This is a genomic window from Pararhizobium polonicum (genome assembly GCF_001687365.1).
GTDB lineage: Bacteria > Pseudomonadota > Alphaproteobacteria > Rhizobiales > Rhizobiaceae > Pararhizobium > Pararhizobium polonicum.
In genome coordinates this window covers 1-114762 of sequence record NZ_LGLV01000008.1, presented here as the reverse complement: position 1 = coordinate 114762, position 114762 = coordinate 1, and the positions used below count along the sequence as shown (strand labels likewise).

Annotated in this window: 107 protein-coding genes and 1 pseudogene (1 of these 108 only partly in view); 50 read left to right on the top strand and 58 right to left on the bottom strand. The window is 60.9% G+C overall.

Annotated features, from left to right (window positions below):
* The 4 genes from ADU59_RS13525 to ADU59_RS13510 form a co-directional block, all read left to right on the top strand.
* Positions 1-209: the 3' portion of an ABC transporter substrate-binding protein gene (locus ADU59_RS13525; protein WP_068954652.1), read on the top strand. It extends 820 nt beyond the left edge of the window; the window shows 209 of its 1029 coding nt (coding positions 821-1029); its start codon lies off the left edge, out of view; it ends in the stop codon at positions 207-209.
* Positions 210-363: 154 nt separating this feature from the next.
* The gene (locus tag ADU59_RS13520; RefSeq protein ID WP_068954651.1) at positions 364-2595 is read left to right on the top strand and encodes an ABC transporter permease; all 2232 of its coding nucleotides are present in this window, start codon (positions 364-366) and stop codon (positions 2593-2595) included.
* Positions 2592-3653: an ABC transporter ATP-binding protein gene (locus ADU59_RS13515; protein WP_068954650.1), complete on the top strand. Its 1062-nt coding sequence runs from the start codon at positions 2592-2594 to the stop codon at positions 3651-3653. Before ADU59_RS13520 ends, ADU59_RS13515 begins: the two co-directional genes overlap by 4 nt.
* A 30-nt stretch (positions 3654-3683) precedes the next feature.
* Positions 3684-4481 (top strand): inositol monophosphatase family protein, encoded by a 798-nt coding sequence (locus ADU59_RS13510; protein WP_068954649.1) that lies wholly within the window; start codon positions 3684-3686, stop codon positions 4479-4481.
* 40 nt (positions 4482-4521) lie between these two features.
* Here ADU59_RS13510 and ADU59_RS13505 read toward each other — a convergent pair whose 3' ends face one another.
* The 5 genes from ADU59_RS13505 to ADU59_RS13485 all read right to left on the bottom strand — a co-directional run bounded on the left by ADU59_RS13505 (position 4522) and on the right by ADU59_RS13485 (position 10582).
* Positions 4522-5628 (bottom strand): HPP family protein, encoded by a 1107-nt coding sequence (locus tag ADU59_RS13505; RefSeq protein WP_099050833.1) that lies wholly within the window; start codon positions 5626-5628, stop codon positions 4522-4524.
* Between the two features lie 158 nt (positions 5629-5786).
* Positions 5787-7313, bottom strand: coding sequence for an ABC-F family ATP-binding cassette domain-containing protein (locus ADU59_RS13500; protein WP_068954897.1), 1527 nt, complete (start codon positions 7311-7313; stop codon positions 5787-5789).
* Between the two features lie 282 nt (positions 7314-7595).
* Complete coding sequence (locus tag ADU59_RS13495) at positions 7596-8390, bottom strand: ABC transporter ATP-binding protein (RefSeq protein WP_068954648.1); 795 nt, start codon at positions 8388-8390, stop codon at positions 7596-7598.
* Positions 8384-9451 (bottom strand): FecCD family ABC transporter permease, encoded by a 1068-nt coding sequence (locus ADU59_RS13490; protein WP_068954647.1) that lies wholly within the window; start codon positions 9449-9451, stop codon positions 8384-8386. The genes ADU59_RS13495 and ADU59_RS13490 overlap by 7 nt, the downstream gene beginning before the upstream one ends.
* A gap of 3 nt (positions 9452-9454) precedes the next feature.
* On the bottom strand, positions 9455-10582 hold the full coding sequence (locus ADU59_RS13485; RefSeq protein WP_244506431.1) for an ABC transporter substrate-binding protein: 1128 nt from the start codon (positions 10580-10582) through the stop codon (positions 9455-9457).
* Positions 10583-10712: 130 nt separating this feature from the next.
* Between ADU59_RS13485 and ADU59_RS13480 the strand changes: the two genes are divergently transcribed.
* From ADU59_RS13480 to ADU59_RS13465, 4 genes are all read left to right on the top strand, one after another.
* The gene (locus ADU59_RS13480) at positions 10713-11519 is read left to right on the top strand and encodes a class I SAM-dependent methyltransferase (RefSeq protein WP_068954645.1); all 807 of its coding nucleotides are present in this window, start codon (positions 10713-10715) and stop codon (positions 11517-11519) included.
* Between the two features lie 94 nt (positions 11520-11613).
* Positions 11614-12720 (top strand): aminotransferase class I/II-fold pyridoxal phosphate-dependent enzyme, encoded by a 1107-nt coding sequence (locus ADU59_RS13475; protein WP_068954644.1) that lies wholly within the window; start codon positions 11614-11616, stop codon positions 12718-12720.
* Positions 12721-12730: 10 nt separating this feature from the next.
* The gene (locus ADU59_RS13470; protein ID WP_068954643.1) at positions 12731-13348 is read left to right on the top strand and encodes a helix-turn-helix transcriptional regulator; all 618 of its coding nucleotides are present in this window, start codon (positions 12731-12733) and stop codon (positions 13346-13348) included.
* The gene (locus ADU59_RS13465) at positions 13345-14310 is read left to right on the top strand and encodes an ornithine cyclodeaminase family protein (RefSeq protein ID WP_068954642.1); all 966 of its coding nucleotides are present in this window, start codon (positions 13345-13347) and stop codon (positions 14308-14310) included. The genes ADU59_RS13470 and ADU59_RS13465 overlap by 4 nt, the downstream gene beginning before the upstream one ends.
* Here the strand turns inward: ADU59_RS13465 and ADU59_RS13460 are convergent.
* Complete coding sequence (locus tag ADU59_RS13460; protein WP_068954641.1) at positions 14307-15071, bottom strand: MauE/DoxX family redox-associated membrane protein; 765 nt, start codon at positions 15069-15071, stop codon at positions 14307-14309. The genes ADU59_RS13465 and ADU59_RS13460 overlap by 4 nt on opposite strands.
* A gap of 58 nt (positions 15072-15129) precedes the next feature.
* Here ADU59_RS13460 and ADU59_RS13455 point away from each other — a divergent pair, with 58 nt between their 5' ends.
* Positions 15130-15555, top strand: coding sequence for a MerR family DNA-binding protein (locus ADU59_RS13455; protein WP_202970070.1), 426 nt, complete (start codon positions 15130-15132; stop codon positions 15553-15555).
* 47 nt (positions 15556-15602) lie between these two features.
* On the opposite strand, the gene ADU59_RS13450 is transcribed toward ADU59_RS13455, so the two are convergent.
* The 5 genes from ADU59_RS13450 to ADU59_RS13430 all read right to left on the bottom strand — a co-directional run bounded on the left by ADU59_RS13450 (position 15603) and on the right by ADU59_RS13430 (position 20584).
* Positions 15603-16337, bottom strand: coding sequence for an ABC transporter ATP-binding protein (locus ADU59_RS13450; RefSeq protein WP_068954639.1), 735 nt, complete (start codon positions 16335-16337; stop codon positions 15603-15605).
* On the bottom strand, positions 16334-17152 hold the full coding sequence (locus ADU59_RS13445) for an ABC transporter ATP-binding protein (protein ID WP_068954638.1): 819 nt from the start codon (positions 17150-17152) through the stop codon (positions 16334-16336). The genes ADU59_RS13450 and ADU59_RS13445 overlap by 4 nt, the downstream gene beginning before the upstream one ends.
* Positions 17149-18465, bottom strand: coding sequence for a high-affinity branched-chain amino acid ABC transporter permease LivM (gene livM / locus ADU59_RS13440; protein ID WP_083198258.1), 1317 nt, complete (start codon positions 18463-18465; stop codon positions 17149-17151). The genes ADU59_RS13445 and livM overlap by 4 nt, the downstream gene beginning before the upstream one ends.
* 5 nt (positions 18466-18470) lie before the next feature.
* The gene (locus tag ADU59_RS13435; RefSeq protein WP_068954895.1) at positions 18471-19388 is read right to left on the bottom strand and encodes an ABC transporter permease subunit; all 918 of its coding nucleotides are present in this window, start codon (positions 19386-19388) and stop codon (positions 18471-18473) included.
* A 74-nt stretch (positions 19389-19462) separates the two neighbouring features.
* On the bottom strand, positions 19463-20584 hold the full coding sequence (locus ADU59_RS13430) for a branched-chain amino acid ABC transporter substrate-binding protein (protein WP_068954637.1): 1122 nt from the start codon (positions 20582-20584) through the stop codon (positions 19463-19465).
* 333 nt (positions 20585-20917) lie between these two features.
* On the opposite strand from ADU59_RS13430, the gene ADU59_RS13425 reads away from it, so the two are divergent.
* Genes ADU59_RS13425 through ADU59_RS13400 form a run of 6 tightly spaced genes read left to right on the top strand, consistent with a single transcriptional unit; the run spans position 20918 to position 29639 of the window.
* The gene (locus ADU59_RS13425) at positions 20918-23002 is read left to right on the top strand and encodes a hydantoinase/oxoprolinase family protein (protein WP_068954636.1); all 2085 of its coding nucleotides are present in this window, start codon (positions 20918-20920) and stop codon (positions 23000-23002) included.
* Between the two features lie 10 nt (positions 23003-23012).
* Entirely contained in the window at positions 23013-24680 is a 1668-nt protein-coding gene (locus ADU59_RS13420; protein ID WP_068954635.1) for a hydantoinase B/oxoprolinase family protein, read from the top strand.
* Complete coding sequence (locus tag ADU59_RS13415) at positions 24677-25888, top strand: pyridoxal phosphate-dependent aminotransferase (RefSeq protein ID WP_068954634.1); 1212 nt, start codon at positions 24677-24679, stop codon at positions 25886-25888. The genes ADU59_RS13420 and ADU59_RS13415 overlap by 4 nt, the downstream gene beginning before the upstream one ends.
* A 20-nt stretch (positions 25889-25908) precedes the next feature.
* Positions 25909-26721: an NAD-dependent epimerase/dehydratase family protein gene (locus tag ADU59_RS13410; RefSeq protein WP_068954633.1), complete on the top strand. Its 813-nt coding sequence runs from the start codon at positions 25909-25911 to the stop codon at positions 26719-26721.
* Positions 26722-26732: 11 nt separating this feature from the next.
* Complete coding sequence (locus ADU59_RS13405) at positions 26733-27926, top strand: NAD(P)/FAD-dependent oxidoreductase (protein ID WP_068954632.1); 1194 nt, start codon at positions 26733-26735, stop codon at positions 27924-27926.
* Positions 27927-27953: 27 nt separating this feature from the next.
* Complete coding sequence (locus ADU59_RS13400; RefSeq protein WP_068954631.1) at positions 27954-29639, top strand: thiamine pyrophosphate-binding protein; 1686 nt, start codon at positions 27954-27956, stop codon at positions 29637-29639.
* A gap of 169 nt (positions 29640-29808) precedes the next feature.
* On the opposite strand, the gene ADU59_RS13395 is transcribed toward ADU59_RS13400, so the two are convergent.
* Positions 29809-30540 (bottom strand): FadR/GntR family transcriptional regulator, encoded by a 732-nt coding sequence (locus ADU59_RS13395; RefSeq protein WP_068954630.1) that lies wholly within the window; start codon positions 30538-30540, stop codon positions 29809-29811.
* Between the two features lie 347 nt (positions 30541-30887).
* Between ADU59_RS13395 and ADU59_RS13390 the strand changes: the two genes are divergently transcribed.
* The 4 genes from ADU59_RS13390 (at position 30888) to ADU59_RS13375 (ending at position 33430) form a co-directional block, all read left to right on the top strand.
* Positions 30888-31637 (top strand): SDR family NAD(P)-dependent oxidoreductase, encoded by a 750-nt coding sequence (locus ADU59_RS13390; RefSeq protein ID WP_068954629.1) that lies wholly within the window; start codon positions 30888-30890, stop codon positions 31635-31637.
* Entirely contained in the window at positions 31630-32376 is a 747-nt protein-coding gene (locus ADU59_RS13385) for an SDR family oxidoreductase (RefSeq protein WP_068954628.1), read from the top strand. The genes ADU59_RS13390 and ADU59_RS13385 overlap by 8 nt, the downstream gene beginning before the upstream one ends.
* Positions 32377-32450: 74 nt before the next feature.
* On the top strand, positions 32451-32648 hold the full coding sequence (locus ADU59_RS13380) for a hypothetical protein (RefSeq protein WP_139093171.1): 198 nt from the start codon (positions 32451-32453) through the stop codon (positions 32646-32648).
* A 5-nt stretch (positions 32649-32653) separates the two neighbouring features.
* Complete coding sequence (locus ADU59_RS13375) at positions 32654-33430, top strand: pyrroline-5-carboxylate reductase (protein ID WP_068954894.1); 777 nt, start codon at positions 32654-32656, stop codon at positions 33428-33430.
* A 111-nt stretch (positions 33431-33541) separates the two neighbouring features.
* Here ADU59_RS13375 and ADU59_RS13370 read toward each other — a convergent pair whose 3' ends face one another.
* The 15 genes from ADU59_RS13370 to ADU59_RS13300 all read right to left on the bottom strand — a co-directional run bounded on the left by ADU59_RS13370 (position 33542) and on the right by ADU59_RS13300 (position 49237).
* Positions 33542-35197: an FAD-dependent oxidoreductase gene (locus ADU59_RS13370; RefSeq protein ID WP_068954626.1), complete on the bottom strand. Its 1656-nt coding sequence runs from the start codon at positions 35195-35197 to the stop codon at positions 33542-33544.
* 83 nt (positions 35198-35280) lie between these two features.
* A complete protein-coding gene (locus tag ADU59_RS13365; RefSeq protein WP_068954625.1) occupies positions 35281-35967 on the bottom strand; it encodes a GntR family transcriptional regulator in 687 nt (228 codons plus the stop codon).
* Positions 35964-36866 (bottom strand): hypothetical protein, encoded by a 903-nt coding sequence (locus tag ADU59_RS13360; protein WP_068954624.1) that lies wholly within the window; start codon positions 36864-36866, stop codon positions 35964-35966. Before ADU59_RS13360 ends, ADU59_RS13365 begins: the two co-directional genes overlap by 4 nt.
* A gap of 19 nt (positions 36867-36885) precedes the next feature.
* Positions 36886-37617, bottom strand: a complete 732-nt coding sequence (locus tag ADU59_RS13355) for an SDR family oxidoreductase (protein ID WP_158515722.1) — start codon at positions 37615-37617, stop codon at positions 36886-36888.
* A gap of 11 nt (positions 37618-37628) precedes the next feature.
* The gene (proC, locus tag ADU59_RS13350; RefSeq protein ID WP_068954622.1) at positions 37629-38447 is read right to left on the bottom strand and encodes a pyrroline-5-carboxylate reductase; all 819 of its coding nucleotides are present in this window, start codon (positions 38445-38447) and stop codon (positions 37629-37631) included.
* Positions 38444-39751 carry an acetoin dehydrogenase dihydrolipoyllysine-residue acetyltransferase subunit gene (locus ADU59_RS13345; protein ID WP_068954621.1) on the bottom strand — a complete coding sequence of 436 codons (1308 nt, stop codon included), beginning with the start codon at positions 39749-39751 and terminating at the stop codon, positions 38444-38446. Before ADU59_RS13345 ends, proC begins: the two co-directional genes overlap by 4 nt.
* 11 nt (positions 39752-39762) lie before the next feature.
* A complete protein-coding gene (locus tag ADU59_RS13340) occupies positions 39763-40740 on the bottom strand; it encodes an alpha-ketoacid dehydrogenase subunit beta (RefSeq protein WP_068954620.1) in 978 nt (325 codons plus the stop codon).
* Positions 40740-41711 carry a thiamine pyrophosphate-dependent dehydrogenase E1 component subunit alpha gene (locus ADU59_RS13335; RefSeq protein ID WP_068954619.1) on the bottom strand — a complete coding sequence of 324 codons (972 nt, stop codon included), beginning with the start codon at positions 41709-41711 and terminating at the stop codon, positions 40740-40742. The genes ADU59_RS13340 and ADU59_RS13335 overlap by 1 nt, the downstream gene beginning before the upstream one ends.
* A 59-nt stretch (positions 41712-41770) precedes the next feature.
* Positions 41771-43063 carry an NAD(P)/FAD-dependent oxidoreductase gene (locus ADU59_RS13330; RefSeq protein WP_068954618.1) on the bottom strand — a complete coding sequence of 431 codons (1293 nt, stop codon included), beginning with the start codon at positions 43061-43063 and terminating at the stop codon, positions 41771-41773.
* Positions 43064-43065: 2 nt separating this feature from the next.
* Positions 43066-43806 (bottom strand): ABC transporter ATP-binding protein, encoded by a 741-nt coding sequence (locus ADU59_RS13325; RefSeq protein ID WP_083198256.1) that lies wholly within the window; start codon positions 43804-43806, stop codon positions 43066-43068.
* Positions 43721-44557 (bottom strand): ABC transporter ATP-binding protein, encoded by an 837-nt coding sequence (locus ADU59_RS13320; protein WP_068954616.1) that lies wholly within the window; start codon positions 44555-44557, stop codon positions 43721-43723. The genes ADU59_RS13325 and ADU59_RS13320 overlap by 86 nt, the downstream gene beginning before the upstream one ends.
* Complete coding sequence (locus ADU59_RS13315; protein WP_083198255.1) at positions 44557-45570, bottom strand: branched-chain amino acid ABC transporter permease; 1014 nt, start codon at positions 45568-45570, stop codon at positions 44557-44559. Before ADU59_RS13315 ends, ADU59_RS13320 begins: the two co-directional genes overlap by 1 nt.
* A 1-nt stretch (position 45571) precedes the next feature.
* Positions 45572-46522, bottom strand: coding sequence for a branched-chain amino acid ABC transporter permease (locus tag ADU59_RS13310; RefSeq protein ID WP_068954615.1), 951 nt, complete (start codon positions 46520-46522; stop codon positions 45572-45574).
* Between the two features lie 151 nt (positions 46523-46673).
* On the bottom strand, positions 46674-47786 hold the full coding sequence (locus tag ADU59_RS13305; RefSeq protein ID WP_083198254.1) for a branched-chain amino acid ABC transporter substrate-binding protein: 1113 nt from the start codon (positions 47784-47786) through the stop codon (positions 46674-46676).
* 287 nt (positions 47787-48073) lie between these two features.
* Complete coding sequence (locus ADU59_RS13300; RefSeq protein ID WP_068954613.1) at positions 48074-49237, bottom strand: ROK family transcriptional regulator; 1164 nt, start codon at positions 49235-49237, stop codon at positions 48074-48076.
* Positions 49238-49380: 143 nt separating this feature from the next.
* On the opposite strand from ADU59_RS13300, the gene ADU59_RS13295 reads away from it, so the two are divergent.
* The 6 genes from ADU59_RS13295 (at position 49381) to ADU59_RS13270 (ending at position 55142) form a co-directional block, all read left to right on the top strand.
* Positions 49381-50610: an extracellular solute-binding protein gene (locus ADU59_RS13295; protein ID WP_068954612.1), complete on the top strand. Its 1230-nt coding sequence runs from the start codon at positions 49381-49383 to the stop codon at positions 50608-50610.
* A gap of 72 nt (positions 50611-50682) precedes the next feature.
* A complete protein-coding gene (locus tag ADU59_RS13290; RefSeq protein ID WP_068954611.1) occupies positions 50683-51723 on the top strand; it encodes an ABC transporter ATP-binding protein in 1041 nt (346 codons plus the stop codon).
* Entirely contained in the window at positions 51723-52577 is an 855-nt protein-coding gene (locus tag ADU59_RS13285) for an ABC transporter permease (RefSeq protein ID WP_068954610.1), read from the top strand. The genes ADU59_RS13290 and ADU59_RS13285 overlap by 1 nt, the downstream gene beginning before the upstream one ends.
* The gene (locus ADU59_RS13280; protein ID WP_068954609.1) at positions 52578-53438 is read left to right on the top strand and encodes an ABC transporter permease; all 861 of its coding nucleotides are present in this window, start codon (positions 52578-52580) and stop codon (positions 53436-53438) included.
* Positions 53439-53481: 43 nt separating this feature from the next.
* Positions 53482-54366, top strand: coding sequence for a glycerophosphodiester phosphodiesterase family protein (locus ADU59_RS13275; protein WP_068954608.1), 885 nt, complete (start codon positions 53482-53484; stop codon positions 54364-54366).
* Positions 54363-55142 (top strand): inositol monophosphatase family protein, encoded by a 780-nt coding sequence (locus ADU59_RS13270; protein ID WP_425332015.1) that lies wholly within the window; start codon positions 54363-54365, stop codon positions 55140-55142. The genes ADU59_RS13275 and ADU59_RS13270 overlap by 4 nt, the downstream gene beginning before the upstream one ends.
* A 93-nt stretch (positions 55143-55235) precedes the next feature.
* Here ADU59_RS13270 and ADU59_RS13265 read toward each other — a convergent pair whose 3' ends face one another.
* From ADU59_RS13265 to ADU59_RS13250, 5 genes are all read right to left on the bottom strand, one after another.
* Positions 55236-56132, bottom strand: a complete 897-nt coding sequence (locus tag ADU59_RS13265; RefSeq protein WP_068954607.1) for a metal ABC transporter substrate-binding protein — start codon at positions 56130-56132, stop codon at positions 55236-55238.
* A 26-nt stretch (positions 56133-56158) separates the two neighbouring features.
* Positions 56159-57022 carry a metal ABC transporter permease gene (locus ADU59_RS13260; RefSeq protein WP_068954606.1) on the bottom strand — a complete coding sequence of 288 codons (864 nt, stop codon included), beginning with the start codon at positions 57020-57022 and terminating at the stop codon, positions 56159-56161.
* Positions 57019-57762, bottom strand: a complete 744-nt coding sequence (locus tag ADU59_RS13255; RefSeq protein WP_068954605.1) for a metal ABC transporter ATP-binding protein — start codon at positions 57760-57762, stop codon at positions 57019-57021. Before ADU59_RS13255 ends, ADU59_RS13260 begins: the two co-directional genes overlap by 4 nt.
* On the bottom strand, positions 57759-57887 hold the full coding sequence (locus ADU59_RS31315; protein WP_274534647.1) for a hypothetical protein: 129 nt from the start codon (positions 57885-57887) through the stop codon (positions 57759-57761). Before ADU59_RS31315 ends, ADU59_RS13255 begins: the two co-directional genes overlap by 4 nt.
* Positions 57888-58110: 223 nt before the next feature.
* Positions 58111-58920, bottom strand: a complete 810-nt coding sequence (locus ADU59_RS13250; protein WP_244506424.1) for a TetR/AcrR family transcriptional regulator — start codon at positions 58918-58920, stop codon at positions 58111-58113.
* Positions 58921-58931: 11 nt separating this feature from the next.
* On the opposite strand from ADU59_RS13250, the gene ADU59_RS13245 reads away from it, so the two are divergent.
* Positions 58932-60116 (top strand): efflux RND transporter periplasmic adaptor subunit, encoded by a 1185-nt coding sequence (locus tag ADU59_RS13245; protein ID WP_158515721.1) that lies wholly within the window; start codon positions 58932-58934, stop codon positions 60114-60116.
* A complete protein-coding gene (locus ADU59_RS13240; RefSeq protein ID WP_274534646.1) occupies positions 60113-63262 on the top strand; it encodes an efflux RND transporter permease subunit in 3150 nt (1049 codons plus the stop codon). Before ADU59_RS13245 ends, ADU59_RS13240 begins: the two co-directional genes overlap by 4 nt.
* A gap of 139 nt (positions 63263-63401) precedes the next feature.
* Here the strand turns inward: ADU59_RS13240 and ADU59_RS13235 are convergent, their stop codons facing one another.
* Positions 63402-63818, bottom strand: coding sequence for a MarR family winged helix-turn-helix transcriptional regulator (locus tag ADU59_RS13235; RefSeq protein WP_068954602.1), 417 nt, complete (start codon positions 63816-63818; stop codon positions 63402-63404).
* Between the two features lie 121 nt (positions 63819-63939).
* Here ADU59_RS13235 and ADU59_RS13230 point away from each other — a divergent pair, with 121 nt between their 5' ends.
* The 9 genes from ADU59_RS13230 to ADU59_RS13190 all read left to right on the top strand — a co-directional run bounded on the left by ADU59_RS13230 (position 63940) and on the right by ADU59_RS13190 (position 73238).
* Positions 63940-65172 (top strand): substrate-binding domain-containing protein, encoded by a 1233-nt coding sequence (locus ADU59_RS13230; RefSeq protein WP_083198252.1) that lies wholly within the window; start codon positions 63940-63942, stop codon positions 65170-65172.
* Between the two features lie 253 nt (positions 65173-65425).
* Positions 65426-66643: an urea ABC transporter substrate-binding protein gene (locus ADU59_RS13225; RefSeq protein WP_068954601.1), complete on the top strand. Its 1218-nt coding sequence runs from the start codon at positions 65426-65428 to the stop codon at positions 66641-66643.
* Positions 66644-66783: 140 nt separating this feature from the next.
* The gene (locus tag ADU59_RS13220; RefSeq protein WP_068954890.1) at positions 66784-67650 is read left to right on the top strand and encodes an ABC transporter permease subunit; all 867 of its coding nucleotides are present in this window, start codon (positions 66784-66786) and stop codon (positions 67648-67650) included.
* Positions 67647-68696: an ABC transporter permease subunit gene (locus tag ADU59_RS13215; protein WP_068954600.1), complete on the top strand. Its 1050-nt coding sequence runs from the start codon at positions 67647-67649 to the stop codon at positions 68694-68696. Before ADU59_RS13220 ends, ADU59_RS13215 begins: the two co-directional genes overlap by 4 nt.
* Positions 68693-69415 carry an ABC transporter ATP-binding protein gene (locus tag ADU59_RS13210; RefSeq protein WP_068954599.1) on the top strand — a complete coding sequence of 241 codons (723 nt, stop codon included), beginning with the start codon at positions 68693-68695 and terminating at the stop codon, positions 69413-69415. The genes ADU59_RS13215 and ADU59_RS13210 overlap by 4 nt, the downstream gene beginning before the upstream one ends.
* Positions 69405-70118 carry an ABC transporter ATP-binding protein gene (locus ADU59_RS13205; protein ID WP_068954598.1) on the top strand — a complete coding sequence of 238 codons (714 nt, stop codon included), beginning with the start codon at positions 69405-69407 and terminating at the stop codon, positions 70116-70118. The genes ADU59_RS13210 and ADU59_RS13205 overlap by 11 nt, the downstream gene beginning before the upstream one ends.
* 34 nt (positions 70119-70152) lie before the next feature.
* Entirely contained in the window at positions 70153-70452 is a 300-nt protein-coding gene (locus tag ADU59_RS13200; RefSeq protein ID WP_068954597.1) for a putative quinol monooxygenase, read from the top strand.
* Positions 70453-70484: 32 nt separating this feature from the next.
* Positions 70485-71987, top strand: coding sequence for an aldehyde dehydrogenase family protein (locus ADU59_RS13195; protein WP_068954596.1), 1503 nt, complete (start codon positions 70485-70487; stop codon positions 71985-71987).
* Positions 71988-72011: 24 nt separating this feature from the next.
* Complete coding sequence (locus ADU59_RS13190; RefSeq protein ID WP_068954595.1) at positions 72012-73238, top strand: M20 family metallo-hydrolase; 1227 nt, start codon at positions 72012-72014, stop codon at positions 73236-73238.
* A 61-nt stretch (positions 73239-73299) separates the two neighbouring features.
* On the opposite strand, the gene ctlX is transcribed toward ADU59_RS13190, so the two are convergent.
* Positions 73300-74232 carry a citrulline utilization hydrolase CtlX gene (gene ctlX, locus ADU59_RS13185; protein ID WP_068954594.1) on the bottom strand — a complete coding sequence of 311 codons (933 nt, stop codon included), beginning with the start codon at positions 74230-74232 and terminating at the stop codon, positions 73300-73302.
* A gap of 21 nt (positions 74233-74253) precedes the next feature.
* Positions 74254-75303 (bottom strand): ornithine cyclodeaminase, encoded by a 1050-nt coding sequence (locus tag ADU59_RS13180; protein ID WP_068954593.1) that lies wholly within the window; start codon positions 75301-75303, stop codon positions 74254-74256.
* A 142-nt stretch (positions 75304-75445) separates the two neighbouring features.
* Here ADU59_RS13180 and ADU59_RS13175 point away from each other — a divergent pair, with 142 nt between their 5' ends.
* The gene (locus ADU59_RS13175) at positions 75446-75892 is read left to right on the top strand and encodes an Lrp/AsnC family transcriptional regulator (protein WP_068954889.1); all 447 of its coding nucleotides are present in this window, start codon (positions 75446-75448) and stop codon (positions 75890-75892) included.
* Between the two features lie 148 nt (positions 75893-76040).
* Complete coding sequence (locus tag ADU59_RS13170) at positions 76041-76997, top strand: sugar-binding transcriptional regulator (RefSeq protein WP_068954592.1); 957 nt, start codon at positions 76041-76043, stop codon at positions 76995-76997.
* A gap of 40 nt (positions 76998-77037) precedes the next feature.
* Here ADU59_RS13170 and dhaL read toward each other — a convergent pair whose 3' ends face one another.
* The 5 genes from dhaL to ADU59_RS13145 form a co-directional block, all read right to left on the bottom strand.
* Positions 77038-78804 (bottom strand): dihydroxyacetone kinase subunit DhaL, encoded by a 1767-nt coding sequence (gene dhaL, locus ADU59_RS13165; protein ID WP_068954591.1) that lies wholly within the window; start codon positions 78802-78804, stop codon positions 77038-77040.
* A 38-nt stretch (positions 78805-78842) separates the two neighbouring features.
* The gene (locus tag ADU59_RS13160) at positions 78843-79808 is read right to left on the bottom strand and encodes an ABC transporter permease (RefSeq protein ID WP_068954590.1); all 966 of its coding nucleotides are present in this window, start codon (positions 79806-79808) and stop codon (positions 78843-78845) included.
* Complete coding sequence (locus tag ADU59_RS13155) at positions 79798-81297, bottom strand: sugar ABC transporter ATP-binding protein (RefSeq protein ID WP_068954589.1); 1500 nt, start codon at positions 81295-81297, stop codon at positions 79798-79800. The genes ADU59_RS13160 and ADU59_RS13155 overlap by 11 nt, the downstream gene beginning before the upstream one ends.
* Before the next feature lie 78 nt (positions 81298-81375).
* Positions 81376-82320 (bottom strand): substrate-binding domain-containing protein, encoded by a 945-nt coding sequence (locus tag ADU59_RS13150; RefSeq protein WP_068954588.1) that lies wholly within the window; start codon positions 82318-82320, stop codon positions 81376-81378.
* 291 nt (positions 82321-82611) lie between these two features.
* Complete coding sequence (locus tag ADU59_RS13145) at positions 82612-84042, bottom strand: NAD-dependent succinate-semialdehyde dehydrogenase (RefSeq protein WP_068954587.1); 1431 nt, start codon at positions 84040-84042, stop codon at positions 82612-82614.
* 111 nt (positions 84043-84153) lie between these two features.
* On the opposite strand from ADU59_RS13145, the gene ADU59_RS13140 reads away from it, so the two are divergent.
* The 10 genes and pseudogenes from ADU59_RS13140 to ADU59_RS13095 form a co-directional block, all read left to right on the top strand.
* Complete coding sequence (locus tag ADU59_RS13140; RefSeq protein ID WP_083198251.1) at positions 84154-84834, top strand: GntR family transcriptional regulator; 681 nt, start codon at positions 84154-84156, stop codon at positions 84832-84834.
* A gap of 3 nt (positions 84835-84837) precedes the next feature.
* The gene (locus ADU59_RS13135; protein ID WP_068954585.1) at positions 84838-85830 is read left to right on the top strand and encodes a proline racemase family protein; all 993 of its coding nucleotides are present in this window, start codon (positions 84838-84840) and stop codon (positions 85828-85830) included.
* Between the two features lie 32 nt (positions 85831-85862).
* Entirely contained in the window at positions 85863-86705 is an 843-nt protein-coding gene (locus ADU59_RS13130; protein ID WP_068954584.1) for a transporter substrate-binding domain-containing protein, read from the top strand.
* 94 nt (positions 86706-86799) lie between these two features.
* On the top strand, positions 86800-87456 hold the full coding sequence (locus ADU59_RS13125; RefSeq protein ID WP_068954583.1) for an amino acid ABC transporter permease: 657 nt from the start codon (positions 86800-86802) through the stop codon (positions 87454-87456).
* Entirely contained in the window at positions 87453-88319 is an 867-nt protein-coding gene (locus ADU59_RS13120) for an amino acid ABC transporter ATP-binding protein (protein WP_068954582.1), read from the top strand. Before ADU59_RS13125 ends, ADU59_RS13120 begins: the two co-directional genes overlap by 4 nt.
* Positions 88320-88422: 103 nt before the next feature.
* Complete coding sequence (locus ADU59_RS13115; RefSeq protein ID WP_068954888.1) at positions 88423-89901, top strand: aldehyde dehydrogenase family protein; 1479 nt, start codon at positions 88423-88425, stop codon at positions 89899-89901.
* A gap of 14 nt (positions 89902-89915) precedes the next feature.
* Positions 89916-91610 (top strand): GMC family oxidoreductase, encoded by a 1695-nt coding sequence (locus ADU59_RS13110; protein WP_068954581.1) that lies wholly within the window; start codon positions 89916-89918, stop codon positions 91608-91610.
* A gap of 11 nt (positions 91611-91621) precedes the next feature.
* The gene (locus ADU59_RS13105; RefSeq protein ID WP_068954580.1) at positions 91622-92404 is read left to right on the top strand and encodes an HpcH/HpaI aldolase family protein; all 783 of its coding nucleotides are present in this window, start codon (positions 91622-91624) and stop codon (positions 92402-92404) included.
* 108 nt (positions 92405-92512) lie between these two features.
* Entirely contained in the window at positions 92513-93781 is a 1269-nt protein-coding gene (locus tag ADU59_RS13100; RefSeq protein ID WP_068954579.1) for an NAD(P)/FAD-dependent oxidoreductase, read from the top strand.
* A 79-nt stretch (positions 93782-93860) separates the two neighbouring features.
* Positions 93861-95270, top strand: a pseudogene (locus ADU59_RS13095) (NAD(P)-dependent oxidoreductase); the annotation flags it as partial.
* 113 nt (positions 95271-95383) lie between these two features.
* Here ADU59_RS13095 and ADU59_RS13090 read toward each other — a convergent pair.
* The 5 genes from ADU59_RS13090 to ADU59_RS13070 all read right to left on the bottom strand — a co-directional run bounded on the left by ADU59_RS13090 (position 95384) and on the right by ADU59_RS13070 (position 100808).
* Complete coding sequence (locus ADU59_RS13090) at positions 95384-96130, bottom strand: ATP-binding cassette domain-containing protein (RefSeq protein WP_068954577.1); 747 nt, start codon at positions 96128-96130, stop codon at positions 95384-95386.
* Positions 96123-97187, bottom strand: a complete 1065-nt coding sequence (locus tag ADU59_RS13085) for an ABC transporter permease subunit (protein WP_068954576.1) — start codon at positions 97185-97187, stop codon at positions 96123-96125. The genes ADU59_RS13090 and ADU59_RS13085 overlap by 8 nt, the downstream gene beginning before the upstream one ends.
* Positions 97188-97297: 110 nt before the next feature.
* Complete coding sequence (locus ADU59_RS13080) at positions 97298-98284, bottom strand: ABC transporter substrate-binding protein (protein WP_068954575.1); 987 nt, start codon at positions 98282-98284, stop codon at positions 97298-97300.
* Positions 98285-98440: 156 nt separating this feature from the next.
* On the bottom strand, positions 98441-99874 hold the full coding sequence (locus tag ADU59_RS13075; RefSeq protein WP_068954574.1) for an ROK family protein: 1434 nt from the start codon (positions 99872-99874) through the stop codon (positions 98441-98443).
* Complete coding sequence (locus tag ADU59_RS13070) at positions 99867-100808, bottom strand: tagatose-bisphosphate aldolase (RefSeq protein ID WP_068954573.1); 942 nt, start codon at positions 100806-100808, stop codon at positions 99867-99869. The genes ADU59_RS13075 and ADU59_RS13070 overlap by 8 nt, the downstream gene beginning before the upstream one ends.
* A 213-nt stretch (positions 100809-101021) precedes the next feature.
* Here ADU59_RS13070 and ADU59_RS13065 point away from each other — a divergent pair, with 213 nt between their 5' ends.
* Both ADU59_RS13065 and ADU59_RS13060 read left to right on the top strand, forming a co-directional pair.
* Positions 101022-101951 (top strand): sugar-binding domain-containing protein, encoded by a 930-nt coding sequence (locus ADU59_RS13065; RefSeq protein ID WP_139093170.1) that lies wholly within the window; start codon positions 101022-101024, stop codon positions 101949-101951.
* A 52-nt stretch (positions 101952-102003) separates the two neighbouring features.
* Positions 102004-102684, top strand: coding sequence for an HAD-IA family hydrolase (locus ADU59_RS13060; RefSeq protein WP_068954572.1), 681 nt, complete (start codon positions 102004-102006; stop codon positions 102682-102684).
* A 50-nt stretch (positions 102685-102734) separates the two neighbouring features.
* Here the strand turns inward: ADU59_RS13060 and ADU59_RS13055 are convergent, their stop codons facing one another.
* The 13 genes from ADU59_RS13055 to ADU59_RS12995 all read right to left on the bottom strand — a co-directional run.
* Positions 102735-103982, bottom strand: a complete 1248-nt coding sequence (locus ADU59_RS13055) for an SfnB family sulfur acquisition oxidoreductase (RefSeq protein WP_068954571.1) — start codon at positions 103980-103982, stop codon at positions 102735-102737.
* A gap of 35 nt (positions 103983-104017) precedes the next feature.
* A complete protein-coding gene (locus ADU59_RS13050) occupies positions 104018-104815 on the bottom strand; it encodes an ABC transporter ATP-binding protein (protein ID WP_068954570.1) in 798 nt (265 codons plus the stop codon).
* A 92-nt stretch (positions 104816-104907) separates the two neighbouring features.
* Positions 104908-106242 (bottom strand): ABC transporter substrate-binding protein, encoded by a 1335-nt coding sequence (locus tag ADU59_RS13045; protein WP_068954569.1) that lies wholly within the window; start codon positions 106240-106242, stop codon positions 104908-104910.
* 101 nt (positions 106243-106343) lie between these two features.
* The gene (locus ADU59_RS13040) at positions 106344-107384 is read right to left on the bottom strand and encodes a branched-chain amino acid ABC transporter permease (RefSeq protein WP_068954568.1); all 1041 of its coding nucleotides are present in this window, start codon (positions 107382-107384) and stop codon (positions 106344-106346) included.
* A 3-nt stretch (positions 107385-107387) separates the two neighbouring features.
* Complete coding sequence (locus tag ADU59_RS13035; RefSeq protein ID WP_068954567.1) at positions 107388-108284, bottom strand: branched-chain amino acid ABC transporter permease; 897 nt, start codon at positions 108282-108284, stop codon at positions 107388-107390.
* A complete protein-coding gene (locus ADU59_RS13030; protein WP_068954886.1) occupies positions 108284-109198 on the bottom strand; it encodes an ABC transporter ATP-binding protein in 915 nt (304 codons plus the stop codon). Before ADU59_RS13030 ends, ADU59_RS13035 begins: the two co-directional genes overlap by 1 nt.
* A 135-nt stretch (positions 109199-109333) precedes the next feature.
* Complete coding sequence (sfnG, locus tag ADU59_RS13025) at positions 109334-110437, bottom strand: dimethylsulfone monooxygenase SfnG (protein ID WP_068954566.1); 1104 nt, start codon at positions 110435-110437, stop codon at positions 109334-109336.
* Positions 110438-110460: 23 nt separating this feature from the next.
* The gene (msuE, locus tag ADU59_RS13020; RefSeq protein ID WP_068954565.1) at positions 110461-111045 is read right to left on the bottom strand and encodes an FMN reductase; all 585 of its coding nucleotides are present in this window, start codon (positions 111043-111045) and stop codon (positions 110461-110463) included.
* Between the two features lie 256 nt (positions 111046-111301).
* Positions 111302-112000, bottom strand: a complete 699-nt coding sequence (scpB, locus tag ADU59_RS13015) for an SMC-Scp complex subunit ScpB (protein ID WP_068954564.1) — start codon at positions 111998-112000, stop codon at positions 111302-111304.
* 2 nt (positions 112001-112002) lie between these two features.
* Positions 112003-112956, bottom strand: a complete 954-nt coding sequence (locus tag ADU59_RS13010; protein ID WP_068954563.1) for a DUF1403 family protein — start codon at positions 112954-112956, stop codon at positions 112003-112005.
* 153 nt (positions 112957-113109) lie between these two features.
* Entirely contained in the window at positions 113110-113550 is a 441-nt protein-coding gene (locus ADU59_RS13005) for a hypothetical protein (protein ID WP_068954562.1), read from the bottom strand.
* 74 nt (positions 113551-113624) lie between these two features.
* Positions 113625-114146 carry a pentapeptide repeat-containing protein gene (locus ADU59_RS13000; protein ID WP_244506422.1) on the bottom strand — a complete coding sequence of 174 codons (522 nt, stop codon included), beginning with the start codon at positions 114144-114146 and terminating at the stop codon, positions 113625-113627.
* 478 nt (positions 114147-114624) lie between these two features.
* Positions 114625-114762, bottom strand: a 138-nt coding sequence (locus ADU59_RS12995; protein WP_068954561.1) for a DUF1127 domain-containing protein, incomplete at its 5' end; no start/stop codon positions are given.

The following is a 114762-nucleotide window of genomic DNA, read 5'->3' as shown; positions in this document are numbered from 1 at the left end:
GGGCGCTGAAGCCGGAAGTCCAGTCGCGAATGAAGGACGCCAAGTCCTTCCAGCTTCCGTCCAACAAGAATGCCGAAATCCCGAAGGAAGCACCGCGGTTCGAGGACATCAAGCTGATCGACTACGACTTCAAGACCTATGGCGATCCGGCCAAGCGCAAGGAACTGCTCGAGCGCTGGGATCGCGAGATCAGCGCCAGCGCCAACTAAACCGGAGAACCGGGGGGTGCGGCAGTTAATCGCCGCTCTCCGCTCCAGGGCTCCCGGTCGGGAAGCCGCATTCGTGTTCCTCCACAGGCAGGAATGCGCTTTCCGACCACCCATCATCTCACATTCAGCATTATGAAAAGGCGCGAGGATCGTCATGGACCATCGCAACCGCAGACTGGATATTGTCCTTGCGCTCGGCATAGCCGCGTTCATTCTCATTCCCTGGTATCGGATCGAGGGGGGATTTCTCGGTTTTGGCTGGCTTGCCGGCTTTCCGTCGGAGGCTGCCGTTGCTCCGGGCATCCTGCAGATCCTCGGCTTTGGCCGCTGGTGGCTGGCGTTTGCCGCGTTGATCATGGCTGCCGCCGTTACGGCGCGCTTCGTCCGCGACCCGATGCGGCGCGGCACGCTGCTCGCCTGGACCGGCGCGATCGGTGTCCTCTTCCTCACGCTTCAGGGATTGGCAATCGGCTTTTCCGGCTGGACATGGACGGTCAGCGAAACGCTGTTCGGCTCACTTGCCGACGGCCAGCCTTCAATGGGGGCCGGGGCCGTGCTTTCCGCCTTCGCTTTCGTACTCATCTTCTCCTTCGGCCTTGCCGAACGGGGCGTGATGAAAGGCGACGCCTTCGTCGTCGCTTCCATTGCCATTCTCGTTTTCCTCGTGGCTATCTTCGTGTTCTATCCGGTCGGCAGCATGCTGGTCGGAGCGTTTCAGGATTTCGACGGTTCCTTTAATCCTGACGGCTTTACCCGCAACATTCAGGACAATGCGATCTGGAGCCTCGGCTGCGTGGTCGGCGGCGAGCGCTGCGGCGTTGCATGGCGCACCCTCTGGCTGGCCCTGATGACCGCCGGCGGATCGACCATCATGGGCCTTGCCTTCGCGCTGGTCGCCACGCGCACCCGGTTTCCCTTCAAGAAGGGCCTGCGGCTTCTGACGGTCCTGCCGATCATCACGCCGCCCTTCGTCATCGGCCTTGCCCTGACGTTGCTCTTCGGCCGTGCAGGCGTCATCACCGAAGGCCTGTCCAATCTGTTCGGCATTGAGCCGGGACGCTGGCTTTATGGCCTGACCGGCATCTGGATCGCGCAGGTCCTGTCCTTCACCCCGATCTCCTTCCTCGTTCTCATCGGTGTGGTCGAAGGCGTCAGCCCCTCGATGGAAGAGGCGTCGCAGACCCTGCGCGCCGACCGCTGGCGCACCTTCTGGCGCGTATCGCTGCCGCTGATGAAACCCGGCATCGCCAACGCCTTCCTGATCGGCTTCATCGAAAGCATGGCCGATTTCGGCAATCCGCTGGTGCTCGGCGGCAGCCATGGCGTTCTCTCGACGGAAATCTTCTTTGCCGTCGTCGGCTCGCAGAACGATCCGTCCCGCGCCGCCGTGCTCGCCGTCATCCTGCTCTGCTTCACGCTGACGGCCTTCCTCGCCCAGCGTTACTGGCTGGCGGGCAAGAACTTCGCCACCGTCACCGGCAAGGGCGACAGCGGTTCGCATATCGCCCTGCCCCGCCCGCTCTCCATCGCCGTGCATGCCATGGTCATTCCGTGGATGATCTTCACCATCGTGATCTACGGCATGATCCTGTTCGGCGGCTTCGTGAAGACCTGGGGCCTCGACAATTCACTGACGACGGACCACTACGCCCGCGCCTTCTCCATCGAATTCCGCGACGGCGTCATCGCCTGGACCGGCGTTGCCTGGAACTCCTTCTGGACGACGATGGAAATCGCCTTGATATCGGCACCGCTGACGGCTGCCGTCGGCCTGCTGACCGCCTATCTCATCGTCCGGCAGAAATTCGCCGGCCGCAACGTCTTCGAATTCGCCCTGATGATGAGCTTTGCCATTCCCGGCACGGTCATCGGCATCAGCTACATCATGGCCTTCAACCTGCCGCCGCTGGAAATGACCGGCACAGCGCTGATCCTGATCGCCTGCTTCGTCTTCCGCAACATGCCGGTCGGCGTGCGCGGCGGCGTGGCGGCAATGAGCCAGCTCGACAAGAGCCTCGACGAGGCGTCGCTGACGCTGCGCGCCACCAGCTTCCGGACGATCCGCAAGGTCATCCTGCCGCTGTTGCGCCCGGCCATCACCGCAGCGCTGGTCTATTCCTTCGTGCGGGCCATTACCTCGATCAGCGCCGTCATCTTCCTCGTAAGCGCCGAATACAATATGGCGACGTCCTACATCGTCGGCCTCGTCGAAAACGGTGAGTATGGCGTGGCGATCGCCTATTCCTCCATGCTGATCGTCGTGATGATCGTTGTCATCGCCGGGTTCCAGCTTCTCGTCGGCGAACGCAGGCTGCGGCGCGAAAATCGCGTCGCAGGAGTGACCGCCGCCCCTTCCCTTTCCCTCGGCCAGGAGAAAACCGCATGATCACGCCCCGCGCCGGCTCCGTCGTCTTCCAGAACATCAAGAAGCAGTTCGGCAGCTTCACCGCCATTCACGACCTGTCGCTAACCATCGAACCCGGCCAGCTCGTCACCCTGCTCGGCCCTTCCGGCTGTGGCAAGACGACGACATTGCGGATGCTGGCCGGTCTCGAGCATCCGACATCCGGCAAGATCCTGATCGGCGGCAAGGACGTCACCATGCTGCCGGCCAATGAGCGTGACGTGTCGATGGTGTTCCAGTCCTATGCTCTCTTTCCGCATATGAGCTCGCTCGACAATGTCGCCTATGGACTGGAATCCTCCGGCCTCAAGAAGAAGGAAGCGCGCGAGCGTGCCGAGGAAGGCCTGAAGCTCGTCGGTCTAGGCGGCATGGGCGGGCGGCTTCCGGCCGAGCTTTCCGGCGGCCAGCAGCAGCGTGTCGCCGTAGCCCGCGCGCTGGTGCTCGAACCGCAGGTGCTGTTGCTGGATGAACCGCTGTCGAACCTCGACGCGCGCCTGCGCCGCCAGGTCCGCACCGAAATCCGCGACCTGCAGCAGCGACTCGGCTTCACCGCCGTCTACGTCACCCACGATCAAGACGAGGCGCTGGCCGTCTCCGACCGCATCGTCATCATGAAGGACGGGGTGATCGCCCAGGAAGGTTCGCCCCGCGATCTCTACGAGGCGCCGGCTTCCGCCTTCATCGCCGACTTCATGGGCGAGGCCAATGTGGTGCCTTGCGATGTCATCAGCGTCGAAGGTGCCGACGCGACCATCCGCATCGGTGCGCTGGAACACCGGGTTCCGAGCCGCAATGCAAAACCGGGTCCGGCAAAGCTCGCCGTCCGGCCCAATTCCATCACGCTGGAACCCGCCTCCGGTGCTGCTTTCCCGGGGCAGATCACCCATGCCGCCTATCTTGGCGACCATGTCGAATACGAGGTCGAGACCAGTACCGGCAGACTGTTCGTCGTCGATCCGGCCGTCGAGCGCGCATTGGCGCCAGCGACCGAAGTTGCCGTCGGCTTCAAGGGACGCGGCATCGCCATCATCAACGGCTGAACCGCACGATATCGCAAAAGGACCATATTCATGACATCGCAGATCTCCGGGCTCGACGCACGTTTCGCGCTGGCGCAGGCCATGGCCAGGGAAGCAGGCGCCGTCGCGCTCGACTATTTCAACAGGCGCGAAACGCTGGTGATCGAAACCAAACGCGACCTGCAGGACGTCGTCTCCATCGCCGACCGGGAAGTGGAGACCCTCATCCGCGCCCGCGTCGCCGAGGTCCACGCCGGGGATGGATTTCTCGGCGAGGAATACGGTCTTGCCGAAGGACATTCCGGCTATACTTGGGTGGTCGATCCGATCGACGGCACCAGCCCCTTCGTCAACGGCATGCCGAACTGGTGCGTCTCGATCGCGGTATTGCACAACAGCGAACCGGTGATCGGCGTCATCTGTGCGCCGTGCCACGACGAGCTTTATGCCAGCGCATCCGGCAAGGGCGCAACACTCAACGGCAAGGTGCTGACGCTTAACCCTACCCGAACCATCCGCAACGCCGTCACCGGCCTCGGCGCCAACAATTATGTGACACCCGCCTTCGTCGGCAAGATGGTCGAGAGCCTGCTGGAAGCGGGCGGCAATTTCATCCGCAACGGTTCGGGTGCGCTGATGCTCGCCTATGTCGCAGCCGGCCGTCTGGTCGGCTACTACGAGCCCTACATGCACGCCTGGGATTGCCTTGCCGGCTATTGCCTCGTCAAGGAAGCCGGCGGCTGGTACCATCCGTTTCCGGTCGAGGGCGAACAGCTGACCAAGGGCTCGCCGGTGCTCGCCGCCGCCCCCGGTGCCATCGACGATCTGAGGAAGATTGCCGGACTTTGACGGAACTGCGGGGACGGCAAGCGATCCCCGCCGACCGCGCTTACGATTTGTCGTGAGCGTTTGACAAGGCCCGCGCCACCGCGCTCAAGAGATCGGTCTGGGAGATCAATCCAAGGATTCGGCTGTCCTCGCCGACGATAATGACAGCGTGGGTTCTACCATCAGTCAGAACGGGCAGCAGCGACAGCGCCGGATCGGCCACCGAAGCGGTGGCCGCCAGCGACAGGACGTCGCCCATACGCACGGCAAACCTGGAAAGTTCCCGCAAGCCGATCGTGCCAATCAGCCGGCCGTTGCCGTCCTGGACCGGCAGCGTGCGGATATTGTGCTTCAAGAGAAGCTCCCGCGCATCGGCGGGATCAGTCTGTTCGTCGACCGAGATGACATCGCGGGACATGATATCGCCGCAGCTGACATCCCCATGTGCGCGGATCGCCGCCTGCAGCTCGACCTGCTGAAGCAGACGGCTGAGGTCCCCGCGATCGATATCGAAGGTTTCATCGAATGCGGCCAGTGCTGCATCGACATCCTCCTCGCGGAAACCGACCCGGAGCGCCGAGGGCAGATCCGCGGTCTGGTGCGTATTGACCGCCGTCTTGGCCGCAACATGGGGGTAGCTACGCCTCGACAACCTATGGAACAACAATCCAAGCCCGACGAGAATGCATGAATTCAACCCGACGGGCACGAACGGAAACAGCAGGCCCCAGCCGGTCACGACCGGCCCGCCGAGCACGGCGGTCAGCGCCGCAGCACCGCCGGGCGGATGAAGGCAGCGGGTCAAGGACATCGCTCCGATCGCCAGCGAGACACCGACGCCGATGGCGATGATCGGGTCATGGATCAGATAGGCGGCGATGATCCCCATCAGCGCAGAAATCGTGTTGCCGCCGATGATTGACCACGGCTGCGCCAGCGGACTTGCCGGCACCGCAAACAGCAGCACGGCAGACGCGCCCATCGGCGCCACGATCAGCGGCAGATGCGGGCCTTGGCCGAACAGATAACCGCTGATCACGCCGGTCAGGACAATGCCAACAAGCGCGCCAACGCAGGCGATCAACCGCTCGCGCAGTGTTGCACCGGCCAGGATGGGGACAAACATTCGAAAACGACCGTCCGATTTTGATTTTTGAAGGTGAGGCATCAGGAAACCGGACGCGCGGAGAGATAAGATCGGGATACCGGCGCGCATGATCCCGTTTCCCGGCTATAGGGAAACCATGGACAAAGCGCAACGACCAAAAACGCCACACGCCCAGGCGCTTTGAGTGGGCGGCCGGTCTCCCAGCCGCCCAGCACCACCTAGGCAGGCTTGGCAGCCGATGCGAAGAACCCTTCCGGGCTTTCGACTTCGACGAGCTTTTTCTTCTCAATCAGCCAGAAACGATTGCCGACCGCGCGGACAAAACTGCGGTCATGCGAGACGAAGAGGCAGCTGGCCTGATGCGCCATCAGCTCGCCTTCCAGCGCCTCCTGACCATCGATATCGAGATGGTTCGTCGGCTCGTCGAGCAGATAGAAGTTCGGGTTGGCCAGCCGCAGGACAAGCATGCCGAGCCGCGCCTTCTGTCCGCCCGAGAGCTGGCCGACCGGTCGTGCCTGCAACTCAATTGCCATACCGGCCCCGGCCAGCAGCGCCCTTGCCCGCTGATCGCCGATATCGAAGCGGCGAATAATCGTCTCCATCGGTGTGTCCACATCGCACAGATCGGCAAGTGCTTGATCGCCATAGCCCAGAACAAGCGAGGGCGTCGCCTTGATGCCCCCTTGTGCCACCTCCGGCTGTTCGATCGCCTTGCGTAGCATGGCGACCAGGCGGGTTTTTCCGGCGCCGTTGGCACCGAGCAACACGATGCGGTCCCCCTGGCAGACAAATTGCTTGCCGGTTTTGAATAGCAACGTGCCGTCGGGTGTCTGAACCGCTGCATCCTCCAGCGTGATCAGCACCTTGGCATGGGTGCCGCGATTGGAAAGCTTGATCGCGCCGGCCGAGCGCTCCAGATGTGCGGGCTTGGCGGCATCTTCGAGTTTGTCGGCTCGCTGCTTCAGCTGCTTGGTCTTGACCACCAGGAGGTCGCTGCCGGAATTGATGCCGATATTATTGAGCTTGGCCGCCTGCTTGCGCAACTGTTCGGCGACCTTCATGTCGCGCTGAAAGCGGCGTTCGTCCGCTGCATCGGCCTCGTCAAGCGCACCCCGCGCCCGCGTATAGGGCAGCGGGAATATCTGCGATTGCTCCGCCCGGAGGAAGAGCGTGCGGTTGGTCACCGCATCCAGGAAAGCCCGGTCGTGGCTGGAGATGATGACGGGCACATCGCGCGGCAGCGCATTCAGCCACGCCTCGAGCATGGCGATCTTGCCGAGATCGAGATGGTTGGTCGGTTCGTCGAGCATCAGCACATCCGGCTCGGTAACCCAGACGCGGGCAAGCATGGCGATGCGCTGCCAGCCGCCGCTCAACTGTTTCAGCGGCCGCTCTCGCAGGGCTTCCGGTACCTCCAGCGATTCCAGCACGACATCGACACGCCAGCTCTCGCTCTCTTGTTGATCGGCGGAAAGCGCGTCCAGCACAGCGGCGTAGAAGGGGAGATCGAAGAGACGCGCGGGAACATTCTGCTCGACATAGCCAACGGTCAGCCCCCGGGCTTTGGTAATCTCGCCCTCGCTCGCATCAAGCGCACCGGCGATGCAGCGGAAGAGCGTCGATTTCCCGCGACCGTTGGCGGCGACGAGACCGATGCGATCGCCGGCATTGACGACGAGATTAAGCCTGGAAAAAAGCGAATTGCCCAGCACGATGCCGAGATTGCGGATGTTGATAAGGGTCATGATCGTTCTCTGATCTTGCCGCACAGCCATCCATCGAGGGCTCTCAAGCCATCATCGATGCGATGCGTTGCGCGCGGCGGATGGGAAAATGCAGGCGTCTCAAGCCATCAGGCTCAAGCGCCGCAATGCCACGAAGGGCAGACCAGAAGCGGTTTTAAGAGAAACGGACTTTGGTCAGCCCTGCAAACGCATTTGCAGGGCGTTGACGGGGCCACGCTGGCGATGGTGCCGGAAAAATGTGTTCATTGCGCAGCCCTCCTTTCTCGACATGGTGCGGGCAATTCATACCATCGGGTTTTCGGATTGGCAATTATCCGATGATCGAATGATCGAATGATCGACGATGACGACCGGCTTGCCATGCGAGCACATCTCGACCCGCGCCTCGACCCGGTAGATATCGCGCAGCATCGCCTCGGTGATCACATCGCCGGTCGGGCCGCTCGCGACCATCGCACCCTTGGCAATGACGATGGTGTTGTCGCAATAGCGCAGCGCGTGATTGAGATCATGCAGGGCGATCAGCACCGACATGCCGGATTTGGCTGCCAGCGCCTGCATGAAGCCAAGCACTTCGATCTGGCGAAACAGGTCAAGCGCCGAGGTGGGTTCGTCCATCAGGAGGATTTCAGGCTTGCGGACCAGCGCCTGAGCGATGGAGACAAGCTGGCGCTGCCCGCCGGAAAGCTCGCCGAGGCCACGGAAAGCCAGATCGTCGATCCGCAGCGCCTGCAGGATACGGTCGATCTCCTGCAACTCGCTGTCGCGCACCTTCCAGCTCGATCCCTGCTTGCTGGCCAGCAGCACGGATTCGTAGACCGTCAGAACGGCATTGGCGCCTGTATCCTGCGGCATGTAGCAGATGGTCTCCGGGCCTCTCAGCGTATCCGACAGCACCACCGTTCCCGGCCCCGAAGCAAGTCCGGCGATGCGTTTGAACAGGGTGGATTTGCCGGCCGCATTGGGTCCGATGACGGCGGTCATGACGCCGCCGCGCAGGATATCGGTATCGACGCCCGACAGTACGGTATGCTTGCCGTATTTCGCGCCGACGCCCTTGAGTGCGAGGCCTACCATGCCCGTCTCCGATTGGTGAAGATCAGCACGAAGAAGAACGGCACGCCGACCAGGGCAGTGATGACGCCGATCGGCAGGATGGCGCCGGGAATGAGCGTCTTCGAGACGACCGAGGTCACCGACAGGAGCAGCGCGCCGCAGAGGACGGAGGCCGGCAGGAAGAAGCGCTGGTCTTCGCCCACCAGCATGCGTGCGATGTGCGGACCGACCAGGCCGACAAACCCGATTGTGCCCACAAAGGAAACGGGAATGGCGGCGAGCAGGCTGACGGTCATCATCGTATGCAGCCGCAGACGGCGCACGTTGATGCCGAGGCTGGCGGCCTTGTCCTCACCCAACCGCAGCGCGGTCAGCGCCCAGGCGTGACGTGCAAACAGCGGAATGGCAAACACGAGCACCGCACCGGTGATCCAGACCTTTGGCCAGGTCGCCTTGGTGAGGCTGCCCATGGTCCAGAAGACGACGGCGGCCAGTGCCTGTTCGGACGCCAGATATTCGAGCAGCGACAGCAGCGCATTGAAGGTGAAAACCAGCGCGATGCCTAAAAGCACGATCGTCTCCACCGTGACGCCGCGCATGGTGGAAGCGAAATGAATGAAGAGTGCAGCCGCCATCGCCATCAGGAAGGCGTTGATCGGGATCATGTATTGCACGGCGGCGGGAAAGATCGCCACGCCGCCGATCAGGCCGAGGGCCGCGCCAAAGCCGGCGGCGGCGGAAATCCCGAGGGTAAAGGGGCTGGCCAGCGGATTGGCAAGGATGGTCTGCATCTGCGCGCCGGCCAGCGACAGCGATGCCCCGACGGTGATCGCCATCAGCGCGATCGGCATGCGGATATCCCAGATGACGACGCGCAGCTGATCGGTGACGGATTCGGCGTGAAACAGTGAAGTCAGCACTTCCCGCAGCGTATAATTGGCCGGTCCCAGCGACATATCGATCGACACGCTGAGGAACAGCGCCACCAGCATGCCGCAAATCAGGACAATCCGTCGAAAAGCGAGAGCGCGATACTGATCGCGCCCTGTTGCCGTTGCAAGCTGTTCGGTGGCGACGGCCATCGATTACTGATCCTTCAGGGAGACGAAATAGCCGGGCTTGTAATCCAGCGGCAGGAAGCGTGCGTGCAGTTCCTTGAACGTCGCTTCCGGATCGAGATCCTTGAACAGGTCCGGATGCAGCCATTTCGCCATCTCCTGGATCGCAACGAACTGGTACGGATTGTTGTAGAACTGATGCCAGATGGCGTGAACATTGCCATCCATGACGGCCTTGACGCCGGTGAAGGCCGGGCGCTTCGTCAGATTTTCCAGCTTGCGATGCGCTTCGGTAAGGTCGGCACCATAGCCAACACCAACCCAATCGCCCCCCGGCACGTACCCTTCCCAATTGCCGCCGGTGACGATGATCTGGTCGGGGTTGGAGGCGATGACCTGCTCCGGATTGACGGTACCGAACGTGCCGGGAATGATGTCCTTGGCCATGTTCGTGCCGCCGGCGATTTCGACCATCTTGCCGAAATTCTCGTTGCCGAACGACATGCAGCAATCATCGGAATAGCCGCCGGCACGTTCGACGAAGACCACCGGCCGCGCCGGGTTCTGCTTGGCAAGCACGTCGGTGACCTTGGCGATGCTGTCGGCACGGAACTTGATGAAGTCTTCCGCTTTGGCTTCTTCACCCAGCAGCTTGCCCATCACCCGCATGCTGGCTTCGGTGTTTTCCATCGGCTTTTCGCGGAAGTCGATATAAACCAGCGGAATGCCGACCTTGCCGAGCTTTTCGATATAGCCGGCCTCTTCGGTTGCCGTCTTGGCATCGAGGTTCATGATGACGACGTCGGGCTTCAGCGAAACGGCCTGCTCGATATCGAAGGTGCCGTCCTTCATGCCGCCGAATGTCGGCAGCTTGGCGATCTCCGGATATTTGGCGAGATAGGCAGCATAGCTTTCCGGGTCGGCCTTGGCCAGATCGTCCCGCCAGCCGACGACACGCTTGAAGGGAGCATCCCGGTCCAGAGCCGCGACAAAATAGATCTGGCGGCCTTCGCCGAGAATGACATGTTCGACCGGCACGCTGACTTCGACATCACGACCCGTCACGTCCTTGATGACGACCTTCTCGCCGGCCAATGCCGTGCCGGAAAAAAGCGCGCAGAAAGCCGCAGCGACCAAGGTCGCTTTGCCGAACATACCCATAATTCTCAACTCCATCGGGGAAACTGCGCGCTTCGTAGATATCATGATATTGACAGTCAAGTTCTATCTTTTAGAAGCATTCCAGGAACCGGCCGCAGCGCACTTTAATCCAAGGCAGCATGTTATGAGCGATACCCCTCGACTGACGAATTATGATCTGCGCGACGAGATCAAGGCCTATTGGTCCGAGCGCGCGGCAACGTTCGATCAGTCGCCCGGCCACGAGATCTTCTCCGAGGAGGAACGGGCCGCCTGGCACCGGCTGATCGTCCGGCATCTTGGCAAGGGCGACGGGCGCATGGCGCTGGATCTTGCCAGCGGTACCGGCGTGATCTCGCATCTGATGGACGATCTCGGCTTCAGGGTCACCGGACTCGACTGGGCCGAACCGATGCTGGAGCGCGCACGCAACAAGGCGAAAACGCGCACCCGCGCCATTACCTTCCGCATCGGCGACGCGGAAAACACCATGGAGCCGGACAATCACTATGATGCGATCACCAACCGGCATCTCGTCTGGACGCTGGTGGACCCGGCCAAGGCCTTTGCCGAGTGGCTGCGGGTGCTGAAGCCCGGCGGAACGCTGCTGGTGATCGACGGCGATTTCGTCAACACGACCTTGTTCGAACGCACGCTGATGAAACTCGCTGGCTGGGGGCAGCGCTGCGGGCTCCTGAAGAGCGATCCGCTCCATGCGCCGCCCGGCATGATGGAGACCCATCGCAGCATCCTGTCGCGGGTCTATTTCTCGCAAGGGGCACGGGCAGACGCTGTTGCCGGCCTTTTGGCTCAGGCCGGGTTCGAAGATGTCGTCATCGATACCGATCTGGGCGAGATCCACCGCACCCAGGCCAAGAACTGGAATGTCCTGAAAGGCATGGCGCGCGCAACGCAGCATCGCTATGCGATCAGAGCCATCAAACCGGCATAGACACAATTGTAGACAAAATTTCTATTCGATACTTTATTGTCTACATTCTCCGTGCTAGACAAACCGCACAGCCATTGCCGCGGAGATCACCAGCATGCAGATCGAGGAATTCACACTCGAACGGATCCAGTCGCTCTACGAAAATCTCGTGGAGTTCAACCTATCCGACAGCGGCGTCCATCCCTATTCCCTCAAGGAATTGCTAACGCCCGATCAGCTGCTCGGGCTGCATGAGGTCGAACTCGGCTACGGTTGGACCAATGGCGGCGTCGAGCTGCGCGACACGATTGCCCGACTGTACAAGAACCGCGACCGCGAAAACGTCATGGTCACCAATGGCTCGGCGGAAGCAAACTTCATTCTGGTGATGACCCTGCTGGAGCCGAGCGACGAACTGGTGCTGTTCGTGCCGAACTACCTGCAGATCCGCGGCTGGGCGAAGGCCCTCGGCGTCACCGTCAAGGAGATCGTGCTGCGCGAGGAGCTGGGCTGGCTGCCGGATCTGGACGAGGTTCGCGCCGCCGTGACGCCAAAGACCAAGCTGATCAGCCTGTGCAACCCCAACAATCCGACCGGCAGCCTGCTGCCGCGCGAAACGATGGACGCGCTTGTCGCTATAGCCCGCGAACACGACGTCTACCTGCATGCCGACGAAATCTACAGGGGTTCGGAACTCGATACGGAAGAGTCCACCAGCTTTGCCGATCTTTATGAAAAGGCCGTGGTGACCGCTGGGCTTTCCAAGGCGATGGCGCTTCCGGGGTTGCGGCTCGGCTGGCTGGTCGGCCCGGCAAAGGAGATCTACGGCACCTGGCAGCGCAAGGATTATACCTCGATCACCACCGGCGCGCTCAGCGAACACATTGCCAATATCGTTCTCCAGCCGGCCAAGCGCGCCGAAATCCTGTCGCGCAGCCGCCGTCTGCTGCGGGAAAACCGTGCCCTGCTGACGTCCTGGATCGACGCCCACAACAATCTCTTTTGCTATCTGCCCCCACGGGCCGGCGGCATGGCCTTCGTGCGCTACAACCGGCACATCAATTCATCGGTGCTGGTCGACCGGGTCCGTGAGGAAAAGAGCGTCATGCTGGTGCCCGGCGATGTCTATGGTCTCGACGGCTATATCCGCATCGGCATCGGTGCACCGAAACATCATCTTGAGGTCGGACTGGGCCGTCTGGCAGACTTCATGAGAGGTTGAGGGCCGCCGGATGAAACCCGAACTCGCTCCCTATGCGGCCGTCTGCGATGGCGTCGCCCAGTTGTTCCAGCCTTTCGTCGAAGTCGTGCTGCACGATCTCGAAACCGAGACGGCAGCGCACATTGCCGGGAATTTTTCCAAGCGCGAGATCGGTGAACCGTCGCTGCTGCACGAGATCGATTTCCGGCCCACCGAGCGTCTTCTCGGTCCCTACGAAAAGGTCAACTGGGACGGGCGCCGGATCAAGTCGATCAGCATCATCCTACGCGACAGCACCGAGCGACCGATTGCCGTGATGTGCATCAACGCGGACGTCTCGCATTTCCATGCGGTGATGCAGACATTGAGTGCCTTCGCCTCGGTCCCGGTCGATCATGCCAAACCGGCGAGCCTGTTCAAGGAGGACTGGCACGAGCGCATCAACGAATACATCCAGAACTGGACCGGTGCGCGCGGGCTGATCGTTGCGGAACTGACCCGCGAGCAGAAGCAGCAGGTGGTCCGGGATCTCTCCGCCGACGGCGCGTTCGGCGGCAGGAACTCGGCCGCCTATATCTCACGCATTCTCGGCCTGGGCCGCGCGACCGTCTACAAATATCTCAACCAGGAGCGATCGGCGCAAGAATGATCATCCTGTCCCGGTCGGAGATCGAGGCTCTGATCGATCTCGACAGCGCGTTGGGCGCCGTCGAGGCCGGTTACGTTGCCGCGTCCGAAGGACGGGCAACCATCCCGCCGGTCGGCTACCTCGCCTTTCCGGAACGGGATGGCGATTGCCATATCAAATATGGCCATATCGCAGGCGACCCGAGCTTCGTCGTCAAGATCGCATCCGGCTTCTACGGCAATCCGCTGCTCGGGCTGCCGACGTCGAACGGGGTGATGCTGGTGTTCTCCGCCAGCACCGGCATTCTGGAGGCGATCCTGCTCGATGAAGGCTTCCTGACCGATCTGCGCACCGGCCTTGGCGGCGCCGTCGCAACCCGGGCGCTTTGCCGGCCGGATGCGCGGCGCGTGGCGATTATCGGGACCGGTATTCAGGCCCGATGGCAGATCCGCTGTCTCCGGCACGCGATGAAGCAAACGCCGCTCACGTTCGGTCTCTGGGGCCGCTCGGAAACCAAGGCACGGGAAACGGCAAACGTCATGGCAAGTGAGGGTATCGACGTAGAGGTCGCGCCCGACCTTGAGCGCCTCTGCCGTGAGGCCGATATCATCATCACCACGACACCATCGCGCACGCCGCTGATCCACGATGCATGGATCCGACCGGGCACCCATATTACCGCGATCGGAGCCGACGCGCCGGGCAAGCAGGAACTGGACACGGCCCTCGTCATCCGCGCCGACCGCCGCATCAGCGACCGGCTCGAACAATCGCTGGATCACGGCGAATTCTCCACCGCGTTCACATCCGGATCGATTGCCGCCGAGGACTGCGCAGAAATTGGAGCAGTCCTCGGCGGCAAGGCAACTGGCCGGACACGTTCCGACGACATCACGATTGCAGACCTCACAGGCATAGCCATCCAGGACATCGCCATTGCCGGCTCGATCCTCGATGCGTACCGTCTTTCTATGACCGGTTAGTGCCCGGTGCCGGACAACAGCATCGCCAGCATCCAGACCGCCATAGCCACCATCATCAGGTTTTCCGTCAGGGAAACAAAGCCGAGCGGCACATTGCTGTCGCCACCGACGCAGGCGCATTTCAATTCGCGCCTGTCGATATAGACAGCCTTGAACACCGACACGGCGCCAATAGTCCCGATAAACAGCGCGACAGGGATCGAAACCCAGCTGAGCGCACCGGCAATCATCAGGATGCCTGCCCCGGCCTCCGCGAACGGATATATATAGCCGTACCGAACCCAGCGCTTGGCCAGCAAATCGTAGTTCAGGAACATCGTCGAGAAACTCTCGATATTCTGGAGTTTCAAAATAGCCAGCACAGCCATGGTAAAGGCGATGAACCATTCCACTGCGCGAACCGTGAAGACGGTGCCATATGCGGCATAGCTCGCCGCAAGGGCCATCAGCGCAGTCACGGCGAAGACGGCGATGACGGGCCGATAGGTGACCGCTTTCGGATCACGGACCGTCTTGCCGAAATGCCGCCGCAGGTCGTCGTATCCGCCGATGCGCACGCCGTCGATGAAGGTTTGCGGCGTCGTCTTGACGGTGTGTTCGGCCTTGAACGCGTCGGTCTGCTCGCGGCTCGTCAGCCAGTGATCCTCGACGGTATAGCCTTGCCGTTGCAGCAGATCCTTGGCCTTCAGGCCATAGGGGCAGGTGTGGGTATCCATCACCATCCTATAGAGAGTGGCTTTCCTGGATGTTTTGTCGAGCATGTTGCAATCTTTCATTTCGCTTGGTTCGATCGATTGCAGGGACTATAAGGTCCGTACCATGGTACGGAGTCAAGCGATGAAAGACACAACGATTGCCGGGCTTGCCCGCGAGGGTGGCGTCGGAGTGGAGACGGTGCGTTATTATCAGCGGCGTGGTCTTCTCGGGGTCCCGCAGCGCATCGGCGGCGTCGGTGTTGCCGGCGGCGTCCGTCGCTATGGCGAGGACGATATCCGCCGCCTGCACTTCATCCGCTCGGCTCAGGCAGCGGGTTTTACGCTCGAACAGATCGGCGAACTGCTGGAGCTGGATGCCAGCGAGGACCGGCACCGCGCCCATACGCTGGCCCGCGAGCGCCTCGTAGCGCTCGATGCCAAGATCGCGCAGCTGAATGCCGCACGGGAGTCATTGCGCAAGCTTGCCGATGCCTGTGGCGCCAGCGCAAGCGGCCCTTGCCCCATCATCGCGGCCTTCGACCACGAATGACGCGAAGAGGGACCACCCCACTCACCGGAAAATCGTCGTTCCCCGGATTAATGAAGGCCGAGATAGGCCTTGCGGACGTCCTCGTTATCGAGAAGCGAGGCGCTGTCGCCGGACAATTGGATCTTCCCGTTGACCATGACATATGCCCGTTGGGATAGCTTCAGCGCGTGATTGGCGTTTTGTTCGACCAGGAAAATCGTTTTTCCCATCGCGGCAATCTCCGCCAGAACTTCAAAGACCCGCTTGACGACAAGTGGCGCAAGGCCGAGCGACGGCTCGTCGAAGAGGATGAGTTCGGGCCGTGCCATCAAGGCACGCGCAATGGCCAGCATCTGCTGCTCGCCGCCGGACATGGTTCCGGCTGTCTGATTGCGGCGTTCCTTCAGCCGCGGAAAAAGGTCGAACATCGCTGTCCGATCCTCCTCGAAATGCGACATTCCGATCGCGGTCGTGCCCATCATCAAATTTTCTTCGACCGTCATGTCCTGGTAAATCTGGCGCCCCTCCGGAACGAGAGCGATGCCGCGCCGCGCAATCTTGTTGGTGGGCAGCCTGGAGATGTCTTCGCCTCGGTGACGGATCTGGCCCGATGAGGCCCGCGGGACGCCGAAGATCGTCGACAAAAGGGTGGTCTTGCCCGCCCCATTGGCGCCGATCAGGCTGACGATCTCGCCGGCACAGATATACACGTCGACGGTTTTTAGCGCCTGGATCGCGCCGTAATGGGCTTCGACGCCGACGAATTCCAACAGCGGCTTGGACGCGGTTGCTGCGGTGCTCATGCTGTTACTTCCTCTTCGCTGACACCGAGGTAAGCGGCGATGACGGCGGGATCGTTTGCGACTTCACTCGGGGTACCGTCCGAAATCACCTCGCCGTGGTCGAGAACCACGATGTGATCGGCGATGCTCATGACGAGCCCCATATCGTGTTCGATCACAAGAACGGTCAGATCATGATCCGACCGCAGGCGCCGGATGACCTGCGACAGTTCCCGGGTCTCGGAGGGATTGAGACCTGCCGCAGGTTCATCCAGGCAGATGAGCTTTGGCGAGGTGCACATGGCCCGGGCGATTTCCAGGCGGCGCTGACGGCCATAGGGCAATTGGCCCGCAAGGCGGTTGGCATCCTCAAGCAAGTTCATCTGGCCAAGCCAGTAATAGGCCCGATCGATGGCTTCGACCTCGGTCCTGCGGAAGCGGGGCGTTTTGAAGATGCCGCTGAGAAGGTTGTTGGTGGTGGCCAGGTGCTGTGCGATCAGCAGGTTTTCCACGACCGACATTTCCTTGAAAAGCCGGATGTTCTGGAAGGTTCTGGCAATGCCTGCGCGCGTAACCAGATGCGAGCCGCCCACGATCGGTTTGGTGATCAGGTCGCCGATATTGCACGAGCGGCCATTCGACTGCAGGACGATGCGGCCTTCGCTGGCGCGATAGAAGCCGGTGATACAGTTGAATATCGTCGTCTTTCCTGCGCCGTTCGGCCCGATCAACGCGGTTATGTCGCCCTGCTTTACCTTGAAGCTGACATTTCTGTTGGCGACGATGCCGCCAAACCGCATCGTTACGTTCTCGACCTCGAGGACAGCGTCTCTCATCGTGCCACCTCCAACGGCTGGTTCACATGCATGGCTGTGGCGGATGACGTCGAGGGGAAGAAGGCCGGGCGCGTTATGCGCACGAGACCACGCGGCTTCCAGATCATCATGACGACCATGAGAATGCCGAAGACGAAGACCCGGTACTCGGCAAAATCCCGCAGAACCTCCGGCAGAATGGTCAGGACCAGGGCTGCGAGAATGACGCCGACCGTCGATCCGAGGCCACCGAGGACGACGATTGCAAGGATCAGGGCCGACTCGAAGAATGTAAACGACGTGGGGTTCACGAAGCCCTGGTGGACCGCGAAGAAAACACCCGCGAGACCGCCGGTGGAAGCCCCCAGCATGAAGGCCGACAGTTTGGTGAACACGTGGTTCACCCCAAGCGAGCGGCAGGCGATCTCGTCTTCTCTCAGCGCCTCCCAGAGGCGGCCGAGCGGCATGGCGCGCAAGCGATGGACCGCATAGACGACGGCACAGACGACGAGAAACAACACGATGTAGATCAGCCAGAATTTATAGTCGGCACTGTAGGGAATGCCGAAATATTCATGGAAGGGCACGCCGCCCTGACGCGCGGTTCTGGTAAATTCCAGCCCGAACAGTGTCGGCGGCGGTGCGGGAGCGCCGTTCGGTCCGCCCGTAAACTCCAGCCAGTTGGTCAGAACCAGACGGATGATCTCGCCAAATCCCAGCGTCACGATGGCAAGATAGTCGCCGTGCATGCGAAGGACGGGAAATGCCAGGATCATTCCGAACAGGCCGGCGAGAAACGGGGCGATGAGGAGCGCGCTCCAGAAGCCCAGCCCGAGATACTGGGACCCCAGCGCCAGAAGATAGGCACCGACGGCGTAGAAAGCGACAAAGCCGAGATCGAGAAGTCCCGCGAGACCGACCACGATATTGAGGCCAAGGCCGAGCAGAACATAGATCAGGGCGAGGATCGCCACGCCAAGGTAATACTTGTCGGCGAATGCCGGAAATGCCAGGCCTGCGACAATCACCAACGCGAGAAGAGGATAGGGAAACTTCTCCTTGCCGGTCTTGACCGTTACCCCGCCTCCGCTGTTGCGGCTGAAGCGCTGGAGCAGACTGGAGCCGATTGCGGTGCTGAGGGCCAACGAGACGAGGACACGTCCGGCAGCGACGGTCCCGGCCAGAGCGAGGGCACGCGCCAGCTCGTTTCTGAACGAAAAGCCCTCAAGAACAAGACCGGATATAGGACCCAGGACGATAAGAGCAATCACGAAGGTGAAGAGTGCTTCCTTGGCCAGTTTCATGACCAGATGGGACTTCAATGCGTTTTCCATGGACGTCAGACCTTGTGGATTTCCGGGCGGCCCAACAGACCGTAGGGGCGGAAGAACAGGATGATGATGAGAAGGGCGAAGGCGAAGACGTCCTTGTAGTCCGTGCTGACATAGCCTGCGAAAAGCGCTTCGGTCAGCCCAAGCAGCAGCCCGCCGAGAATGGCCCCCGGCAGCGATCCGATGCCGCCGAGCACCGCCGCGGTAAATGCCTTGATCCCCATGACGAAACCGATGAAGAAATTGAACGATCCGTAGTTGAAGGTTACCAGCGTGCCTCCGACGGCAGCCGTGGAAGCTCCGATAACGAAGACGGTCGAGATGATCCGGTCGGTGTTGACGCCGAGAACAGCCGAAATGGCCCGATTTTGCTGGGTCGCCCGGCACTGCCGGCCAATCTGCGTGTGATTGATCACATAGGTCAAAATTGCCATGGCAATGATGGACGCCAACAGGATGACGACCTGCATGTAGGTGATCTGCGCGAAATCCTTTTCCGTACCGAAACGGAAGGCGCCGCTGATCAGGATCGGCACGCCCTGATCGCGCGCTCCCTGGGCAATCTGCACATAGCTTTGCAACATCAGCGATATGCCGATAGCGGAGATCAACGGGGCAAGTTTTGTCGAGCCGCGCAACGGACTATAGGCCACCCGTTCGATCGCCCAGCCGTATACGCCCGTGACGAAACAGGTGATGACGAGCACGGAGACAAGGGCAAAGGGAACCGACTGGACCCCGAAGAAGCTCAGCACCGCCAATGTTATCGCTGCGATATAGGCGGAGACCATGTACACGTCGCCGTGTGCAAAATTGATCATCCGGATGACGCCATAAACCATCGTATAGCCAACGGCGATCAAACCGTAGATCGTGCCCAGCGTGATGCCGTTCACCAGCTGTTGTGCCAGAATGTAAAAATCCATGGCGACCCCCATTTTTATTGTTTGGCAAAAGAATGCCGGCCGAAAATGCCTCGGCCGGCTCGCTTGTGCGAACGTCAGTTCGAAGCGACGGGGGTACCCTTGTCGTCGAATTTGTAGAAGACGAACTTGAAGTCCTTGACGTCGCCCTTGTCGTTCCAAGCAAGCTTGCCGACAGCCGACTTGACGTCGTTGTTCCGAAGCCACTCGATCTGCGATTTCACATCGCCATCCTTGGTACCCTGCAGGGCCGCGACGATGGTCTGGGCACTGGCGTAACCAAACAGCGTGTAATTGTCCGGCGCGATGTTTTCCTTCTTCAAAGCGGCCTGGGCATCGGCGGTTTCAGGGTCTTTCAGCGGATCGGCCGCCGATGAATAATAAACGTTTGTCAGGTTCTGCGGACCGCCGGCAGATGTGACGATTTCGGCCTGTGCGAGCGCATCACCGCTGACGAACTTAACCGAAAGTCCCTGCTCGTGAAGCTGACGGATCAATGGCCCCGCTTCCGGGATAAGGCCGCCGAAATAAACCGCTTCCGCACCGGAACTCTTGATCTTGGTGACAAGCGCATTGAAATCGCGTTCGCCACGGGTCAGGCCTTCATAGAGAACAGGCGCAACGCCGCGTTCCGCAAGCGTCTGCTTCAGCGCGTCGACCAAGCCCTGGCCGTATGTGTCCTTGTCGTGGATCAGTGCAATTTTTGTGAGCTTGAGCGTATCGAGAATGAAGCTGCCCGCCACAACCGCCTGCTGATCATCGCGGCCGCAGGTGCGGAACATCGTATCGAAGCCGCGATCCGTCACGATCGGGTTGGTGGAAGACGGCGTGACCGTCAGAATACCAGCATCGTTGTAGATTTCCGCGGCCGGGATCGTGCTTGAAGAGCAGAAATGACCGACAACCGCCTGCACCTTGTCCTGATCGACAAAACGGTTTGCCACGGCCACGGCCTGCTTCGGCTCGCAGGCGTCATCGCCCTTGACGAGTTCGATCTGCTTGCCTTCCACGCCACCTGCCGCGTTCACGTCCTTGATATAGGCCGAAACGCCGGTCCAGACCTGTTCGCCGAATGTGGCGTTGGCGCCGGTCATCGGGCCTGCCACACCGATCTTGATCGTGTCTGCGGCAAATACGGGTGCGGCGAGCAGCGAGGCCATCACCGCAGTGGTGACCCAAAATTTTGCGACTGATTTCATCGTAATTTCCCTCTGGTTCGAAATCTGTTCGTTGACTTCATCCGGCGCAGGTATGTCCTGCGTCCTCGTTCTCTTGCGGCCGACAGCCGTCGTTCAATCGATCTTCAGGAGCCCCTTTCCATTGTTCCTGCGGCGCTTCAATCGCCGAAGATATCCTGCCTGCTTTCCAGTTGACACATGTATGATAAGTGATATATCCGATGAAGGTCAAGCGGAATTATCGGCGCACTGGCCTGCCGGAAAATGGATGGGAAGCCATTGAAAACGCGAGAATAACGCGCACACTGCCACCAACAGGCCAAGTCGCTGCTCACGAAACTGGGGATCAAAAAAATGGTGACCAATGCACCACGAAACTGCCGCGTCGGAGTCGATATCGGGGGGACGTTTACCGACATCGCTCTCGATCTGGACGGCGCGCTGCATTCCACCAAGATCCTCACGGATTACACCGCCCCTGAGCGCGCGATTCTCAAGGGCGTGAAGGCGGTCGCCGAGCTTGCCGGCATTCGCCTTTCCGAGATCGACATCCTCATCCACGGCACCACGCTGGCGACCAACGCGCTCATCGAGCGGCGCGGCGCTAGGACGGCCTTTGTCACGACAGAGGGATTTCGCGACGTTCTCGAAATGCGCACGGAAAATCGCTTCGAACAGTACGATCTCAACATTGCCCTGCCGCCGGCCCTCATCGAGCGTGCCGACCGCTTCGTTGTTCGCGAGCGCGTCGATGCATCCGGAAAGGTGCTGCTTGCGCTGGACGACAACTCGGTGAAAGCCGCTGTCGACGCGATCGAAGCCGGCGGATATGAAAGCGTGGCGATCGGCTTCATTCATGCCTATGCGAACGGCGCGCACGAGGCGCAGGTCCGCGCGGCGCTGTTGGAGCGCATGCCTGGCCTCTCGGTCTCGATATCGTCCGAGGTATCGCCGCAGATGCGCGAATTCGAGCGGTTCAATACGGTCTGCGCCAATGCCTATGTGAAGCCCGCGATCAAATCCTATCTCGACCGGCTGGTGGTCGCCCTGAAGGAGATCGGCGTCGGCTGCCCGGTTTACATGATCCATTCGGGCGGCGGGATCGTCTCCGTCGAAAGCGCGTCCGAATTTCCGGTCCGCCTTGTCGAATCCGGCCCGGCGGGTGGCGCCATCTTTGCGGCCGATATCGCCCGCCACCATGGCCTCGATGCCGTATTGTCGTTCGACATGGGTGGAACCACCGCGAAAATCTGCCTGATCGAGAAGCAGGTTCCGAAAACGGCCAAGACATTTGAAGTGGCGCGTACATACCGGTTCCGCAAAGGCAGCGGCATGCCGATTTCCATTCCGGTTGTCGAAATGGTTGAAATCGGTGCCGGCGGCGGCTCCATCGCCAGCGTGGATTCGATGCGCCAGATCCGCGTCGGGCCGCATAGCGCAGCCTCCGAGCCCGGCCCTGCCTGCTATCAGCGCGGCGGCACCCGGCCGACCGTGACCGATGCCGATCTCATTCTCGGCAAGCTCGACCCCGACAATTTTGCCGGCGGCGCCATTCCGCTGTCCATCAACGCAAGCCGCACAGCCATGGTCAACGAGATCGGCGCGCTCCTCAATCTGGATGCCGATGCCGCCGCCTACGGCACATGCGAGATGGTCGATGAAAACATGGCCAATGCCGGGCGCGTTCACACTGTGGAAAACGGCAAGGATATCTCCGACTTCACCATGATCACCTTCGGCGGCGCCGGCCCGCTTCACGCCGCCCGCCTTTGCGAGAAAATGGGAATTTCGACCTTCCTGGTACCATCAGGCGCCGGCGTCGGATCGGCAATCGGCTTCCTTAGAGCACCTTTCGGTTACGAATCCGTGCGAAGCGCTGTCTTCAATCTCCATCGGTTCAACGCGGCGGAGGCCAACAAACTCGTCGACGCGATGACGGATGAGGCTCTGAGCTTCGTCGAAGGTGGCCTTGAAGGCGCACAGCCCGTGATCGAGCGCACGCTCTTCATGCGCTATGCGGGCCAGGGCTGGGATATTCCGGTCGCCCTCGCCGACAAACGGTTCGACGACACAAGTGCAGCAACGATCATCGAACTCTTCGAGCTTGAATATGCCCGCTTCTTTGGCCGCGCCATCGAGGGGCTTGAGATCGAGATCGTCAGCTGGTCGGTCAAGGCAAGCTCGCCGCTTCCGCAGGTCGCCCGGGTTGCGCCGGTCGAGACCGGAGCCGTGGTGACGCCATCGGCACGGCGCAAACTCTTCGATGCGGCCAGCCATGCCTTTCTGGACGCAGGCATTCATGACCGCGCAGATCTGGCGCCCGGCAATGTCGTCCATGGTCCGGCTGTTATCGTCGAGCGGGAAACATCGACTGTTCTCACCTCGTCGTTCAAGGCAACCGTACAGACCGACGGCTGCCTTCTCGTAACCCGTCTCTGAGGAATATCCCATGAACCAGTCCATGATCGATATCCATATGCAGGTCATGTGGAACCGCCTCATCTCGGTCGTCGAGGAACAGGCGCAAACCCTCATCAGAACCGCTTTTTCCACCAGCGTCCGCGAAGCGGGCGACCTTTCGGCCGGCGTCTTCGATCTTAAAGGGCAGATGCTGGCGCAGGCCGTCACCGGCACACCCGGCCACGTCAACGCGATGGCGGAATCGGTTGCGCATTTCATCAACGATATCGGCCCCGACAATATTTTCGAGGGCGACGTCTATATCACCAACGACCCCTGGAAAGGCACCGGCCATCTTCACGACATCACCATCGTGACGCCGTCCTTCCACCACGGCAAGCTGGTCGGCTATTTCGCGTCGACGGCGCATGTCGTCGATATCGGCGGCCGTGGCTTCGGGCCGGACGCGCGCGAAGTGTATGAGGAAGGTCTCTTCATCCCGATCATGAAATTCTTCGATCGTGGAAAACTGGACCGCACGCTGATCGAGATCGTCAAGAACAACGTTCGCGAGAGCGACAAGGTGGTGGGCGATTTCTATGCGCTGGCGGCCTGCAACGAAACCGGTCATCGCCGCCTGATCGACATGCTGACGGAGTTCAATCTCGATGATCTCGGCACGATCGGCGCGTTCATCCTCAAGCACAGCCGCGAAGCGACCCTCGAGCGGCTGCGCAATCTTCCGCATGGAAGCTGGTCCTACAGCCTCGATCTCGACGGCTACGACGAGCCGGTGACCTTGGCTGCCAAACTGACCATCAGCGCCGACGGCGTACTGGTCGACTTCGACGGCACCTCCGGCATGAGCAAGTTCGGCATCAATGTCCCGCTCGTCTACGCCAAGGCCTATGCCTGCTACGGCATCAAATGCGTGGTGGCGCCCGAGATCCCCAACAATGCCGCATCGCTGGCACCATTCGACGTCGTTGCGCCGGAAGGCTGCATTCTCAACGCAAAACGGCCGGCACCTGTGGCTGTGCGTCACGTGCTCGGTCATTTCGTCCCGGATCTCGTGCTGGGAGCCCTTCACCAGGCGCTGCCCGGTCACGTGCCGGCCGAAGGCGCAAGCGCGCTCTGGAACCTTCACATGAGCGTTCGCCCGATCTCCGACCAGATCGGCGGCAAGGGTGCTGAAATCCTGATGTTCAACTCCGGCGGCACCGGCGCGCGCCCTTCCCTGGATGGTCTGAACGCCACCGCCTTTCCCAGCGGTGTACACACGATGCCGATCGAGGCGACCGAAAATGTCGGCCCGGTCATCATCTGGCGCAAGGAACTGCGCGAGGGATCGGGCGGGGCCGGCGCGCATCGCGGCGGCCTGGGACAAACCATCGAGATCTCGGCTGCGGAAGGCTACAGCTTCCGGTTTTCGGCCATGTTCGACCGGCTTGAGCACCCGGCGCGCGGCCGCGACGGCGGCCAGGACGGTGCGGCCGGGTCCGTTTCGCTGGATGACGGCACCAAATTGCGCGGCAAGGGCCTGCAATTCGTGCCAGCCGACAGGAAGCTCGTTCTCCAGCTTCCCGGCGGCGGCGGTTATGGGGACCCGTCCGCGCGGCCTGCCGCGACGGTGAGCCATGACCTGAAGCAAGGCTACATCACGGCCGAGCAGGCGGAAACATATACGGACAAGAAGACGCCAGGAGCGGAAGCATGAATATGATCAGGTTCGAAAGCACCAAGGCAGCGAGCATCAAGTCGTCACCATCCATGGCCGTTTCGATGGCCGCCAAGGCGATGCGCGCCAAGGGTGAAAACGTCATCGACCTTTCACTCGGCGAGCCGGACTTCGAAACACCGGACTTTATCGTCGAAGCGGCGATCGAAGCGATGCGCAGCGGCAAGACGCGCTATACCAGCCCCGATGGCCTGGAAGAGCTTCGCGCAGCGATCGTTGCAAAGTTCAAGCGCGAGAACGGACTGGACTATGCCACGGACCAGATTTCCATCGGCAATGGCGCAAAGCAGATTCTGTTCAATGCCTTTCTCGGCACGTTGGAGCCGGGCGACGAGGTCGTCGTTCCCGCTCCCTATTGGGTCTCCTATACGGATATCGTCATCCTCCACGGCGGCGTCCCGCGGATTGTCTCCTGCGGCGTGGAAGATGATTTCAAGCTGACGCCGGAGCGTCTTGAGGCGGCCATTACGCCGAAGACCCGCTGGTTCCTGTTCAATTCCCCCTCCAACCCGACCGGCGCCATCTATACCGCTGCCGAGCTTGCGGCGCTGGGCGCGGTGCTGGAGCGTCACCCGCACGTGTCCGTCATGTCGGACGAGATTTACGAGCATATCGTCTGCGGCGATGTTCCGTTCACGTCGTTTGCCAATGCCTGCCCGCAGCTTGCCGACCGGACACTGATCATCAACGGCGTTTCGAAAGCCTATGCGATGACCGGCTGGCGGCTCGGTTATGCCGCCGGACCAAAGAGCCTGACGAAGGTTCTGAACAAGATGCAGTCGCAAAGCACGACCTGCCCTTCGTCGATCTCGCAGATCGCCGCGGCGGCAGCCCTGAACGGGCCGCAGGATTTCGTCACGCGGGCCGTTGCCGAATACAAGCTGCGTGGCGCACTGGTCGCCAAGGGCTTCTCGGCAATCCCGGGCCTTGATGTACGGCCGCCCGGCGGAGCGTTTTACCTCTTCCCGAAATGCGCCGCTTACATCGGCAAGACCGCTCCGGACGGCACCCGCATCGGCAATGACACGGAACTGGCGAGCTACCTGCTGACCTCCGCCAAGGTGGCGACGGTTCCGGGAGCGGCGTTCGGCGTCGAACCCTATATCCGCCTGTCGTTCGCCACGTCGCGGGACAATCTGTCGATCGCGATCGACCGGGTGGCCGATGCTCTCGGGCAGCTTCGCTGAATTGATCGAAGGACAAACTCATGACTGACTACCAGCGTACACTTCTCACCGGTGCTGCCGGCGCACTCGGGACCCAACTGCGCAAATCGGGCACCAAACTCGGCAAAATCGTTCGCCTGTCCGCCCGCAGCGCCTGCCAGGATCTGGCACCGCACGAAGAGGATATGCCAGCCGACCTCTCCGATTTCGACGCGGTATCCGCAGCAGTCAAGGGCTGTGACGCAATCATCCATATGGGCGGCCAGGGGCTTGAAGGGCCGTGGAAGACCATTCTCGATGCCAACATCACAGGCAGCTACAACCTGTATGAGGCCGCGCGGCAGCACGGCGTGAAACGTATCGTCTATGCCAGTTCGGTGCACGCGATCGGCTTTTACGAACGCACCGAGACCATCGACGGCAATGTCCCGACACGGCCGGACAGCCTCTACGGGGTTTCCAAAACCTTCGTGGAAAATCTCGCACGCTACTACTTCGACAAATTCGGCATCGAGACCGTGTCGCTTCGCATCGGCTCGAGCTTTCCCGAGCCGACCGACCGCCGCCATCTGATTACCTGGCTGTCCTATCGCGACTGCCGGCAGCTCGTCGAAAAGAGCCTCGCGGCACCCCGCGTCGGCTTCATGGTGGCCTACGGCATGTCGAACAACAGCGAGTCCTTCTGGGACAACCGGACGGCCGCCGTCCTCGGCTACAAGCCGCAGGACAGCGCAGACGACTATCGTGAAAAGGTACTGGCCAACACGAGCCAGGGCGATCCGAATGATCCAGCCGTACGCTTTCAGGGCGGAAGCTTTTGCGCAGCCGGTCACTATGAAGACGATCACAAATAACGGGTGCAATCATGCAGGCTTCCAAGACATCCTATGACGTGGTGATTGTCGGCGGCGCGGTCGTCGGCAGCGCCACGGCCTACTTCCTCGCCACCAATCCCGATTTCAAAGGCTCGATCCTGGTGATCGAAAAGGACTGGAGTTATGCCCGGTCCGCGACCGCGCTCTCGTCGAGTTCGATCCGTCATCAGTTCTCCAACCCGATCAACGTCCAGATATCGCAATTCGGCACCGACTTCATCCGGGATTTCAGGACACATGTGGTGGTCGATGGCGATGCGCCGGAGCTCGGCTTCCACGAGAACGGCTACCTGTTTCTGGCCGGCGACGAAAAAGGGCGGGCGGTTTTGGAGCGGAACCACGCCACGCAGGTCTCGTGCGGCGCGCAGGTCAGATTGCTGGAGCCGGACGCGCTCGGCGCTCGCTTCCCGTGGCTTAATCTCGAAGGGCTGACGCTCGGCAGCTACGGCGAACGCGGCGAAGGCTGGTTCGACAGTTCCGGTCTGATGCAGGGGTTCCGCAAGAAGGCACGCTCCCTTGGCGCCGAATATATCGAAGACGAGGTGATCGCGATCCATCGTCAGGATGACCGGATCGTATCGGTGACCACCAAAGGCGGGCAAACGATTGCCTGTGGCACCCTGGTCAATGCATCGGGCACCCGCGGCAAGAAGATGGCGCGCATGGCCGGCCTCGACATTCCCGTGGAGCCGCGCCGCAGGTCGCTTTTCGTCGTCGACTGCAAGACGCCGCTGCCGGGCGTCGTCGGCCTGACGATCGATCCGACCGGCGTCTTCTTCCGTCCCGAGGGCCAGTTCTATCTGATGGGGACGTATCCAAAGCACGACCCGGAAGTCGATCCCGACGATTTCGACGTCATGCATGACGAGTTCGAGGAAGAGATCTGGCCGATCCTCGCCGAACGCGTGCCGGCTTTCGAGGCCATCAAGGTCGTCAATGCCTGGGCCGGGCATTATGATTACTGCACGCTCGACCATAACGTCGTTCTCGGCCCGCATAGCGAGGTCCGCAACTTCCAGTTCGCCAACGGCTTCAGCGGGCACGGCCTCCAGCAATCGCCGGCCATGGGCCGGGGATTGAGCGAGCTGATCACCTATGGCTCCTTCAAGACGCTCGATCTATCGCCATTCGGCTATGAGCGCGTGCCGGCCAACCGCCCCTTCCTGGAAGACGCGGTCATCTAAATCAGAATAGAGTGAGGGGACATACCGATGGCGACCACCAGAAACGTCCGCAATGGCGGACAGGTTCTTATCGATGCATTGCGTATTCATGGCGTCGAGCGCGCTTTTTGCGTGCCGGGCGAGAGCTATCTCGCAGCGCTGGACGCCCTCCATGACGCCGCCGACGACATCGAACTGATCGTCTGCCGGCAGGAGGGCGGCGCGGCCTATATGGCGGAAGCCTATGGCAAGATGACGGGCAAACCCGGCATCTGCTTCGTGACGCGCGGGCCCGGTGCGACCAACGCCTCCATCGGTGTCCACACGGCCTTTCAGGACTCGACCCCGATGATCCTGTTCATCGGGCAGGTGGCGCGGGACCAGGTCGAGCGGGAAGCGTTCCAGGAGTTGGACTATCGCCGGATGTTCGGCCAAATGGCCAAATGGGTTGTTGAAATCGATGACGCAGCCCGCATTCCGGAATTGATCAGCCAGGCGTTCCACAGAGCGGTGAACGGCCGTCCGGGACCAGTCGTCGTTGCCCTGCCCGAGGATATGCTGACCGACGAAGTGACCGTCGATGACGTTCCAGCGTTCAAGACGGTCGAAGCCCATGCCGGAGAAGAGCAACTCGCAGAACTGGTCAGCCTTCTTGAAAAGGCCGAGCGCCCGATGGTGGTCGCCGGCGGCGGCGGCTGGACGACAGCTGCGGTCAACAACCTTCGCGCCTTTTCAGAGGCGTTTTCCCTTCCCGTTGCCGCATCTTTCCGCTGCCAGGACCTGTTCGACAACACGCATCCCAATTATGCAGGCGATCTGGGCTTGGCGGCCGGCCCGAAACTCATTCAGCACATGAAGGATTGCGACCTTCTCATTTCGATCGGCGCACGACTGGGCGAAATGACGACGGGAGCCTATACCCTCATCGACATCCCGGTTCCCAAGCAGATCCTTGTCCACATTCATCCCGGAGCGGAAGAGCTGGGGCGCGTCTACCATGCGACACTTCCCATCAACGCCGCGGTCGGTGCTTTCCTCTCGCAGGCGGTCAAGCTCAAGCCGGCGGCCCTGCCCCGGTGGCGGGAGTGGACACATCAGGCGCATGCTGATTATCTGGAAAACCTGATACATCCACAGGTGCCCGGCCCTGTCCAGATGGGCGACATCATGGCGTGGCTGCGCGGCCACCTGCCCTTAGACTCGATCCTGACGACCGGCGCCGGCAATTACTCTGCATGGGCGCACCGGTTCTATCAGTACCGCCACTTTCGCACACAGCTCGGACCGACAAACGGTTCGATGGGGTACGGCGTTCCGGCAGCGATCGCCGCCAAGATAACCGACCGCGCGCGTACCGTGGTCGCCTTTGCAGGCGATGGCTGTTTCCTGATGAACGGCCAGGAACTGGCCACGGCCATGCAATATGACGCGCGCGTCATCTTCCTCGTCATCAACAACGGCATGTACGGCACCATCCGGATGCACCAGGAGCGGAGCTATCCCGGCCGCGTTTCGGGCACGCAGCTGACGAACCCCGACTTCGCCGCCCTTGCCCGTTCCTATGGACTGCACGGGGAGACGGTGGAGGCGACCGGGCAGTTCGCCGACGCCTTCCTGCGGTCCGAAGCATCGGGAAAACCGGCATTGATCGAGATCAGGATCGACCCGGAGGCGCTGACGCCAAAGATGAGCCTGTCGCAAATTCGCGATCAGGCCATCGCGCAAGGCCGATAGGCAAACAAAACGACAGAGCCCGCCTGTTGCCGCAGGCGGGCTCTGTTTCGTTTCAGCCCCATCGCCCGGGTCTGGGCCTGGCGTCGATCTTGTCTCGCGCCGGGTCATGGAATGCGCGGAAATAGAGAGCCAGCAGCGATGTGAGAAAATGGCGCATGGCTCGCGTGGATTACTCTGCCAGTTCGGTACTGGCGGGTTCGTCCAGCATAGTCCGGTAGCGATTGAGGCTTTCCTCAAGGTGCTGCGCCAGGGCATTCTTGGCCGCCTTGGCGTCACCTTGCGTGATCGCCGACATGATCGCCGCGTGCTCCTTGTTGATCTTCTTCAGATAGCTCTGATAGGTCCGCGCCGACTGGCGGTGCTTCAAGACGAGATCGAAGCTGATCTCGCCCATGACCGCTTCCAGGAAACGCGGGAAATGCGGATTGCGGGTCGCCTTCGCGATCGCCAGATGAAATTCGAAATCGGCCTGAGCTTCAATCTCTGCGTCGTCGGTTTGAAGACCTTCGAGATAATCATAGGCCCGGGCAATCTCGGCGAGGGCCTCCGGCGTGCGCCGCGCTGCGGCAAGCGCAACGGATTGCATTTCGACGCCAAGGCGCAACTCGAGGATCTGCATGGCAGACCTGATGTCATCGATCCGGCTGATCTCGAAATTGAGCGACTTGCTGTCCCTCTCGGTCACATACACGCCGGCACCTTGACGCGCGATCACGCGACCGTTGACCTTGAGCGATGTCAGCGCCTCGCGGATGACCGTTCTGCTGACGCCGAACTCCTCGCAGAGCAGCGCGCTCGATGGTATCTTCTCGCCGGGCGGATACAGGCCGGAATCGATGCGTGTGGTCAATTGCGCTACGACTATTTCGGCAAGGTTGCCGCGCTGGGTTATCACGGACACTTTTTTGCTCCAAATTTCGACGGACTCGATAGAGACCTCACATATCACATATCATGCCAATCCGAGTTACGCGACCGTGTTTTATCAAAAGCAGGCGTGCTGCACACTTGAATCACGGGTTTCGAGCGCCTCTCCGCCATGATTTCCATCGGAAACCGGCAAGAATATCGCCGGAACAGCCCTCTTCCTCACGAACGAATTCATCAGTCCTGATCAACGCGTAGCCGACCTCGGATAGCGAGGCGGAGGGTCATCTGCGCACCAGAAAAAGATCTTGAGCGCTTGCAGGTTGGCATATAAGTGATATCATACCAATAGCCAAGACAATCGAATACAAGGGGTGAATTATGAAAGACCAGGCAGTAGTGATCGTCGGCGGCGCGTCTGGGCTGGGCCTGACGACCGCAAAGCTTATGGTTTCGCACGGCGCCACGAAAATCGGCCTGATCGACCGCAACGAACAGCTGCTGGAAACGGCGGCCGAAACACTGAGAGACCTGGGGGTCGAAGTGGCGGTGGCCGCAGCCGACATATCCATCGGGGAGAGTGCGCATCGTAGCTTTGATGCCGTCGCTCAAAAACTTGGCCGCATCCATTCCCTGGTCAACAGCGCGGCGATCTACCCGCGCAAGTCGATACTTGAGATTACCGATGCCGACTGGGACCTCGAGAACGCGATCAATATCAAAGGCACCTATCATATGATGGTCGCGGCCGTCTTGCATATGCGCAACTACGTGAGCCCACCTGAGGTGACCGGCCGGATCGTCAACATCACCTCAGTCGATGCGTTCAAGGCGCACCCGCAAAACGCTCACTATGCAGCAACCAAGGCCGCAGTCGTCAGCCTCACCAAGTCGTTCGCGCAGGAATGTGCGAAGGATCAGATCCTCGTCAACTCCGTCGCGCCGGCCGGTTTTGCCACAGACCGCGCCAAGGAACTCGGCTTTCTTCCGGAACTGGCGAAAGCCAGCGCCTTGGGCCGTGCAGCGGAACCCGTCGAGATGGCGGAATGGATCGTCATGATGGCAAGCAGCCGCAACACCTATGCAACCGGCGAAAATGTCGTCATCAGCGGAGGCTACATCTATGTCTGAGCCCCTGCCCTACCGCACCGCCGTCGTGACCGGCGCCACCAGCGGGATCGGCCGCGCAACGGTACTGAAACTGCGTGAACTCGGGCTGACGGTTTACGCCGTCGGCAGGAACGAAAGCTCATTGCAAGAATTAGCGGCGCTTTCCGGCGCCATGCCAATCCGGGCCGATGTGCGCGATACGGGAGAAATCGCCGAGCGCCTGTCCGGCGTCGAGGTCGATATCCTCGTCAACAATGCCGGCATTCTCTCCACACGCGCGTTGTTTCACGAGATCGACCCTGCCGAGATCGATGCCATGATCGACGTCAATCTCAAGGCGCCGATGCATCTGACGCGGGCATTTCTGCCGGGCATGGTCGAACGCAAGCGAGGCCATCTGATCTATCTCGGCTCCAGCGGCGGCCGGGCACCCTATCCCTCGATGGGGGCCTACGGCCCCTCGAAGGCAGGGTTGAGCCTCTTTTGCGACAACCTGCGCTGTGATCTGCTGGGAACGTCCGTCCGGGTCAGCGAGGTTGTCCCGGGCCGGGTCCAGACGGAACTCTATCGCACGGCCATTGCTGGAAACCAGGCAAAAGAGCTGCTTTATGACGGCTATCGTCCGATCCAGCCCGATCACATCGCCACCATTATCGCCAACGTCATCACGTTGCCGACATTCGTCGACGTATCGCGCATCGAGGTCTTCCCCACCGATCAGGCGACGGGCGGTGGCACTATGGTCAAACATCAGCAGTAACAAACAGTGCCTATCTCGCATATGTCACTTCCCCCAGCCAAAGCCGCGGTGCTTTGTTTTGCAAGGCAATCGAATTGAAAGAGTATCCGTCGAACAGCAGAAAAACGGAAACCGTCAGTGAACTGGATCTCTCCATTCATTACCGCCCGATCGCGCTGAAGGCGGTCCTCGCCGCGCACACCGTCTTGGCTACGGGGCTCAGGAACAACGAAGATAGTCCGCCAGAGCAGAGCCGTATCATGAGAGCGCTGCTCACATCGGAAAGGGATTGATCGGCATGATCGAAGGCACGTTGGGTTTCATAGGCACCGGCACAATCACCGAAGCGATCATCACCGGCATTTTCGCCGTGCCGGATCGGGCGGCCGACATTCTGGTTTCACCGCGCAACGCCGAGGTCGCTGCAAAGCTGGCGGCACGATACCCTTCCGTCCGCATTGCCGGCAGCAATCAGGAGATCGTGGATGCCGCGGACATGTTGTTTCTGGCTGTGCGTCCGCAAATTGCCGAGGAGGTGATCCGAGCGCTACGTTTTCGTCCCGGTCAGCGCGTTGTCAGCCTGATCGCCGCGGTTCACGATGCAAAACTCACGGAATGGATCGACCAAAAGGTCGAGATCGTCCGGGCGGTTCCACTTCCGTTCGTCGCCGATCGAACGGGTGTCACGATGATCTATCCGCCAGAACCCCGGGCAGCTTCGTTCTTTGCCGGGCTCGGAACAGCCGTCGAATGCGAAACGCAAAACGAATACGACCTGCTCGCAGCGGCAAGTGCGCTGATGGGGACCTATTTTGGCCTTCTGGAGCGCACCACCGAGTGGCTGACAAGCCAGGGCATATCCGAGCAGAAATCGCGAAACTATCTTGCTCCCCTCTTTGCCAGTCTCGGTCGGACCAGCGTGATATCGCAGGACCGTTCTCCCGGCGACCTGCGGCGCGAATTCTCGACAAAAGGCGGCCTGAACGAGCAGCTCTTCAGAGAATTCGAACAGGGTGGCGGGACCGAGGCTTTGACTGCTGCGCTGACAAGCGTCCTGTTGCGGATCAAAACATAAAGCAACTCACGCTTTCGAGGCGCTGTTGACGTTGGGGCTCGCTGATCTACCTCACCCGCCGGCATCGCACGGACCCGCCCGTCGACAATGATCTCTTTCCAACGGATGTTTCTAAACGGGTTGGCTCTCTGCCAGGGACCGGCCGCAGATATAACCCCATGTCAGGCATGGGCCGATCGTCGTGCCGGGGCCTATGGCGCGGGTTCCGATCGGGTTGGCCATGGTAAGGCCCGCGCAGTAGAGACCCGCGATTGCCGTGCCGTTTGCGCGGATGACCTGCCCCTTCTCGTTGGTCTTTGCGCCGCCCTTGGTTCCTAGAATGGAGCGGTTGAAGCTCATGGCGACAAACGGCGCCGTCTCAATTCCGCCAAGCGCCGGATTGCCGCTTGCATCCTCTTCCCCGCCGGACTTGTAGCGCTCCCACCGATTGTCGCCGCGCTGGAATTCCTCATCGCGGCCATTGACCGAATAGCGATTGAACGCATCCACCGTCTGCTTGAGATTGCCGCTATCGACACCGATCCGGACGGCGAGGCCCTCGATCGTTGCGGCTGACTTGATCCAGCCCGGCTGCTTCGATGCGTAATATCGGAACGGTGCCGAAGACTTCATGAAGCGGGTATCGGCAATGAGCCAGGCCGGCAGATGAACGCTTTCGCCGGTTTCGGGATCGCGTCTATCCAGCATCTCGCCAAGATTGAAGTCGTATTCGCTGGCAAATCGGCGGCCGTGGCGGTTGACGACAATCGCATTGGGCGAAATCTGGAAGGTGATGGGCAGGCCCTGCAGCCGGCCTTCATACAGGGTTGGAATGGTCGGATAGACGTTCGCCTGATCCATATGTTCGAGAACGGCACCGGCCTTGAGCGCAAGCTTGTGGCCATCACCCGTGTTGGTGCTCGGGCTTCCGAGCCGATCCGTCGCGCCGGGGAAGTGCGCACGCAGCATGGTCTCGTCCCATTCGAAGCCACCGGTCGCCAGCACGATACCCCTGCTTGCGCGTATTTCGTGCTGCTTGCCCTCCCGCGTGCAGACGACGCCCGCCACGCGTCCATTATCGTCGATGAGGAGGTCGGTGACCGGGCTTGAGACCAGGATTTCGCATCCGGCATCAAGGCAGCCCTTCAGGAGACCGGTGATCAGTGCCGAACCCTGCCCGGCCTCATTGTTCAGATACCGGCGCAGCAGGGTCGGGCCAAGGCGCATGGCCGAGCGTACCGGCGCACCATAAAAATCGCTATCCACCGCTTCCTTATAGGAAAAGATATGCGGCATCGTCGACCGGCGAAGCCGGGCGGCCCATTTGCCGACGATATTGCGGCTCAAGGGTTTGGGCGAAAGCATGCGTCCATGTGGGACACCACCCGGCGCTTCCGTAAACGGATCGGGCTCGGCGATCATCTCGAACCGCAACGGCGAATTCGCCTCGAGAAATTGCAGCATGTCGGGGGCGGCATTGGCGAAGGCTTGCCACAGATGATCGTCCGTCTGTCCCCAGCCTTCGGGCGCGGTCGCGCGCAGATAGGCAAGTGCATTTTCCTTGCTGTCCTTGATACCGGCGGCGATGGCGTGATGGTTGGCGGGGATCCAGGTACCTCCGCCGGACATCGCGCTGGTACCGCCGATCAGATCGCTTTTCTCGACAATGGCAACCTTCAGGCCCAATCGGGCAGAGGTCAGGGCAGCGCTCAGGGCTGCCGATCCCGAGCCGACAACAACGACATCGACGGCTTGGCTTGCACAGGCGGCTTCAATCTTCGCGGACATATTCATGCTCTCAAGGTGTTTGACTGCGGCTGCAAACCGTGACCCCGTTGGCCGGTCGTGATCCATCTGTTCAGGAAAGCGTGTCAGACGCCGTCTGCAAGATGCTCGTCCAGACGCTCGAAAAGGTGTTGCGCCGATGTGCGGATATCGTCCTCGATTGCGGTCTCAAGGGCGACCACATCCCGCGCACGCAGAGCGCCGATAATCATCTGGTGCTTGCTGTGCGACGTGTTGATATTGGCAAACGCCGGATAGGCCAGATTGAGATAGGCACCGGATCTCAGCCAGACGGTCTCGATCATCTTCAGCAGCATCGGCATCTGCGTCAGCCGATAGATAGCGAAATGGAAATTGGCGTTCTCTTCCAATCCGTGCTTCATGTCACCGGCTTCGGACGCGGCGACAATGCGGGCGTTGAATTCTTCGATCTCGCTCAGCGCCGCATCGTTCAACACCGGAATGACGATACGCGCCGCCGTCTTTTCAAGCGATACGCGGAGTTCGGTGATTTCCAGCAGGCTTTCCTTGGTGAGCGCCGGGACAATCGCGCTCTTGTTGGAATCCTCGATCAGCGCCCCTTCGGCAATCAGCGTCATCAATGCTTCGCGGGCCGGAGTCGGGCTCACGCCAAGCGCCTGCGCGACATCGCGGATCTTGATCCGCGAGCCGGGCGCGAACGTTCCCTCGATTAACGCCTTGCGCAACGCGTATTTCACACGCTCCGAAAGTGTGTCGTTGCGCTCGATTGTTTCCAACGCATAGTCGGTCATTTGGAGGGTTCTCCGCGCAAACCTTGAGCATCAAGCGTGTCAAGAACGACATCGTTTAAGGAATTCCATGGAATATACAGATCGAGCCAGGCTGCCGCACGACCCGTATAGAGGACAAGTTCGTCCAGGATAGCAGCTTGATGCTGCGGCTCGTCCTTCAAGAGATTGCTCGCGCCTTCCAATACCACCCCACAGCCAACCATGCCACAGAAGCCGTCGATTCGCGCGACGAAAGCATCGATGAGAAAGATGGCGAATTCCGATTTTTCCGTGCCGGAATAATAGGTTCCGCCGCGCAGCCGCCACAAGAGTTCATGCAGCTTGCGCAATTCGCCTTCGGCCATCGCAAGCGGGCCATAGGGCAGCATCATGCCCGAGCGCGCAAGCAGCACCGCGACATCTGCGGGTTCCTTTTCCCATATGGCTTTTCGTGCAGCCCGCAACGTCGCAAGACCGGGGCTTGCCGGTTCCGGTTCGCGGATCGCAAGTGTCATTGCTTCGTCCGTCGGGATCAATTCGGCACGAATGATTTCCTTGCCGTGATCCTCGACCACATGACGGCCCAGCCGGCGCAACCATTCGATATCGCCAGTCAGCCGGCCGAGGACCGAAACCTGAGCCTTCTCCGCCTGCAGCTCACCGTAGATCAGCTCCAGGAATTGCCGCTCCGGCCAGTAAAGGAATGTACCTGCCGGCAGGGTCAGAATGTCCGTGGCCTTCTCGACATCGGCCAGAAAGGGCGCGTGCCAGAAAATGTGCTGACCTGCGATCTTGGCGCAATGGATGTCCACGACGGCAGGCATCGATGCCAGCAATTTGCCAATCGCGTCAGGCGCCAGATCGGTGGCAAGCGCGATTTCGTGATCCTGGCCGTCAAAGCGGAAGTAGATGGAAGGCATGGCAGTCCCCGTTATTCTTTCATGCATTTGTCGAGTTGGATCGTTGCCGGAAGCGCGATCCACCCAATGTCTGATCCGTCGGCAGTATTTCCAGCTGGCTGACATCGACGTGCGGCGGCAGGGAAACGAGATGAGCAACCGTCGAAGCGATATCGTCGGCTTCCAGACATTGGTAGCCGTGGTAAAAGTCACCGCTGGCCAGCTGCCGGTGCATGCCGGTGTTCACACGCCCCGGCTGGATTTCGGTAACGCGCACGCCGGTGCCGTGCAGGTCATTGCGCAAGCCCGCGGCCAATGCGCTGACGGCAGCCTTGCTGGCGCTGTAAAGTGCGGGGCCATTTCCGGGGTTCCGGCCGGCCACCGACCCCAGCAGAATGATATATCCCGCTCTGCGCTCGACCATGGAGGGGACAAGCGCCCGTAGCAGACTGACCGTTCCCATCACATTGACGCCCAGAATATCGGCGGCAGCTTCGGCCGTGATTTCATAAACCTTGCCGGCCGTCCCCAAGACGCCGGCGGCATGAACGAGAAGGTCGGCTTCAACGCCCTCAAGAGCCTGCATAACCAGATCGGCATCGGCGATATCGACGCCTTTGATGCGAAGACCGTAGTCCTTCTCAAGCGCCCGCAGCTTCGCAGCGTTGGTGCCGAGCGCCAGCACATCATAGCCGCCATCGGCCAGACGCAAGGCAATGGCCTTGCCTATGCCGCTGGTCGCTCCGCTGACAACTGCTGTCGGTCTGGTCAAGTGCGCCCTCCTCAAGCCTTGCCCAGGGCGATGGAGCGAGCCGTTGCCGCAGCAACAGCCTTGGCAACGAGATCGGCAAGCTCCGATTTGCCCATGAACACATCAAGTGCCGCCGCCGTGGTGCCGTTCGGGCTGGTCACCTGCTGACGCAGAGTGGACGGCGTATCCGCACTGGAAAAAGCGAGGCGCGCCGCGCCGTAAACCGTTTGCAAGGCAAGCTCAGACGCGAAGTCTTCCGGCAAACCGGCTTTTGCACCCGCTTGGGACAGAGCTTCGATAAAGTGGAACAGATAGGCCGGGCCGGACCCGGAAACCGCCGTCACCGCATCCATCATACCCTCATCATCGATAAAGGCCACCTTGCCGCTGCGCCTGAGAAGTTCGCCTGCAAGTTCCCGCTGCCCGGCCGTCGTTGCACGATTGGCGTAGCATACCATCATACCCTCGCCGATGGCGGCGGGCGTATTCGGCATGCAGCGAATGACCGCCGCGTCCTTATCCACCGACGTCTCGATCGCCTGCGTGCTGATACCGGCCGCAACGGAAAGGAACAAGGCGGGGTGTCCGCCCGTGGCAAAAACCTTGTAATCCGGCAGAACCGCATGAATGACCTGTGGCTTGACCGCGATCACAATGGCATCCGGCACAAAATCCGCCGGAATACCATCGCGATCGCGCGAGATCGATGCACCGGCTTCCCGGGCGCGGATACGAAGCGGCTCAGCGGGCTCGACCACATGAATGTCAAAGCCGGCGTCGCTGGAAAGCCAGCCTTTCAGCATGGCAAATCCCATATTGCCACACCCTATGAGCAAGATCCGGCGGCTCATGCGGTGGCCCTCACGAGCTCATCGATGGCCGCAGCAACGGCTCCGGCCGCCTCGAATTGCGGCATATGGCCAATGGCGGGCAGCAGGTGCAGACCTGCCTTGCCGGTACCGGCAAGCGCATGCTTCCACGGAATGATGCTGTCCTGGATTCCCCAGATGATCTTCTGCGGCATGCCAAGACGGGCGAAAGCCTGACGGAAATCGGCAGCCTGCGTGCCATCGGGAAACAACCGGTCCGCAAGCTCGGCCTGCGCATCGCGAAGATCCGCATTCTCGCGCGATTGCATCGTCGCAGACACAAAGGCCGGATTGATCAGGCTTTCATCGGCGACGAGACGACGCAGCCAGGGCTCCAGGCTTTCCTTGCGCGTTGCGCGGGAAAAGCCATCGATGAAGGAACCGTCGATCTCCGCACCGAGACCGGCAGGCGATATAAGCGTCAGCGACCGGATCTCGATGCGGCCGGCTTCGGCAATCGCAAGCGCGGTAGCACCGCCAAGCGAGTGGCCAACGAGATGAATCTGATCCAGCCCTTCGCCTTCAAGCGCGGCCGAGACCGCTGCCCCAAGAGCGCGGACATCGGCAATGGGCATGAAGGGCGAGCGGCCGTGAGATGGCAGATCGATGCTGACCGTCGTATTGCGGCTGCGCAGCGCTGTCAGCACCGGGCGCCAGGACAGCGAATCCGAGCCGAAACCATGCAGGAAGACAATGGGCATACCATCGCCGGCACGACGCTGCATATAGAGCTGACCGGACGCGTCGCCCTCAGCTTTTTCCGCGACGATGCGGGAAGCAACGGCGGGTGCTGCCACCGGCTTTGCGGCCTTCAGTGTCATCTCAATGTCCCGCACCTTGATGCGGCCGCTCGGGCTTGTCGCCAGCACCGTGGCAAGATCGATGCCATTCAAAGCTGCAATGCGGCGCGCCAGCGGCGAAGCGACAATGCGGTCCGAAACCGCTTCCACCTTCACCGGCGTCAATATGACCGGAGCACTTGCCACAGGCGGCGGTGCATCAATTGCAGCAACAGATGCGGCGGCCGGGACAGCCGCGCGCTTTGCATCCGCGTCACCGATAATACCCAGCAATCCACCGATCTCGATTTCCGTGCCGACATCGGCCCGGATTTCGCTCAGCACGCCGGATGCCGGTGCTTCGATTTCCGTCGCGGCCTTGGCCGTTTCGACGACCACAACGATGTCACCGGCCTTGAGGTTGTCGCCAACCTTGGCCAGCCATTCGACGACGACGACGGCTTCCATATATTCGCCGCCGGCGCCGGTTACGACAATATCGGTCATGACTGCCTCCTTCAGGCCAGCGCCTTGCGCGCTGCATCAGCGATCTTGGCCGCATTGGGAAGAACAGCCATTTCCAGCGGCTCGCTATACGGAACCGGCAGATCCGGAAGCGTCACGCGCTGCACCGGCGCATCCAGATCGTCGAACGCATGATCCATGATGGTGGCGGAAAGCTCTGCCGCGTAGCCACAGAAGCGCCATCCCTCATTGACGACGACGGCATGGTGCGTCTTGGCGATGGAGGCTTTGATCGCGTTCAGATCGAGTGGACGCAGCGAGCGCAGGTCGATGACTTCCGCCTTGATACCGTCAGCGGCAAGCAATTCCGCCGCCTTCTGGCTTTCGAGCACCATGCGCGAGGTTGCGAAGATGGAAATGTCGGTGCCTTCCACCACGGTCCGGGCCTTGCCGATCTCGACGATGAAATCCTCATCGTCCGGCACCTCGTCGCGAAGGTTGTAGAGCAGCTTGTGCTCAAGAAAGACAACCGGCTGCTGATCGCGAATGGCCGCCTTCAGCATGCCCTTCGCATCGGCGGGGGTAACGGGAGCAACGACCTTGATGCCCGGTATGTGGGCAATCAGCACGTCGAGGCTCTTGGAATGCTGCGCGCCGGCACCCGCGCCGCCGCCGCCCTGCGTGCGCAGGACGAAGGGCATCTGCACCTGATCGGCCCAGATATACTCATAGATCGAGGCCTGGTTGATCAAGGCGTCTAGCACGAGCGGCATGAAGTCGGCATACATGATTTCCAGCACGGGACGCGTACCGGTCATCGCGGCCGTTACCGCCATGGCGGCAAGCGTCTGCTCCGAAATCGGCGTATCGCGAACCCGGGATTCACCGAACTCTTCCATCAGGCCGCGTGTCACCTTGAACACGCCGCCGTAGCGGGCGATATCCTCGCCGAACAGGAAAACGTTGGGATCGCGCTGCATTTCCTCGCGCAACGCGGCGTTCAATGCTTCTGCGTAACGTAGCTTGGCCATCAGCGTGCCTCCGAATAGGCCGCACTGGCCGGATGCAATTCAAATGTGGGGTATGGATCGGCAAGCGCCCTTTCGACGGCAGCGGCGACAACGGCCGTGGCTGCTTCATCGATGGCGGCGAGCTTGTCTTCACCGACTTCTGCCTTCAGAGCATCGAAGCTGACCTTAATCGGATCGCGTGCTTTCCACGCCTTGATGTCTTCATCCAGCTGGTAGCCGCCCATATCGGAGGTGGAAAAACCCTCGATACGATAGGTCTTGGCCTCGATAAGGGTTGGCCCCTCGCCCCGGCGGGCCCTGTCAACGGCAGTGGAAACGGCGCGATAGACCGCGACCGCGTCGTTGCCGTCAACGATCTCGCTCGGAATATTGTAGCCGGCGCCGCGAATGCTGAGATCCGATACGACCGACTGCACGGAATGGTGCACGGTCAGGCCGAACTGGTTGTGCTCCAGAATGAAAACCACCGGCAGCTTCCAGAGCGACGCGATATTCATGGATTCATGGGCAATGCCGGTCTGCGCCGCGCCATCCCCGAAGAAGCACATGGCCACATCCTTGCGGCCCTGGACCTGTATGGACAGCGCCATGCCGGTGGCAGCCGGAATGCTGGCGCCAACAATGGCATTACCCCCGATCATGCCGCGCGAAGCGTCCGCCACAAGCATGTGGCCGGCACGTCCCTTGCAGTAGCCTGTTTCACGGCCAAGAATTTCCGCAAGGATTTTATAAACATCGAGGCCCTTGCCGACATAATGCGCGTGACCGCGATGCGTGCTGGTGATGTAATCGCTGTCCGAGAGCATGGCAGTGGCGGCAATGCCGACCGCTTCCTGACCGTCGCAACGATGGATCGGGCCGCGTGTCTTGCCAGCCTTGTGCAGGTCACCCAGTTGCTCCTCGAGCCTGCGGGTAATGATCATACGCCGGTACATTTCCAGCTGTTCGTCTATGGAGGGTCCGTTCTTCATCTCAACTTTACCAGATTCATTTCGAATTTCTGTCTTGGGGCGGCATTGCGCCGAACATCTCAGGCGCGCTTGTCCAGGCGGTCCTGAAGCCGATGCCAGGGGTGGATAAAACGCGCGACCTGAACGCCGACGCCATGTCCCGCGACAGTCTGCAGGCCGCCGATCGGCATGGGCATGGCGCTATCCGTCAGGCGTCCGGTCAGGATCTGCGCCGCGTTGCGCCCCCACACCGTGCTCATGGCGATGCCGCGCCCCGAATAAATGCCTGCAAACAGCACGCCCGGTGCCAGCTCCATCAACCGGGGAACCTTGTCGGGAACGACCGCGATGACGCCTTCCCAATATTCGGCCGCGGGAACGTCCGGCACCTGTGGCAGCAGGCTGGTGAGCCGGTGCATGACCTTGCGCTTGCCGCGCTCGGCAGCGTTGAACCAGACCGTATGGGAACCGACCATGGCCAGGCCGCCGGTCGAGTCATAGCGGAATGCCCGGATATCCCGGCTGGTATCGGAGACGCCCTCGCGGCCGGGCAGGATCTTGCGCTGCACGTCTTGCGAAAACGACGCGGTGGCAATCTGATAGACGCGAACGGGGATCATCGCCTTGTGCAGCGAAGGCCAGAAATGGCCTGCCACCGCATTTGCGGCAACAAGCACTTTCGCGGCGCGCACACTGCCGTCAGCGGTTTTGACAAACCAGCCATTGCCACGCTTCTCGATGGCTGTGACCATCGAACGCGTGTGGATGACGGCCCCTTCCTGAGCGGCGGCGCGCGCCAGACCCTGCGTCAGGGCGTAGGGATTGAGATAGCCGGCGTTCAATGCCTTCCAGCCGCCGAGAAAATCGCCGCCGCCGATCTTTTCGGCAATCGCGGAAGAATCCAGCCACTCGACCTCACATCCGAACGCCTTCCATTCGGCATGGAAAATCTGGGCGCGCTTGAGGGCTTCCAGCGAATGACAGGCCTGCATCCAGCCTTTGCTAACCAAATCGCACGCGATGTCATATTTGCGGATCATCTCGAACAGGCGAAGCGGCGCATTGGCCACCATCTCGTTATAGATATCACCGCGCTTTTGGCCCAACAGCGCCGCAAATTCGCTCGGGCTCTTCTTGGAATGATGCGGAATAACCTGTCCGTTGTTGCGCCCCGATGCGGCCTGACCGATGTCTAAGCCTTCGAGCACAACCACACGGGTGCCCGCTGTAGCCAGTTCGATCGCAGCATTGAGACCGGTGAAGCCAGCGCCGATGACCACGACGTCAGCATCGAGATCGCCCCGGAGCGGAGTGCCGGCGAATTCCACTTCTTTCGAGATTTTGCGCCAGTGGTGCATCTGTTGGTCTGCCATGTTCAATGCTCCACTTGTCCGTGTGCGCCGAGATAAAGGTCGATAAGCGACGGGTCCTCGGCGATGCGCTTTGCCCCGCCCTCAAGGCGGCAACGGCCGGATTCAAAGAGGTACGCGTAGTCACCGATCTCCAGCGCCAGGCGGACATTCTGCTCAACAAGCAGGATGGCGATGCCGCGATTGGCCAGATCAACGATAATGCGGAAGATCTGGGCGATGAGCTTGGGCGCCAGACCGAGCGACGGCTCGTCCATCATGACGAGGCTCGGCTCGGCCATCAGGCAGCGGCCGATCGCCAGCATCTGCTGCTGGCCGCCGGATAAGCGCTGCGCCGAGCCATGCCGTCTTTCGTGCAGGATCGGGAAGAGCGTGTAGACATCATCGCGCTTTTCCTCGAAACTCCGGTTGCGATCGATGCAAGCGGCAATCAGGTTTTCCTCGACCGTCAGGCGGGTGAGGATGCGGCGCCCCTCCGGACAATGCGACAGGCCAAGATGCGGAATGCGCGCGACATTCATGCGGGTGATGTCGGTGCCTGCAAACTGCACGCTCCCCTGGCTGACTGTCGTCAGACCGGAGATCGTGTTGAGCAGCGTGGTCTTGCCAGCGCCATTGGGACCAACGACGACGACGATCTCTCCGGCACGGACTTCCAGATCAATGGTGTTGAGGATCTGCGTTGGCCCGTAGCCCGAGGTTAGCTTTTCGATCTTGAGCAAGGGCTCGGATTTCGTCGAGTTCATCGGTGGTTCCTAAGTAAGCTTCCTGCACGACTTCGCTTGCCTGCACCTGCGCGGGCGTACCGGCAAAGAGAAGGCTGCCGAAATTGAGGACGTAGATCCAGTCGCAGAGCGACATGACGAGATCCATGTCGTGTTCGACGACGATGATGGAGCGGTGCGGTTTGACAAATGACCGCAGGCGGGATGTCAGATCGGCCGTTTCGTTGTGATTGAGGCCCGCGGCCGGTTCATCCAGCAGAAGCACGGCCGGGTCACGAACCAGTGCCCGGGCGATCTCCAGGATACGCTGGCGACCGTAAGGGAGGAGATTGGCCTGCATGTCGGCATATTGGGCAATGCCGCAAAGCTCCAGGATGGCGTAGCAGAGATCACGACGCTCGCGGTCCCGGCGCCGGCCGTAGCCGGGGACCAGCACTTCCTTCCAGACTGCGCCGCGATCCGTCGGATAAAAACAGACTTCGAGATTCTCCAGCGCGGTCAGATGATCGAACAGGCGCACGTTCTGGTAGGTCCGCGCAATGCCCGCCATGCTGATCTTGTGCTTTGGCAGGCTCTGCACCGCGCTTCCGTTCAGAACGATCTCACCGCTGGTCGGCGGAAACGAACCCGACATCAGGTTGATCAGCGTGGACTTGCCTGCACCATTCGGGCCAATAATGCCATAGATCATGCCCGGCTCGAACGTCATCGTGACGTCGTTTGTCGCGACAAGCGTCTGAAACCGCTTAACGAGATTTTTGAGTTCCAGCATTATTTCCACACCAGTTTAGAAATCAGCCGCACCGGCGTCAGGGATTGCGGAACGATGCCGCGCGGGCGCATCACGATCACGCCGACAAGCAGCAGGCCGAACAGAAGCATGCGGTATTCCGCGTATTCGCGCAGCAGCTCCGGCATGACGACCAGCACGACGGCGCCGACGACGATGCCGACGATATTGCCGATGCCGCCGATAACGATGACGAGCACCACGAGAATGGACTCGTTGAGGGTGAAACTCTCAGGGCTGACGAAGCGCTGGAACGCTGCGAAAATGACGCCGCAGGTTGAGCCGATGACAGCGCTTGTCGCAAATGCGATCAGCTTGACACGGGTCTTGTCGATGCCGACGCCCACAGCCGCATCCTGATCTTCGCGCAGGGCAAACCATGCCTTGCCAAGGATCGAGCGCTCAAGCCGGTAGACCAGCACGCCCGTTACCACCGCAAGTGCCAGAAGCAGGAAATAGAACTGCATCGGCGTACTGACCTGATAGCCGAACAACGAAAGCCTATCGATGCCGGTGATGCCACGCGGGCCGTTGGTGAGCCAATCGACATTGTTGATCAGGATGCGGATGATCTCGCCGAAACCGAGCGTCACGATCGCCAGATAATCGCCGCGCAGCCGCAGGACCGGAATACCGAGCAAAATGCCGGTGATCCCGCCCGCAAAGGCAGCAACAACCAGAACGGCAAGGAATGGCAGGTGAATGTCGAAATAATTGCTCGAAAGCAACGCATAACAATAGGCGCCAACCGCATAGAAGGCGACAAAGCCGAGGTCGAGAAGGCCGACATAGCCGATGACGATGTTCAGGCCCATGCCGAGAATAATGTAGATCAACACCAGATCGGCGATGCGCAGGTAGTAGTTCGGCAAGGTCGGCACATAGGCAAGGAGCGCCAGGGCAGCGCCGATGCAAAGAAGGCCAAGCGGGTTGAGCCGGCGCTTTGCGGGCACCGAAGCCGTGTCGCGGTCAAGAATGGTCTCTCGTGCGCTCATCTCAAAACTCCCGCTTGGTGACGCCGGACTCTTCCGTGACGCTTTCGCCAAGAAGGCCTGCCGGACGGAAGAGAAGCACAGCGATGAGAACAGCGAATGCAAAGATGTCGCGATATTCGGTTCCAAGAATACCGTGGCTCAGAATGGGAAGCAGCGCCGTTCCAAATACTTCCAAGAACGCCAGCACAAAGCCGCCGATCATCGCACCGGGGATCGAGCCAATACCACCGAGAATGGCCGCGGTGAACGCCTTCAGCCCCACGACGACACCCATCGTCGGGCTGACGAGACCATAGTATGAGCCATAGAGGACGCCGCCGAGCGCGCCGAGGCCGGGACCGACGAAGAAGATCAGGCTGATCGTTCTGTTGACGCTGACGCCGAGCAATGCCGCGGTGTGGTGATTTTCCGCAACGGCTCTTACCAGCACACCCAGACGCGTGCGCGTAATGAGGAACTGGAGGGCGAACATCAGCCCGACGGACAGCGCAACGATGAAGATTTGCAGATATGTTATACTTGCATCACCCAACTGCAGACGCTCCGGCTCGACAAGCGCCGGGAAGGCGATGGGTTGCGGCCCTGCGATGAGCTGCATTGCAGCCTGCAGCGCCATGGAAACACCAAGCGCGCTCAACATCGGCGCAAGCCGGCTCGAATTGCGCAAGGGTTTATAAGCCACGCGCTCCGTCACGACGCCGATCACTCCCACGGCCGAGAAGGTCACCACCATGACGCCGATAACGACAATCGCATAGGCCGGCCCTCCCGTAACAGCGAAAACCGAAAGCGCCACCAGCGCGACATAGCCACCCAGCATGAACATTTCGCTGTGGGCGAAATTGATGAGGCGCAGAACGCCGTAGACCATCGTGTAACCCAGTGCGATCAGCGCATAGATCGCGCCGATCGTCAGGGCATTGATGGTCTGTTGGAGGATGAGACTGGTCATATACAATTCGCCTTGAATGACGGATGCGATCCAGCCGCACCATGAACCCGGCACGTCGGTCCTGCTGGACATGGGCGAAACCGGCGGAGCGATCCGTCATTGAAATCAGGCGATGGACCGCACCATGCGGCCCATCGGTTCACACGTTCAATCAGCTGGCCTGACCGACCATTTTGAATTCGCCGTCCTGAATCTCGTAGAGATACATCGGAGCAACCGTGCGCTCGCCGACATCGGTAAACTTGACATGACCCAGCATCGTGTCCAGCTCGACAGCCTTCAACGCCGGAAGAATGTCTGCGCGTGTCGGCTCGGCGGCCTTCTTGATCGCCTCGGCAACGATCTGACCGCTGACATAACCATAGATCGAGTACGGTCCGACCTCTTCACCAAAGCGCTTCTTGTAGCGCTCGCCGAACGAAACCAGTTCGGGCGTGGCATCGGCCGGCGGGATCGGGAAAGTCAAAACGACGTTGGACGCGGCTTCCTTGCCGGCCTGGGCAACGAAATCCGGGGTGAAAGCACCATCTGGAACCAGAAGCTTGGCATTCAGGCCCTGCTCGCGCATCTGCTTGGCAAACAAGGCCAGCTGCGGCATGACCGCGCCCATATAGACGACGTCCGGCTTGGCCGACTTGAGCTGGGTTATCACAGCCGTAAAATCGACATCCGTTGGATTAACCGATGACGTTGAGTGGATCTCCCCGCCTCTTTTCTTGAAATCGTCCGCGAAGATTTCAGAAACGCCCTGACCGAATGCCTGCTTGTCGTTGACGATGGCTGCATTCTTGGCGCCGAGCTTTTCAAGCGCATACTGGGCCGACAATTCGCCCTGGGCAAAATCGCTGGCGGTGGGGCGCACAATGTTTGCCGCACCCTGCCTGGTGATGTCGGGATTGGAGCCGAGAACAGCTTCCGGCAATTCGCAATCCGAGTAGATGGACTGAGCCGCGAGCTGCACGCCGCTGTTCAGGTGACCGATGACGGCAACGATGGATTCGTCGTCGCAGAACTTTTGCGCAACCAGCGTCCCCTCTTTCGGGTCGGCCTTGTCGTCCTGACGCGACAGGACGAGAGTGTTGCCATTGATGCCGCCGGCGGCATTGAGCTCTTCAAAATAGAGATCCGTACCATTGAAAAGCGTCGTGCCGAAGATGGCCTGCGGGCCGGTCAGCGGCGCCGTGGCACCGATCTTGATATCGGCCGCAAACGCTGTGCTGCTCATCAGGCTGGCGACGACGAGAATGCTCATTGCATGTTTCATGGAAGTTCCACCTCTTTCTGATATTTGTTATAACAGATTTGTAGCAACGGTTTTTGGGCTTGGCAAGTGCCAATTGAGGCAGAATGTGCGCACGCCTAAAATCGCGGCATTCTCCGTTGTGCCGCCTTGATGACAGGGCAGCACTGGATGCGGTTGCGCGGTGGGGAAATAGCGGTCTCGGATAACAAGCCAACGGGATGCCAGCCTCGGACCTGCATCTATCGGTCGCTCGACGTTCGCAGACCGAAATTCACGGAAACAACAGAAAGAGCATGTGCCCCGGCAAGCTAAAGAAAATAGCTGAGCTTCAAGGGCAAGAGAGCAGCGCCGAGCACCGCCGCATCGCCTTTCGTCTGGCTGAGTACCAGTTCGGCGACCGGTGGCCCCACATCATAGCGGTGCACCTTTTCGGAGGATTTGCGCGCACGGGCAATCATCATGCGCCCCAACTCGGCCGGCAATTGCCCGCCAAAGACGATTGCCTGCGGATCGAGGACGGCAATGAGCGTGGCGATCAGCCGGTCGACCGACGGCATGGTCTTTTCCAGCCAGGCTTCGACGCCCGGCCAGGACGGGTCAAAACGGGTCCGCAGGTCTTCGATGGCGTGGATGTCGACGCCGTTATCCTGCAGGTCCCGGATGAGATATTGGAGAGCGGGCCGGCGCGACGATTCCTCATCGGAATAGATACCGCTGAATTCACCGGCATTGCCGTGCACCCCGAGATGCGGCTTGCCATCGATGATCACGCCGCCGCCGAAACCGTAATTGAACGAGAGATAGGCGAAGCTCGGATAGGACAGGCCTGCCCCGCGCAGACTTTCGCCGATCGCGCCGGTGGTCGCGTTGTTCTCCAGCCAGACGGGCATCTGAAAGATCCGTTCGAGATCCGGCCGCAGATCGATCAGCGACCAGTCGCGCAAGGGTTCCGGCGCATTGAATTCGCGGTTGCCGGAAATGAAAAATCCGGACATGGAGAAACCAAGCCCCAGAAGGCGGCTACGGGCGATCCCGTGCCGGACCAACATGGCCGACAATTCTCCCGAAAGCACCTGCAGCGTCGCTTCACGGCGTTCGGGCACCATGCGCAGCTGTATTTCCTCGATCACATTGCAGCCGAAATCGGCAAGGCACAGCACTGCGCTATCGGTATTGATCGAAATACCCAGCGAACAGACGGCCTCGCCCACCAGCTCGATCGTCGGGCTCGGCTGCCCGCGGCCACCCTTGAGTGGCGCCCCTGCGCGCAGGAGATTGCGCTCGATCAGGCCTTCGACCAGCCGATGGACCGATTGCTGCGTCAGATTGGTCCTTTCGGTCATCGCCGCACGGGTGATCGGCTCGTGCCGGCGCACGATGTCCAGGATCATGCGCTCATTGTCGCTGGCAAGCGGCAAGCCTGGGCGCCCGGATGGCGCAACGGACGGAGATGGAGGTTTTGGGGGCGTCATGGCTCTGGCTTATCCGCTCGCAGGATCTCCCGCAACCTCCTCTGAGCGCCGTTGACGCGGGTTTTGTTTCGCCTGTCATAAATATTACACTTAAAGTGTATTAATTGCCCGCAATGCCAATCCAAGCAACCCGGAGCATCAGCATGACCGCCAGACTGTTTGCCATTGCCGCGCTCGCCCTTTCAGCCGCGACGACACCCGCCCTGTCCGCCGAAACGAACCTGAAGAATCTCGACTTCGATCTTTCGAAGGTCACCAGGGACAATTTTTACGACATCGTCGTTCCGGCCGCGAAGGCCGAGGGCACGGTCACCATGTACAATTTCGCCGGCAGTTTCGGCGACGCATGGAAGGAACTGATCACCCGCTTTGAGGCCAGATACGGCATCAAGGTCGAATACAGCGATGTGAATGGCGCACAGGCCGACCAGCAGCTGATCGCCGTGCAGAAGGCCGGCGAAGATGCGCCGGTCGACGCCTATTTCGCCGGCGGCGGCGATTACCCGCTGCTGTCATCGGCCGGTGTGGTCGGCAATATCCCACTGACGACCATCTTGCCCAATATGGATCACTACGATCCGGCCTTCGCCCAATCCCTCTTTGGACGGCCGCATGGCGGCGCCTATCCGCTCGTTCATCTCAACCAGACCGCAATTGGCTACGACAGCGCCTTCATCAAGCCCGGCGACCTGCCCAAGACCTTCGACGAACTGCTTGCCTGGGCGGAGAAGAACCCGATGCGCCTTGGCGTCACCCTGCCCTCGAAAGGCGGCTCCGGCGGTGGCTTCATCTATTCCGTCGCGCTCAACTACCTGACCGGCGAATGCCGGACCAAGTTGACGGACTACACGCTGACCGCAGAACAGGCGGCCGACTGGGCAATGACATCCGAATGCCTGGAGCCAGTCTGGGATTATTACCGCAGGCTGCTCAGCGCTGCGGAACTCACCAACGGCAATGCCGATACGCTGAACCTGATCAACAACCAGCAGCTCTATATGGGCACCGTCTGGGAAGACCAGGTCATGACCTTCATTCGCGGCAAGCAGCTTCCCGACACATTCCGCCTGACACTTCTGGAAAACGGACAGGTCGGCAGCGGCGATGCGATGTTCGTTCCGGCCAATGCCAAGCATGTCGCGGCCGCCCTGCTCCTGATCGACATGGCGATCGGCAAGGATTTCCAGGCCTGGAAGCTTGAAAACAAGGCCTCGCGCTCGCCGCGCACCGACCTTACCGGCGATCTCATCACGCCGGAAACCGCCAAATACCTCCTGCCATCCAGCGTCTATCCACGCCTCTCGGCTCCGGCCTTCTGGGATATGTCGAAGGCGCTCGGCGACGCGCTGGATGAGAAGGTCCTCAGCCAGTAAGGCGATGCCCGTTTTCGAGACGGACCGGACGCACAGCCGGTCCTCTTTCCCGAGATTGAAAGACGATATCCGATGAGCGAACTCGAGATCAGCAACATCACCAAGGACTATGGCGCAACCCGCGTGCTGCACCCTGTGTCCATCAATGTCGAACGGGGCGAGTTCGTCACCATCCTCGGCCCCTCGGGCTGCGGCAAGTCCACGCTGCTGCGTATCCTGATGGGCATTGCCCGCCCGAGCGCCGGCGAAATACGGTTGGCGGGCACCCGGATCGACCTGTTGCCGCCCGAGGCCCGCGACATCGCCATGGTGTTTCAGTCCTATGCGCTGTTTCCCCACATGTCGGTCGCCAAGAATCTCGCCTTCGGATTGCGCATGAAGAATGTGCCCAAGCCGGAGCGTGCACGGCGTATCGAGCATGCACTGGAGATCTGCAACCTGACCGGACTGGTGGAGCGTATGCCGCGCCAGTTGTCGGGTGGCCAGCAGCAACGGGTTGCGCTCGCCCGCGCCATCGTCATGCAGCCACGCCTGCTTCTGTTTGACGAACCCCTGTCCAATCTCGACGCCAAGCTGCGCGATACGCTCCGTCAGGAACTGGTCGACCTGCACCGCCGGATCGGCGCCACCAGCATCTACGTGACCCACGATCAGGCGGAAGCCATGGCGATGTCCGACCGGATCGTCGTCATGGATGGCGGCAAGGTCGTCGAGACGGGCACGCCGCTCGATCTCTACCGCGCGCCGACCCGCGCGTTTACGGCCGGGTTCCTCGGCCAGACCAACCTGCTGACCGCTGACGCCGATGGTTTGCGTGCCCGCCTGCCCTGGGGGCAGATCGTCACCCTGTCTGCACCGGCAAAGGGGAGCGTGCGCGTTTCCGTGCGTCCTGAAACCATCGCGATCCGGCAGAACGAAGCGGGTGCGGGCATGGTGACGTCGGTTTCCTTCATGGGCGCCAATGCGCTTTACATGGTCGATATCGCCGGCAACACGCTGAAAATCAGCCAGGCCGGGGCCGAAAGCCTGATCGCTGCCGGCAACCGGGTCTCGCTCGATTTCAACGGAGCGCTGCATCTTCTGAGCGGTTTCGAACGTGCGGAGGCCGCGTGATGCAGGCCGCCCTTCGCGACCGCAGGGCGCAGCTTGCCCTGCTTCTGCTGCCCGGCGTCGGCTATCTCGTCGTCTTCTTCGGTGGCCCACTGGCGTCGGCGCTGATCGGCAGTCTTCAGCTCAACGGCGGCACTTTCACGCTGCAATGGTACGAGCGGATTTTCACCCGCGCGACAATGCTGCGCGGCCTGAAGACCTCGATCTACTATGGCGTCGCCCCTGTCATCGTTTCGCTTGCCGTTTCCATACCGCTGGCATTACTGATCCGGCAGAACTTCCGGGGGCGAAAGCTCTTTAATGGTCTCTACAAGCTGCCGATGGCGGTGCCCGGCATCATCGTCGCACTCATGGTCATCATCATGGCCGAGCGCGGCGGCTTCATCGACCGGGTGATCGCGCCCTTCGGTCTTAGCCTGCCCAAGCTCGTGCGCGACGAATGGGGCATCGGCGTCATTCTCGCCACCGTCTGGAAACAGATCCCCTTCATGACCCTGATCATCACCAGTGCCTTTGCCGGCATTCCGGAAGACATCCGCCACGCGGCACGATCGCTCGGCGCCTCGCGTTTGAATACTTTCGTCTTCGTCGAGGTGCCGCTCGCCATGCCGGGGATTACCGCTGCGATCCTTCTCACGTTCATCGGCTCCATGGGCTCCTACGCCGTTCCCGATATCGTCGGCTCGCCCTCGCCGCGCCCGCTCTCCGTGCTGATGGTCTCCGAGTTCAACGACGGCAAGTTCGCGCAGGTCTATGCGATGGGCATGGTGCTCAGCCTCTTCGCCATTGCCGTGCTTCTCGCCTATTACGCGCTGACGGCCAAGATCGGCGTCAACCGTGCCAAGGGAGACGAGTGAATGACCATCCTTGCCGAAACCCTGCCGACAGCACGCGCCCGCGTCTTTCAGGAGGATGATCGCCTGCTCGTTTCAACCGGGCTTTATGCCGCCTTGGGGCTGACGATTGCCCTGCCGCTCGTGCTGATGTTCCTCTGGAGCGTGGCCGATGGCTGGGCGCCGCCACATGTGATCCCGCGCGATTACACGCTCAGCCGCTGGATGGACATGATCGCCGATCCCGGCCTGTTGCGTGCCGCGCTCAACAGCACCGTCATTGCCGTCATCGTCACCTTTGCGACAGGCCTCATCGCGCTGCCAACGGCCTGGGCCATGGCGCGGTTTCCCTTCCGGCTGAAGCGGGTGGTGGAAATCTTCATTCTGGCGCCGGTCATCATTCCCGGTCTCGTCGTCGCCGTCGGCATCGGCCAGGTCTTCCTGTTTCTCGGCCTGTCCTATTCGATGACCGGTGTCATCCTCGTTCAGATCGTCGGCACGCTGCCGTTGATGATCCGCCTGCTGACGGCGGCGCTTGAGACCATTCCCGACGATCTGATCCACGCCGCCCGCTCGCTCGGCGCCGGAACGGCCGGCGTCGTTCTCCACATCATCCTGCCGCTCGCCGTGCCCGGGCTTCTCGCCGGCGGACTGCTCTCCTTCATCGGCAGCTTCGAGGAGTTCGACAAGTCCTTCATTGTCGGCGCCCCCGTCATCGAGACCCTGCCGATCAAGCTCTACATCTTCCTCAACCCCTATTCCCTGCAGTTGCCCGTCGCCGCGATCATCGCCTTCATCCTGCTTCTTCCTGCCCTGATCGTCTTCGTCATCGCCGGCCGTATCCTGCGCGACGACCTGATGGCCGCCGGCATGGGGAAACTCTAACCACCCCTCCCAACCATCCTCCCTCCCAGCTAGAGACACAAAAATGCCCAGTCAGACAGCATCCTCCCTTCAGCCCGCCTTCCCGAAGGTCCCCTCCCTCCTCTCCCGCGACAATCCGCAGATCCTCACCGTCGCCCATCGCGGCCTCTGGACCCACGCTCCGGAAAACTCACTGGCCGCCATCCGTGACGCGATTGCCGCCGGCGTCGAAATCGTCGAGATCGATGCGCAGGCGACCGCCGATGGAATGCTCGTCGTCATCCATGACGATACGCTCGACCGGACCTCGACCGGCACGGGGATCGCCGCGCAACTCCCCTTCGCAACCATCCGCCAAGTGCGCCTGCGGTCCGGCGGCGGCGGCATAGGCGCTCACGTGACTCAGGAAGCCATCCCGACACTGGCCGAAGCGCTGGAGGAGGCGCGCGGCCGCATCGCCGTCAACATCGACACCAAATTCGCCCGTGACCTGCCGTTGATCGCAGCCGAGGTACGCCGGCTGTCGATGGAAGATCAGGTCATCCTGAAGACCCCGGTCGATCCGGCATCGGAGCATTTTCCAATCCGCGATGTCGACTGGTTCGGCAGCATTCCCCATATGCCGATGTTCAGCGTCCGCCCCGGCCTGTTTGCCGAGGACCTGCGCCGTATCGCCCCACTTGCAGCACCGATGATCGAGGTCCGGTTTGCCGACATCGCCGATCTGGCGGCAGGCCGCGAGGAGCTTGAGCGCCAGAATATCCGGTTGTGGATCAACACGCTCGACGTTTCCCATTGCCTCGATTTCAACGACAGCCGCGCGGCCAAAAACCCGGAAGCAGTCTGGGGCGCGCTTTCCGATGCGGGCGTCGGTGCGATACAGACCGATACGATCGTGGCCTTCAAGAACTGGCTGTCGCGTCCCTGCACCAACGGAGCTTCCCTGTGACCGCAATACCGGACCGTCTTGCCCGCGCCATCGCCGTGATCGAAGAGGCCGCCATCCTTGCGACGCGTTTCTTCCATGCGCGCGACACCATCGAAACACGCACGAAACGGGCGCAGGATTTCGTCTCGGAGGCCGACACCACAGTCGAAGCCCTGATCCGGGAAAGGCTTGCGGAAGCCTTTCCCGGGGAGGCGATCGTCGGCGAGGAAATGGGCGGCACCATCGGCAACGCCTACTGGATCATCGATCCGATCGACGGCACGTCCAACTTCCTGCGCGGCTCGCCGCTCTGGGGGATCTCGCTCGGTTTCGTCCGCGACGGACGGCCGGAACTGGGTGTCGTCGCCCTTCCAGCCCTGAAGCAGCTGCTTGCCGCCGCTGACGGCACCGGCCTCTTCCTCAACGGGAAGCCCTGCCCGCGCGACATCCCATTCGCCGAAGTCCGCCTCATGTCGCTCGGCGACAGCCTGTCGGACGATATCGACGACATCGCCGCCTTGCACACCGGTCTGCGCCGCAGCGGCTGGATCGTCGAAGGATTTCACGCCACCTCGATCGGGCTTGCCTTTACCGCATGCGGCATTCTCGACGGACACCTGCAGAAGACCACGACCATGTGGGACATTGCCGGCGGCGCCGTCCTTGTCCGCGAAGCTGGCCTTGAGGTGCGGATCGGCCACGATGCCGCATCGGATGCCTACTGGATCGCAGCCGGAACCGGGGCTTTGATCGAGGCGACAGAGCGGTTATGGCCGGCAATAGCGACCGCGTCCTGAAAGCCGCGCCGCCATGCAGCTCTTGGCTGGCGAAACTGCAGATCTGTCTGCGAACGAAGACAGGGCGGCAAATCCTGCCGCCCTGTCCTGTTTTTATTTGCCGAATGCCGTCACCACCCGATCAACGTTATAACGGAACATCTTGAGATACGAAGAAGCCGGCCCGTCTTTGGTGGACAGAGATTCCACATAGAGCTCGCCGCCGGGCTTGGCACCGGTCGCCGTGGCGATCTGGTTGACGAGCTTGGGATCGTTCGAATTCTCGATGAAGTAAACCTTGACCCCTTCGGCCTTGATCTGGTCGATGAGCTTGGCAACGTCTGCGGCAGAGGCTTCCGTCTCGGTGGACAGGCCGACCGGCGAGAGGAACTTGACTTTGTATTCCCGGCCGAAATATCCGAACGCGTCGTGGCTCGTCAGAACCTTGCGCTTGTCGTCGGGTACCGCGTCAAGTTTGGCATGCGCATAGGCGTCGAGCTTTTTCAGCTCGGCGATATATTTTTCGGCATTGGCGTGGAAATGCGGGGCGTCCTGCGGATCGGCCGCCGACAGCGCCTTTTCGATGTTTTTGACCCACAGCATGACATTGACCGGGCTGTTCCAGACGTGAGGATCGGTCACCGTTTTGCCGTCCTCTTCCATCTCGCGGGTCTTGATCCCCTCGGAGGCGACGGCCGGCTTTCCCGTATATCCGGATGCTGTGATGAGCCGGTCCATCCATCCTTCCAGACCTTCACCGCTGACGAACACCACGTCCGCCTCTTTCAGGGCCTTGGCATCGTCCGGAGACGGCTCGAATTCGTGTGGATCGCCGTTGGGGCCGACCAGGCTCCTGACGTTGACATGGGTGCCGCCGATTTCATGGACGACGTCGGCAAGCACCGTGAAGCTTGCGACGACCTCGAGGGGTTTCGCCGCAGCGAGCGGCGCTGATGCCAGCAGCGAGATCATCGCCGTTCCGACAAGGATCAACTTCCGTAATTGTGCCATCGGGCACTCCTTATGTTTTGCATCGTTCAGATGCGGGCTGGGAAAAGACGCCGGACTGCACCGGAAGGGCAGAAGAGCAGCGAAAGGCAATAGGCGGCGGCGGCGACCAGGATGATCGTCGGCCCCGATGCCAATCCGAAATGATAGGAAATGATCAGCCCGAGAAGGCCCGAAGCCGCAGCCACGCCGGCGGCGATGAGCATCATGACCGGCAGCGTCCGCGCCCAGAGCTGGGCAATCGATGCGGGCAGCATCATGAGGCCGACCGCCATTAGCGTCCCCAGGGCTTGAAAGCCCGCAACCAGATTGAGAACGACCAGAAACAGAAAGAGGACATGGTAGATCGCGCCGCCGCCGCGCACCGAGCGCAGAAATCCGGGATCGAAGCATTCGACGATCAAAGGCCGGTAGACGATGGCAAGCGTCACGACCGTGAACGAGGTGATCGCGCCGACGAAATAGAGTGCGGTCGCATCGATGGCGAGAATGGTGCCGAACAGCACGTGAAGCAGGTCGATGTTGGAGCCGCGCAGCGACACGACCAGCACCCCGAGCGCCAGGGAGGCCAGATAGAAGCTCGCGAAGCTTGCATCTTCCTTCAGGACCGTCGTGCGGCTGACCAATCCGGACAGCAGAGCGACGATCAGGCCCGCGACGATACCGCCGAGCCCCATGGCGGGAAGAGAAAGCCCGCCCGCGATCAGGAAGCCGATGGCCGCCCCCGGAAGGACCGCGTGGCTCATCGCATCGCCGACAAGGCTCATGCGGCGCAGCATCAGCAGCACGCCGATCGGTCCCGATCCGATGCCCAGCGCAACGCAGGCGATCAGGGCGCGCCGCATGAAGCCATATTCGACGAACGGGTGGATGATGGCCGCATAAACGTTCATGCTGCAAACCCCTCATCCAGCGGGTGGCCATGGAGGCTCTCCGCCATCGTCTTCGCCCGAAGCAGGTTCTCCGGCGTCAACGCTGCCTCCGTCGAGCCCCAGCAGATCGGACGGCGGGCCATCAGGAGTGTCTGCGGGAAATGGGCGCGGATCTGATCGAAGTCATGCAGAACGGCGATGACGGTGCGTCCCGCACCGTGCCAGTGCTTGACGATATCAAGCAGATCACGCGTCGTCGCGGCGTCGATAGCTGTGAACGGCTCGTCCAGCATGATGATCTCCGCGTCCTGAAGCAGAAGGCGGGCAAACAGCACGCGCTGGAACTGGCCGGCAGAAAGGGTGCCGATATGGCGGCGTTCCAGCCCCTCCAGCCCGACCGATTGCAGCGCATCCCTTCCCTTGCGCGCCGCCTCCCGCGACACACCGCCGAAGGCGCCGGTCTGACCCCACATTCCCAGCATGACGGTATCGGCGACAGTGAGAGGAAAGTGGCGATCGATCTCTGCCGCCTGCGGCAGATAGCCGAACCTGGCGTCTTTGGACGTTCCGCCTTCAATGCTTCCCGAGGATAGCGAAAGCTCGCCCATGACGGCTTTCAGCAAGGTCGATTTCCCTGCCCCGTTCGGCCCGGCGATCGCTGTCAGGCTTCCCGGCTCGAACGATCCGCTGACGCCCTGGACGGCAAATGCCCGGTCATAAGCGATGGAGACATCGTGCAATCGCACCGCGGCCTGTCTCATGGCAACGCGACCGCCCAGGCGATCGCAACCCACAAGGCAACAAGCAGCAAGCCAATAGCCGAAACCCGGACCATGAATGAGCGCGCCATGACGGAAGTGCGGAACGGGTCGAAATCAAGCTTCATGCCATCAATCTTTAACGTTATACCATTACTAGTTGATAGCTAGCCGACGATAGCGGCTGTTGTCAACTGCCAGTCCGGCAAAAGAATGACGGATCAGCAGGCCGAGCCACGTCCGGGCAAGCACGATCGGCTCGCACGGGGCCGTCCAGACATGGCAACGGGCGAACAGAGCCACATTCTGAGGGTGGCATTGACTATCGAGCCAGATGGGTCGCCATTGCTTTCACCCGACGCCATGAACAAAAATGTGAATGCAGCGGCGCAGATAGAGCCGCCGTGCATCCGCGCCCGGCCATTCAGGGCCGTTACCGGTCTTTGTTACGACGGCACCGAAAATCATATCCATGAGGATGCCGGCAGCACTGGAGGTGTCGTCGACCTGAAGGCGGCCTTTCTGTTGCTGCGCATCCAACCATTCGGCCAGCAGCATTCTCGATCTGTCGGCACCCAGACGGTGCATCAGTTCACCGACCTGTGGGTCGCGCACCGACTCGACCATGGCCAGCTTCAGGAAAGCGGTCCGCTCGGCATCCGCCTCAGCATCGATATCGATCAGAAAGATCTTCTCGAGGGCTTCCGTCAGCGGCAGTTCGTCATAATCGCCCGGCAGGGCCAGCATGCTGGTGCGATGCAGATCGATGACCGCTGCGAGCAATTCTGTCTTGCCGGGAAAATGGCGGTAAAGCGTCCGCTTGGAGATTTTGCAGCGCGCAGCGACATGGCTCATCGTGGTGCCGCCATAGCCCTGCTCGATAAACAGAGCTCTAGCCGTGCCACGAATGTGCTCGGCCTGTGTCGTATCGGACATCACCTTCGGCCTGCCGCGGGGCCGCGGGACTGACGGGTGCGACGCTGCGTCATCGCTGAAATTTGAAGACCGGGAAAGTGATCTTGGCATTCGAGTGGCTTCCCGCGTTGACAACGGCATCTGGAAAATAATATTGGTAATCATGAGTTTTGTAAATGCGGCACTTGCCGGACGCGATCCGAGGACGAGATGTCGTCGGCAGGCGACCTGCAAACTCCGATGCAAGGATTTCTTCGATGACCCGTCCAGCGTTTCGTATGCCTCTGCTGTTGCTGCTTCTGGTCATGGCTGGATGCGGCGAGAGCCAGAGCGGTGCTGGCAGCAATGCGCCACCGGCAACCGATGCCGGCGTGGAGGTGGGCATCGTTTCCCTGAAGAGCCAGGCAGTGCCACGTTCGATCAACCTGCCCGGCCGGGTGGTCGCCTTGGCAACGGCGGAGATCCGCCCCCAAGTGGACGGCATCGTGCGCAAGGTCGTCTTCAAGGAGGGCGGCATGGTTGCCGAAGGCGACGCGCTCTACGAGCTGGATGCGCGAAAGTTCAAGGCCGCCGTCGATTCCGCCCAGGCAGCGCTTCAGAAGGCGGAAGCCTCGGCAAAGGGGGCGAGCGACACTCTGCAGCGCAACCGGGCGCTTGCGGCCAACAACGCCGTCAGTGCACAAACCATTCAGGACGCCGAGACCGCCCAGCTTCAGGCGCAGGCCGATGTCGAATCCGCCAAGGCCGATGTCGAGACCGCGACCATCAACCTCGACAACACGACCATCCGCGCGCCGATCGCCGGCATAGCCGGGAAATCCGTCATCACCGTCGGAGCGCTGGTCACGGCCAACCAAACCGATGCGCTGGTGACCATTCGCCAGCTCGATCCGATCCATGTCGATCTCGTCGATAGCAGCGCCAATCTGCTCAACATCCGCAATCAGGTGGAGGCCGGAACGCTGGGCCGCACTGTGGAGGGGCCACCAACGGTGGCGCTGACGCTGGAAAACGGCCAAGCTTACGGAAAGGACGGGACGATTGGCCTTGCCGATGTGGTGGTGAGCGAGACCACCGGTACGTTTTCATTGCGGGCATCATTTCCCAATCCCGAGCGCATTCTCCTGCCGGGCATGTTCGTTGAGGCCGTTGTCGATATCGGCCAGACACCAGGGGCATTTCTGGTGCCACAGCGCGCCGTTACCCGCAATTCGGCAGGCGAGGCGACCGCCTTTTTCGTATCAGCGGACGGAAAGGCCGAGACGCGCGTGCTGACGACGAGCGGCTCGATCGGAAACAACTGGCTTGTCACCGGCGGACTGAAGGACGGTGAACAGCTGATCGTCGACGGTCTTCAGAAAATCTCCGAGGGGACTACCGTCAAGCCGGTGGCGGTGACCATCGATGAGAATGGCGTGATCCAGCAGGAGATCGCCAAGTGAGCACCGATATAGAAAACACGCCGCCCGTTTCCCCAGGTGCGCGCAACGCGCTTGCCAGCTTCTTCATCGCCCGGCCGATCTTTGCAATCGTTCTGGCTATCGCCACGCTTCTCGCCGGTGTGATCGGCATCTATTCGCTGTCCATTTCGCAATATCCCGATATCGCGCCCGTGACCGTCAGAATCACCGCCACCTATACCGGGGCAACAGCGGAAGCCGTGGAAAACTCGGTCACGACAAAAATCGAGAGCGCGATGACCGGGCTTGACGGCCTCCTCTACATGGAATCGACATCCAGCACCGGTTCGGCGTCCGTCTCGCTGACGTTCAGTAACACGACCGATCCGGAACTGGCGCAGGTGGAAGTGCAGAACAAGCTTGCCCGCGTCGAGTCGCAATTGCCCGATGCCGTGCAGGATCAGGGCGTCAACGTTTCCCGCGCACCGTCGGGCATCCTGATGGTCGGCAACATTGTCTCCGCCGATGGAAAATACACCTCGTCGGAATTGTCGGATATCGTCGCCAGCACCATCGAGGATCGTATCGAGCGGGTCGAGGGCGTCGGCTCGCTTCAGTCCTTCGGTTCGGGCTATGCCATGCGCATCTGGCTGGATCCGATCAAGATGCAGAAATACCAGCTCGTTCCCAGCGACGTAACGGCGGCGATCGGCTCGCAGAACGTCCAGGTTTCGGCAGGCTCGATCGGCTCGACGCCGGTCGTTCCCGGTCAGCAGCTGAAAGCGACCATCGTCGCGCAGACGCAGCTCACATCGGCCGACGAATTCAGCCGGATCATCCTGAAAACCACGACGGACGGCTCTACCGTGCGGCTTCAGGACGTGGGCCGTGTCGAGCTTGGGCTGGAAACCTATGGCCAAAGCTCGACCTATAACGGCAAGCCATCAGCCGGTTTCGGCGTGCAGCTTGCCAGCGGCGCCAATGCCATTACCACGGCGGACGGCGTGCATGCGGAACTCGATCGGTTGAAGACCTCGCTGCCGCCGGGTGTCGAGATTGCCTATTCCTATGAAACGACGCCTTTCGTGGAGCTTTCCATCGAAAAGGTCGTGGAAACGCTGATCGAGGCGATCATTCTGGTCTTTGTCGTGCTGCTGCTCTTCCTGCAGAATTTCCGTGCCACGCTCATTCCGATGATCGCGGTGCCGGTCGTGCTGATGGGTACGTTCGGTATCCTTGCGGCGCTGGGATATTCCATCAACATGCTGACGATGTTTGCCATGGTGCTCGCCATCGGCCTGCTGGTGGACGATGCTATCGTCGTTGTCGAAAATGTCGAACGCGTCATGACACAGGAAGGCCTGTCGGCGCGGGAGGCGACGGAGAAATCCATGGGCGAGATCACCGGCGCGCTGGTGGGGATCGCCCTGGTACTGACGGCCGTCTTCATTCCCATGGCGTTTTTCTCCGGTTCCGTCGGTGTGATCTACCGGCAGTTTTCCGTTACCATCGCAAGTGCGATGCTGCTTTCGGTCCTGGTTGCGATCGTCCTGACACCGGCGCTCTGCGCGCTGATGCTCAAGCCTTCCCATGACAGCAAGCTGACGCGGTGGTTTGGCTGGTTCAATCGTGGTTTCGACCGGCTGACGAACGGTTATGTCGGCTCGGTGGGCGGCATCATTCGCCGGCCTGTGCGCGTCGTTCTCCTTTTCGTTCTGTTGCTTGTCGGTGCATACGCGCTGTACTCCAGGCTGCCGACATCCTTTCTTCCTGAGGAAGATCAGGGCGTTCTGATGACACAGATCACGCTTCCGGCCGGTGCCAATGCCGCGCGGACACAGGCCGTCATCGATCTCGTGCAGAACTACTATCTCGAACAGGAAAAGGACGCGGTCCAAAGTGTGTTCATGACGCTCGGCTTCGGTTTTGGCGGCAGCGGCGAGAACGCCGCCATGGGCTTCGTTCGGCTGAAGGATTTCGACCAGCGTACCGACAGCCGGCTTTCGGCTTCGGCCGTCGCCCAACGCGCCTCCGCCTACTTCCGCCAGATCCGCGATGCTGAAATTTTCGCTCTCTCCCCGCCGGCCATTCAGGGGCTCGGCCAGTCCAGCGGCTTTTCGATGTATCTGGAAGACAGCGGCAACAAGGGACGCACGGCGCTGATCGCAGCCAGCAACCAGCTGGCGACGGATGCTGCAAAAAGCGCGACGATCTCCAATGTGCGCGGCAATACCAGGACGCTGGAAAGCCAGCTGAAGATCAATATCAACCAGGAAAAGGCAGGTGCGCTCGGCGTCGATCTTGCGGCCGCCAATGCGCTGATCACCACCGCCTTTTCCGGCACCAACGTCAACGACTTCATCCACAACGGCGATATCAAGCCGGTCTACGTTCAGGCCGACGCCCCCTTCCGGATGCAGCCTGACGACATCAATCGCTGGTATGCGAGGAACACCGCCGGCGAGATGGTGCCGTTTTCGGCCTTCGCGACGACGGAATGGACGGAGGGCTCCCCTTCGCTGGCGCGGTTCAACGGCACCGCGGCAATCGCCATGGACGGATCGGCCGCGCCCGGAGCAAGTTCGGGCAACGCGATGAACGACATGGCAGCACTGGTGAGCGCATTGCCGGGTGGCTACAAGTCTTCCTGGTCAGGTCTGTCCTATCAGGAACAGCTGGCGGGATCGCAGGCGACGCTTCTTTATATCGCTTCGATGATTGTCGTCTTTCTCTGCCTTGCGGCGCTTTATGAAAGCTGGACCATCCCGCTGTCAATCATTCTTGCGGTCCCCGTCGGCGTCTTCGGCGCGCTCCTGGCAGCGTCCGTGTTCGGTCAGTCGAACGACGTCTATTTCAAGGTCGGCCTGCTGACGACGATCGGGCTGACGGCGAAGAACGCGATTCTGATCGTGGAATTCGCCAAGGACCTTCATGAAAAAGGACAGCCGCTCCTCGACGCCGTTCTGGAAGCCGCACGGCTGCGGTTGCGGCCGATCATCATGACATCGCTCGCCTTCGTACTGGGCGTCCTTCCGCTGGCCGTCGCCAGCGGCGCCGGATCGGCGGCGCAGAATGCGATCGGTATCGGCGTGATGGGCGGCATGCTGGCGGCGACCTTGCTTGGCGTTTTCTTCGTGCCGTTCCTGTTCGTCGGCGTCATGAGAATGTTCCGGACGAAGGCTGCATAGAGCCTGTCCGTCGCGTCAGCGTCCTCGTCAAGCCGCCGACATCCTCAATCTGCCCCATGCCGGGGTCAAGCGTACCCAGTGGCGGATGATCGATCCAAGACGTGAATTTCGTAGGGTTGGAATGCTGAGAGACGGCTAATCAGCTGATCTGCTTGATAAAAACCTCAAGCATATCCTTGAGGCGCTGTGCATCCTCATTGCCGTAGTTGTCCTCGACCTTCATCTCGTGATCCTGAACCCGCTTGTTCTGCGAGGCAAGCAAAGCCGACCCCTTGTCCGACAGGAACATCCGCACTTTGCGGCGGTCATTCGGATCGGGGACACGGTAGACAAGCGCGTCCTGGACCATGCGATCGACAAGCTTGGTCAGTGTCGGGTGATTGAGCGCCAATTCTTCCGCCAGCTTCCCCATCGTCATGCCGCCCGCCTCCGAGAGCGCCTTCATCAGGCGCCACTGATCCAGAGACACGCCCTCTGCCGTGAGCTGACGGCTCAAATGCCGGTTAGCCTGCGCGAGAAGGTGCGAAAGATGGTCGTTGAGAGAGCGTTCGGACATGTTTATTGAATCGGGAATTGTTTAATCGGAAACTATATATATAGTGCTTCTATCGTATCGGGAAGGGTCGGCAGTTGTTCAATGTCATTTTTTGAGGCGACGTGCTGAAAATGGCGATGCGATGGCGGAGGAGCGTCGAATATCAGCCGATCGGAGAGATGACGTGGCTCATCATCGCACCATAGATACCGTTGGGCAACCGTCCTGGGCGCGCGGAGATACAAGCCGCGTTCGCCCCCGAAATCACCAAGCCGGACGGGCATTTCGCAACCCGTTTGAGCCCGATATCTTTCGACGCCGGTCCGAGAAGACATTGCGGATAGGCTTGCTGGTACCATTCCAGGGCGCTGATGCCATATGGGGACCCTCCTGCCAATATAGCGCGGTGCTGGCCGCAGCCGAATTGAACGAGCGCGGCGGGATTCTCGGACGGCAGATCGAGCTTCTGGCGGCAGACGCGGGCGGCAGCCCCGAAGCGGTCGTTGAACGTGCACGCCAACTGGTGGAGAAAGACGGCGCCAATGTGCTTGTCGGCGTGCACCTTTCCTCCGTGCGTCTCGCGCTCAGCCGTGAGTTTTCAGGCCGGATTCCCTATGTGTTCGCTCCGCTGTATGAGGGGGGCATCGAAGGCAGCGATGTGTTTGCCATCGGCGAAGTACCGGAGCGCCAGTTTTCCGGCCCGGCACGCTGGATGATGGAAACCCTGAAGGCAAAGCGCTGGTTCCTGATCGGCAACGACTATGTCTGGCCGCGCGCGTCTCACCGTTGGATGAAGCGCTTTGTCGAAGAGAATGGCGGCGAGATCGTCGGTGAGGAATATGTCGGCATCGGACAGGAAGAGACTGGCCATCTCGTCGATATGATCGAGCAAGCCAATCCCGACGTCGTCTTTCAATCCCTGGTCGGGTCCGAATGCATTCCCTTCAACAGGACATTCGCTGAGCGCGGTCTGGCCGGCCGGATCCTGCGCTTTTCCGGCGCCATCGAGGAGAATACGCTGCTGGCCATCGGCGAGGAGAATACCGAAAATCTCTATTGCGCAGCCGGCTATTTCAGCGCGCTGCAGACCCCGGAAAACCTGCGTTTTCTCAAGCGTTACCGTGACGCGTTCGGCATAACGGCACCTGTCCAGGGCGTGCTGAGCGAGGCATGCTACGAGGCCCTTCAATTCCTGGGAGCGCTGGCCGCACGCGCCGGAACCTTTTGGCTCGCGGATCTCGCGGGCGCAATGGAAGGGCTGAGTTTCAGCAGCGCCCGCGGCGTGACCACCGTCAGAAATGGCGTGGCCTGCGGCCCTACTTTTCTCGCCCGAGCAGACGGCGCCCAGTTCGAAGTCTTGCAGAGATTCGGCTAAACCCCTGTTCCAAAATCACTTTTACAGCTGCATTGAGCGGCGCGGCCCTCCAGGTGCGGCACATATTCATGCTCAGTAGAAATTAGTTGAAAAAGAAAATATTGAATATATAAATAAAAGTAGGCAACGCGATTTCTCGCGAAAAACTCTGATGCTCCTTTTCATGGAGACAGTTCCGGTGGGCGACGGCCCTTCGGGGCGGGAGAACGCATGCCCGGTGGAACAGTAAAAAACAAACAAAGGGGTGAACGACATGAACATCAGCAGACGTCTTTTTCTGGGTGGAACCGCAATGGCGCTGACCGCACCTTGGGTGAAGCGCGTCCAGGCGGCTGACAAAATCAGCATTGCCAGCATCTACGATCTCTCCGGCGGGCTGGAAATCTACGGTCAGCCGATCGACGCCTGCCTCGATCTGGCAATTTCGGAATTGAACGCCGCCGGCGGCCTGCTTGGCCGTGAAGTCGCCGTACAGAAATATGATCCGCAATCCAATATCCAGCTCTACACGCAATTCGCCACCGAAGCCGCGACCAGCCAGCAGGCATCCGCCGTCTTCGGCGGGATCACCAGCGCCTCGCGCGAAGCCATCCGCCCGATCCTCAGCCGCTATCAGACGCTCTATTTCTATTCACCGCTTTACGAGGGCGGCGTCTGCGACAGAAATACCTTCCTGACCGGCTCGACCCCCGCGCAGACCATCGGCAAGCTGATGCCCTTCGCCGTCAAGAACTTCGGCAAGAAGGTCTATGTGCTCGCCGCCGACTACAATTATGGCCAGATCTCCGCGAAATGGGTGAAGGACTATACCGAGCAGTCCGGCGGTTCCGTCATCGCGGCGGAATTCTTCCCGCTCGACGTCACCGATTTCAGCGCCGCGATCCAGAAGATCCAGCGCGAAAAGCCGGATGTCATCTACACCCTTCTCGTTGGCGGCAATCATATGTCGTTCTTCCGGCAATGGGCGGCGGCCGGCATGGCCAACCGCATTCCGATCGTCTCCACATCCTTCGGCGGCGGCAACGAGCATATCGTCCTGACCCCTGCGGAATCCGACGGCGTCATCTCCGCCTTCGGCTATTTCCAGGAAATCAAGACACCGCAGAACGAAGCCTTCGTGAAGCGCTACCATGCCAAGTTCGGCGACAGCGCCCCTTATGTGACCGAACATGCATCCGCCACCTACAATGCCATCAATCATTGGGCCAATGGTGTCCGCAAGGCAAATTCCCTCGACCGGATGGCCGTGATCGAAGCCATCGAAAGCGGATCGACAGTCGAAGGTCCGGGCGGCCCGTCAACGGTCGACCCGAAGACGCACCATTGCGCAACCGACGTCCACATCGCCAAGGTCAAAAACCATAGCTTCGAGATCCTCGAAAGCTACAAGAACCAGCCGCCGGCCGACACGGCTGCGGTTTGCGACCTCATCGCCAATCCCAACGACAACCAGCAATACGTCATCGAATAAGCGATCGCTTGCATGCAACGGATGCGGAGCGTCGCCAATCAGGGCGGGGTGAGAAAGAATGCGCGATGGTTTTCCATCCGCATGCCCTTTTCATCATTCCGGTCGAACGGCCTCCGCCATCCTATTTCAGGATCATTCCAGTGGATTATTTTCTCGTCGTTCTGTTCCAGATCGTTGGAACGGTAGGCAACCTTGCGCTGATCAGCATCGGTCTTGCCGTCATCTTCGGCATGATGCGGGTGATCAATCTGGCGCATGGCGAATTCATCATGCTCGGCGGTTTCGCCGCGATCTTCAGCGTCCAGGCCGGGGTCAACATCTGGGTCGCCATGCTCGTGGTTGCGCCGCTGTCGGTGGCGTTGCTCGGTGTTGCCGTCGAAAGGCTGATCATGCGCCGTCTCTACGGCCGCATGGTCGATACGATGCTGGCGAGCTGGGGGCTCAGCCTGCTGCTCATCGGACTGGCGACAACCTTCTTCGGCAACCGCGTCGTCGGCATCGCCGCCCCGGTCGGCAGTTTCACCGTCGGTGACTACAACCTGGGCGGCTATGATTTCGTGCTGGCAGGCGTGGCATCCGCGGTCTTTGCCGGCGGATATGCTGTCCTGCGTTTCACGCCGGTGGGATTGATCGCCCGGGCTACCATGCAGAACCGCGAAATGGCTTCATCGCTCGGCATCGAACCGTCGCGGGTCTATGCCGTCACCTTCGCCGTTGGGGCGGGATTGAGCGGGCTCGCCGGCGGGTTGCTGGCGCCATTGTCCGGGGTGGTGCCGACGATGGGCGTTGCCTATGTGGCCAAGGCCTTCATCACCGTGATTACCGGCGGTGCAAGTGTCGTGGTCGGCACAGCGACCAGCGCTGCGCTGCTGGGCAGCGTCAACACGGTTTCGACCTTCCTCACCACGCCGGTTATCGGCGATGTAGCCTTGCTTCTCGCAGCCACCATCTTCCTCCGGCTGCTGCCGACCGGCATCACCGGCCGCATTTTCAAGGGTGCTCCATGAGCCAATCTCTCGTCTTCCGGTCTCCCTTCGCCGTCCACATCGGGCTTGCCGGCGCGGCTGCGCTTGCTGCACTGGCGATCTTTCCGCAGGCTGCACCGCTCTACACGGTCATCAACGCAACGCTCTATGTGTCCATGGCCATTTTCGCCCTCAGCCTCGCTCTTCTGTGGGGATATGGCGGCGTGCTGTGCTTCGGCCAGTCGGCCTTCTTTGGCCTCGGTGCCTATGCCTATGCCGTTGTCGCGCTCAACCTTGGCGACACGACGATCGCGGCCTTCGCAGCCATTCTCGTGCCCGCAATCTTCGCAGCCTTGCTCGGCTATTTCCTCTTCTACGGGCGGCTGAGCGACGTCTATCTCGGCGTCATCACCCTCACCGCGACGCTCATCCTCTTCAAGCTGGTCAATAGCACCGGCGGTGATGCCTGGCGGATCGGATCGGCCCGTCTCGGTGGTTTCAACGGCATCCCGAACACGCCGCTCCTCAAGATGCCGCTCACCGGCATACCGCTCAGTCCGGCGCAGATGTTCGGTTTCGCCGTGATGCTTCTGTTTGGTGTCTATATTCTGTGCAAGGTGCTGATTGCCACCCGGTTCGGGCGTGCCGTCATCGCCGTTCGCGAAAACGAAGTCCGTGCCGAATTGCTTGGCTACAACGCCCGCCGGCTCAAGCTTTCCATCTTCTGCATTTCGGCCGCAATTGCCGGACTTGCCGGTATGCTGTTTGCCAATGTGGTGTTCGTCAGCCCAACCATGTTCAGCCTGTCGACGGCAGCGCAGGTGCTGATCTGGGTCGTCGTTGGCGGGCTTGGAACATTAATGGGACCAGTGGCCGCCTGCATCCTCCTGCAGATCGTGACCGTTTTTCTCGGCAAGTTCGGCCTGGTCGATCCCAATATCGTTCTCGGTATCATTCTCATCGTCTTCGTCGTGTTCGTACCCAGCGGCATTCTGCCGGCACTGACCGGCTTGGCACAGCAGCTTCGTTCCCGGCGCGGCCAAGCCGGCGGCGATCTGGCACCGACTAAAAAGGAGCAGCTGTCATGACGGATTACCTCCTCAAGGCTGAAGGCGTTGCGATGCATTTCGGCGGCGTCAAGGCACTGGACGGGATCGATTTCCGCCTCCGCAAAGGCGAGTTGCGCTGCCTGATCGGACCGAACGGCGCGGGCAAGACCACCTTCTTCCGCTGCCTGACCGGCACCCAGAAGCCGACCTACGGCACCATCGAATTTCGCGGCCGCAATATCGCCGGCAAGGAACGGCACGAGATCGCCCGGGCCGGTATCGGCATCAAGACCCAGGTCCCGAGCCTTTTCGATGGATTGACCGTCGAAGAAAATATCTGGCTTTCCCTGCGTTCGATCAGGGATCGCCGGCAGCGCACATCGAAGATCGCCGAAGTTCTGGAGCGTGTCGGCATCACCGACCTGCGCAACGGCACTCTCGGGCGCATGGCCCATGGGCAACGCCAGCTGGTCGAGCTTGCGATGGTCGTTGCCAGCGATCCGGAACTCATTTTGCTGGACGAACCGGCAGCGGGCATGACGAGCGCCGAGGTGGAGCGTCTGGGCGCCATTATCCGTGAGGTCAATCGCAGCCATACAGTGGTGGTGGTCGAGCACGACATGCAGTTCATCCGCATGATCGCCGATCAGATCACGGTCTTTCACCAGGGGAAAATTCTCGTGGAAGATCAGGTCGAAAATATCCTGCGCAATCAAACGGTCCGGGATGTCTATCTGGGGAAGAAACATGTCGCTTGAGCTCCTCAAAACCTCCGGCCTGCGTTCGGGCTACGGTCGCATCCCCATTCTGTTCGGCATCGACTTTGTCATCAACGAGGGGGAATTCGTCGGCATTCTCGGCCACAACGGCATGGGAAAATCGACGCTGCTGAAAACCTTGATGGGACATATTCCGCCCACGGAAGGAAGCCTGACCTTCGCCGGACGGGACATTACCCAGATCTCACCGGCCGCGCGTGCCAGGGCGGGGCTCGGCTATGTGCCGCAGGGCCGGCAGATCTTTCCCGCGCTCAGCGTCATGGACAATCTGCGCGTCGGCGCCGCCGGCAAGACCCGTACCGACGCCCGCGCCGTGATCGAGCAGGTGATCGAGGAACTTCCGCGCCTGAAGCCGATCCTGACGCGAGCCGGTGGCGTGCTGTCGGGCGGCGAGCAGCAGATCCTGGCGCTCGCCCGCTGCCTTTGCGGCGAGCCGAAGCTGATCCTGCTCGACGAACCCACGGAAGGTATCCAGCCCTCGATCATCGAGGAGATGAAAGACACGCTCAAGGCCCTGTCGAAAGGGCGCGGCGTCGCCGTGCTGCTGGTGGAGCAGAATCTCGATTTCATCAGCGACCTTGCCACCCGTGTCCTCGTCATCCGGCGCGGCCGCCTCTCCGGAGAAATCGACCCGAAGACACTGCACGACGCCGATATCGCCGGCGAATACCTGCCCGCGTGATCCCATCAGAAAAGCTCATCGAAGAGAGGTTACCATGCTCACCATCACCGCCATCATCCGTGTCCGGAAGGGCTACGAGCAGACCATGTGCCAAGCTTTGCTGGAAGTGGCCGACCACGTTCGTGCCAACGAGCCGGAGACGCTCGGCTTCTTCATCTCGCAAGACCAGACCGATCCGTGCCTGTTCACTACCTATGAGCGCTTTGCGGACCAGGCAGCGATGGACCGGCACAACAATTCCGAAGTGGTCGCCCGGTTCTTCGGCATTGCCAAGCCCATCCTCGATGGCGAGGTGACGCTGGTGAGCTGCCAGGAAGTCTCGGCAAAAGCCTGATCCCGCCCGAAACCAGACAGAGGAGAATTCCCGTGAATGCACCCGTAACACTCAAGCGGCTTGGTGATGACGCTACCCGTTTCGTGGCCAAGGAAAAGAAGCTCTATATCGGCGGCGCCTGGCTGCCGGCCGCAAGCGGAAAGACATTCGACGTCATAGACCCGGCGACCGGGATGGTGTTCGACCGGGTACCGGAAGGGACCGCTGCGGATATCGATCTCGCCGTCGCTGCAGCACGAAAGGCCTTCGATGACGGCCCTTGGGCAACGATGACGCCTTCCGAACGCGGCAAACTCGTCTGGCGGCTCGGCGATCTCGTCGAAAAGCACGCCGACGAACTGGCCGAACTGGAAGCTCTCGACAATGGCAAGCCGGTCACGGATGCCCGCCTCGGCGATGTCGCCTTCTCCTATGAACTGCTGCGCTACATGGCCGGCTGGAGCACGAAGATCTGCGGCCAGACGATCCCCCTCGCCTCTTCAGCCGCTCCCTACCATGCCTATACGTTGCGCGAACCGGTTGGCGTATGCGGCCAGATCGTGCCGTGGAACTTTTCACTGATGATGGCGGTGTGGAAAGTGGCTCCGGCGCTGGCTGCCGGCTGCACTATCATTCTGAAACCGGCTGAACAGACGCCGCTGACGGCACTGCGCCTGGCCGAACTGGTTGAGCAAGCCGGTTTTCCTGCCGGCGTTTTCAACGTCGTTACCGGCTATGGCGAAACGGCAGGGGCGGCACTCGCGGCGCATCCCGATGTCGACAAGGTGGCATTCACCGGCTCGACCGAGGTGGGCAAGAAGATCCTCGACGCGGCCAAGGGCAACCTGAAGAAGGTTTCGCTGGAACTGGGCGGCAAATCGCCGATGATCGTCTTTGCGGATGCCGATCCGGCCGTTGCCATTCCCGCCGTGGCCTATGGCATCTTCTACAATATGGGCCAGACCTGCACCGCCGGGACACGCCTGTATGTGCACAAGGATATCGCTCCTGTCATTCTCGACGGATTGAAGGATTTTGCCGCCAAAATGACGGTCGGCGTCGGCCTAGACCCCTCGACGCAGATCGGGCCGCTAGTCTCACAGGAGCAGTTCGAGCGTGTGACCGACTATGTTGCGGCGGGTCTCGCCGATGGGGCACACCTGTTTCATGGCGGCAAGCGCGTCGGCGAACAGGGCTATTTCCTGGAACCGACCATCCTGACGGAAACCACGCCGGACATGTCCGTTGTCCGCGAAGAAATCTTCGGGCCGGTTCTCGTTGTCGCGACCTTCGATGATGACGGCATCGATGCCATCGTGCGTGAGGCCAACAATTCCATCTACGGATTGGCCGCCAGCGTCTTCACCCGTGACCTCAGCCGCGCCCACAAGGTTGCGAAGAAGCTGAAAGCCGGGACGATCGGCGTCAACACCCACCATGTGATCGATCCTGCCCTGCCCTTCGGCGGTTTCAACCAATCCGGCTGGGGGCGTGAACAGGGATACGAGGCAATTCTGCTCTACACGGAAGTAAAATCCGTGGGCGTCGCCCTCTGATCATCGAAAGCGGTTTCTTGATAAATGGATAATCTGCGCATCGACGCAACGCGTCTCTGGAACACATTGATGGAAACCGCCGCAATCGGCGGCACCTCAGACGGCGGTATCCGCCGTCTGACGCTGACGGAAGAAGACCGCCAAGTCCGCGACTGGTTTAAAAACCGCTGTGAAAAACTGGGATGTACCGTCACCATCGATGAGGTCGGCAACATGTTTGCCCTTCGCGCCGGTACGGATGCCTCAGCCCTGCCGATCGCCATCGGCAGCCATCTCGACACCCAGCCGACGGGCGGCAAGTTCGACGGAATTCTTGGAGTCCTGGCTGGGCTGGAGATCTTCCAAACGCTGACGGATGCCGGCTACACGACACGCCGGCCTCTGCTGCTTGTCAACTGGACGAACGAGGAAGGCGCACGGTTTTCGCCCGCCATGCTGGGCTCCGGTGTTCATGCCGGCGTCTTCGACCGGGCCTACGCGGACGGCCGGCTTGCCAGTGATGGCGCACGTTTCGGCAACGCTCTCGACGGGATTTCCTATCGTGGAACGGTGAAGGCGGGTGCCACGAAATTTGCGGCCATGTTCGAGTTGCATATCGAGCAGGGGCCTGTTCTCGAGCAGGCTGACACGGATATCGGCATCGTGACCGGCGTTCAGGGCATGCGCTGGTACGATGTGACCATCAAGGGCCGCGAAGCCCATGCCGGTACAACGCCGATGCAGATGCGGCAGGATGCCATGACCGCTGCCGCCCGGCTCATTCTCGGTGTCGAGACGATTGCCGGGGAATTTCTCGGCCTTGCAACGGTGGGCGATCTGAACGTCACAAATGCATCGCGCAATGTTGTTGCCGGACACCTTCACATGACGATCGATCTTCGCCACCATGACGACAGTGCTCTCGATCACATGGAGGCTGCAACGCAGCACTTGATCGAAGCCACCGGCGCAGCGGTTTCCGCCATCACCTGCGAACGCATCTGGCACAGCCCTGCCGTCAATTTCGATCCCGGATGTGTTGCCGCCGTCTCCAAAAGTGCGGCCGATGCAGGTTTTTCCGCCATGGAAATCATCTCGGGCGCCGGACACGACTCCGTCTACATCTCCAGGATTGCTCCGACGGCGATGATCTTTGTGCCGTGCAAGGATGGCCTCAGCCATAACCCGCTCGAAAGCAGCACTGTCGATCAGTGCGGAGCCGGGGCGCAGACCCTATTGGGCGCGGTTCTTGCCTACGCCGAGCACCTTTGAATTTGGCTATCAGCCTTGAAATGGGAACCGCGGCATGCATTTGCCCGGTGGGATGCCGCGCTCACGAGCGCGGTGCCAGGTGAATGCCCGCCAGCGTGCAGCGGACCGAGCCACCGGCCCGCTCGATGGTCGGGATGTCGAGCGCAACCGGCGTTGCGCTTTCACTGATCTTGGCGATCTGATCCTTCGTCAACGCGGCAAAGGCGGTGGTGGACAGCGCCAGGATGCGGCCCTCCCTACCCTGCAATTCGATGGCATTTCCGGCGAAACTCGCGATCTGCGCGTGGCTCAAAGCCACGACATCCCGGCCGGATCGTTCGATGCGATCGACAATCTCACGGCGCCGTGCAGCATTCGAGATCATGTCCAGTCCAATCATGGCGAAATCGGTCGCGATACACATCAGCACGTTGGTGTGATAGACCGCGACACCGTTCTCGTCCTCCGCGGCAAAAGCCATCGGCTCGAAGTTGAACTGCGTGCAGAAGCGCTCAAGCGCGATCGGATCCGTCCGGTCGGACCTGACCGCATAGGCCACCCGATCGATATGATCGAGCACCATGGCTCCGGTCCCCTCCAGGAACAGCCCGTCCGGCTCCAGACCAGAATAGTCGATCACTTCCTGAACACGGTAGCGGCTCTTCAGCATGTCGATGACATCGGCGCGGCGCTCGCGACGGCGATTGGGGGCCTTCATGGGATAGATTGCCACGTGCCCGCCGGCATGAGTCGAAAACCAGTTGTTCGGAAAGACGGAATCGGGCGTGTCCGTGCCGGTATCCTCGAAGAGATGGACATCGACCCCATGCTGTCTCAGCGTTTCGGCAGCGCGGGTGATTTCGGCGTAGGCCAAGGGGGCGAAATCGGTCCCGGAATTGTCCGTAGCCTGAAACCGGTTGTCCACGGCCGTTTCGGTGTTGACCGTGAAATGATACGGCCGCACCATGACGACGGCGGCAGGAGCCTGGACGGAGAAGGTTGGTCGTCGGGTCATGATTGGCAAACTCCTGGCGTATCAGTGCGCACGTTGCAGCATGCCGAACAAATCGCGAGGATCGTCCGGATCTGCGATCATATCCAGGCTCTGCTGGAAGTCGGTTCCGGCCACCCAATCGCGGACATAGCGAAGGGCCGAGAAGTCCTCGATGGCGAAACCGACGCTGTCGAACAGCGTCACCTGCCGCGCATCCCGCCGGCCTGGAACCTCGCCGTTCACCACGCGCCAGAGTTCGATCACGGGGTAGTCTGCCTCCATCTGCTGTATCTCGCCTTCGATCCGGGTCTGCGGCGGAAATTCGACGAACGTATCGGCACGGCGCAGGATATCGCGGTGCAATTCCGTCTTGCCCGGGCAGTCGCCGCCGATGGCGTTGATGTGCACGCCGGTGCCGATCATGTTGTCGGTGAGGATCGTGGCGAACTGCTTGTCAGCCGTACAGGTCGTCACGATGCCGGCGCCCTCGATCGCGGCTTCCCCGGACGTGCAGGCAACGACCGTCAGTCCGGACCCTTCGAGATTCCGGCGGGTCTTTTCCGTCGCCTGCGGATCGATGTCGTAAAGCCGCACGCTGTCGATACCGCAGACCGCTTTCATGGCCAGCGCCTGGAACTCCGCCTGCGCACCATTGCCGATCATGGCCATACAGCGCGCGCCGGCCGGTGCCAGATATCGCGCGGCCATTGCCGAGGTTGCAGCCGTCCGCAATGCGGTCAGAAGCGTCATTTCTGTCAAAAGCACGGGATATCCGGTCGCCACGTCGGCAAGGAGGCCGAAAGCGGTGACGGTCTGCAGCCCCTCCGCCGTGTTCTTGGGGTGACCGTTGACGTATTTGAAGCCATAGACGACCCCGTCGGATGTCGGCATCAACTCGATGACGCCGTCGCGCGAATGGCTGGCGATCCGGGGCGTCTTGTCGAACATTGGCCAGCGCCGGAAATCCGCCTCGATCGCATCGGTCAACTCGGACAGCACGGTCTCGATACCGATATGGTGGACGAGTCGCATCATGTTGTGGACACTGACGAAGGGCACCAATGCCTTCACGGATGGTTCGGCGTTGAACATGACAGCTCTCCTCAACAGGTTGCGACCGACTGACATGAGGATAGTTGCGAATGATGCTGATCAAAATTGCATTATCGCACTAAATTTGCTGTCCATCTGATGAAATTGTACAGTACTACTGTACAAAACGATGGGGGCGATCATGGCAGACCGGAATCTCGCAAAATATTCACCGGATGACCTGGACCGCCGCCTTATTGCGCATCTGCGCGCGGACGGACGTGCGCCACTGTCGAAACTGGCCGATGCGCTGAACGTATCGCGGGGAACCGTGCAGAGCCGGCTCGACCGGCTCATCGAAACCGGTACGCTTGCCGGTTTCACCATACGCGTGCGGGAAGACTATGATGAAAATGCGGTGCACGCGGTGATGATGATCGAGGTGGTAGGCAAATCGACCACCCAGGTCATTCGCAAGCTGCGCGGTTTGTCGGCAATCCATATGTTGCATACGACCAACGGCAATTGGGATCTCGTCGCCAATATCCGCACCGCCAACCTCTCGGAGTTCGACCATGTGCTGCGCGAAGTCAGAATGATCGACGGTGTTGCCAACAGCGAGACGAGCCTGCTGCTGAGCAGCGTCTAGCGCGCCGCCGGTGGACATGCAGCCGTAAAATGTTCGCTCCGCGAACGACGGGAGCACAATCACGCTGGCTCAATACACCGGTCTCGTTTATTTCCAAGAGATTGAACAATGTCCCCTTTCTCGCGGGATGTTTGCATGGGGAGTGGGTATGGCCGAGGAATGGGAACCTTTCGACGACGAACTGGAGCGCGCGCGCGTCGCCTGGTTCTATTTCATCGGCGGGCAGACCCAGCAGGAAATCGCCCAGCGGATGAATATCACCCGGCTGAAGGTGAACAAGATCATCGGCTCCGTGCGGGAATCCGGCAGTGTGCAGGTAAGTGTGACACTGCCCCTGACCGACTGCGTCGAATTGGCCACCAAGGTTTCGGCACGTTATGGCCTGACGGAAGCCGTGGTGGTGCCGGATCTCGATGATTTCGTTGAACAGAAACGGGTGATCGGCGAAGCGGCCGGCGGCATGGCAAGCCTGCTCATTCATGAACACGACATGGGTGTCGGAATCGGATCGGGCCGCACGTTGAGTTTTGCAGTGCGGACGCTTCGCGCCCGGCCGAAGCCGGAAAGCTGGGTTGTCGGGCTGACGGGCGGCGTGACGCGAGGCTCCGGCACCAACACGTTCGAGGTAGCAACTGCGTTTGCCCGGGCGCTCGGCGTTGAATGTCACTATCTGACCGCGCCGATCTACTGCGCCAACCCGGAAAGCCGCAATGCCGTGCTTTTGAACGACGAGTTGACCGACGTGCTGGCCCGCACGGAGATTGCCGATATCGGTCTCGTTTCCTGCGGGCCGGTCGCGGAGGACACATCGCTCACACATATCCGGGTGGTGAAGGACCATCTGGATTCGGTGCTGAAACTGGGCGCGGTCGGTGAGTTTCTCGGCTGCTTTCTCGATGCGCAGGGACGGCCGATCGACCATTTCCTCAACGATTCGATCATCGCATTGCCGCCGGACAAGCTGAAGCTGAAGCCGGTCTCGATCCTGGTTTCGGGCGGAACGAGCAAGATCCCGATCATCAGGGCGATTCTACGGGGCGGATATGTAAACCGGCTCGTGACCAACGAGGCCGTTGCCCGTGCCCTTCTGCAGGGGCCGCGCTGACGCGGCCCACCTGCATGCTGAGGAGAGGCTATCGCCTCATTCAGCCAAGCGCGGTTTCCAATGCGCCGGCCATGGCGCGCAGCATGATAAAGCTTGACGCAGCGCCAGGATCGATGTGGCCGACCGAGCGGGCACCGAGCTTGGCCGAGCGGCCACGCCGGGACTCCATCGCCACCGTGGAACGCATGCCGGCTTCAGCGCCATCGCGCGCCGCCGCCAACGTTTCAAGGGCAGGCAAGCCTTTGTCCGCGCAGGCTTGGGCCGCCACCACGGCAGGAACCCAGGCATCGATCATCGTCTTGTCGCCGGGCTCGGCCCTGCCGCGATCCCGGATGCCCTGGCAAGCGGCCGTCAGCCAGTCGGCCATCGCGCCACCATCTAGGTTCAGCCGGTTTCCGACCGCCGTTCCCGCACGCAGGAAAGCGGTCGCATAGAGCGGGCCGGAGGATGCGCCGACGGCATCCAGAAAGGCCTTTGCCATCCGTTTGCACGTCCCTTCGATCGTCTCGTCGTCCGGAGCATCCTGCATGGCGCTTTGCACGGCTCTCCAGCCGATTTCCATGGTGATGCCATGGTCGCCGTCGCCGATGACGCCGTCAAGTTCCGAAAGCCAATCCTTTTCCGCAATGATCTGGTCGCCGACATTCTGCATCATCGCCCGGAATATGGCGGGCGTGACGTCACCGTCCGCGATAAGGTCACGGGCTGCCTCAACGGTGCTGCTGCGGTTTTCCGCCGCCTTCTCCGTCCGGCGGCTGCGCAGGCCGGCCGCCGCGCCATCAGTGAGCGTGCCGACGGTCAGCGCCGGGGTACGGCACGGATGATCGAGCAGGCTCTGGAGCGTTGCATCCAGCTTGATGAGCGTGATCGAAGCTCCGGCCATTTCCAGCGAGGTGGCGTATTCGCCAACCCATGAGGCGTGGATTTCCACACCGAGGGCATCCAGCCGCTCTTTCACCCGGCGGAAGACGAGGTAAAGTTCGATCTGTGTCGTAGAGCCCAGTCCGTTCACCAGCACCGCCACGCGGTCGTCTTTCGCCAGCGAAAGCTCGCCGACGATCGTATCCAGCAGTTCGTCGGTCACCTCATCGACGGGCGCGAGCTTCTGGCGGCGGATACCCGGTTCGCCGTGCAGGCCCATGCCGATTTCCATATCCTCGTCGCCGATGGAGAAATTCGGCCTTCCGGTCTGTGGCAACGAGCAGGCGGCGAGCGCCACACCCATCGAACGGGTTGCATCGTTGGCCGCCTGCGCCAGCGCCTCGACGCGGGCCAAAGGCTCGCCAAGATCGGCGGCAGCGCCTGCAATCTTAAACACGAAGAAATCCCCGGCAATGCCGCGTCTTTCCTCCTTCCGGTCGAGCGGTGCCGATGCCACGTCGTCGGCGACGGCAACGTGGCGCACGGTCATGCCTTCGGCTGCCAGTTCCTCGGCCGCCATGGTGAAATTCAAGACGTCGCCTGTATAGTTGCCGTAAAGCATGAGCACGCCGACGCCACCATCCGCCGCACGCGCGGCATCGGCAATCTGTGCCGGTGAAGGCGAGGCAAAGACATTCCCCACGGCCGCGGCGTCGGCAAGGCCCCGCCCGACATAGCCGGCAAAGGCAGGCTCGTGGCCGGAGCCTCCGCCGATGACGATGCCAACCTTGCCGTCACGCGGCCCGTCGACGGCGACGACGGCCCGGCCGGTCTGGCCCTCGACCTTCAGCATGTCGGGATGCGCGCCCACCATGCCCTCGATCATCTCGGCGATGATATTCTCCGGCGCATTGATCAGTTTCTTGGTTCTAGCGTGTTCGGTCATGATCGTGTTTTCCGTAAGGTCTTGGCCGGGTTGTTCGTTCAGGCAGCGTCGCGGCGCAGATAGCGGCGGGAAATGGCATCAAAAGAGATAGCCAGTACGACGATGGCACCGGAAACGATACCCTGCCAGTAGGGAGAAACGCCAAAGAGAACGATGATATTCTCAATAACGGCAATGATGCCAGCGCCGAAAATAGCGCCGATCGGGCTGCCGACCCCACCGGTCGTGGCCACCCCGCCGATGACGGAGGCTGCGATCGGGGCGAGCACCCAGGTATCCCCGATCGAGGGCTGGGCCGTGCCGAGGCGGGCCACCATCAGCACACCGGCCAGGGCCGCCAGCGCACCGGCGACAACGAAGACGATGAGGCGGATGCGATCGACCCGAATACCGAGCATGCGGGCAGCCTGCGGATTGTTGCCGATCGCGTATATGTACCGGCCGAACGGCGTCTTGAGCAGCACGAAGGCGGCCGCGATCAGAGCCAGCAACATGATGAGGAAGGGCACCGGCACGCCGAGAAAATCGCCACGGCCGAGAAACTGGACCTCACGCGGAATACCAGTGATTGCCACGCCGCGTGTCAGCACCAGGTTCGCCCCACCGAAAATGCCGGCCGTGCCGATGGTCAGCACCAGCGAATGCAGTCTGAGCACGGTGACCAGCAGCCCGTTCAGCAGCCCGAGACAGGCGCCGAACAGGACGGCAAGCAGCATCGAAAGAGCCGGATTGATCTCCATCTTCACCATCAGAATGCCGGAGACCACACCGCAAAGCCCGCCGATGACGCCAAGCGACAGGTCAAGCTCGCCGAGCACCATCAGCATGGATTGCGCAATGGTAATCAGTCCCACGAAGGCCAGCCCGCGGGCAACGACCATCATATTGTACGGCGTGAGAAAATACGGCGAGATCAGCGACGACAGCGCGAAGATGACGGCAAGCGCAACGAAGACGCCGGCCAGCGGATTGCGTAGCAGGATCGAGAGAGAACTAGATTGCATCGGCTTTCGCCTCCGTTCCGAAAATGGCGCCGACAAGGATTTCGGTGTCCGTCGCGGCGGTATCGAATTCGCCGGTGATGCGCCCGTTGTGCATGGTGATGATGCGGCTCGCGCATTTGCGCAGCTCATTGATCTCGGAGGAGACGAGGATGACGCCCACGCCGTCCTCCGCCAGCTCCTTCATGATGCGGTAGATTTCCGCCTTGGTGCGGATATCGATGCCCTTGGTGGGTTCGTCGAAGATCAGGACGCGCGGCCGGTTGGCCATGGCGCGACCGATGATCGCCTTTTGCTGGTTGCCGCCCGACAGATGCGAAATACGCTTGCCCATGCCGGCGGTGCGAATGCCGTAATCGTCGATGATCTTCTGCACGCCGGCGCGTTCGCGCCTGTCGCTGATGCCGAGCGGCCCGACCGTGAGCGACAGTATGGAAATGCCGATGTTTTCGCGCAGTGACAGCATCGGGAAAATGCCATGATGCTTGCGCTCTTCCGAGAGATAGAGCATGCCGCCCGTCACCGAGCGGGACGTGTCGTTGAGCGGCCAGCCCTTGCCCTCGACCGAGACCGTACCGCCGGAAGCCTTGAGATACCCGAAGATGGTCTGCATCACCTCGGAGCGTCCGGCACCGACAAGACCGGCGAACCCGAGGATCTCCCCGCGGCGCAGATCGAAACTGACATCCTTGAAGCGGGCACCCGAAAGGCCGTTCACCTGCATGATCGTATCGGTCACCGACGTTTCCGGACGGAAATGGTCTTCCATGGCGAGATGCCGGCCGGACATGGCGCGGATCAGATCGGCCTCGGCGATATCGGAAACCTTGCCGCTCTCGACTTTCTCGCCGTTGCGCAGGACCGTATAGTCGTCGCCGATCTCAAAGACCTCATCCATCTTGTGGCTGATAAACACCACGGCGTGGTCGCGGTCGAGAAAGCCGCGGATGACCTTGAACACGCGGTCCACATCAACGCGCGTCAGCGCGGAGGTGGGCTCGTCGAGGATCAGCACTTTCATATGTTCATTGGTGGACGCCCGCGCGATCTGCAGCAACTGCTGGTCGGAAACCGAAATATGGGCGACGAGATCCTGCGGCCGCGCCTCTATGCCGAAGCGGGCCAGATAGGCCTGCGCCTCTTCCATCAGGGCGCGGCGGTTGAACAGCGTGCCGCCATGACCGGTGCGGTCGAAGGGCATGAACAGGTTTTCCGCCACCGTCATCTGCTGAAACAGGGTCAGCTCCTGCGGCACATAGGCGACGTTGCGGTAAAGCGCGGGGTCCTCGGTCGGATCGCGGCCGTCGATCAGGACCTGGCCACGCGTCTGCCGGTCGGTTCCGGTCAGGATCTTGACGAGGGTCGACTTTCCAGCACCGTTCTCGCCGGCAAAAATATGGGTTCGACCGAGTTCGATCGTCAGGTCGACGTCATTGAGGGCGATTACACCGGGAAAATCCCGGCCCAATCCCCGCGTTTCGAGATAAGCCATATGCCACCACCTTCAGGCAAGACGCGGTCAGGGGCGCGGGTTTGGGCCCGCGCCCCTGCGATCGTCCTGGGAGCTTGATCAGCCGCCGACGTTTTCCTTGGTGAGGAAGGCATTTCCGGTGTCGATATAGCCGGGAACCGGTGCGCCCGTGGCCTGCGACCAGAGCATCATGACGGACCAGTAGCCCTGCAGTTCCGGCTGCGATGCGGAGGAGCTGTCGGCAACGCCATTGCGGATCATCTCCAGCATTTCCGGCAGGTTGTCGAGCCCGACGAGGGTAACCTCGCCCTGCTTGCCGGCTTCGACGATCGCCTGACCGATACCGATCGGGCCGGCAGCGTCGGAAGCGACCCAGCCCTTGAGATTCGGATTGGCCTGCATGATGGCCGCGGCCTGCTGCTGCGCGGTCTCGATGCTGTCATTGTCGATGCCTTCGGCGACGACCTTGATGCCCGGGTTTTCGGCAAAGACCTGACGGTGGCATTCGGCGCGGATGGCATGGTTCGGCGCCGTCGGCACACCCATCATGATGGCAACTTCACCTTGTCCGCCGAGCACTTCGACGAGGCGGCGGGCGGCGATCTTCGCCTGCTCGCAGAAATCCGAGCCGATATAGGTGATCTTCATACCTTCCGGCGGAACGGAATCGAAGATGACGAGCGGCACTTTCTGGGCCTGGGCTTCCTCGAGCGAGGCGCGATTGCCCGAAGGATCGAGAAGGTCGATGGCAAGACCGTCCGGCTGCGTGGCCAGCGCGCTGTCAAGGATCTGGTTCTGCTGGACCACGTCGGCAGCCTGCGGCGCCGAATAGATAACCTCGATATTGGCGCCCGTCTGCGCCTTCAGGGCGGCGGCGGCCATCTGCGCACCATCGTTCACCTTGTCAAACCAGGGGTGAACGACCTTTGGCACGATGACGAAGCGATAAGAGTCCTTCTTTGTCGTTCCGGCCGCATCCTGAGCCTGCACGGCGACAGGAAGTGCAAATGCGGCGCACGCCAACAGCGTAGCGAGTTTCTTCATGGAATACCTCCCTTTGCGGCAGGCGAAACCTCCTTCGCCTGCTCATCCGGGGAACTGTCCGCCGATGGACTCCTCTGTCCCGGTGGCCCCCTGGAGGTAATGAATACATATGTATTTCTATTTTTACAAGAGTAAAAATTCCTCTCTGAGAAGCCCTCTCATCGCTTGAAGAAACTGCCATGAGGTAACGGGCGGCATCCCTGGCAGAAACCAACGATGAACAGTGCCACGCGGGACAACCGGAACGGCCCTGAAAGCATCCGCCGCTCCGGTCATGCAAGCCGACTGCCGTCAGGCTTCGGTCACGAATTTTGTTCGCAGATAAGCCTCCAGACCTTCGATGCCGCTTTCAGAGCCGTATCCGGACTCGTTCACGCCACCGAACGGCGTCTCGGGGGTGGAGACCATCATATGATTGACACCGACCATGCCGGCTTCCAGCGCCATCTCCGTCTTCTGGGCCAAACTGAGATTGAACGTGAAAACAAAGGAGGCAAGGCCGTAAGGCAGACTGTTGGCCCGCTCGATTACCTCATCGAAGGTCGAGAAACGCGTGACCGGCGCGATCGGACCAAAGGGCTCTTCCGACATGATCCGCGCCGTATCGGGCACATCGCGCAACAGCGTCGGGGCGTAGAAATACCCCTTGCCGCCAAGGCGCACGCCGCCGGTTACCACGGCCGCACCGTTTGCCTTGGCATCGCTGACGAGCGCGTCCATGACATCAAGGCGCCGGGGCGCAATCATCGGCCCCATCTGAATGCCATCCTCAAGACCGTTGCCGACCTTCAATTTCTCCACCCGCGCAGCAAAACCGGCGATGAAGGCCTCGTAGATCGCCTCGTGCACATAAAAGCGGGTCGGCGACGTGCAGACCTGCCCGGCATTGCGGAACTTGAACATGACGACGGTATCGAGGGTTTTTTCGAGATCGGCATCCTCATAGACAATGACCGGAGCATGGCCGCCAAGTTCCATCGTGCAGCGCTTCAGCGTATCGGCGGCCTGTTTCTGCAGCAGCTTTCCAACAGCAGTCGATCCCGTCAGCGAAACCTTTTTCGGAATTTTGGAGGCGATGAGGTGCGAGGACACCCGCGCAGGGTCGCCGAAGACGATATTGAGAACACCATCGGGAAGACCCGCATCCTGGAAGCATCGCGCGATGGCCACAGCCGTGCCCGGCGTTTCTTCCGCCGGCTTCAGAATGATCGAGCACCCGGCACCAAGCGCGCCTGAGATCTTGCGAATGACATTGCTCGCCGGGAAATTCCAGGCGGCAAAGGCAACGACAGGACCAACCGGCTCCTTGAACATCATCTGACGCACGCCGGGAAGGCGGGCCGGAATAATGCGGCCATAGGCGCGCTTGCCCTCTTCCGCATACCAGCGCGTCGCGTCGGCTGCAAACTGGACTTCGCCGGTGGCCTCGCCGATCGCCTTGCCATTTTCCAGGGTAAGTATCCGCGCGATCGCATCCTTGCACTGCTCTATATGGTCCGCAGCCTTATTCATGATGACGGCGCGCTGCATGGCGGTCATCGCCTTCCAGACCTTGAACCCTTTTGCCGACGCATCCAGCGCCCTGTCGAGATCGGCGAGCGTTGCATGCGGGACGGTCGCCAGCACCTCCTCGGTCGCCGGATTGATCAGGGGCTCCGTCTTGCCGTCCGAGCCCTGAAGCCATTGGCCGTCGATCAGAAGTTCGATCTTTTCAGAAAACATTGCCGGTGTCCTTTCCCGTTCAAAGCCAAATCCGCAGCGGGCTGTGATGAAAATATGAAAAAGCCGCTGCGAGTGGCTTGACGTGTATATTGTATACATTATGGTGTCGACATGATTTTAGCGCGCATCCAGAAATTATCCGTCGCCATTCCCGAAAACCTCGCAGAGATGCTGGAGGAAGAGATCATCTTCGGCCGCATCAAATCGCAGGAGCGATTAACAGAAGAGATGGTTGCCGAACGCTACGGCGTCAGCCGGTCCCCGGTTCGTGAAGCGCTCCGGCTGCTGGAGCGTGACGGGCTGGTCGTTCGTGAGGCACGGCGTGGCATCTGGGTATCGCCGATGTCGCAGCGCGATTTCGACGAGATCTATATGTGCCGCATTCCTCTCGAAGGGCTGATCGCACGGCAGGCTGCCGAATCCGACCATCCGGACAAACGAGCCGAATACGACACTCTGATCGCCGACCTGAAGGAGGCGCAGGCAAAGAACGACGTTCGCCAGTTCTTCATCGCCGACGTTCGCGGCTCCTTCATTCATTACACGCTTGCGCAGAACAAGACACTGATGCGCCTGCTGGCCGGCCTGGAAAAACAGGCGCTGCGTTACCGCTTCCATGCTTACGAGCAGAATCCGAAGATCATCCAGCTGTCGCTGGAAGACACGACGCGCATTTGCGAGGCGATCATCGAGGGCGATGGCGAAGCCGCGCAGAAGCTGACGGAAAAGCTCATCCACGAAATCTGGCAGACGATGCGTACCGGCATTCTCGACTCGTTCGGACGAGGCTAGGTCATGATTGCGTTCTCTTCGTCCTTCAGCGTCATCGATTCCCATACCGCAGGCCACCCGACCCGCGTTATCCTGAGCGGAATCCCGAAGCTGTCGGGCGACAGCGTTCGCTCAAAGCGCGACGATTTCCGTCTGCGCTTCGACCATCTGCGCACCGCCCTTTTGCACGAGCCGCGCGGACATGCCGCCATGGTCGGCCTTGTGCCGGTTGCCTCCGAGGTGGCCGATTACGGGGCATTCTTCATCTCGTCCTATGTCTATCTCGACATGTGCGGGCACGGGACCATCGGCTTTGCCAAGACGCTGGCGTTCACCGGACAGATCACCGCAGCGATGGGCGACAGCTTCACTCTGGAGACCCCTGCTGGCATCGTCACGGTCGGCCTTGTCTGGGCCGAAGACGGGTCTCTGGACAGGGTGCGGATCGAGAATGTCCCGAGCTATGTCGGCCTTGAGGACCTCGCCGTTTCGGTCGATGGCGTCGGCGATGTTGTGACCGACATCGTTTACGGCGGCATGTGGTACGCTTTGGTCGATGCAGATGCGCTCGGCCTGACGCTTGCGCCGGAACATGCCTCGGCGCTGATGCTCGCCGGCTCCAGAATCAAGACGGCGATCAAGCAAAAGGTACAGGGGCTGGCACCATTCGAAGGATCGCCGGCGCCCAGCGTTCTCTTTTACAGCGCCGCATCGCCCGATGCCGCCGTCCATTTCCTGGTGCTGGAATCCAACAAGTTCGACCGGTCGCCCTGCGGCACCGGCACCGCCGCCCGCATGGCCCATCTCCTGAGCAAGGGCCTGCTTGCCGAGGATCAGACCTACCGCGCCAGCAATATCCTCGGCATTCCGTTTCAGGCGCGCTTTGCCAGCCGGACAACGGTTGCCGGCCGGGAAGCCATTGTTGTGGCGATCGAAGGTGCTGCTTTCATCACCTCAACCCAAACCATCCATTTTGAGAAAGGAGATCCTCTCTCAAACGGATTCCTATGCAGCTAGTCATCCAGAAACCTTAAAAAAGGGGAATAAAAATGAGACTGACCGCACTACGTACATTTATCGCCGCCGCCGCCATGGGCCTGAGCCTGTTGACCGCGCCGATAGCCGCGCAGGCCGATGACAATCCCTCGGCCGTCATCGACCAGATTCGTTCCAGCGGCGTTCTGAAGGTTCCGGTCATGACCGGCGAGGAACCCGGTTACATCAAGGATCCGAAAACCGGCGAATGGAGCGGTTTCTACTACGAATTCCTCGGCGAAATCGCCACGCAGCTCGGCGTCAAGCTCGAGCCGGTCGAAACCACCTGGGGCAACCTTGCCGCCGACTTCCAGTCCAACAAGATCGATATCGCCATCGGCGTCAATCCGAACCCGAAGCGCGGCCTTGTCGTCGATTATCTCTGGGAACCGCTGTTCACCGACGCCTGGGCCGTGCTGACGCCTCCCGGCAAGCCGGTCAAGACCTGGGCCGAGCTCAACGATCCGTCCAAGACCGTCGTTGTCCAGAAGGGCAGCACGATGCAGATCGTCGCAGAGGCGCTGTTGCCGAAGGCAACGATCACCCCGGTCGAAGATCGCGGTCTCGCGCTGATGGAACTGCAGTCCGGCCGGGCCGATGGCGTCGTGTTCGCCGTCTTCGACGCATTGCAGATCACCAACCAGAAGATCGGCGATGTGTCGCTGCCGGAACCGATCCTGCGCAACCCGGCAACACTCGCAGTCGCCCGCAAGCCCGGCAATGCAGGTTACATCAACTTCCTGACCAACTGGATCCAGCAGGAGCGTTCGCTCGGTCTCGCACAGGGCAAGCTTGCCCGCGCATGGGAAGCCCGTGGCATCGACCTGACGATCCTCCCCGCAGGCTTCAGCTTCTGATCCCATAACCGCCTGACCGCGGCACGCGCGGCGGTCAGGCTTTTATTATCGGCGTCTCCGGCGTCCCCGTGCACATGCACCGGTGAGGACAACCATGTTCGACTACACTGTCATCACAAACAATATCGGCCTGCTCTGGCAGGGGCTGCTGATGACGCTCTACTTTACCGTCATCACAATCGGCGCCGGCCTCGTGCTGGGCCTGTTTATCGGCCTCATCCAGCTCAGCACCTTTCGCCCGCTGGTCATCTTCGGGCAGGTCTATGTCGAGTTCTTCCGTAACATACCGCTGCTGGTCACGCTTTTGTGGGTCTACTACGCCTTTCCGATCTTCGCGGGCGTCAACGTCACGAAATTCTGGGCAGGTTTCATCGGCCTCAGCTGCTATGTCGGCTCCTTCTACGCCGAAATCCTACGGGCGGGCGTCCAGTCCGTCGATGCCGGACAGACAGATGCGGCCACAGCCATCGGCATGTCCTACGGACAGCGCATGCGCCGTATCATCCTGCCGCAGGCATTCCGCAAAATGATCCCGCCACTGGCCGGTCAATCGATCATCCAGATGAAGAATACGACGCTTCTTTCGATGATCACCGTCCCCGACCTGCTCTATCAGGCAAGCTATATCAGCAGCTTCACCTACCGTCCGATGGAAGTTTACACGGCCGTTGGCGCCATCTTCCTCATCATCCTCGTGCCGCTGACCCTGCTGTCGCGAAAACTTGAAAAGAGCGGAGCAAGCGTGAAATGACCACGACACCGGACACCATCGCATCCGCAAGCGGCAAGGCTGAAACCACCGTCCTGCGTCTGGACCGCATCTGCCTTCAATTCGGAGACAAGCGGGTTCTCAAAGGGGTTGATCTCGCCGTCCGGCAGGGCGAAGTCGTTGTCCTGATCGGCGCAAGCGGGTCGGGGAAAACCTCGCTGCTGCGCTGCGTCAATCTGTTGAACACGCCGACCAGCGGCAGCATCGTGATCGACGGCGAGGTGCTGTTTCACACCGAGGCCGAAGACAAGGGCGGCTCGCAGATCCCCAGCCAGGAAGTCAACCGGATCCGCTCAAAGACCGGCATGGTCTTCCAGCAGTTCAACCTGTTTCCCCATATGACGGCCCTTGAGAATGTCATGGAAGGGCCCGTCATCGTGAAAAAAGAGCCCAAGGACGAAGTGCGCAAGACGGCACTCGACCTCCTGGCGATCATGGGCTTGCAGCAGCATGTCGATAAATATCCGCGCCAGCTCTCGGGCGGCCAGCAGCAGCGCGTTGCCATAGCACGCGCCATGGCCATGCAGCCCAAGGTCATGCTTTTCGACGAGCCGACATCCGCTCTTGACCCGGAACTGGTGGGGGAAGTGATGAAGGCGATGGTCGATCTGGCAAAGAGCGGCATGACGATGGTGATCGTTACCCATGAGCTGGGTTTCGCCTTCGAAATCGCCGACCGGGTGGTGTTCCTCGATCAGGGATTGATCGTCGAGCAAGGGCCTCCGGGCGAGGTTCTCCTGCATCCCGAACACCCGCGCCTGAAGAGCTTCGTGGAACGCTTTCATGAATCCGCCGATCTGCTGCGCCCGTTCCTGGAAGCGCGCCAGGCGAAAAAGGCCGAATGAGGCGCGCCATCCCGCGCGCCGGACAACCACAGATCCGAAGGGGCTGAAAACGCCCTGCTACAATCAGATGCGGCCTGTCACCGCCGCAGAAGGAAAGACCATCATGACTTTGAGTTTTGATCCGTCCACCGTTGCCGTCCCGCAGGGCCATCACATCGGTGGCCGCTACATCGCGCTTCCGGGTGAGGAAATCGCCGTCCTGCGCCCGTCGGATCTGCAGCTGATGGGTACCATCACCGATGGCGGCGATGCTGCCGTGCAGCAAGCTGTAGACGCGGCGAAGGCGGCCTTGAAGCAGAGCAATTGGGGCAGGATCGTGCCACGTGAACGGGCGGCGATCCTCATGCGTTTCGCAACGCTGATCGAGGAAAACGCCACCTATCTCGGGCAACTCGAAGCGCTCGGCTCCAGCCGCCTGGTCTCCGGAACGATCACCGGAGATGCCGTGCGCACCGCCGGCGTCGTTCGCTTCTATGCCGAATATTGCGACAAGGTCGAAGGGATCGTCACAGCAACGCAAGCCGATACGCTGAGTATCCTGAAGCACGAGCCCTATGGCATTGTCGGTGCGATCGTGCCGTGGAATTTCCCGATGATCACGGCCGCGTGGAAATTCGCACCGGCGCTTGCGGCGGGCAACGCGATCGTCATGAAGACCTCCGAACTGACGCCGCACAGCCTGCTGGCACTAGCGGAACTGGCCACACAGGCTGGCGTTCCGGCCGGCCTGTTCAATGTCGTCAATGGCTACGGCCATACGACGGGCGCGGCCATCGTCCGCCATCCGGACATCATGATGATCTCGTTTACAGGCTCGACCCAGACGGGTGCTGCGATCATGTCGCTGGCGGCGCAATCGGGCATCAAGCCGGTGACGCTGGAACTGGGCGGCAAGAGCCCCCAGCTGGTTCTGGCCGATGCGGGCGACCTCAGTGTCGTGGCGGCCCGCGTTTCGGCGGCGTTCATGGCCAATGCCGGACAGGTCTGCACGGCAGGCTCGCGCCTGATCGTCGAAGACACGATCGCGGATGAACTGATCGAGCGCATCATCGGCATCACCAAGGCGATCAAGGCGGGGCCGACCTGGGACGAGACAACGACCTTTGCACCGATCATCAGCCGCAAACAGCTCGACCGGATCGACGGCATGGTTCGCCAGACCATTGTCGAAGGCGCATCGGTGATCACCGGCGGAGCCGCACTCGAAAGCCGGAATGAAGGCAGCTTCTACGCACCGACCGTTCTGGAAAACGTCTCCGACGACAATATCGGCTTCAAGGACGAGTTTTTCGGTCCGGTTCTCACCGTTCGCACGTTCTCGGACCTGGAAGAAGGCCTGCAGCTGGCGGCCCACCCGGTCTACGGTCTTGCGGCCAGTATCCACACGACGGATATGAAGAAGGCGCTCAAGGCCGCCGATACCATAGAGGCCGGAATGATCTGGGTGAACCAGCACGGGCGCGGTCCGGAATTCACCTATCAGGCCGGCGGCTACAAGGGCTCCGGGTTCGGCAAGGACATGGGCCGGGCTGGGATTGAAGCCTATCTCCGCCAGAAAGCCATCTGGGTCAATTACGCCTGAGCGAGCGCACCTCCATGCAATATGATTATATCATCGTCGGTGGCGGCTCGGCCGGAGCCGTTCTTGCCAGCCGTCTTTCCGAAAACGGCAGCAAGCAGGTCGCGCTCTTCGAAGCGGGACCGGACACGCCGCCGGACGATGTGCCGGATGTTATCGCCGACAGCTACCCCGGCCTGTCCTACTTCGATCCGCGATTCCACTGGACCAATCTGAGGGTCTACAACCGCTCCCCGAAGCTGAACTCCGCCACGCCGAAAACCGCCAAGCTCGAGCAGGCCAAGGTGATGGGCGGTGGATCCAGCATCAACGGCCAGTTTGCCGTGCGCGGCCTGCCGCACGACTATAACGAATGGGAAAGTCTCGGTCTGCCGGGCTGGGGCTGGGACAGCATGCTGCCCTATCTGAAGAAGCTGGAGCGCGATCTCGATTTCGACGGCGAGATGCACAACAAGACTGGCCGCATCCCGATCCGCCGCGTTTTCCCGGAAGACTGGGCAGGCTTTACCAAGTCGGTGCTGAAGGCGACGGAGGCGGACTATCCCTACCGCCCGGATTATAACGGCACATTCGAGGATGGCTCCTTCCCTCTGCCGCTCTCCAATGAGAATGACCGCCGTGTTTCAACGGCTACCGGCTATCTCGACAAGCAGGTAAGGGCGCGCAAGAACCTCCACATCTTCGCCAATGCCTTCATGGAAAAGCTCGTGAGCGAAGGCACCCGGATTACCGGTGTTTCGGTGACCATCGGCGGAGAGACGAAGGTCTACAGCGCTGGCGAAGTCATCGTCTGCGCCGGTGCGCTGCATTCTCCTGCCATCCTTCTGCGCGCCGGCATCGGCCCGGCAGCGCAGCTGCGCAATCTCGGCATCGACGTTCTGGCCGACCGTCCGGGCGTTGGCGAAAATCTCACCGACCATCCGCATCTCGCGGTCGCTGCACATTTCAAGAAGTCGGCGCGTCTGCGGCCCGGCCAGCGCCGCCATATCTTTCTCGGCGTGCGGTATTCCTCCAACTACCAGGATTGCCACCCCGGCGACATGCTGCTCATGCCTGTCAACAGGGCTGGATGGCATCCGCTCGGCAAGGCGATGGGGGCACTCAACGTCTGCGTCAACAAATCCTATTCGCGCGGTACGGTCACGCTGAAGACGTCAGCGCAAGCGGACGAACCCGTCGTCGATCTGAACCTTGCGTCTGACGGGCGCGACCTCATGCGTCTGGTCGACGGCTTCAAGCGGCTCTACCGCATCATGATGACGCCGGATGTCCAGCAGCACGTCAACACCTGGTTTCTGGCCGGCTATAGCGACGAGGCGCGGGCACTGAGCGTGCGCAAACCATCCAACTGGCTGAAGACGGCCAGCGCCGCCTATGCGTTCGACTACCTGCCATTCTTCCGCGACACGCTGCTCAAGCGCAAGTTCGGCACGGCCGATCGGATGCACGCGATGATCAAGGATGACGACCTGATCGCCGATTGGGTCAAGCAGTCCGTCTGGTCCGGCTGGCACGTGTCCGGGACCTGCAAGATGGGGCACGACGACGATCCGCTGGCCGTTCTCGATGCCCATTGCCGCGTGCGCGGCGTCCAGGGCCTGCGGGTGGTCGATGCCTCGATCATGCCAACCATCGTCGCAGCAAACACCAACATCACCACGATCGCGATGGCCGAGAAGGCCGCCGATCTCATTCTCGGCTCTTCCAACTAAAGGATCCTGCTATGCGTAGAAACAAGGTAAAAGACATCTGGGCCGCCGGCGGCGAAGTCGTCACCGGATGGCTCGGCATTCCGTCGTCGATCTCGGCCGAACTGATGGCGCAGCAGGGCTGGGATGCCCTGACCGTCGATCTTCAGCACGGTGCGACGGACTACACCGATGCGGTGCCGATGCTGCAGGCGATCTCGACCACCGATACCGCCCCCTTCGTGCGCGTTCCCTGGAACGATCCGGCGATCATCGGCAAGGTGCTCGATGCAGGCGCCTATGGTGTGATTTGCCCGATGGTCAACACGGCCGATGAAGCCGCCGCCTTCGTCAAGGCCTGCCGTTATTTCCCGAGGGGCGGCCGCTCGGTCGGCCCCCTGCGCGCTTCGCTCTATGCCGGTTCCGACTATTTCCAGCATGCCAATGATACGATCGTCACCATGGCGATGATCGAGAGCGAGGAAGCGGTCAAGAACCTCGAAGACATCCTCAAGACGCCGTATCTCGATGCGATCTTCGTCGGCCCGTCGGATCTCGCCGTCACCATGGGCGAAGCCCCCGGCTTCGATCCGCGCTATCCGGCCGTCTACGAGGCGATCGAATATATCGCCGCCAAATGCAAGGAGGCGGGCGTCATTCCGGGCATCCATTGCGGCTCTGTCGCCTATGGCGCCGACATGCGCAAGATGGGCTACCGCTTCATGGCCTATCTCTCCGATTTCCGGATGCTGCAACAGAGCGTGTCGCGTTCGCTGTCGGCATTCCGCTCCGGCATATCGAGCGAAATCGCACCGTAACGGAGCGCGAAAGCCTGCTGGCGAAAGCGTCGTCCGGCAGGCTTCCGATCCGATTGTCCGCATGCCGCTATTACAGATAGCGCCTCATGCTCTTGTAGGTCCAATATCATGACTTCGAATGCGCAGCCGGCTCCACGCAGGGTCACCGTCATCGGCGCAGGCATCATCGGTGTCTGCACCGCGAACTATCTGCTGAAGCAGGGCTTTGCCGTGGATGTGGTCGACCCGGCCCTGCCCGGCTCGGAGGAACAATGCTCCTTCGGCAATGCCGGCGGGATCTGCCCCGGCTCCTGCATTCCGAATTCGATGCCGGGCGTGCTCAAAAACGTGCCCAAATGGCTGATGGACCCGGAAGGTCCGCTATTCGTGCGGCTGGCTTACCTGCCGCACGCCCTGCCCTGGCTCCTGCGGTTTCTGGCCGCGAGCCGGAAACCGCGCGTCGAGGAGATCGCGGCGGCGATGCGATCGCTGCACCGCTATACGTTCGAGTGCTACGAGCCCTTGATCAGGGAGGCGGATTGCGAGGAGCTTTTACAGCGGCGCGGCCAGCTTTTCGTCCATGAAAACACCGATGGTCCGGAAAAGGGCGCTTACGGTCTTGGCCTTCGCCGGCAACATGGCGTGAAGGTCGAAATCTTGAACGCCGACGAAATCCGCCAGCTCGAACCGGCACTTGCCCCGATCTTCAAGAGCGCCGTCTATCTTCCCGAGCAGGGCCAGTGCCCGAACCCCGGGCGTCTGGTGGCAAAACTTGCCGAACATGCCGCACGGCAGGGCGCACGGTTTATCCGCGCGCGGGTCACCGGTTTTGAGATGGGTGCGGCCGGACCCCTCGCCCTGAAGCTGGAAGGCGGCGAGCGGCTGGGGGTCGAGACGATCGTGCTTGCCGCCGGTGCCTGGTCGGCCGAGCTTGCCAGAATGCTGGGCGACAGGATCCCCTTCGAAAGCGAGCGCGGATACCATGTCATGGCAAGAGGCGTGGACAGCGGATTGCGCATCCAGACGATTTCCGCCGACCGCAAGTTCGTCGCGTCACAGATGGAAGACGGATTGCGCATTGCCGGCAATGTCGAATTTGCGGGCTTGAGACGCGGACCCAACATGCACCGTGCCGATACCCTGCTCAAGCAGGCACGGCCGATGTTCAACCGGCTGGAGGTCGGCGAGGTCACCCGCTGGATGGGGCATCGTCCGGGCACGCCCGACAGCATTCCCGTCATCGACAGGGCGTCACGGGCGAAAAATGTCATCTACGCATTCGGTCATGGCCATCAGGGCTTGATCGGCGGCGCGGTTACGGGGAAAATCGTCTCGGAGATGGCTGCCGCAAAACCGGTGATGATCGATCTGACACCCTTTCGCCTGAACCGTTTCTAATCCACACCACTTCCAATACCCCGTCCGAATCCCTGGAGAGATCGTCATGACTGGCGCCGCCGAAACCGTTCAATGTCTCGATCCGAACCGCGCCTACACCGTGCTGGTCTGCGACCTCATTGGTCTGCTCCCGGGTGCAGATGGCAATCCTGATTGCTCCGAGGCCCGTCGCCATATCGAGAACAAGGGCGGTCTCTTTCACGACGGCGGGCTGACCGTACATGCCAATCTGGAAAAGGGCCGGGTTCATTTCTTCTACCAGCCCGACCTGAGCACCCGTGACGAATTGATCGCGGCTGCAGGCCAGGGCCAGTACGATGCGGTCATCGCGGCTGCGACGTTCATCCCCAAGGAAACCGTATTCCCCCTGGGTGGCGTGCGGATCGGTGCCGGGACCGGCAACATGGGCTCCGCTTCATGGGGCGGCGGCGGTGGCGACGGCGGCGAAGCGCCGCTGATGAACACGCCCGGCATCAACAGCCGGGCGACGGCGCAGATGGCGATGAAGGCCATGCTGAAAGTGCTGCCCGATCTCGATGTCGGACAATTGCATGCGCGCGTTACCGCCGGCGATTTCGATACCGGCAAGGAACTGCGCGACTATCCGACCGCGAAGCTCGAAGGCAAGACCATTGCCATCATCGGCTACGGCAATATCGGCCGCGAGCTGGCAAAACTCGCCCGTGCGTTCGGCATGACCGTTGTCATTCACGCAAGAGCAAGGCATCGCGAATGGATCGAGTCCGAGGGCTTCGTTTATGCGGCGACACCGCTCGATGCAGCCAAAGGGGCCGATGTCCTGAGCGTTCACGTTGGTCTCGGCAATCTCGATACAGGTACCGGCCGCTATGCCAATGGCGGCCTGCTCGACGGCACCGTTCTTTCGGCGTTGCGCGACGGAGCGGTTCTCATCAACTACGACCGTGGCGAGCTCGTCGATATCGCAGCACTGGACGAAGCACTGACGTCGGGGAAAATCCGGCATGCGGCAATCGATGCGGACCTGTTTCGCAATCCGGACACCGGGGAGCTGTCAGGGCCGATGAAGCCCTATCTCCGTCTGGTGGACCGGCACGCGGACAAGCTGGAGCTTCTGCCGCATGCCGCAGCAGACACCGACCATCCGTCACGCGTTGCCGGCGCCAGGCAGGCGGTGGATCAGATCATGGATGTGATCCGCTTGCGAAAAGTGGTCAATCTAAAGGGAACGCTGCCTGAAGGGTATCAGTCAGGCGGAACCCGCACGCCTCCGGGCGTCGGCCCGGTCACTGCCCATCACCTCGCCGCTCTGGCCGCCGATCGCGCCGTCATGAGCGAACTCGCAGCGCTTGCCGAAATGCAAGCGTCGGTTTTCCGGGCATTTGCCGAGTCGAAGGAAGAGAGTTTGGATCTTCTTGTCAGTGAGCATGCGGAGACGCTCGTTCGCACGATCAATCGGTCCGTCCTGCTGGCCGAAAGGCTTGGTCTCACGGGCCGATACGGAAACTGAAAACGGCGGCAACTTCGGCTTTGCTGCAGGTGACCGGAGCGTCTGCGTAGCAGTCCGGTCACCCGCATTTTTGAGGCAACCCGCGACCGGGCGCGCCGTTTTGCGAAAACCAGCTAACCGCCGATCATCAGCTTGACGACCTCGTCATGCGTGGTCTCGTTGATATTGCGCTCGCCGGCGACGATGCCGCGGCGAAGGACAACGATCCGGTCCGACACCGCGAAGATGTCCTGCAGATTGTGCGAGATGAACACGACACCCCGCCCTTGGGCCTTCAGCGACTTGATCAAGGCCACCACTTTTCTCTGCTCGGGGACACCGAGCGCGGCGGTCGGCTCGTCCATGACGAGGATGCGGGCGTTCCAATAGACCGCCCGGCCGATGGCAACCGCCTGACGTTGACCGCCGGAAAAATTGCTCACCGGCGCGTCGAGCCGCTTCACATGGAAATCGAGCTGCGCCATCGTGGCGCGCGCCGCATCGGCCATCGCCTTGCGGTCGATTACCGGCAGGAAGCCGAAGAGTTTCTTCATCGGTTCCCGGCCGAGAAAGATGTTGGCGCCGATCGTCAGGTTATCGGCAAGCGCCAGGTCCTGATAGATCGTTTCGATGCCTTTCTCGCGGGCATCCTGCGGGGAGGAAAAGACGACGGGCTTGCCTTCGATCAGGATTTCACCGGCCGTCGGCGGATAGACGCCCGAGATCGCCTTGATCATCGTCGTCTTGCCGGCACCGTTGTCGCCGGCCAGCGCTACGACCTCGCCGGGGCGAACGACCATCGAGCAATCGTCGAGGGCTTTGACCGCGCCGAAATAGCGAGACAGGTTGCGGACTTCGAGAAGAGGTGTCGCGCTATTCATGTTGCTTTGCTCCACTGAACCGGCGTTGCGCCTGATCGATCAGAACCGAAATGATGATGACGATGCCGACGGCAATGAACTGCCAGAAGGGTTCGACATTCATGAAGACCAGACCGTACTGAATGACGGCGATGACGAGGGCGCCGGCCACGGTACCGGCGATGGTGCCGGATCCGCCGAACAGGCTTGCCCCGCCGATCACGACCGCGGCAACGCTGTCGAGCAGCAAGGGCTCGCCGGCCTGTGCGGCACCTGCCGTAAAGCGGGCCGCGTAAAGCGCGCCGCCAAGTCCGGCACAGACGGCGGACAGTATGTAGAGCCTCAGCAGGTGATTTTTGATGTTGATGCCGGCACGCCGGGCGGCCTGCGCATTGGCGCCGATGGCATAATTATGCTGCCCGAAGCGGGTCTGGCTGAGGATGTAATGCATGATGACCGCAAAGACGATCGTGACCAGAACAAGGTAAGGAACACCGAAGAGCCGGCCATTGCCCAATTCGGCGAAGAACGAGTTCTTGACCGGAACGGTAGTGCCGCCGGCCAGCAGGAAAGCGGCCCCGCGGGCGACGCCGAACATGCCGAGCGTTCCGATGAACGGCGGCACGTTGAGCCGCGAGATCAGCAGTCCGTTGATGGCTCCCGGGATCGCAGCCGCCATCAATGCCGCCATGACGCCGACAAGCACGGCAAACGGAAAAGGCATGTAAACGCCGGCGAGATTGGTCACATGCGCCGCAACGACGGCTGCGAGCCCCATGATGAAGCCCATCGAAAGATCTATGCCGCCGGTGATGATGACGAAGGTCTGGCCGATGGCCAGCAGCAACGGCGCCACGGCGAAGACCGCTACGGACTGCCAGTTGAAGGACGATCCGACGAAAGTGCCGGAGAAGTCAATCCAGGCCCAAACCTCGAAGATGATGATGAGTGCGGCCAGAAACAGCCATGCACGCAATTGTGCGATACGATTGACGATGGTTTTTGCCTGATCGCCGTGGTCGGCCTGTGGCGCCACATGATGGACCGCTTCGCGGACATCGGTGCTTTCGATTGTCATGGATCAACCTGAACCCGAGCACTGACGATCCGCAGATCGTCGCACCCGTCCCTCTGCTATTGGTCAAAAATGCGCCTCGCCGTTTCAGCGAGGCGCTAGGCTCTATTCGATCAATTGGAGTAGATGAACTTCGCAACGTTCTCATCGGCGACATTCGATTTGTCGATAACCGTGAAGCCCGTGCCGATCGCGGTAGGGATCGAGTTGCCGGTCAGGTGGGCATAAGCCGCCATGACGCCGAAATAGCCGATTTCAGCCGGGTGCTGGGCGATGGCGAGATCGACGAGGCCGGAGTTGATGTTGTCGACGATCGATGTCGGTGCGTCGAAGGCGACGACCTTGATCTTGCCGGTTTGCCCCGCCTGCTGGACACCGTTCGCAGCACCGAGAGCCGAGAAGAGGTTTGCGCCGAAGACGCCGTCAAGGTCGGAGTTTCGGGCAAAGACGGCCTGGAGCTGAGACGCTGCCTTGTTGGCATCGTCGTCATTGAACTGTGTTTCCAGAACCTGGATGTTCGGAAACTTCTTCATTTCCTCCTTGAAGCCTTCCTCGCGCTGATCGGTGGTGGAGATGCCGGGCTTCACGTTCGAGACGTAAACCTTGCCCTTTTCACCGACGGCCTTTGCCAGCGCCCGTGCCGCAATCGCGCCACCAAGAACATTGTCGGAGGCGACATAGGCAAGCGGGAACTCGGCATCGCCTTTGCCTGTCTGATAGACGCCGTCACCGATGAAGGTATCGACGGTGATCACCGGAATGCCGGCATCGCTGGCTTTCTTCAGCGGCTGGATCAACTGGTCCTTGTCCGTCGGCGCGATCAGAATGGCGTCAGGCTTCTTTGCGATGATCGCATCGAGCACGGGAACCTGCGTGACCGGGTTGAAATCCGGAGCCCCCTGGAACACCAGTTGGGCGCCCACCGCGGCAGCGGCGGCCTCGGCCCCCTTGCGCATGGTGATGTAAAAAGCGTCCGTGGTCAGGCCCGGAATAAGGGCGATTGTGAATTTCTTGTCCTGGGCCTGGGCCTGCCCCGCGACAGCCGTAACGCTTACAAGCGCTGCAACCGCACTGGCCTTCAAGAATGAACGACGTTCCATGCTTTCCTCCTCTTTGAAGCCGGAACTCCCTTCCCGGCAGAATGGATAATCACGCTGGTTATGACGGCTCGTCAAGTAATTTTTTGCTGCAATGAATTTCTATCGACTTATTTTCGGTTTTGGACACCCCAGTTCTGGCCGGTTGGATGTGCCTCATCACCGCAGGTCCGCATGCTCTTCCGGCTCGCCGAACACCTGCGAAACCCAGTCGGTCACCACCCCCATATCCGGCTCCCTGGTTTGATCGACCGTCATGCACGGGCCGCATCCGATGGGCTCCGCGCGATCGGCAAGCGCCACCAGCTCCTGAACATATTCAGCCCCCGGATGGCCCGGCAGCCGATCCTTCAAACGGCGGGCATAGCGCTCGCCCGCGACAGTTCCGGGGACCTTGCACCAAAGCTCCGCGGTACGATCGACACCGGCATCCCTGATATAGCCTTCGAGCACGGTTTTCGGCTGGAAGCCGAACCACGCATCGACAATGAATGTCGATCCGGCCGGTGCGTCGCGAATGAACGACCAGATCGCCTGATAGCTCGCTTTTCCCAATGTCCGGTTGAAATCCCGGTCCACGCCGCCAATGTGCTGCAGGAATGGATTCTTGATGCCGTCGAGCGAAAGGATTGGCCATCCGGTGCGCTGTGATAGCGATTTTGCCAGGCCGCTTTTCCCCGATGCGGGGACACCGTTGACCAGCACGACGTGCTTTTCAGCCGCCGTTCCACCGCTGGCGAAAGTGGATAGGCCCGCGCCGATGACCCCGGCATCGTCTCCAAATTTTGCGGCAAGGATTTTCGGCTGAAACCACGGTGCCACAGCCGGGAAATCTGCGAGAGCACGCGCGGCGGCAGAGCCGAGCCCGCCGCCCAGCACAATGACATCCGGATCCATCGTCGCCGCGATATTGTCGACCGCGACGCGCAAAGGGGATGCCCAGGCCTGCAACACGGCCTTGGCCACCGTGTTGCCACTTGCCGCCATCTCGAAAACATCGCTGACGGATGTGGCCTGCAGTCCTGCTTCATTCATGTGGCGACGCAGCGCGGTACCCGAGCTGAAGGTTTCGACGCATCCCCGTCTTCCGCATGGGCAGAGGGGGCCGTCCTGCGCGACGGAAATATGCCCCAACTGTCCGGCCGTCTGCCGGCCATGATAAATCCGGCCGCTGTTCGCAACCGCGCCGCCGATACCGGTTCCGATCGTCAGCATTGCGGCACGATGGTAACCCCTGGCGGCACCGAGACCGATTTCCGCGATGAGTGCCATGCTGCAATCATTTTCGAGGATGACCCTTCTGCCGAGAGCACTCTCCACCCGGTTGGCGAAATCGATGCCCGCCAAATCCAAAATACCCCCGGACAGGATCGCACGGTTCGCGACATCCACACGGCCGGGAATACCGATGCCGATACCCGCATCTCCCGGCGCATCAAGCCGACCCACCATCGCCTTGATGCGTTCAATGACCTGCAAAGGATCTGCCGGCGTTCGTTCCGACAGTTTTGTCAAAATATCGCCTCGCTTGGAGACGAGGGCGGCACGAATATTCGTACCGCCAATGTCTATGCCAACGGCGACTTCAGGCATGAGCTTTCTGACCCTGACGGACATGTTCGAATTTCGCGGCTTTGAAATGAGCGGCAATCACGGCCTGAATTTCGCGAAGCCGCGGAACCGCCACCGTTTCCAGCCGCTCCTTGGTGATCGAGCGATCCAGAGAAATGCAGTCCTTCCAGAGTGACCGGCCGGCGATAACACCGGAAGCCCCATTGCGCATCGCATCTTCAACCTGTTTCAGGAACGTCGAATGATCGACGCCGGCGGACAGTACCGCCCACGGCACGTCACCTGCAAGCGTCGTGACTTGCGCACAGGCTTCCGGTGTTCCCGGGTACGGGATCTTGAGGACCTTCGATCCGCAGTCAAGGCAGATCCGGCTTCCGCCGACGATCAACGACGGGGTTTTCGCCTTGTAGTCAGCCTCGTCTTCGTCATCAAACTTGTAGGTCAGGAACTCGACAACGAGCAACAGGTCCTCCCGCGCGAAATCCTCGATGCAGTGGCGCAGGATCTTGATGTTGTGGACGTTTGCCTCGTCCCGATCCGACCGGAGATAGACCATGATCTTGCCGCCCGTGGCACCGAGTTCGCGAACGCGGCGGGCCGTGATACCGGGAACGAGCTTGGAAAGCCGGTATCCCTCCGGCGACGTATCCCAGCCCGACGCATCCAGACCAATGAGGAGCGCGGTATCGCGTTGAATGATACGATCATCGACAAGAGCCGGAACGGCGCAGATCGGATCAACCAGCACGCAGGATGCCTTGCTTGCGAGAAATTGGGCGATATCAGCCTTGGTGTCACCCAGGGTCTTGTCGGAAATCGCCGCCTGCTCCTGCGGGTCCTTGGCAAGCAAGGTACGCATGCCGCCGCGCTGATCGCAGGCAATGACCATCATGGCTCCATCATTTCCGCAAATCTGCTGGTAACCGCGCATTTCGGCTGTCGTTAATCTGGACATCAAGTCCTCCCTTTATGTCACCCGAAACGGGATGCTGAAATTTCTTTCCGCTCTAGCTGGAGGGAAAGCAGTCACTGAGCATTAAGAGTCCCCGCAGGCCGCATATTCATTGCGAAATCGGCAGATTTGAGCGATAACTTCTTCATGTCCCGATGTGTGTAACACATTGCAGAAAGGAATTTCAACCTGAATTCGTCTCAATCCCAAGAGGCTATGGCAAGCCGTACCCTGTTGCATATGGTTGCAAAGCTGCATTACCAGTCAGATATGTCGCAGGTCGACATTGCCAAAAAGCTAGGATTATCAACGGCAACCGTATCGCGTCTGCTTCAGAAAGCGCGCACTGCCGGGATCGTCCGCATCGAGGTGATCGATCTTTCTCCTTCGGAAGATTTGACCACAGCGCTCATTGACGGGCTGAAATTGCGAACGGCTGCCGTCATCGACGCACCGCCGTCCAACCTGCTGAGCGCGCTTGCGCCGGCGGTCGGCTCCCTGCTCAAGCAGGCCGGACTGCAATCGGGCTCGACCCTCGGCATCGGCTGGGGACGGGCTGTGCGGCAGGTAACGCTTGCCGGCCTTCCTCAATTGCCCGGCGTTGCGACAGTCGCGCTCAACGGCGGGATGCAGCAGGCAGCGCCGCACTTCCAGACCAATGAGTTCGTCCGTCAGGCGGCAGAACAGATGGGGGGCGTGCCGCATTTTCTGCATGCGCCCTATATTTCATCCTCCGAACTGCGGGATGCTTTCCTTTCCGACCCAACGGTCCAGCAGGTGACATCGCTCTGGAACAAGCTCGATGCCGCGATCGTCGGCGTTGGCTTGCGGCATTCGGCCAATCCTTCCGAAGCAACGGGCGCGCTCCCGGGTGAGAAAGCCCTTAGCCAGGCAGCAGGCGACGTTTTGCGCCACTATGTGACCGAGAGTGGCGAGATCCTGCATTGGGACGGTGAAGAACGCATGATTGCCGCGTCGCCGCAGCAGCTTCGCAAGATTCCTCTGACGGTTGCCATCGCGGCAACGCCTGCCAAGGCGTCCGGCATCATCGGCGCAGCACGATCCGGCATGATCAATGCTCTGGTCACAGACGTGAATACCGCGCAGGCCATTCTTGACCGCTTGTCCGCCATCCATACGGGTTGAGGGACCAGCCTCGCAAACCCTCTCTATCCGCCAATTGTGAAAGCCTGTGACAATGTCCGTGCCCATCTATCCCGGCCGATCCTTCGGCGCCTTCCTGTTCGACATGGATGGGACCCTGCTGGATTCGATCGCGGTGGCCGACCGGGTTTGGTCGGCCTGGGCTTTGCGGCATAATGTCGATGTCGAGGCTTTGTTGTCGGTGGTTCATGGAAGAAAGGCGATCGAGACGATCACCCGGCTTGGCCTCCCCGGCGTCGATCCGGCCGAAGAGGTCAAGCTGCTGACCGCAGCCGAAGTTGCCGACGTGGCAGGTATTCAACCCATCGCAGGGGCGGGCAATTTTCTTGCGTCCCTGCCCATGGACCGCTGGGCGATCGTGACATCCGCCCCCCGGGAATTGGCGATCGTCCGCCTGAGAGCCGCCGGTTTTCGTACGCCTCCGCTGCTGATCACCGGCGAGGATGTGCAGAACGGGAAGCCTGCGCCCGACTGTTTCTTACTGGCTGCGGAAAGGTTGGGACAGCGCATAGAGGACTGTCTTGTTTTCGAAGATGCTGCGGCTGGAATCAAAGCCGCTGAAGCGGCCGGTGCTTCAATCATCGTCATCAGCGCGACGCACAAGGCGAAACTGGAAACACGGCATGCGACCGCTGAAAACTACAGTGCCCTGCAGGTCGAAGTAACGCCATCGGGGCTTCTCCGGGTCTCCAACAAGAGCAGACCCGAAGAGTAACACCAATTGCCCCGTCGAACTGATCGCGGGGCAATCGTTATGGCCCGGCTTCAGCTCCAGGCGTGAAGCGGCGGCTTTTCGCCGTTGAGGAAATACTTGCCAAGAATGGAATATTTCCAGCGGACGGGATCGTGCAGCGTGTGGGTGCGGGCGTTGCGCCAGTGCCGGTCAAGGCCATGCTCGGCAAGCGTGGAGCGGGTCCCCGCCAGTTCGAACAGCTTGTTGGTCGCAGCGATGGCGATTTCCGTCGACAGGATCTTGGCTTCCGCCGTGACGATCTGCGCTTCCGCCACGGTCTCGGCATTCGGATCGACGATCGCCCGGTCGATCGCATAGCCCGCCTTTTCCAGCAGCGCCTGGGCTGCATGCAGGCGCAGCGTCAGGTCGCCGATCGCCTGGATCGTGTAGGGATCATCCCAGGCGTTGTCGACACCCGAATCCACCCAGGCGCGGCTCTTGGTGCGCACGAAACTGACCGTTTCATCGATGGCAGCCTGCGCAATGCCGGTATCGACAGCGACCTGGATGATCTGGAAGATCGCGCCGTCGGCCGTCGGCACCGCGTAGCCCTTGTAGCCAGGCACCAGATGGGTCTTCGGCACCTTGACGTTGTTGAGGATGACCGTTCCCGACAATGTGGTGCGCTGTCCGAACGACGACCAGTCGTCGATGACGGTCAGGCCTGGCGCATCCCGTTCGGCAATGGCATACCAAGCCTTGCCCTCGTCATCGAGCGCAACGATCGGTACCAGATGCGCAAGCAGCGCGCCCGACGAATAGAACTTTTGACCGTTGACGATGATATGATCGCCGGCATCGACAAATCGTGTCTCGAAATCGGCGGCGCGCTTGGAGCCGAACTCGGAAAAGGCGTTGCCGAAGCGGGTTCCTTTCAGCACTTCGGCGAACAGCAGCTTCTGCTGCTCTTCGTCCGAAACGGTCCGGATGGCCGCGACGACGCCGAGATGGTTCTGGGCGATCTGGCCGATGGACGAGTCTGCCGCCGAGATGATCTCGATAACCTTGGCGAGCGTCGCATAGGACACCTCCGGGCCGCCGAACGTCTTCGGCACATTGATCGACCAGAGGCCGCTCTGCGAGAAGGCGTCCAGCTCCTTGACCGGCCAGATTCTATCCCGGTCGCGCTCTGCGGAGCCCGTGACGAAATCGGCGGCAAGCCTCTTTGCAATGCGGATCGCCTCGGCATCGGTTTTGATCACATGGGCCGGTTCCGCCGGGCGCGGCACTCCGGGTACCGCTTTGGCGGCATTGTTGGTATTGACATTGGATAGGGTCATTCTGATCGTCTCCTCTTGAGAAAATGCGGCGCGGTTCAAACCGCGATTGCCGGAAGAATGGGTGTATTCGGGACGGCCGGTGACGGGGTTTGGCCGAGATAGAAGGCTTTGACATCGTCCCTGTTGCGCAGTTCCACAGCATCACCGGAGAGAACGGCAACGCCGTTTTCCAGAATCGTGGCGCGGTCGGCATATTTCAGGGCAACGGTGGAGTTCTGTTCGGCGACAAGGATCGACAGGCCTTCCTCGCGGTTGAGCCTGCGCAGGGTTCTGAAAATGTCCTGGACGACGATTGGGGCAAGCCCCATCGAAGGCTCGTCAAGAACCAGCAGCCGCGGCCGCGACATCAGCGCCCGGCCGATCGCCGTCATCTGCTGTTCGCCACCGGACGTGAGGCCGGACAGCGCATGGCGTTTTTCCTTCAGACGCGGGAAATGCGCGTAGACCTTTTCCAGATCGGCGGCGATCTCCGCGCGTTTGCCGCTGCGCCCCAGCCCGCCGGTCACGAGGTTTTCCTCGACCGTCAGACTGCGGAAGCAATGGCGCCCTTCCAGCACCTGGACGAGACCGGACCTGACCAGATCAGCCGGTCTGGCGGTAGTGACATCCAGATCTTCGAACAGGATGCTTCCCTCCGTCACAGCACCCCGCTCTGCCGGAAGAAGATTGGAAACCGCCTTCAGCGTTGTCGTCTTGCCAGCCCCATTGGCGCCGAGAAGCGCGACGACTTCACCGCGCGCCACCGTAAAGCTGACACCATGGAGAGCGGTGATGGCATGGTTGTAGATTGCCTTCACACCGTTGACCGAGAGCAGAACCTCGTTGTGACCCATGGCGCTTTCCAATCCTGCGTGAGCGATTTCTATGACCGGCCGGCATGTTCGGATAGGCCAAAGCCTTCCAGAATCGTGCCGGCCGGAACACATCAGTTGGTGGCGGTTTCGGCGTCTTCAGCCGTGCGCAGCTTGATGCCCTTCTCGGCCGCGTAGGCTTCGGAGGACTTTTCGATGATCGGCCGCAGCAGTGCCCAGTCCGGCGCAATCCAGTCGGAGACGACATTCCACTTCTTGCCGTCCCACTGCTGGAAGGTCACATAGCCGTTGCCCTCGTGATTGTCCCAGGTGACGTTGATCGAGTGGAACAGCCCCTTGGCGCCAAGTGCCTCGACGCGGGCGGGATCAAGCTGCAGGTGTTCGAAGCCCCAGCGGACTTCGTCGCCGGTCAGCGTGCGCTTGCCGAACTTTTCCTGCGCGATGCGGATCGCCTCGACGTTGAGGATACCGTTGACGATGCCGAGATTGTGGTAGACCGAACCGATGCGCTTCTTGTCTTCCAGATTGCCCTTGCCGGCGTCATAGAGCGTCTTGACGATTTCCTGGACGACCGGATATTCGGCGCCGGATGCCTGCGTGGTGATTGCCGTATAGCCTTTGGCGGCATCGCCGGCCGGAATAGCGTCCTCTTCCGAATTGGACCAGACATTGCCGATGATGTGATCCACCGGGAAGCCGGTCTTGGCAGCCGTCTTCAAGGCAACCGGGTTCATGACGCCCCAACCGCGCAGGACGACATAATCAGGCTTCGCACGGCGGATCGTCAGCCATTGCGACTGCTGCTCGTTGCCCGGATGCGGAACCTCGATCTGCTGAAGCTCGAAACCGTATTTCTGCGCCAGCAGCTCGTAGATCGGAATGGTTTCCTTGCCATAGGGCGAGCCATGGTAAAGCACGACGATCTTCTTGCCCTTCAGGCTTTCGAGACCGCCTTCCTTGCCGGCGATGTAGTTCACGATACCGGACGTCTCGCTGTAGGGGTTGAGCAGCAGCGGGAAGACGTAAGGAAAGACCCGGCCATCGGTGCTATCGGTGCGGCCGTGGTTGATGGTGATCAACGGCACCTTGTCCTGCGTGATCCGATCGATCATCGCATAGGCGATGCCGACGGACAGCGGATTCCATGCGGCGACGTTGGGATTGCTTTTCAGCCGCTCATAGGCCTCGACGCCACGCTCGACCTCATATTGCGTTTCGGCTTCCGACCAGGTCAGCTTGACACCGTTGACGCCGCCGTCGCGGGTATTGATCAGGTTGAGATAATCGATGAAGCCGCCGAAGAAACCGGTGCCGCCGGCCGCATAGGGACCGACGCGATAGCTCTGCAGCGGGAAATACTGCTCGTCCGCCTGTGCGGCCGGCAGCGCCACCGTGAAGGCGATGCCCGCAGCAAGCGCTGCGACTTTGAATTTTCTGAAGATCGTCATATCTGGGCACACTCCTGGTATCGACCGGCGAGAGCACCGGTTTTGGGTTGATCTGGAAAGCTTGGCTGCATGTGTTGGGAGCTTTCAGGCTCCGGACTTGATCAGGCCCGCCGCAAGGCGGTGCCAATGCGTTTTCGAACCCGATCCCAGAGGGACACCAGCCCGTCCGGTTCGAGGATCAGAAACAGAATGATGAGCGCGCCGAGCACGATCCGCTGGCTCATCTCGAGCACGCCGGAATCGAAAACATCGCCCAAAAGAAAAGAGCCCAGCCGCGACAGGATCAGCGGAAAGACCACGATCAGCGCCGCGCCGAAAAAGGCCCCGCGGATGGAGGCAAGCCCGCCGATGATGATGATGAAGAGGATCTGGAACGAGCGGTCGAGATTGAAGCCGGCGGGCTCGACGGTGCGCAGATAGGCAAAGGCCCAGAGCGCACCGGCAACGCCGATGATGAAGGACGAGATCGCGAAGGCCAGGAGCTTGGTCTTCAGCACCGGAACGCCGATGATCCTTGCCGCCGTCTCGTTGTCGCGCACGGCAATGAAATTGCGTCCCGTCTGGGAGACAACCAGCCGATAGGCCAGGAATGTCAGCACGGCAACGACGGTGAGCGAAAACAGGTAGCGTCCGACGGGGCCTTCGAAAACCACGCCAGCCACCGACAGTGGCGGCGCATCGATGACGCCGGACGCCGAATTGTTGGAGAACCAGCTGAATTTCGTCAGCGCCCATTGCACGAAGAACTGGGCGGCAAGGGTCGATACCGCGAGATAGAAGCCCTTGAGGCGAAGGCTGGGAAGGCCGAAGACGATGCCGATGGCGGCGGCGGCAAGCCCTGCAAGAAAAATGCTGCCGATCAGCGGCAGAGCTTCGACCCGCAGATTGAAATTATAGGCGGCGAAGGCCCCGACCGCCATGAAGGCGGCGCTGCCGAGCGACACCTGACCGGCATAGCCGGTGAGAAGATTGAGGCCCACCCCTGCGAGACTGAGAGCGAGAAACGGCAGCAGGATTGCTTCGAACAAATAGCTGGTGCCGATGAAAGGGATCACCAGATAGGCGATGCCGAACAGTGCGACGGGAACAGCCCAGCGGGGAGAGTGTGCAGGCAGATGAAGATCGGCGTCGATAGCGGTCATGGGTCAGACCCTCTCCACAAGCTTCTGGCCGAACAGGCCGGAGGGACGCACGAGAAGGAAAGCAAGCGCCACGACATAGGCAAACCAGCTCTCGATGCCGCCACCGAAATATTCGCCGATATAGACTTCGGCGAGTTTCTCCGTCGCCCCGATCAGCAGGCCGCCGACAATCGCGCCAAGAATGGAATCAAAGCCGCCCAGCACCAGCACCGGCAGGGCCTTCAGCACCACCAGCGACAGGGAAAACTGGACGCCGAGCCGCGCGCCCCAGAGCAATCCCGCCACCAGTGCGACCAGGCCGGCCGCAGCCCAAACCGTCGCCCAGATCCATGGCAGGCGCAGACCAACGGCAAGGGCCGCGAACTGGTCGTCGGCCACGGCCCTGAAGCCGAGCCCGATCCGGGTATAGCGGAAGAAGGCAGAGAGAGCCGCGACCATGCCTGCGGCGACCACGGCGGCAAAGATATCGAACTGGCTGATGAAGACCCCGCCGACATCGAACGGAACATCCTCGATACCAAGATCGAGGCCATGAACCTGCGTGCCCCAGATCAACTGCGCAGCACCTTCGATCATATAGGACAAGCCCAGTGTCGCCATGAACAAGGTGATCGGCGGCTTGTTGGTCAAGGGGCGCAGCACCGTTCGCTCGATCATGATGCCGATCGCCACCATGATGACGAAGGTAATGCCGAGCGAAAGAGCAAAGGGAACGCCGCGCTCGGTCAGGCTGACAAAGGTCAGCGCTGCGAACAGCAGCATCGCGCCTTGCGCGAAATTCAGCACGCCGGAAGTCTTGTAGATCAGCACGAAACCGATCGCCACCAGCGAATACATCACGCCGGACAGCAGACCGCCGACAAGAACCTCGATGAAGAACAGCCAGTCGAAATCCGCCATCAGATGCCCTCCCCGTCTTCATTTTCGGACGCGACCCCGAGATAGGCGTCTATCACCCGCTGATCGGCCCGGATGTCTTCCGGCGTGCCATCGGCGATCTTGAGGCCGTAGTCGAGCACAGCGATCCGGTCGGAAAGGCCCATGACCACGCCGATATCGTGCTCGATCAAAACGACGGTGGTCCCATATTCATCGCGGGCGGCGCGGACGAATCCGGCCATCTCGTTCTTTTCCGTCGCCGTCATCCCCGCCATCGGCTCATCGAGCAGCAGGATGTCCGGCTCTGCGACCAATGCACGGGCAAGCTCGACACGCTTCTGGAGGCCATAGGGCAAGGTTCCCGCCAGGCGGTCGGCGACGTGGTCGAGATGAAGGAAATCGAGGATACGCCCCGCACGCGCCCGGGCATCCGCATCTTCACGGCGGGCGAGACCGAAGCCGGCGATCTGCCCGAGAAAGGTGGAACGGACGGTATGCGCGCGCCCGGAGACGACATTGTCGAGAACACTCAACCCCTTGAACAGGGCAAGGTTCTGGAACGTGCGGGCAATGCCGAGGCTGGCGAGCTTCTGGGTAGGTACCTGTGCATAACGCTTCCCGGATATCCGGACATGGCCCTGATCGGCGCGATAGACACCGCTGATAACGTTGATCAACGAGCTTTTGCCGGCGCCATTCGGCCCGATGATAGCCCTGATCTCGCCACGCCGCACGGCAAGCTCGATACCCGAAAGAGCCACGACCCCACCGAAAGAGAGGCTGACGCCGGAAAGCCGCAGAACGACATCCGTCACGTCCGCCGACTGCTCTTCGCCCCTCGCGGTCTGACCATCCAAGCCCGCCAAATGATCCTGAATACCCGGAGGAAACGGTGCGGCCCCCAGTCCGCCGTAAGCAAATGTCATCGCATGCATGCCTTGTTTCTCCAGAACGTCTTCCGATTGGCCCCAGATCAGGACGCACATCTCCGTTCACGGGCCGCCAGCGGCCCGCGCGATATTTTGCCCATGCCGGCGACGGGATAGGTCCCGCCGCCTATTTGACTTGGATTACTCGGCAGCCACCGCCGTTAAGCCTTCAGCGTCCTCAAGTGCGCGCACCAGCGGGATCACATGCTTGCCGAAATACTCGACCTCTTCCTGAAAGTGCAGGAAACCGAGAAGAATGAGATCGGCGCCGGCCCGCTTCAGGCCAACGACACGCTCGGCCACCTGTTGCGGCGTGCCGATCAGGTTGGAGCGGAAACCGTCATTGTACTGAACCAGATCCTCGAACGAGGATTTCGCCCAGTTGCCCTCGCCCTCGGGCGAAGACTTGCCGGCATTCTTGACCTCGTGCCCGAACGCGTTGACCGCGTCCGGATTGGCCTTCTCGATGATCTCGGCAAGGACGGCCCGCGCCTCTTCCTCGGTCTCGCGAACGATCGCGAAGGCGTTGACGCCAACACGCACCGAATGACCGTTGGCCTTTGCCTTGCCCTGGATGTCATCCACCTGCTTGCGGATTTCCTCCGGCGTGTTGCCGTTGGTGAAATACCAGTCGGAAACGCGCGAGGCCATGTCGCGTGCAGCACGCGAGGAGCCGCCCTGGAAGATTTCCGGCTGCGGATCGATCGGCTTCGGCTTCAGCGAGTAGTTGTTGAAGCGATAGAAATCGCCGTTGAAGGTGAAGTTGTCCTCGGTCCAGATGCCGCGCAACGCCCGGATGAACTCTTCGGAACGCCGGTAGCGCTCATCGTGATCGAGCCAGTGTTCGCCGATCGCGTGGAATTCGCCGCGGAACCAGCCGCTGACGACGTTGACGGCGACGCGGCCATTGGTGAGGTGATTGATGGTGGCAATCTGCTTGGCGGCAAGAGCCGGGTTCCATGGGCCAGGCAGAAGGGCGGCGATGACCTTCAGCGTCGTCGTCGACTCAAGAAGCGCGTGGCTGAACGACACGGATTCATGCTGGAACTCGGCGCCATAGCCTGCGGTGAAGCGGATCTGGCTCAGCGCGTAGTCGAAGCCACTGGCTTCGGCGATCTGCGCCAGTTTCCGGTTATATTCGATCGTCCAGCTGGTGCGCTGCTCGATATTCGAGATAACCAGACCGCCCGAAACATTGGGAACCCAATAGGCGAACTTGACCGGGTCTCTATCGATATGTGGCATTGCAATCTCCTCTTCAATGCAAATTAGACTTGGGCCGCAACCAGCGCCGGGCGATGCCCCGAAACGCGTACAGCGGCTGGATCGATGGCAGGCAGGACCTGCGCGAGTTCTGAAACGGCGCGCTCGACGCGCTCCCGCACGGCTGGGCTTGTCAGCGTGTATTCGGTAAAATCGGCTTCGGTGGCGTAGATCGCGGTCGGCAGGGTGAATGCGTTGAAGAAGCCGAACAGGGGCCGCAGCTGGTGCTCGGTCATCAATCCGTGCAGCGGCGTGCCGCCGGTCGCGGCCAAAATGACGCGCTTGCCGGTCAATGCCCGATAGTCGACCAGATCGAACAGATGCTTGAGGGCGCCGGTATAGGAGGCGCGATAGACCGGCGAGCCGACGACGAGGACGTCTGCTGCCTCCACGGCATCGATGATCGCCCGCCCTTCGGTATCGAGCTGGTCAGCCCGCAAAGCCTTGAAAAGAACCGGCGCAGCATCGACAAGCTCAATGACCCGGCTTTGACCTCCAATGCGGTCACCGATGCCGGAGACGACGGCCTCCACCAGCGACGCCGTTCTGGACGGCCGTTTGACATTCCCCGAGAGACCGACAATCTTCATGCGCGACGCTCCAAATTCGTCGCTATAATCTATATATTTTATGCCCTATTGATAACAACGAATTGCTAATGTTTTTGCCGAAAGGAGAATGGAAATTCCCGATCGGGAACTGAAGCTGAAATAATGTGAGGCTGCAGACGCCCTTGAGCAGGGCGGCCGTTTCCATCTGTGGATCGAGAAATGCGGAACCGGCACATCGATGAGACAGACGCTATCAAGCGCCGACTATATGTATCTAAAGAGCGCGGTTTGCATCTCATTCCCCTTCGAACGCATCCGTCTCGTCACGCTCATCTTCGAAAATGTCCATCGGCACCGCCGCCCGCCGGCTCAGCAGACCTGCATCCTCCATCATCTCGATATCCGGCAAATCACGAAGCGTATCGAAGCCGAAGGCCGACAGGAAAGCCGGCGTCGTGACGTAGCTATAGGGCGCACCGGGCGTCGGACTGCGTGGACCGGCAGCGACGAAGCCGGCACCGCGAAGACTGGCGATCGTATCCCGGCTGACCTCCTTGCCGAAGATTTTCGAAAGCTCTCCCCGCGTCACCGGCTGGAAATATCCCACCGCCATCAGAACCGTCGCCTCATGCTGCGAGAGCATGGCTGTCGCCGAGCGCGTGGGAGCGGCCGAGGTGCGGATGGTTTGAGCATAGGCAGACCGGGTGCGGTGCTGCCAGCCGCCACCGACCGAGACGAGATCATACGGCCGGCCGCGCAGTTCCTCCCGCAGATCGTCGATCAAAAGATCAATGCCGCAGTTTTTCCCGACCACCCGCGCCAGTGTCTCGCGGCTGACCGGCTCCGCCGCCGCAAAGATCACCGCCTCGACCCGGAGCATCCATTCGCGCCAGCGCAGGTCGGCCGGCAGGTCTTCCAATTCCCGATCGAACAGAACCTCGTCTTGCGGCTTTGCCCTTGCCCTGCGTTTTTCGGCTTTGCCTGTGTCGGCCATGCTCACAACCCATAAATCCGGAAGGTCGGACGGCCCGAAAGCTCCCGCACGGCGCCCAAGCTTTCCAGCCGCTCGAACAGCCTGCGGCTGGCCCAGCGGGAGAGATTGCTGCCGGGTGCGGAGGCCGACAGCGCATCGTCGTTCAGCAAGTGCCGGATAACGGTTTCCGCGCCTTTGGTCCGCACTTTTGGTGCGGCCATTTGCAACTGCCCGGCGCGGCGGGCGATCTCCGCCGCCTGCCGCAATGCCGTATCCGCTCCCTGAACCAGAGCCACACAAACAGACCGGGGAAAAGCCTCATCGCCGGGTTGCACCCGCCCCCTGCCCGCGGATGTCCGGAATGCGGGGCCATAGCGCTCGGCCAGCAACAATGGCACCGGCTGTGGCCAACCAAGCTTTTTGGCCAGCAACCAGTCCGCCAGCCACCAGGCCAGGATTTCTGCGTCCGGGCGCCGTGTGCAAACTGCCGTGACCAACTCGGCAACGGCAAAGGGGGCGGCCCGGCCCGGCTGCAAAAGATCGTCGATCAGACCCGGCATATCCTCCAACGCATCATCCCAACGCAAAGCAAACAGGTCGGCGATTTCGCGCAGGGTTTTCGTGTCGAGCAAGATGGCGCGCGCCGCCAGCCTCCGGGTTGCCAAAAACACATTTCCCGCAGGCCCTGCATCGTCACCCGCAGCCCGCAGCAAGACGGCGTCACGCAGAGCCGCCTCGTCCTCCGTCCGCCCCGTCAGCCTGACGCCGGCAACAGCGCATTTCAGCGCGAGCCGTTGGCGCCAGGCACCGGCCCAGACAGGCTCGGAGCGCACCAGATCGTCCAGTGCGGTCAACGCTGCACCGGCGACGAATGCGGCATCCAGGTCGCTTGCCACCGCACCACGCGGCATCGCCCATGTCGGCACGGCGCGAGGAGGAATATGGGAAGGCGTCAGTGATACAAGGCTCGAATCCATAGGCGCGAGCGTAACGTGGTCGAGCGGTTTTCGCCATCCACGGAGCCCAGAACCGCACAGTTTATTGCTTTTCCAAAACGAACGGATAATGTTGATGCCTTAGCCGTCAATCACCAGAGCCGGAAGCAGCGATGGGCGACAGGCGCCTGCATGTCATGCCTGATGCGCTACACCGCTGCGAGCAAACAGTCTGATGCCGGATGCCGCGCAAAAGCAAGCACCGGAGATCAGACCATAGGCCGAGGTGAAAATCACGCCCGAAAGTTCAAGCACTTTCGACGGCTGACCGCTGAGCAGCCAGGCATAGCCCCACATCGTCAAAGGCCCCAGCAGCATACACCAAGCGCACAGCCGGACGGACGATAGAGCGTTGTGAGCACGCAGAAACAGCGCCATGGGGACGACCAGCAGAAAGGTCACGAGATAGGTGAACGGCACGCCGAAAAAGAGGAACATCAGGATGATTTCACCGGCATGCGCATCTATCGTTCCATCCGTCAGGAATTCCGCGACAAGCACGAGAATCGGCATGCCCACCGGCACCACCCATGGCGAGATCAATGCGCCGCGCCATAACGTTCTCTTGTGCTGCATGTCATTTCCCTCTCAGGACCTGGGTGCACGTTTCATTGCGAGCCTGCTGCTGCCTTTGCTCAAACGGGATGCAGTTATCGGTCAGGAGAAACCAACTCGCCAGCCGAGAACACGAAATCACCGGTGCCGGTAAACAGCAAATCCTTGGTCAGCCGGGTCTGAACGAAAATGCAATTCTCGAACCCGACCCGGATCATGGTGGCTTGCGAAAAATCAACATCGACAAACCGGCAAGAGGAAAAAAGCGTGCCGGACAGGTCAGCCCTGAAGAGCTGCATCGCCTCCATGGCGCACCCATTGAATTCGCAATCGAGCATCTCGGACTTTGAGATCGATATCGACGCGAACACGCAGTTCTCGATCCTGTTTCCGATCCAGCAACAACCATGCAGTACCTGTCCCGCAGAAAAATGCGCGTCTCGTATAAGCGACAGGGCAATGGTCGTGCCGCTGAGATCAAGGCCGTTCCACAGGATGGCCGAGAGATCGGCATTGCTCAGATCGCAAGCTTCGCCCTGCGCCTGAGCTGCAAGGTTTGCCTCGAGATCGCCCTGGGAGATTTTTTGCATGATTGTCATTGCGAACCGACCTGCCATGCTCCGCACCACTCGTCAAAGCTTTCAAACAGCATAGAGCCATACGCAAGCGTATACGGCGGTCTTCCGTATCGAGCCACAAATTTACAGTGTGATTTCCGCCCTCGGCAGTTCCCTGAACCCTGAATCGAAAAAGCCTGCCGCGGGAGGAGGTGCGGCAGGCTTTCCGAAAAGAACCGAACAGCGACTGGGAGGAGGAGTGCCGCTGTTCCGACAGACGCCCCTTGGGAGGAGGAGTGGGACGTCTGAAACACGAAGCTCTGCGGGAGGAGGTGCATTGCTTCGTTGGAAATGATCATACGCTGATCACCGGCATTTCATAGACACAATGCTGCACTGCAGCTATGCACAAAGTTCACACCTCGGAATCTGACAAGAAAAGCAGCCGGGCAAGGCACAATCCCGCGGCCCGAATACAAAAACGCCCGCGTCATCAGCGGGCGTCATGCGGTATCATTCAGGTAAAGTCTGGCGCTGATTAGCGAGCGACCGATGCGCGAGCAACGGTGCGGATGTCGGCGCGATCGATACCGAGGTCCTGCAGTTCGCGGGCAGACATGCGGCCAAGTTCGTTAACGGTCTGACGGAACTTGCGCCAGTTGTTGAAAGAGCGTGC

Bases quoted from the DNA above. Each gene is read 5' to 3' on its own strand.
- ADU59_RS13125 (WP_068954583.1), top strand. From the start codon at position 86,800: ATGTTCGACTACACTGTCATCACAAACAATATCGGCCTGCTCTGGCAG.
- ADU59_RS13480 (WP_068954645.1), top strand. From the start codon at position 10,713: ATGAGCGATACCCCTCGACTGACGAATTATGATCTGCGCGACGAGATC.
- ADU59_RS13375 (WP_068954894.1), top strand. From the start codon at position 32,654: ATGATCGAAGGCACGTTGGGTTTCATAGGCACCGGCACAATCACCGAA.
- ADU59_RS13400 (WP_068954631.1), top strand. From the start codon at position 27,954: ATGGCGACCACCAGAAACGTCCGCAATGGCGGACAGGTTCTTATCGAT.
- ADU59_RS13255 (WP_068954605.1), bottom strand. From the start codon at position 57,762: ATGAGACAGGCCGCGGTGCGATTGCACGATGTCTCCATCGCTTATGAC.
- ADU59_RS13115 (WP_068954888.1), top strand. From the start codon at position 88,423: ATGACTTTGAGTTTTGATCCGTCCACCGTTGCCGTCCCGCAGGGCCAT.
- ADU59_RS13505 (WP_099050833.1), bottom strand. From the start codon at position 5,628: ATGCCTCACCTTCAAAAATCAAAATCGGACGGTCGTTTTCGAATGTTT.
- ADU59_RS13225 (WP_068954601.1), top strand. From the start codon at position 65,426: ATGAACATCAGCAGACGTCTTTTTCTGGGTGGAACCGCAATGGCGCTG.
- ADU59_RS13280 (WP_068954609.1), top strand. From the start codon at position 52,578: ATGACCATCCTTGCCGAAACCCTGCCGACAGCACGCGCCCGCGTCTTT.
- ADU59_RS13415 (WP_068954634.1), top strand. From the start codon at position 24,677: ATGAATATGATCAGGTTCGAAAGCACCAAGGCAGCGAGCATCAAGTCG.
- ADU59_RS13120 (WP_068954582.1), top strand. From the start codon at position 87,453: ATGACCACGACACCGGACACCATCGCATCCGCAAGCGGCAAGGCTGAA.
- ADU59_RS13260 (WP_068954606.1), bottom strand. From the start codon at position 57,022: ATGAACGTTTATGCGGCCATCATCCACCCGTTCGTCGAATATGGCTTC.
- ADU59_RS13520 (WP_068954651.1), top strand. From the start codon at position 364: ATGGACCATCGCAACCGCAGACTGGATATTGTCCTTGCGCTCGGCATA.
- ADU59_RS13460 (WP_068954641.1), bottom strand. From the start codon at position 15,071: ATGCTCGACAAAACATCCAGGAAAGCCACTCTCTATAGGATGGTGATG.
- ADU59_RS13310 (WP_068954615.1), bottom strand. From the start codon at position 46,522: ATGACCAGTCTCATCCTCCAACAGACCATCAATGCCCTGACGATCGGC.
- ADU59_RS13155 (WP_068954589.1), bottom strand. From the start codon at position 81,297: ATGGCTTATCTCGAAACGCGGGGATTGGGCCGGGATTTTCCCGGTGTA.
- ADU59_RS13330 (WP_068954618.1), bottom strand. From the start codon at position 43,063: ATGGCAGACCAACAGATGCACCACTGGCGCAAAATCTCGAAAGAAGTG.
- ADU59_RS13515 (WP_068954650.1), top strand. From the start codon at position 2,592: ATGATCACGCCCCGCGCCGGCTCCGTCGTCTTCCAGAACATCAAGAAG.
- ADU59_RS13060 (WP_068954572.1), top strand. From the start codon at position 102,004: ATGTCCGTGCCCATCTATCCCGGCCGATCCTTCGGCGCCTTCCTGTTC.
- ADU59_RS13300 (WP_068954613.1), bottom strand. From the start codon at position 49,237: ATGACGCCCCCAAAACCTCCATCTCCGTCCGTTGCGCCATCCGGGCGC.
- ADU59_RS13285 (WP_068954610.1), top strand. From the start codon at position 51,723: ATGCAGGCCGCCCTTCGCGACCGCAGGGCGCAGCTTGCCCTGCTTCTG.
- ADU59_RS13210 (WP_068954599.1), top strand. From the start codon at position 68,693: ATGACGGATTACCTCCTCAAGGCTGAAGGCGTTGCGATGCATTTCGGC.
- ADU59_RS13475 (WP_068954644.1), top strand. From the start codon at position 11,614: ATGCAGATCGAGGAATTCACACTCGAACGGATCCAGTCGCTCTACGAA.
- ADU59_RS13080 (WP_068954575.1), bottom strand. From the start codon at position 98,284: ATGGAACGTCGTTCATTCTTGAAGGCCAGTGCGGTTGCAGCGCTTGTA.
- ADU59_RS13170 (WP_068954592.1), top strand. From the start codon at position 76,041: ATGGCCGAGGAATGGGAACCTTTCGACGACGAACTGGAGCGCGCGCGC.
- ADU59_RS13335 (WP_068954619.1), bottom strand. From the start codon at position 41,711: ATGAAGAACGGACCCTCCATAGACGAACAGCTGGAAATGTACCGGCGT.
- ADU59_RS13045 (WP_068954569.1), bottom strand. From the start codon at position 106,242: ATGACGATCTTCAGAAAATTCAAAGTCGCAGCGCTTGCTGCGGGCATC.
- scpB (WP_068954564.1), bottom strand. From the start codon at position 112,000: ATGGCCGACACAGGCAAAGCCGAAAAACGCAGGGCAAGGGCAAAGCCG.
- ADU59_RS13370 (WP_068954626.1), bottom strand. From the start codon at position 35,197: ATGTCCGCGAAGATTGAAGCCGCCTGTGCAAGCCAAGCCGTCGATGTC.
- ADU59_RS13490 (WP_068954647.1), bottom strand. From the start codon at position 9,451: ATGGCCGTCGCCACCGAACAGCTTGCAACGGCAACAGGGCGCGATCAG.
- ADU59_RS13110 (WP_068954581.1), top strand. From the start codon at position 89,916: ATGCAATATGATTATATCATCGTCGGTGGCGGCTCGGCCGGAGCCGTT.
- livM (WP_083198258.1), bottom strand. From the start codon at position 18,465: ATGGAAAACGCATTGAAGTCCCATCTGGTCATGAAACTGGCCAAGGAA.
- ADU59_RS13495 (WP_068954648.1), bottom strand. From the start codon at position 8,390: ATGGTAGGCCTCGCACTCAAGGGCGTCGGCGCGAAATACGGCAAGCAT.
- proC (WP_068954622.1), bottom strand. From the start codon at position 38,447: ATGAGCCGCCGGATCTTGCTCATAGGGTGTGGCAATATGGGATTTGCC.
- ADU59_RS13005 (WP_068954562.1), bottom strand. From the start codon at position 113,550: ATGCAGCACAAGAGAACGTTATGGCGCGGCGCATTGATCTCGCCATGG.
- ADU59_RS13245 (WP_158515721.1), top strand. From the start codon at position 58,932: ATGACCCGTCCAGCGTTTCGTATGCCTCTGCTGTTGCTGCTTCTGGTC.
- ADU59_RS31315 (WP_274534647.1), bottom strand. From the start codon at position 57,887: ATGAAGCTTGATTTCGACCCGTTCCGCACTTCCGTCATGGCGCGCTCA.
- ADU59_RS13405 (WP_068954632.1), top strand. From the start codon at position 26,733: ATGCAGGCTTCCAAGACATCCTATGACGTGGTGATTGTCGGCGGCGCG.
- ADU59_RS13205 (WP_068954598.1), top strand. From the start codon at position 69,405: ATGTCGCTTGAGCTCCTCAAAACCTCCGGCCTGCGTTCGGGCTACGGT.
- ADU59_RS13085 (WP_068954576.1), bottom strand. From the start codon at position 97,187: ATGACAATCGAAAGCACCGATGTCCGCGAAGCGGTCCATCATGTGGCG.
- ADU59_RS13340 (WP_068954620.1), bottom strand. From the start codon at position 40,740: ATGGCCAAGCTACGTTACGCAGAAGCATTGAACGCCGCGTTGCGCGAG.
- ADU59_RS13030 (WP_068954886.1), bottom strand. From the start codon at position 109,198: ATGCATGCGATGACATTTGCTTACGGCGGACTGGGGGCCGCACCGTTT.
- ADU59_RS13305 (WP_083198254.1), bottom strand. From the start codon at position 47,786: ATGAAACATGCAATGAGCATTCTCGTCGTCGCCAGCCTGATGAGCAGC.
- ADU59_RS13130 (WP_068954584.1), top strand. From the start codon at position 85,863: ATGAGACTGACCGCACTACGTACATTTATCGCCGCCGCCGCCATGGGC.
- ADU59_RS13425 (WP_068954636.1), top strand. From the start codon at position 20,918: ATGGTGACCAATGCACCACGAAACTGCCGCGTCGGAGTCGATATCGGG.
- ADU59_RS13315 (WP_083198255.1), bottom strand. From the start codon at position 45,570: ATGAGCGCACGAGAGACCATTCTTGACCGCGACACGGCTTCGGTGCCC.
- ADU59_RS13470 (WP_068954643.1), top strand. From the start codon at position 12,731: ATGAAACCCGAACTCGCTCCCTATGCGGCCGTCTGCGATGGCGTCGCC.
- ADU59_RS13390 (WP_068954629.1), top strand. From the start codon at position 30,888: ATGAAAGACCAGGCAGTAGTGATCGTCGGCGGCGCGTCTGGGCTGGGC.
- ADU59_RS13290 (WP_068954611.1), top strand. From the start codon at position 50,683: ATGAGCGAACTCGAGATCAGCAACATCACCAAGGACTATGGCGCAACC.
- ADU59_RS13150 (WP_068954588.1), bottom strand. From the start codon at position 82,320: ATGAAGAAACTCGCTACGCTGTTGGCGTGCGCCGCATTTGCACTTCCT.
- ADU59_RS13190 (WP_068954595.1), top strand. From the start codon at position 72,012: ATGGATAATCTGCGCATCGACGCAACGCGTCTCTGGAACACATTGATG.
- ADU59_RS13050 (WP_068954570.1), bottom strand. From the start codon at position 104,815: ATGGGTCACAACGAGGTTCTGCTCTCGGTCAACGGTGTGAAGGCAATC.
- ADU59_RS13090 (WP_068954577.1), bottom strand. From the start codon at position 96,130: ATGAATAGCGCGACACCTCTTCTCGAAGTCCGCAACCTGTCTCGCTAT.
- ADU59_RS13325 (WP_083198256.1), bottom strand. From the start codon at position 43,806: ATGAACTCGACGAAATCCGAGCCCTTGCTCAAGATCGAAAAGCTAACC.
- msuE (WP_068954565.1), bottom strand. From the start codon at position 111,045: ATGAAGATTGTCGGTCTCTCGGGGAATGTCAAACGGCCGTCCAGAACG.
- ADU59_RS13040 (WP_068954568.1), bottom strand. From the start codon at position 107,384: ATGACCGCTATCGACGCCGATCTTCATCTGCCTGCACACTCTCCCCGC.
- ADU59_RS13410 (WP_068954633.1), top strand. From the start codon at position 25,909: ATGACTGACTACCAGCGTACACTTCTCACCGGTGCTGCCGGCGCACTC.
- ADU59_RS13455 (WP_202970070.1), top strand. From the start codon at position 15,130: ATGGTACGGAGTCAAGCGATGAAAGACACAACGATTGCCGGGCTTGCC.
- ADU59_RS13445 (WP_068954638.1), bottom strand. From the start codon at position 17,152: ATGAGAGACGCTGTCCTCGAGGTCGAGAACGTAACGATGCGGTTTGGC.
- ADU59_RS13430 (WP_068954637.1), bottom strand. From the start codon at position 20,584: ATGAAATCAGTCGCAAAATTTTGGGTCACCACTGCGGTGATGGCCTCG.
- ADU59_RS13465 (WP_068954642.1), top strand. From the start codon at position 13,345: ATGATCATCCTGTCCCGGTCGGAGATCGAGGCTCTGATCGATCTCGAC.
- ADU59_RS13200 (WP_068954597.1), top strand. From the start codon at position 70,153: ATGCTCACCATCACCGCCATCATCCGTGTCCGGAAGGGCTACGAGCAG.
- sfnG (WP_068954566.1), bottom strand. From the start codon at position 110,437: ATGCCACATATCGATAGAGACCCGGTCAAGTTCGCCTATTGGGTTCCC.
- ADU59_RS13055 (WP_068954571.1), bottom strand. From the start codon at position 103,982: ATGACCCTATCCAATGTCAATACCAACAATGCCGCCAAAGCGGTACCC.
- ADU59_RS13235 (WP_068954602.1), bottom strand. From the start codon at position 63,818: ATGTCCGAACGCTCTCTCAACGACCATCTTTCGCACCTTCTCGCGCAG.
- ADU59_RS13000 (WP_244506422.1), bottom strand. From the start codon at position 114,146: ATGGCAGGTCGGTTCGCAATGACAATCATGCAAAAAATCTCCCAGGGC.
- ADU59_RS13065 (WP_139093170.1), top strand. From the start codon at position 101,022: ATGGCAAGCCGTACCCTGTTGCATATGGTTGCAAAGCTGCATTACCAG.
- ADU59_RS13435 (WP_068954895.1), bottom strand. From the start codon at position 19,388: ATGGATTTTTACATTCTGGCACAACAGCTGGTGAACGGCATCACGCTG.
- ADU59_RS13420 (WP_068954635.1), top strand. From the start codon at position 23,013: ATGAACCAGTCCATGATCGATATCCATATGCAGGTCATGTGGAACCGC.
- ADU59_RS13180 (WP_068954593.1), bottom strand. From the start codon at position 75,303: ATGTTCAACGCCGAACCATCCGTGAAGGCATTGGTGCCCTTCGTCAGT.
- ADU59_RS13230 (WP_083198252.1), top strand. From the start codon at position 63,940: ATGGCGGAGGAGCGTCGAATATCAGCCGATCGGAGAGATGACGTGGCT.
- dhaL (WP_068954591.1), bottom strand. From the start codon at position 78,804: ATGACCGAACACGCTAGAACCAAGAAACTGATCAATGCGCCGGAGAAT.
- ADU59_RS13345 (WP_068954621.1), bottom strand. From the start codon at position 39,751: ATGACCGATATTGTCGTAACCGGCGCCGGCGGCGAATATATGGAAGCC.
- ADU59_RS13500 (WP_068954897.1), bottom strand. From the start codon at position 7,313: ATGACCCTTATCAACATCCGCAATCTCGGCATCGTGCTGGGCAATTCG.
- ADU59_RS13100 (WP_068954579.1), top strand. From the start codon at position 92,513: ATGACTTCGAATGCGCAGCCGGCTCCACGCAGGGTCACCGTCATCGGC.
- ADU59_RS13510 (WP_068954649.1), top strand. From the start codon at position 3,684: ATGACATCGCAGATCTCCGGGCTCGACGCACGTTTCGCGCTGGCGCAG.
- ADU59_RS13145 (WP_068954587.1), bottom strand. From the start codon at position 84,042: ATGTTTTCTGAAAAGATCGAACTTCTGATCGACGGCCAATGGCTTCAG.
- ctlX (WP_068954594.1), bottom strand. From the start codon at position 74,232: ATGACCCGACGACCAACCTTCTCCGTCCAGGCTCCTGCCGCCGTCGTC.
- ADU59_RS13075 (WP_068954574.1), bottom strand. From the start codon at position 99,874: ATGCCTGAAGTCGCCGTTGGCATAGACATTGGCGGTACGAATATTCGT.
- ADU59_RS13360 (WP_068954624.1), bottom strand. From the start codon at position 36,866: ATGCCTTCCATCTACTTCCGCTTTGACGGCCAGGATCACGAAATCGCG.
- ADU59_RS13175 (WP_068954889.1), top strand. From the start codon at position 75,446: ATGGCAGACCGGAATCTCGCAAAATATTCACCGGATGACCTGGACCGC.
- ADU59_RS13135 (WP_068954585.1), top strand. From the start codon at position 84,838: ATGATTGCGTTCTCTTCGTCCTTCAGCGTCATCGATTCCCATACCGCA.
- ADU59_RS13275 (WP_068954608.1), top strand. From the start codon at position 53,482: ATGCCCAGTCAGACAGCATCCTCCCTTCAGCCCGCCTTCCCGAAGGTC.
- ADU59_RS13070 (WP_068954573.1), bottom strand. From the start codon at position 100,808: ATGTCCAGATTAACGACAGCCGAAATGCGCGGTTACCAGCAGATTTGC.
- ADU59_RS13010 (WP_068954563.1), bottom strand. From the start codon at position 112,956: ATGGATTCGAGCCTTGTATCACTGACGCCTTCCCATATTCCTCCTCGC.
- ADU59_RS13385 (WP_068954628.1), top strand. From the start codon at position 31,630: ATGTCTGAGCCCCTGCCCTACCGCACCGCCGTCGTGACCGGCGCCACC.
- ADU59_RS13215 (WP_068954600.1), top strand. From the start codon at position 67,647: ATGAGCCAATCTCTCGTCTTCCGGTCTCCCTTCGCCGTCCACATCGGG.
- ADU59_RS13140 (WP_083198251.1), top strand. From the start codon at position 84,154: ATGATTTTAGCGCGCATCCAGAAATTATCCGTCGCCATTCCCGAAAAC.
- ADU59_RS13035 (WP_068954567.1), bottom strand. From the start codon at position 108,284: ATGGCGGATTTCGACTGGCTGTTCTTCATCGAGGTTCTTGTCGGCGGT.
- ADU59_RS13105 (WP_068954580.1), top strand. From the start codon at position 91,622: ATGCGTAGAAACAAGGTAAAAGACATCTGGGCCGCCGGCGGCGAAGTC.
- ADU59_RS13450 (WP_068954639.1), bottom strand. From the start codon at position 16,337: ATGAGCACCGCAGCAACCGCGTCCAAGCCGCTGTTGGAATTCGTCGGC.
- ADU59_RS13265 (WP_068954607.1), bottom strand. From the start codon at position 56,132: ATGGCACAATTACGGAAGTTGATCCTTGTCGGAACGGCGATGATCTCG.
- ADU59_RS13320 (WP_068954616.1), bottom strand. From the start codon at position 44,557: ATGCTGGAACTCAAAAATCTCGTTAAGCGGTTTCAGACGCTTGTCGCG.
- ADU59_RS13295 (WP_068954612.1), top strand. From the start codon at position 49,381: ATGACCGCCAGACTGTTTGCCATTGCCGCGCTCGCCCTTTCAGCCGCG.
- ADU59_RS13365 (WP_068954625.1), bottom strand. From the start codon at position 35,967: ATGACCGACTATGCGTTGGAAACAATCGAGCGCAACGACACACTTTCG.
- ADU59_RS13485 (WP_244506431.1), bottom strand. From the start codon at position 10,582: ATGTTCGGCAAAGCGACCTTGGTCGCTGCGGCTTTCTGCGCGCTTTTT.
- ADU59_RS13160 (WP_068954590.1), bottom strand. From the start codon at position 79,808: ATGCAATCTAGTTCTCTCTCGATCCTGCTACGCAATCCGCTGGCCGGC.